Source organism: Nocardia camponoti (assembly GCF_014646135.1).
Taxonomy (GTDB): domain Bacteria; phylum Actinomycetota; class Actinomycetes; order Mycobacteriales; family Mycobacteriaceae; genus Nocardia; species Nocardia camponoti.
In genome coordinates, this window is sequence record NZ_BMMW01000001.1 from 423,007 (window position 1) to 537,226 (window position 114,220).

Here is a 114,220-nt window from a genome sequence, read left to right on the forward strand (position 1 = left end):
GCACGACCGCGGCGACCGAAGCCGAGCAGCGCCGCACCGCGAATGAAGCCGCACTGGAACAGGTCCGCACCGAAGCTGAACAGCGGGTAGCGGCGATCGACGACGCCCGCGCCCAAACCTTGGCCCGCGCCGAACGCGCGGAACGCCAACTCGACGAGATGCTGACCTCGTTCGGTGGTGTGGCGACGGTGACGACTACTTCCGACGGCGCGATCGCCATGACCCGCCACCGCCCGCTCAGGTAACACCGAACCTGGCTCGCCCGCACCACCGACAAGATCGTGTTTGACCCCGACGGCTGGACCATCCGCTCCGCCGACGGCTCACGCACCGCCCACAGTGAACACACGATCGCGATCACCGAAGACGGACCGCTTGTCCTGACCGCCCGGCCGCACTAACACTTGACCTTGACGTAACGGCAGCTTTTACCGTCGAGTGCGGGCCGGAACGACCGGCCAAACGAGGGAGAGGGCTATGAGCAGCTGGGCGATCGCGGACGTGGCGAAGATGTCGGGGGTCACTGCCCGCACTTTGCGTCACTACGACGACATTGGGCTGCTCACGCCTGCGCGCGTCGGTGCCAACGGGTACCGGTATTACGAGCAAAGCCAATTGCTGCGGTTGCAGCAGATTCTGGTGTTACGCGAACTGGGGCTCGGGTTAGCCGAAATCGGGGACGTCATCGACTCCGAACCCGACACCATCGCCGCGCTGAAACGCCAGCACGAGCGGTTGCTCGAAGAACGCGACCGACTCGGGCTGGTCGCGAACACCGTCGCGCGGACCATCGCTGAACTGGAAGGAACGACCGTGGGAATCGACATCAATCGCCCCGAAAACCTCTTCGAAGGCTTCGACCACACCCAATACGACGCCGAAGCACAAGAAAGGTGGCCCGAGGAATTCGCCGAGTCGCGCCGCCGCGCGGGCACCTTCACCCCCGAAGACGTGACCGCGCTGCAGCGTGAAATCACCGCGGCGATGGTGCGCATGGCCGAGTTCTACGCTGCGGGCACACCCGTCGAAAACGAGGCGGTTCAAGCCGAAATCGACGCCCACTACCAGTGGCTTTCCCGATTCTGGACACCCAATCGGGAAGCGTACAAATGCGTTGGGCAAATGTATGTCGACGACGAACGGTTCAAACAGAACTACGAGCAGATCGCGACCGGCCTCGCCGAGTACCAGCGTGACGCGATGACCGTCTACGCCGACACCCGGCTCACTGATTAACGATCTTCGGGCCGACCCGGCGTCGGCCCGAAGATCTGTTCGTAAATGTCGATCGCATGGCTCGTCGATTCCGGCACCGCGGGCGTGAAAACGTAACTGCGGGTGCCGTCGGTTTCGGTGCGGGCACCGAGAAACAGATCCGTGCCGACCCCGGTGCGATAACGTTTCGCGGCGAAACCATGCAGGTGCGTGACGAAAACAACGCGCACACCTGATTCGGTGAGGGCATCAAGCAACGGACCCGCGATCTGCGCGGCGTCGTATTCGCCGGTGGTGGAAAAGGATTCGTTGCATAACAGCATGCCGTGGGGGCTGAGTTTGTCGACGATCGCGCTCATTCGGGCGAGTTCATCGACAAACTGACCACGCGACAATCCGCGGTCCTCATCGACGGTGTAATGGGTCAGCAGTTGCGTGCGCACGTCGGCGGCAAACGAATCGGCGACCACGTACATCCCGGCCTGCATCATCAACTGCGCTGCCCCAATCCCACGCAACAACGTCGACTTGCCGCCGCTGTTTGCCCCCGTAACCACGATCAGGTGCCGCGCGTCGGCGTCGAGATCATTGCTGACTACCGGATTGGTCATCGTCAAACACAGCATCGGGTCGCGCAACTGCCGAGATGCCAGCCGCGTCGAACCGATGGGGAGCGCGGTCGGCAGACAGAGCGGGTAACCGGTGGCGCGAAGCCGGTCGTGGAGGCTGACGCAACCGAGATAAAACGCGACCTCATCGCGCAACCGGGTGAAAAAGTCGTGAACGTGGGCGGCAGCATCGTTGAGTACGGCCGCCACCATCGACACCGCGTAATCACGCAGGCGGGCGAGCGGATCGTATTCCGGGTCCGGTTCGTCGGCCACGTGGAAGGCCCGCACGTCGCGGTCGCGGCGCGCGAACGGCGACTTCCGACGCGTCGGCGCATGCAACACCACATCGGCGATCCCGTTGTCGTCGCCCAAGCGCGCACTGAGCTGAATGCCCGCGTCGTAATTGAGGGCCCGCACCTGCGCTTCGGCCTCATCGAGGTAGTTCTCGGTCAGCGCGGTCGTCACGGTGTTCATCAAGTCGACGAAACCGGGGGAGCTGAATCGGTGCGCGTGGCGAACCACGAGCTTTCGCAGCGCACGCACATGCGTGAGCAACTCGGTGAGCGCGTCCACGGCTAACAACAGTTTGCCGCTGGCCCGGTGCGCTGGACCTACCTTGCGGCGGCGCACGAGCGTGGCGGCCGTAGCGATGTCATACAGTTCGCGCACCACCGCGTGCTGCGTATGAGTTTCGGCGAGAACGGCATGCCGGTAGCTGATCACGTCAGGATCGGCCGACGCGGTCAACAACGCCGACCGCAGCGCCGCCTGCATGACCGGATCATCAGAAGCGTTGTCGCACAACGTTGTTAGACCGAGGTCGTGCAGGGCGGTCGCGTCGGTGACGATCGGGGCAACCGCAACAGTGGCCGGGGCGAGAAGGTTTACGCGCATGAGTTCACCCGGTCAGCGACGCGTTCCCGCGTGAGCCCGAACCGGCGAGCGAGCATGACCGCCTGCGCGTCACCGTCAGCGGCACGGCGTTCCAATCGGAATGTGCGGCGCCCGGGGTCGTCGGGGTCGGTCGTGGCGACCATGCTGACGGCAAACGAACCCATGTCGGCGAGCTCGTCGAAAAACGTGACCCACAACGCGACCGCCCCGACCTCGGCGATGCGCGCGAGAATGTCGCGACCGATAGTGGCCGCGTCGGCGCTGCCCGTCGCGCTGAGCGTTTCGTTGAGGATCACGACACTTCTCCCAGTCGCGACGTCGAGGGTGTCGCGGACGCGCAGCAGTTCGGTGGCAAGCCGTCCGGTGGGATCGGTGATCGCTTCGGCTGCCGCGAAATGAGTGTCGATGCGGTCAGCCAGCGGCAACCGCGCGCTGCTCGCGGGCACGAGACCGCCGAGCGCGGTGAGGTAGAGCAGCTGACCGAACGCGCGCGCGAACGTGGTCTTGCCGCCCTGATTCGGTCCGGTGACGATGATCGCGAGTTCCCCAGTCGACAGTTGCCAGTCGTTGGCAACCACCTCGGTCGGCTGGGCGCGCCACTGGGTGGCTAGTGCGAGGTCGAACGCGTTGTCAGCGTGGATCGCGGTGGTGTCGTCAGCCAACTCGGGCACGCACAGTCGACTAGTCCCGACGCGGTCGGCGAACCGCAGATAGGTCAGATAAAACGCGAGCTCGCGATCAAACGTCGCGACCGCCGCGTACCCGGGGAAAACGCGGTAGTCACGCCCGAATGCGGTAAGTCGACCAAACGCCAACGGCGACACCGCGGCCACCTCGTCAAGCAACTGCTCTTGCAAGTTCGCCGCCGGATCGAAACGCGGCTGCCCAGCAGGCGCGGGCGCGACGACCCCGAAGCGAGCGAACAGATTCGCGATCACCGCGCTGTGATCGAGCAGCTCGGCCGCTGGCATCACCTCGATCGTGCGGCCCGAAATGCGCAGCGTGTAGCGCACGTGGTCGAGCTCGGCCCGCACCTCGGCGACGACACGTGCGAAATCGGTGAGCTCCTGTGTCGTGAGAAAGGCGAGAAGCCAAGTGCGCCAACGAGTTAGCGCGACAGAACGGATCGGCACCGCGTCGAGTTCGGCAGCCAATCCCGTGAGTGCGTCAAGGTAATGCGCCGCAGCGGTTAGCTCCCACCACCCCCGCTGATGCGGGTGCTCGCGACTGGCGCCTGTCGCGAGTTCGTCGCGCACCTGGCGCATATTCGCGGCGAAGCCGGTCAGTGCTGTTCGAATGTCCTCGACCGCGAGGTCAGCGAACACTTCGTGGCGGTACCGCACCGTCGCGACGTCGGAGGTGGGGTGCGCGAAGATCGGCCGCAGATCGTATTCGTCGGCGCCCAAGATCGCGTTGATCACCTCGTCGATGTGCAAGTCGTGCAGCGCGGCGTCGTTGACCGCGAGCAGCGGCGGTGTGTTCGCGCTCGACGGCCACACAATGCTCACGTCTGACATGCTTCCCCCACTGCCCGGCAATATCCGACCCCGACCCTATCCGGCAAGCGGTGGCCGACGCAGGATTCGAACGAAATGCAAACGCGCACAGCGGTTTTCGATTTACTCACGAACAATCACCCAACATCAGTTTGCGAGAAAACTAGCGGTGTACGAACTCTGTGTGTTCGACGGTTCACGGTGCGGGCAACTGTGCTGCACGCCGGTAGCGTGGCGCGAGGCCCCCGAGTGAACCAGGAGAATAGACGTGTCGCGCGTGACCCCCGACGAAGCAACCGATGCCGTCGAGCGTGAAACGCTCGCGATGCGTCGAATGACCGAAAGCCTGGTCGAAGACCTCGCCGCCAGCGTCCCCGCCGAACAGGTCAGCTCCGCGATCGGCGCCGCGCACACCCGCTTCGAAGGCAAACCGATCCGCGAATTCGTGCCGATCCTGGTCGAACGCATCGTGCGGACCGAACTCGCCGACCCCGACCCCACCGTGCGGGTTGGTGCGACCCCGACCCCACGCGCGGTTCCTGGTGAAGTCGCGCCGGAAGTTTTGCCGTTCACCGCGTCGCCGCGTCGAGTCGGGCGTCGCGGCATCGTGCAACTGTCGCTCGGCGCCGCCGGAGTGGTCGCCGCCGCGACCGCCGGTGTCGCGTTGCTTCCTGACCGAGGCGAACACTCCGCCGCGCCCGCGCTGGTCGGCGTACACGGGGTGGTCGGGTCGGAAAAGGTCGCGTTCTTCCACGACGCGAACGTGGTGAAAATCCTGGCCGACAACGGGTTACGCGTCGACGTCGAACCAGCGGGGTCGCGCCAGATCGCGACGACCGTCGACCTGGCCGCTTACGACTTCGCGTTCCCGTCGAGCGGGCCCGCCGCTGAACGAGTCGCCCGCCAACGGAACGTCACAACGAAATACACGCCGTTCTCGTCGCCGATCGCGATCGCGACGTACCAGCCCATCGCTGACCTGCTCACCAGCGCTGGCGTGATCAAACCCGGGCCCGTCGCGACGTTCGACATGGACCGCTACCTCGACCTCGTCGCGCAAGGCGTGCAGTGGGACGCGCTGCCCGACAACACGACGTACCCGGTCGCCAAAAACATTCTGGTGTCGACCACCGACCCGCGCAGTTCCAATTCCGCGGCGATGTTCCTGTCGATCGCGGCGTATGTGGCTAACGAGCACACGATCGTGCGTGGCGCGAACGCCGAGGCACACGTGCTGCCCGCGCTGACGAAACTGTTTCTCACACAAGGGTTTACCGACACCTCCAGCGAAGGCCCGTTCAGTCAGTACCTCACTGGCGGCATGGGGCCAACCCCGATGGTGTGCGTTTACGAAGCACAATTCGTGGAAGCGGCAGGACAGAACAAGATCAAACCGGGCATGGTGTTGACCTACCCGTCGCCGACAGTGCTGTCCAACCACACACTTGTGCCGTTCAACGCGGGCGGCGACAAGCTTGGTCGACTCCTCACCGACAACGCCGAACTCCGCCGCCTCGCCGTCGAACACGGGTTCCGCACCGGCGACAACGCCCAGTTCGCCGCCCTCGCCGCCAAGCGCGACGTGACGGTGCCGACCGACCTCATCGACGTCGTCGACGCCCCCGCCTACGACACCCTGGAACACCTACTCGACGGCGTCGCGAAGTCCTACAACTAGCCAACCGCTCACTATCGGAGCAACGTCGCTGCCGAATCGGCCAGGTCGAGCAAGGGTTGCGGGAAAATGCCAAGCAGGAGCGTCGCGCCCGCGCTGAACGCGATCACGAGCGTGGTCGCGAACGGCGCCGTGACGACCGGGGCGTCGGCGGGCGGGTCGGTGAAGAACATCAGCACGATCACCCGCAGGTAGAAAAACGCGGCGACCGCGCTGCACACCACACCGACGATCACGATCGGGATGTACCCCGCACCGGCCGCTGCCGCGAAGACACCGAACTTGCTGATGAACCCGCTCGTCAATGGCAGACCGGCGAACGACAGCAGCAATAGCGCGAAAACCGAAGCGAGCCAAGGGGATCGGCGCCCCAATCCCGCCCACTGCGACAGCGCGGTGACCTCGTCGCCCGCCGAATCCCGCACGAGCGTGAGCACCGCGAACGCCCCAACCGTGCTCAACCCGTATGCGGCGGAATAGAACAGGACAGCGGCGATGCCAGCTGCGTCGTCGGCGACGAGACCAACGAGCAAGAAGCCCGCGTGCGCGACCGACGAATACGCGAGCAGGCGTTTCACGTCGGTTTGGGTGATCGCCATGACCGCGCCGACCGCCATCGTCGCGATCGCGATCGCCGCGAGGACGGGTCGCCAATCCGACCGCAACGCGTCGAGCCCGACGAACAGCACCCGCATGGTCGCGCCGACCGCCGCGATCTTCGTTGCCGCCGCCATAAACGCGGTGATCGGCGTCGGCGCACCCTGATACACATCGGGCACCCACGCCTGGAACGGCACGGCACCGATCTTGAACAGCAAACCAACCGCCAACATCGCCATGCCAAGCACCGCGAGCGTCGCATCGTCGGGTTCGCGCTGCAACGCCGCGGCGATACCGGGCAGGCTCACCGTTCCGGTGTGCCCGTACAGCAGTGCGACGCCGTACAGGAAGAACGCGGACGCGAACGCGCCGAGCAGGAAATACTTCAGCGCCGCTTCCTGCGACAACAACCGCTTGCGGCGTGCGAGCCCACACAGCAAGTACAGCGGAAGTGACAGCACTTCCAACGCGATGAACATCGTGAGCAGGTCATTCGCCGCCGGGAACAACAGCAGTCCACCGAGCGCGAGCAGGGTGAGTGGGAAAACCTCAGTGGTCACCAACCCCGCGCGCACGGCCGTCAACTCTTGCGCGCTGCCCGGTACCGACGACGCCTGCGGAGTGAACGCGTCGGCACCGTCACGGTCGAGGACAGCGACCGCACGCCACGTGCCGGGCCCGCTGCGTACCGGTCGACGTGGCACCGCGCCGCGCTCGGCGATGAGCAACAGCCCGAGCAGGGCGATCACCAGGATCGTGCCTTGCAAAAACAGGGAGACGCCGTCGATCGCGACCGCCCCCATCATCGCGGTGGCTTGGGTGTGCGAAAGCAACCCGACCGCGACGAGCGCGCCGACAATCGCGACGACCCCGATCCCGATATGAATGCGGAACCGAAAGGACTGTGGGACAAAGGCTTCCACCAGAACACCCAGTACCGCCGCCCCGAACACGATCAACATCGGGGCGAGGAGGTGGTATTCGATGCTCGGGGCGGGCAGGGGTGCGGCGAGCAAGGTCACGGCGTCCGTCCTCATTTGTGGCTACCTGTCGGTGCGAGAGTGACCGCGCCCGCTTCAGGCGTCGGGACCGTTGGCTTCGGGTCGTGTTTACCGATGGTCGACAGGGTGTTGCCCACGGCGGGGTCGACGAGGTCCAGGATGGGTTTCGGGTAAAAACCGAGCACAAGGAGCGCGACCAGCAGCGGCACGACAACGGCGAGCTCGCGCGGTCGCAGGTCGCGCATTCCCTCGTTGCCTTCCTTCACCGGGCCGGTCATCATCCGCTGGTAGGTCCACAGGATGTAAATCGCGGCGAGGACCAGCGCGAACGCGGCGAACACCGTCGCGACCGCGTACTTGTCGAAGGAGCCGATGAGCACAAGGAATTCACTGATGAACGGGGCGAGCCCGGGGAGCGAAAGCGTGGCGAGGCCGGCGATGAAGAACGTGCCCGCCAGCACCGGTGCGACCTTCTGTACGCCGCCAAACGCGGCGATCATCCGGGTGCCGCGCCTGCTGACGAGGAAGCCAGCGATGAGGAACAACGCGGCCGTCGAAAGCCCGTGGTTGACCATGTAAAGCGTTGCGCCAGACTGGGATTGGCTTGTCATCGCGAAGATACCGAGGATGATGAACCCGAAGTGCGAGATCGACGTGTAAGCGATGAGTCGCATCACGTCGGTTTGGCCGATCGCCAGCAATGCGCCGTAGATGATGCCGATCACGGCGAGCGTGATGATCAACGACGCGAAAGTGCTTGAGGCAACAGGGAAAATCAGCAGGCAGTAGCGCAGCATGCCGAACGTGCCGACCTTGTCGACGACGGCCATCATCAGCACCGCGCTCGCCGGTGTCGCCGAGACTGCGGCGTCGGGCAACCACGTATGCAGCGGCCACAGCGGCGCTTTGACCGCGAACGCGAACATGAACCCGAGGAACAACGCGTTGAGCAGGACCGCGCTGCCGCCGAGCGTGCCGTCGTTCGCGGCGGTCACGATAGTGCGAAGGTCGAACGTGCCCGCCGACGTAGTGCCCAGGTGTGCTTTAGCGGTGAGGACATACAGCCCGATCACAGCGGCCAACATGATCAGGCCACCAAAGAGGTTGTACAGCAAGAACTTCACCGCGGCGCGGGACCGTTGCGCGCGGACCGCCGCGTCGTCGGTGCGCGGGCCGAAACCGCCGATGAGGAAGTACATCGGGATCAGCATCGCTTCGAAGAACACGTAGAACAGCAGAATGTCGAGCGCGACGAACGAGATCAGCACCATTGACTCGACGAGCAGCATCAGCGCCAGATAAATCTGCGTTGTTCGACGGCCGTCGCCCGCAGCCTGGTCGTCACGCCACCCGGCGAGGATCAACACCGGCATCAACGCCGTCGTGAGCAGTACGAGCGCAGCGGCGATCCCGTCGAGACCCAGCGTGTACCCAACGCCGAATGCCGGGATCCACTCGTGTGATTCAACGAATTGGTAGTGGTCGCCGCCGGGGACGAACCGAATCGCGAGCACCACCGCGAGGACGAGGACGCCGACCGACACAGCGAACGCGAGCACCCGCGCGATCGTGCGACGACCCGGGGGCACCGCGAGTACCGCGACCGCGCCAACAGCGGGAGCAAGCCACAACGTGGTCAACCAAGGGAACGAGTTCACCAGAACCTCACCGCGAGCAGGGCGGCGGCAACCAGGGCCGCGCCGGTGAACATGGACAGGGCATACGAGCGAACGAAACCTGTTTGGACACGTCGCAACCGGGCCGACAGACCACCGATGCTGGCCGAAATCCCGTTCACAACGCCGTCGACACCGCGCGCGTCAAGGAAAACCAGCGCGCGAACCAGGTACTGACCGGGCCGTTCGAACACCGCGCGGTTGAACGCTTCGGCATAGAGGTCGTGACGCGCGGCCTTGACCAGCGGCCCCACTTTTTGCGGCGCGGTTTCGGGGATCGGTTGCTCGGCGTACATGCGGTAGGCGATCGCGACGCCGATCAGGACGACGGTCAACGCGAGCCCGGTGACAACCGATGCTGGGATGGCGGCTTCCCCGTGGTGTTCCCCGACGACCGGCGCGAGCCAATGTTGCAGCGACGACCCCCACACGAAAATCCCGCCCGCTGCCGCCGAACCGAGCGCGATGAGGATCATCGGGCCAGTCATGACCGCGGGCGCTTCGTGCGGGTGCGTGTCTGGCTTCCACCGTGGGGCACCGAAGAACGTCATGATCAGCACGCGCGTCATGTAGAACGCGGTGATGCCCGCACCGAGCAAGGTGACGCCGCCAAGGAGGATGCCGACGGAACCGCCGTGGTCGAACGCGGCTTCGATGATTCGGTCTTTGGAGAAGAAGCCGGAGAACGGTGGAACCCCGATGATCGCGAGGTAACCGATGCCGAAGGTAATGAACGTGATGGGCATGAGTTTGCGCAGGCCGCCGTAGCGGCGCATGTCGGTTTCGTCGTTGTTGGCGTGCATCACCGAGCCCGCGCCGAGGAACAGTCCCGCTTTGAAGAAACCGTGCGTGAGCAGGTGCATGATCCCGACCGCATACCCGGCGGGGCCGAGCCCGACGGCGAGGATCATGTAGCCGACCTGGCTCATCGTCGATGCGGCGAGCGCCTTCTTGATGTCGTCTTTCGCGCAACCGACGATCGCGCCGAACAGCAGCGTGACCGCGCCAACGGCAAGCACCGCCGCGCGAGCGCCCGGGGCAAGGTCGTAAATCGCGTTCGAACGGGCGATCAGATACACGCCAGCGGTGACCATGGTCGCGGCGTGGATCAGCGCCGACACCGGGGTCGGCCCTTCCATCGCGTCGCCGAGCCACGATTGCAGCGGGACCTGCGCGGACTTGCCACACGCCGCGAGCAACAACAGCAGGCCAAGCCACGTGAGGGTGCTTTCACTCGCATGCGGTGCGGCAGCGAAAACAGTGCGGAAGTCGAGCGAACCAAACACGGTGAACAGCACCGCCATCGCGATCACGAGACCAAGATCGCCGATGCGGTTGACGATGAACGCCTTCTTCGCTGCCGTGGCCGCCGACGGTTTCTGGTACCAGAAACCGATCAGCAGATACGACGCGAGGCCGACGCCTTCCCACCCGAGGAACAGGACAAGGTAGTTGTCGGCGAGGACAAGCACGAGCATCGCCGCGAGGAACAGGTTGAGGTAGCCGAAGAAACGGCGGATACCGGGGTCTTTGCTCATGTAACCGAGCGAATACACGTGAATGAGTGAGCCGACGCCGGTGATCAGCAACACGAAACACATGGACAGCTGGTCGAGTTGGAACGCGAAGTCGACGTGCAGGTCACCGACAACAACCCAGGGGAAAAGGTCGAGGTGCAGCGCCCGGTTACCTTCGCTCCGACCAAGCATCGCGACGAAGGCGACAACCCCAACGGCGAACGACGCGAGCGCCGCACCGGTCGCGAAATACGGGCCCCAACTATTGGTGCGTCGGCCGCCCAATAACAGGACGACCGCGCCAGCAAGCGGAATCGCGGGCGTGAGCCACAGCGTCGCGGTACCCATGTCAGAGCCGCAGCAGGTTGGCGTCGTCGACCGAGGTCGACCGACGGGCGCGGAAAATGGTCATGATGATCGCCAACCCGACAACAACCTCGGCGGCAGCGACAACCATGGTAAAGAACGCGATGACCTGCCCATCGAGATTGCTATGCAGGCGAGCGAAGGTGACGAACGCGAGGTTCACCGCGTTGAGCATCAGTTCAACGCACATGAACACGATGATCGCGTTGCGCCGCAACAACACTCCGGCGGCACCAATGGTGAACAGGATCGCCGACAGGAACAGGTAATTCTGGGGGTTCACCGGTTGCCTTCCTCGTCGAGATGGGTGTCGCTGTCGTCGGCGGCAGCGTGGCGACCGCGCGTGACGCCCGGGGTTGCCGCCGCCGACATCACCGCGCGCGTGCGACGGTGCCGCAAGATCGTGCTCACCGACAGCTCAGCGAAGGTGCCGTCGGGCAACTGGGCGGGGGAGTCGACAGCGTTGTGCCGGGCGTAAACGCCGGGCGTTGGCTGCGGCGTCGCGCGTTGACCCTCGGTGCGGAAGCGGTCACGTGACATTTCGCGTTGCCCACGTTTGGGCGTGAGTTGGTCGCGGTGCGCGAGGATCATCGCGCCGATCGTCGCGGTAATCAGCAGGGCGCCCGTAAGTTCGAAGGCCCAGACGTAGCGGAAGAAGATCAGATCAGCGAGTTCCGCGATCACGTCGCGGTCGCCGAAACCGCGCCCGGACAGGTTAGTGCGCGAGTCGCGTAGCGCGGCGCCGATACCGCCCATCAGTAGTAAACCGAACCCGATGCCAACGATGGCCGCCGAAATACGTTGGCCCGCAAGGGTTTCCTTCAAGGACTCAGCGGAATCGACGCCGACGAGCATGAGGACGAACAGGAAAAGCATCATCACCGCGCCCGTGTACACCACGATCTGCACCACGCCGAGGAACAGTGCGCCCTGGGCCATGTAGAACATCGCGAGCGCGATCATCGTCGCGGCCAAACACACCGCCGAATGGACCGCTTTCGCAGCGGTAACCATGCCCAGCGCGCCCAGAACGGTGATGGGCGCGAGTACCCAGAACAGGACAGCTTCGCCGGTCGAGGTGTTGACGACGTTCGCCGCAAGCAAGGTGGTTGTCATCGCAACGCCCCCTCGTCCGACACATCCGGTGCCTGCACGCGACCAAGGTAGTAGTCGGCGGCGTCGGTGCCCGGCGCCATCGCGTGCGGCGGCGCGACCATTCCCTCGGCCATCGGCGCCAACAGCCGGTCCTTCTCGTAAATGAGGTCGGCGCGGTTGTCGTCGGTGAGTTCGTACTCGTTGGTCATCGTGAGCGCGCGAGTGGGGCACGCTTCGATGCACAGTCCGCAACCGATGCAGCGCAGGTAGTTGATTTGATATACCCGGCCGTACCGTTCGCCGGGCGAGTACCGGGCGTCTTCGGTGTTGTCGGCACCTTCAACGAAAATCGCGTCCGCCGGGCACGCCCACGCGCACAGTTCGCACCCGATGCACTTCTCCAAGCCGTCGGGGTAGCGGTTGAGTTGGTGGCGACCGTGATAGCGCGCCGCGGTCGGCACCTTCTGCTCGGGATAGGACTCGGTTGTCGGCGTTTTGAACATTGTCGCCGCGGTGACGGCGAAACCGGCGAGTGGGTCGAGGAAGCCGGGTTCGTTGACCAGGTCGGTGCGGTCGGGCATCGGTGGTGTCGGAAAGCCAAGGAACACAGCCGAATTCGACGGGGGTGTCGGTTCGAGCGGCGGCAACCCTTTCGCGCGACCAGCTCGGAGGAACGTCGCGATGAGCGCGGCGGTGATGATCAACCCGACCACGATCAGAATCGGGTTTTGCCCCGGCAGGCCCTCCACCGACAGCAAACGCGCGGCGGCGACGATCATCACCCAGACCAGCGACGTGGGAATCAGCAGCTTCCAGCCGAGGTTCATGAACTGGTCGTAGCGCAGTCGGGGCAGGGTGCCACGCAACCAAATGAAGACGAAAAGGAACGTCCACACCTTCGCGGTGAACCACAGCAGCGGCCACCACCCTGAATTCGCGCCGTCCCAGATGCTCACCGGGAACGGGGCGCGCCACCCACCGAGGAACAGCGTGGTCGCGAGCGCGGAAACCGTTGCCATGTTCACGTATTCGGCGAGCATGAACATCGCGAACTTGAGCGACGAGTACTCGGTGTGGAAGCCGCCGACGAGTTCGCCTTCGGCTTCGGGGAGGTCGAAGGGGGCGCGGTTGGTCTCGCCGACCATCGACACGCAGTAGATCGTGAACGACGGCAGCAAAAACACCACGTACCAGGTGCTTTCCTGCGCACCGACAATGCCCGAAGTCGACATCGTGCCTGACAACAGAAACACCGTCGCGAACGTGAGTGCCATCGCGATCTCATACGAAATGACCTGCGCGGTCGACCGCAACCCGCCGAGCAGCGGGTAAGTGGAACCGGACGACCAGCCCGCGAGCACGATCCCGTACACCCCGATCGAGGTGATCGCGAGAATGTAGAGCACAGCGACGGGCATATCGGTGAGCTGTAAAGCGGTGTGATGGCCCATGATGGAGACTTCGGGGCCCATCGGGATCACCGCGAACGCCATAAACGCCGGAATCACCGCGATGATCGGGGCGAGCACGAAGATCGGTTTGTCGACGATCGCCGGGATGATGTCTTCTTTGAGCGCCATCTTCACGCCGTCGGCGACCGATTGCAGACTGCCCCACGGACCAATTCGGTTAGGCCCGATGCGCATCTGCATGCGCGCGACGATCTTGCGTTCGGCATACACCGCGACCAGCGGAATCATCAGCAAATACACGAACACCGCGAGCGCTTTGGCGACGACAAGCCAGAACGGGTCGGAGCCGAACAGGGACTCACTCATGGCGGTGTTCCTTCATCCTGTCGTCGGCGCGGCGCAGACGTACCACCGCGCCTGGGGTGACGCCGAGCGTGGCGGTGACCGTCGACCCGGGCGAATGCAGCGGCAGCCAGACGACGCGGTCGGGCAAATCGGTGATCATCAGCGGCAACGTGATTTGGCCGCGGTCGGTGTAGACGATCACGTGATCGGCGTCGTCGGCTTCGATTTCGGCGGCGGTGGCAGCGGACAGTCGCGCCACAGGCGGGCGTGCGACGCCTGCCAGGTTCGGTTCGCCGTCCTGCATGCGACCGGCGTCGAGCAGCATGCGCCAGCCAGCGAGGATCGCGTCGCCGGGACCCGGACCGGGCAGTGATTGGCCGGTGAGGTCGGGCGATTCGACAGGTGTGCCGGTCCACGACCCGAGGGCGTCGAGTTCAGTGCGCGCGGTGACCTCGTCGGGCAGGCCGAGCGGGGTTTCCATCGCGACAGACAGGGAGTCGAGTACCCGCAGATCCGACAGCGGCCGCGCGACGCGACGCGTGGTGTCGATCGACGCTGCTTTGAACGAGCGCGGGCGACCCTCCCATGTGCGGAACGTGCCCGACTTTTCCAACGTGGTCGCGACGGGGAACACCACGTCGGCGCGTTCAGTGACCGCGCTTGCGCGCTGTTCGATGCTGACAACGAAACGGGCCGCGTCGATCGCCGCGCGCGCGGCGACTGGGTCAGGCAGGTCGTCGGGGTCGACGCCGCCGACGATCAGTGCGCCCAGAGTGGGTGCGGCAGCGAGGATGGCTGCGGTGTCGCGCCCCAGCGTGACAGGCAAGTCGTCGCACTGCCACTGGTGTCGAACTTGTTGGCGCGCAATCGGATCCACTACCGGCCGACCGCCAGGCAACAACTCTGGCAGCGCGCCCGCCTCCAGCGCGCCCCGTTCGCCTGCTCGCCGAGGTACCCACGCCAGCGCGGCGCCCGTTGCGTCGGCCAACCGACTCGCCGCCGATAGTGCGCCGATACTGCCTGCGAGTCGTTCGCCGACCATGATCACCGCACCACCCGATCGCAGCAGCTCCATCAGCTCGGCGGCGTCGCTGGTTGGTTCGGCGGCGATCGCGTCGAGCATGTCGGCCTCGCCGCCCGGCAGGGTTTGGATCAGTGAACCGGACATGCGTTCCAGGCCACGTGACGCGAACGGGGCGAGTGCGACTACACGAATCCCGTTGGTGCGTGCGGCTTTTCGCAGGCGAAGGTAAATCATGGGGGATTCTTCTTCGGGTTCAAACCCAACAAGCAACACCACCGGCGCGGTTTCGAGCGCCGCGTAGTCGACACGCACACCCCTACCCGCGACGCGTGCCGCGAGGAAACGCGCTTCTTCATCGGAATGCTCGCGGGAACGGAAGTCAATATCGTTGGTGCCCAACACCATTCGCGCGAACTTCGCGTACGCGTATGCCTCTTCCTCAGTAACTCGCCCACCGACGAGCACGCCCGCGTTGCCGACCGCGCCGCTAAGCCCCGCGGCCGCCGCGGCGAGTGCTTCCGACCACGACGCGGGCGCGAGTTTGCCATCCCATCCGCGCACAAGCGGGGTGGTGAGGCGGTCACGTTCGGTGGTGTAGGCAAATGCCCACCGGCCCTTGTCGCAGTTCCATTCCTCGTTGACCTGCGGGTCGTCACCAGCCAAGCGACGCAACACTTTTCCGCGTCGATGGTCGGTGCGTTGCGCGCAGCCCGATGAACAGTGCTCGCACACGCTCGGTGACGAGACCAGGTCGAACGGGCGGGCGCGGAACCGGTACGAGGTGCCGGTCAGTGCGCCGACCGGGCAGATTTGGACGGTGTTGCCGGAGAAATAGGAATCGAGTGGCTCGGCTTGGGCGGTGCCAACCTGTTGCAGCGCACCACGATCCATTAATTCGATAAACGGGTCACCGGCGACCTGCTGCGAGAAGCGAGTGCACCGCGCGCACAGGACGCAGCGTTCCCGGTCGAGCAGCACCGCCGACGACAACGGAATCGGCTTGGGATAGGTGCGTTTGACCCCGTCGAACCGCGACTCCGCGCTGCCGGTCGACATCGCCTGGTTTTGCAGCGGGCACTCGCCACCCTTGTCGCACACCGGGCAGTCGAGCGGATGGTTGATCAGCAGCAACTCCATGACGCCACGCTGCGCTTTTTCCGCGACGGGTGAGCTGACCTGGGTGCGCACGACCATGCCGTCGGTGACGGGAATCGTGCAGGACGCGACCGGTTTTCGTTGACCTTCCACCTCAACAAGGCACTGGCGGCACGCGCCAGCCGGGGCGAGAAGGGGATGGTCGCAGAAACGTGGGATCTCGACACCAATCAACTCGGCCGCCCGGATAACGAGGGTGCCGGGCGGGACTTCGATGGTGGTGTCGTCGATGGTGACGCTGACCATGTCGGTTGGCATGACGGGGTTGCTGTTGCCGGGTGCTATCGCGGTCATTGGGTGCCTTCCCCTGCGCTGGCCCACGCGGTGGCGCGCGCCGGATCGAACGGGCAGCCGCCGTTGCGCTGATGGTCGAGGTATTCCTCGCGAAAGTGCTTGAGCGACGAAAAGATTGGACTCGCGGCACCGTCACCGAGCGCGCAGAACGATTTGCCGTTGATGTTGTCGGCGATGTCAGCGAGCTTGTCGAGGTCGCCCTCGGTGCCTTCGCCCGCTTCGAGGCGCTTGAGCAGCTGAACCAACCAGTACGTGCCTTCGCGGCAGGGTGTGCATTTGCCGCAGGATTCGTGGGCGTAGAACTCGGTCCAGCGCAGGACCGCGCGGACCACGCAGGTGGTGTCGTCGAAGATTTGCAGTGCCTTGGTGCCGAGCATCGAACCGGCCGCCGCGACGCCTTCGTAGTCGAGGGGGACCTCGAGGTGTTCGGCGGTAAAAATCGGGGTCGATGAACCGCCCGGTGTCCAGAATTTCAGCGTGTGACCAGCGCGGACGCCACCGGCGTAGTCGAGCAGTTCACGCAACGTGATCCCCAGTGGGGCCTCGTACTGGCCCGGCCGCGCGACGTGTCCTGACAGCGAGTACAGCGTGAATCCGGGCGATTTCTCGGTGCCCATCGACCGGAACCAGTCGACACCGTTGCGCATGATCGATGGCACGCTCGCGATGGATTCGACGTTATTGACCACGGTCGGGCACGCGTACAAGCCTGCGACGGCGGGGAACGGGGGTCGCAATCGTGGTTGACCGCGACGACCTTCGAGCGAGTCGAGTAGCGCGGTTTCCTCGCCGCAGATGTAAGCACCCGCACCGGCGTGGACGATTAACTCCAGGTCAAAGCCCGATCCTGCGATATCGCGACCGAGGTAACCGGCCGCGTACGCTTCGGCGACCGCTGCTTGCAGCCGGCGCAGGACGGGCACCACTTCGCCGCGCACATAGATGAACGCGGTGTTGGCCCGGATCGCGTACGACGCGATGATTACGCCCTCAATCAAGGTGTGCGGGCTCGCGAGCATCAACGGGATGTCTTTGCAGGTCCCCGGCTCCGACTCGTCGGCGTTAACAACGAGGTAGTGCGGTTTCGTGACGCCATCAGGGCCTGGACCCTGCGGGATGAACGACCACTTCATGCCAGTCGGGAAGCCCGCGCCACCACGACCGCGCAGGCCAGCGGCTTTGACGGTGGCGATCACGTCGTCGGGGTCGGTGTTTAACGCGGCCCGCAAACCTTCGTAGCCGCCGGTGGCGCGGTAGGCGTCGAGTGTCCACGACTGCGGGTCGGCCCAGTGCTTGCTCAGGACGGGAGTCAGCGTCACGACGCCTCCTCTTCCGTTGTGGCACACTGCAATCCGGCGAGCGTCGGTGCGCCTGGGGCACCGTCGAGCGCACCCGGGCGGTCGTCGGGGAAACCAGCGAGGATGCGCGCGGTTTCACGGAACGTGCACAGCGGTGCGCCACGGGTGGGCCGAACACGGTGGCCCGCACGCAACGCGTCGGCGATCGCCAGCGCGGATTCGGGGGTTTGGTTGTCGAAAAACTCCCAGTTGACCATGATGACCGGCGCGTAATCGCACGCCGCGTTGCATTCGATGTGTTCGAGCGTGATGGTGCCGTCGTCGGTCGTTTCGCCGTGTTTGACACCCAAATGTTGTTGCAGCGCTTCGTAAATAGCGTCGCCGCCCATCACCGCGCACAGCGTGTTGGTGCACACGCCAACGTGGTAGTCGCCGGTGGGGACGCGGCGGTACATCGAATAGAAGGTGGCAACCGCGGTGACTTCGGCGCCGGTCAGGCCGAGTTGGTCGGCGCAAAAGTCGATGCCGGTGCCGCCGACGTAACCGTCTTCGGCCTGCACGAGGTGCAACAACGGCAGCAGCGCCGACCGAGGCTGCGGGTAGCGCGCGATAATGTCTTTCGCGTCGACTTCCATGCGCTGGCGCACGTGCGGGGGATACGGTTCTGGCCTGCTTGATAATTGGAGCAGGATCGGCTGATCAGTCATCGGTCAACTCCGCCCATTACGGGGTCGATGCTGGCGACCGCGGCGATGACGTCGGCGACCATGCCGCCCTCACACATCGCGGCCACTGCCTGCAAATTGGTGAACGAGGGGTCGCGGTAATGCACGCGGTAGGGGCGGGTGCCGCCGTCGCTGACGATGTGGACGCCCAGTTCCCCTCGCGGCGACTCAACAGCTGAATACACCTGTCCCGCAGGCACTCTGATGCCTTCGGTGACGATCTTGAAGTGGTGGATGAGCGATTCCATCGACGTGCCCATGATTTTGCCGATGTGCTGCGGCGAGTTGCCGAGCCCGTCGGGGCCGAGTTGCAGGTCAGCGGGCCAGGCGATTTTCTTGTCGTCGATCATTACCGGGCCCGGGCGGAGCCGGTCGACGCATTGTTCGATGATCTTGAGCGACTCGTGCATTTCGGCGACGCGAATGAGGTAGCGGCCGAAACAGTCGGCACCCGAGGTGGTCGGGACATCGAAGTCGTAGGTTTCGTACCCGCAGTACGGTGCCGATTTCCGCAGGTCGTGGGGGAGTCCGGTCGATCGCAGCACCGGGCCGGTGATGCCGAGCGCCATACACCCGGTGAGGTCGAGGTAGCCGATGTCCTGGGTGCGTTTCTTCCAGATGGGGTTGGCGCTGAGCAGATCTTCCAAGTCGCGCAACCGTTTTGGCATGAGTGCCAACAGTTCGCGGACCTTGGTGATGCCCTCGTCGGGGACATCTTGCGCGAGGCCGCCGGGGCGAATGTAGGCGTGATTCATCCGCAAGCCGGTGATGGTTTCGAACACATCGAGCACCAGTTCGCGTTCGCGGAACCCGAACAGCATCGGGGTGAGCGCACCCAATTCCATTCCGCCCGTTGCCAAGGCGACGAGATGCGAGGAGATGCGGTTGAGCTCCATGAGCATGACTCGCACGATCGTCGCGCGTTCGGGAATGTCGTCGGTGATGTCGAGCAGTTTCTCTACGCCAAGGCAGAACGCGGTTTCGTTGAAGAACGGCGACAGGTAGTCCATCCGGGTGACGAACGTGACGGCCTGTGCCCACGTGCGGAATTCGAGGTTCTTCTCAATCCCGGTGTGCAGGTAGCCGATGCCGCACCGGGCCTCGACAACCGTCTCGCCTTCGATTTCGAGAATGAGCCGCAGCACCCCGTGCGTTGACGGGTGCTGCGGGCCCATGTTGACCACGATGCGTTCTTCGCTGGCACCTTCGATGGCTTCGGTGACCTGCGCCCAATCTTGGCCCGCGACAGTGACCACGCGCGCTTGCGCGTGGCGGAAATCGGTGTCGGTCATTAGCTGTAGGTCCTCCGCTCGTCGGGCGGCGGTATCCGTGCGCCCTTGTACTCCACCGGAATCCCGCCGAGCGGGTAGTCCTTGCGTTGCGGGTGACCACGCCAATCGTCGGGCATCATGATGCGTGTGAGTGACGGATGACCGTCGAAGACGATGCCGAAGAAGTCGTAGGTTTCGCGTTCGTGCCAGTCGACGGTGGGATACACCGAAAACAGCGATGGCAGGCGCGCGTCGTTGTCGGGTGCGGTGACTTCTAGCCGCACGCGACGGCGGTGGGTGATCGACAGCAGGTGGTAGATGGCGTGCAGTTCGCGGCCGGTGTCGTCGGGGTAATGCACCCCGTTGACGCCGAGACACAGTTCGAAGCGCAGCGCCTGTTCGTCGCGGAGAGCTTGGGCGACGTCGAGCAGGTGACCGCGCCGCACATGCAACGTGATTTCGTCGCGGAAGACGACCACTTTGGCTATGGCGACGTTGAACGGGATCGCGCGTTGGGTGAGGGCGGCGCGCACGGTGCCGACGAACGCGTCGAACCAACCGCCGTAGGGCGACGGTGTGCTCGACGGGATCGTGACAGTTTCGACGAGACCGCCGTAACCGGAGGTGTCGCCGGTGCCGCTCACGCCAAACATGCCGCGCCGCACGCTGATTGGTTCGTCGGGTTCAGGCTGGGGTGCAGGCGCCGGGCTTGGGGTTTCTTCCGGCGTGGGTTCGGCACCGCTTTCGGCTGAACCGGGGGAGTCGAAGGTCATCGCAACAACCCCTCCATCCGGATGGTGGGAGTGGTTGCGAGCGCGGCCTTTTCCGCAGCGCGGATGGCTTCTTGGCGGTTGACGCCCATCGGGGTTTCGGCGATTTTGGCGTGTAGCGCGAGGATGGCGTTGAGCAGCATCTCCGGACGCGGCGGGCAGCCGGGCAGATAAATGTCGACCGGGACGATGTGGTCGACGCCCTGAACGATCGCGTAGTTGTTGAACATGCCGCCCGACGACGCGCAAACACCCATCGCCAAAACCCATTTGGGCTCGGTCATCTGGTCATAAACCTGCCGCAGTACCGGGGCCATCTTCTGGCTGACCCGGCCTGCGACGATCATGAGGTCGGCTTGGCGTGGCGACGCACGGAACGCTTCCATGCCGAAACGCGCGATGTCGAAGCGGCCAGCGCCCGTTGCCATCATCTCGATGGCACAGCACGCGAGACCGAAGGTGGCTGGCCAGACGGAACCTTTGCGCAGGTAACCGGCGAAATCCTCGACGGTGCTGAGCAGGAATCCGCTTGGCAGATTGTCTTCTAGACCCATAACTTCCCACTCATTCCCAGCTCAGGCCGCCGCGACGCCACTCGTAGGCATAGGCGACCGACACATTGACGATGAACAACGCCATCGCGGCGAAGCCGAACAGGCCGAGCGCTTCGAAGCGCACCGCCCACGGGTAGAGAAAAACGATCTCAATGTCGAAGATGATGAAAAGCATCGCGGTGAGGTAGTACTTCACCGGAAAGCGCTGGCCAGCAGCATTTCCCGGCCCGCCAGCGATAGCGTGGGGAGTGGGTTCGATACCGCACTCATAGGGTTCGAGTTTGGCGCGATTGCGCCGTTTGGGCCCGATTAACGCGGCCGCGGCGACGGAGAAGACCGCGAATGCGGCGGCGATCCCCCCAAGTACGAGTGCGGGCACCTCGATGTTCACGACTGCACTTCCCCTCCTGGCTGGAGCTGGGCGAGCTTGAGGCGGGCCCGGCGCGGAAAGGTTATGCACCGGCCCGCGATCATGTGAGCTAGAGCACAGACTACCGCTGATATCGATGACCGCCGCACGTTTTCCGATGCTCGTTTGATCGATTTAGGTACCAAGACTTATGAGCAAGACGGGGGTAATCGGGAATGTCCGGAAACGCCGAATCGCACGCCACTAGCTGGGCGAAATGCCCAGTTGGTGACGTGCGAACTATCCGCGAGCGCGGGACTATCGCCGTGGGGTGCGACTAGCGGGCGAGCAGAACGCTGGTAACCGCGTTGGTGAGCTGCATCGGGTCGATCGGATGCGAGACGGCGGCCTCAGCGCGTGACCAGTTGGCCAACCACGCGTCATCGGGGCGACCGGTGAGCACAACGACCGGCGGGCATTCGTCGATTTCGTCTTTGAGCTGCTTGGCGATCCCGAGACCGCCCGCGGGCGCGGATTCACCGTCGAGGATGGCGAGGTCGATGCCGCCAGCGTCCATTTGTTCGATCACCACCGGCGCGGTGGCAACTTCGAAGAAGTCGAGTTCGGGCAGGTCGGCACGTGGTCGTCGCCCCAACGCGGTGATCACCTGTTGTCTGGTGTCGGCGTCGTTGCTATAGACCAGTACGCGAAGCGGGGTGGAACCTGTCGATTCGGCCACGTTGCCGATGGTACGTCCGCGCGCGCCGAGCCCGTGGTGGGTTCGCCGGAACTGGTCGCGTTCGCCGGTTTACGGACCTGCGGCATGGAAAGCGGCAGTGCCGGTTTCGGCAGGGTCGATGAGGTGGGCGAGGAAAAGTCGCGTGACCGGAGTGGGGGTTGGCGTTGTCACCGCGTGCCACGGCCGGTCCAATGGGGTGCCCGCGACGTCGATAACGGTCAGCGCGCCGGATTCGATGTGCTCGCCGACCGCGTCATTGTGGATCAGCGTCACGCCCAAGCCTTCGCGTGCTGCCGCGATCACCGCGCCGTGGGAGCCCAACGTCAGTGTGGGCGGGTCGATTTGGAGGCGGTCGAGCAGGGCGAGCGTCGCTTCGCGGGTGCCCGAACCGGTGCCACGCAACAGCCACGTCGTTGTCGTCGGGTCGACGTCGGGGCTGTCGCCAACGACCACGAGCGTGCTCGGTCGGCGCGCCTGAATCACCAGATTCGCTGTGTGCGGTGGTCGGCCCGCGATCACGAGATCGGTTTCGTGGTGCTGTAATTCGAGAAACAGCACGTCGCGCGGATGAATCGACAGGCTCAATTCCACCGCGGGGTAGCGGCGGCGAAACGACGCGAGCGGCCGCAGCACCACCGACTCGCCCGCGGTCGCGACCACCCCAATACGCAGGCGACCGACCTCGGCTTGGCGTACGGCGGCGTGTGCTTCTTTCATCATCCCGAGGATGCCTCGGCAGTACTCGGCGTAGACGCGGCCCGCTTCGGTGAGCGCGATCCCGCGGCCTGAGCGCGCGATGAGCTTGACGCCCAACTGTTTTTCGATGTGGCCGACGGCGGCAGAGACGGCGGCTTCGGTGACGTGTAACCGGGCCGCAGCGGCGCGAATGCTGCCTAGGCGGGCCACCGCGAGGAAGGTTTCCATTCGTCCCGCGCTAACTCTGCCCACTACTCGACGGTAGCAAACTCAACTTTTCGATTGAGCGTTCCGAGAAACATTCAGATTGTTTGTCGCATCGCCCGGCCTCATCCTGAATTAACCGCAGCGCCCCCGGATTCCACAGGAGGAACCATGGCAGAAGAAACCGAACGGGATCGTTGGGATCCGGGCGTACAGTCGTATGCGTCAATGGGATATTACGCACCCGACTATGTGCCAAGCGATACCGACGTGCTCGCGGTATTCCGCGTCACGCCCCAACCCGGCGTCGACCCGATCGAGGCTGCCGCCGCCGTCGCGGGCGAATCATCCACTGCCACTTGGACTGTCGTGTGGACCGACCGGCTCACCGCACACACCAAGTACCAGGCCAAGTGTTACCGCGTCGACGAGGTTCCGGGGCGTCCTGGCGAATACTTCGCCTATATCGCCTACGATCTTGACCTTTTCGAAGAAGGGTCGATCACCAATCTCACGTCGTCGGTCATCGGCAATGTTTTTGGGTTCAAACCGCTGCTCGCATTGCGACTCGAAGACATGCGCATTCCGGTCGCCTACGTCAAAACTTTCCAGGGCCCGCCGCACGGTACGGTGATGGAACGGGAATACCTCAACAAATACGGTCGCCCCCTTCTTGGTGCGACGGTGAAACCCAAACTTGGTTTGTCGGCGCGCAATTATGGGCGCGTTGTCTACGAGGCATGCAAGGGCGGCCTCGATTTCACCAAGGACGACGAGAACATCAACTCGCAGCCGTTCATGCGGTGGCGCGACCGATTCCTCTTCGCGATGGAGGGCGTGAATCGGGCGATGGCTGACACCGGCGAGGTTAAGGGTCACTACCTCAACGTCACCGCCGCGACGATGGAAGACATGTACGAACGCGCTGAATTCGCCAAGGAACTCGGTTCGGTTGTCATCATGATCGACCTCACCGTGGGCTACACCGCGATGCAGTCGATGTCGAAGTGGGCGCGCCGCAACGGGGTGCTGCTGCACCTGCATCGGGCCGGGCATTCCACGTTCACCCGGCAGAAAACGCATGGTGTGAGCTTCCGTGTACTGGCCAAATGGTGCCGACTGATCGGCGTCGACCACCTGCACGCGGGCACCGTCGTTGGCAAACTCGAAGGGGATCCGGCGACCACGCGCGGTTTCTATGACACGCTGCGCGACAATTCCGTGCCAGCGAATCTGGGCAACGGCATTTTCTTCGACCAGGAATGGGCCAGCTTGCCCGGTGTGATGCCGGTGGCGTCCGGTGGTATTCACGCGGGGCAAATGCATCAGCTGCTTGATTTGTTTGGCGATGACGTGATCTTGCAGTTCGGCGGCGGCACCATCGGTCACCCCCTCGGCATCGCGGCGGGTGCGGAAGCCAACCGCGTCGCGCTCGAAGCGGTTGTCAAGGCCCGCAATGAGGGTCGCGACCTGCTGCGCGAAGGTCCCGACGTGCTGCGTGCGGCGGCGTCGGTGAATCGCCCGCTTGAGGTCGCCCTCGCGACCTGGGGTGACGTCACGTTCAACTACACGTCGACCGACGCGCCCGACGCGGTCCCGACGGCGACCCGATAGGAGTTGGCATGTATTTGCGACAGGGCACCTTCTCGTATCTTGCCGAGCTCACCGACGAAGAAATCGCGGCGCAGGTGCGCTACGCGTTGCTCAACAATTGGCCGGTGTCGATTGAATACACCGACGACCCGCACCCGCGTAATACGTACTGGGAAATGTGGGGGTTGCCGCTTTTCGACCTCGACGAACCCGACGGTGTTCTCGCCGAAATCAACGCGTGCCGCGCCACCTTCCCCCGTCACTATGTGCGGGTCACGGCCTATGACGCGACCTACACCAAGCAAACAACGGCGCTGAGTTTCCTGGTGCAGCGCCCAGCCGTTGAACCGGGTTTCGAATTGGCCCGCACCGAAGGTGCCGATCGTACGCAGCGCTACAGCGTGCGGTCGTATGCCACTGATCGCCCGCAGGGGCAACGGTATGGCGACTGACCGTGCGGTCAGTGGTTTCCAGCTAGCGAGGCCGGGCGCCACCAGCGCCCGGCCTTCGCGCCCCGGCGACGTCGATGCGGCGACGTCGCCGGAGGAAACACTGAGCGAAGACGCGTTATTGGATTTGTCGCTCGACCTGGCCGGACACGATGTGGAAGAAACACTGACCCGCCTTGACGCGGAACTCATCGGGCTCGCCAATGTGAAAGAGCGGGTGCGCGAAATCGCGGCGCTGCTGATGATCGACCGTGCGCGCCGGCGATTTGGGCTGGAGTCGTCACGGCCAACGATGCACATGAGTTTCACCGGTGGCCCCGGCACCGGAAAGACGACGGTCGCGTTGCGGATGGCGCACATGCTGCACGCCCTTGGCTACATTCGAAAGCCCAAGGTGCACACCGTGACTCGCGACGATCTCGTTGGCCAGTTCATCGGGCACACCGCGCCGAAAACGAAAGAAGCATTGGCGAAAGCCGCTGGTGGCGTGCTGTTTATCGACGAGGCGTACTACCTGTTTCGACCCGAGAATGAGCGCGATTACGGGCAGGAAGTCATTGAGATTCTCCTGCAAGAAATGGAAAACGAGCGCGCGAACCTTGTCGTGATTTTCGCGGGCTACCCGGATCGGATGGACCGGTTCTTCTCCGCCAATCCCGGGCTGTCGTCGCGGGTGCCGCATCATCTGGAATTCGCTGACTACACCCACGGCGAATTGATGAGCATCGCGGAATTGATGGTCGCCGGGGAGAACTTCCGGTTCGATTCGGCAGCGCGTACCGCGTTCGGTCAGTACCTCACCGCGCGCATGACGCGACCACGGTTTTCGAATGCGCGCAGCGTGCGCAACGCGATCGACCGTGCGCGGCTGCGGCAGGCGAAACGGCTGGTTGAGCTGGCGCGACCGCTGTCGAAGTCCGATCTCGTGACGCTCTGCGATGCCGATATTTACGGCAGCAGCGTGTTCAGTGATGCCAAACAGGACGCCAAACAGGACGCCAAACAGGAGGTGCAGGTGGCGCCGTGCCCGATCGACTAACGACATTAACCCGCTACACGATTGAACAAGAACACCTCCATCCCGGCTCATCAGGTGAGTTTTCCGCGCTGATCAATGTTGTTGCCACGGCGGCGAAGATCATCGCGAATCAGGTGATGCGCGGTGCGATTCTGGATGCGCGCGAAGGGTATTCGGGCGGGCGTCGGCTTGACGCGCTCACCGATGAGGTGATGGTCGCGCAGACGCAGTGGACCGGGCATTTATCCGGGTTGCTTTCCGAGCAGCGCGAAGAGGTGCTCGCGATCGCAGCCGCACCCGGACGCGGGAAATACCTGCTCGCCTTCGATGCCCTCGACGGGGCGAGCAATATCGACGTGAATCTGCCCGTCGGTTCGATTTTCAGCATTCTGCGCGCACCGACGAGCGTGATTGACGGCGAAGGCGAACCGACCGAAGCCGACTTCCGGCAACCCGGCGTGCAGCAGGTATGCGCCGGGTTCACCCTGTACGGGCCAGCGACCATGCTCGTGCTCACGACCGGAAGCGGTGTCGACGGGTTCACTCTCGACCGCGAAATCGGCGCGTTCGTGCTCACGCACCCACAAATGCGTATTCCCGACGACAGCGCGGGATTCGCGATTAACGCGGCCAACGAACGGTTTTGGGAACGACCCGTCCGTCGTTATGTGCAGGAATGTCTCGACGGTGTCGATGGACCGCGCGGGCGCGATTTCAATATGCGCTGGGTCGCGAGCCTCGTCGCCGACACGTTCCACATCCTCACGCGCGGCGGCGTGTATTTGTACCCGCGCGACACCCGACATCACGCACAGGATGGGCGGGTTTCGTTGCTGTATGGGGCGAATCCGATCGCGTTCATCGTCGAACAAGCAGGCGGTGCGGCGACCACCGGACACCACCGGGTGATGACGGTGACGCCAACGGAAGTGCATCAACGGGTGCCCTTCATTTTCGGGTCACGCAACGAGGTTTTGCGGATCGAGCGCTATCACGCCGAACCCGATGCGGGTCCCAGTTTCGATTCGTCGTTGTTCGGGACGCGGTCGCTTTTTCGCCCCGCTAAGCATGAACAGCGCACATAGCTCGTAGGAGGCACCATGTCGGTCAAGCATCCCGTTGTCGCGATTACCGGTTCCTCGGGTGCGGGGACGACAAGCGTCACGCGGGCGTTCGAGGAAATATTTCGGCGCGAAGGCGTGAGTGCCGTTGTGGTAGAAGGGGATTCGTTTCACCGCTACGACCGGAGCGAAATGAAGATCGCGATGGCCGAAGCTGAACAAATGGGCAACCACACGTTCTCCCATTTCGGTGAAGACGCGAATTTGCTGCCAGAACTAGAAACACTGTTTCGCGAATACGGCGAAACCGGGGTGGGACGCACCCGCAAATATCTACACGACGAAATCGAAGCCAAACCGTACGGGCAGCCGCCGGGCACGTTCACGCCGTGGGAAGACCTAGCACCGGGCAGTGACCTGCTGTTTTATGAGGGATTGCACGGGGCGGCGATTACCGAGAAGGTGAATGTCGCCCAGTACACCGACCTGCTCGTTGGTGTTGTCCCGATCATCAATCTCGAATGGATTCAGAAGGTGTACCGCGATAAGACGCATCGCGGCTATTCCAGCGAGGCGGTGATCGACACGATCCTGCGGCGCATGCCCGACTACGTGAAGTACATCTGTCCGCAGTTCTCGCACACGTATGTGAACTTTCAGCGCGTGCCGACCGTCGACACGTCGAATCCCTTTATCGCACGGTCCATTCCGACGGCGGACGAGAGTTTCGTGGTGATCCGCTTCGCTGATCCGAAGGTGATCGACTTCCCGTACCTGCTGTCGATGCTGCACGATTCGTTCATGTCACGGTCGAACTGCATCGTCGTCCCCGGCGGGAAAATGGAGTTGGCGATGCAACTGATCTTCACCCCATTGATCCTGCGGTTAATGGACAAACGGCCCAAACGACTGCTCTAAGGGGTGTCTTTGTCGAGTTCGGCCTGCTGACGACGCGCTTCGCGGCGCTGCTGTTCGGCGCGTTCCCGCAGGCCAGCGAGGAAAGCCTCGTCATCGTCGGGATTGGTCGCGACGTAGCGGCCCGGCCGATCGTATTCGCCGAACCGGGTGGTGGACTTGGGCCGGGACTCGTCGAGCGGGCGGCCAGCGAAAAGCCACAGCAGCGCGCCGATGGTCGGGATGAGGATCACGACAAGCAGCCACCCCATTTTCGGCAGATACCGGATGCCGCCGTCGGGGCTGGTGACGATGTCGACCAAGCAGTAAATCCACAGTGCGAGGGTGAGCAAACCCAGAATCGCGTACGGCATGCGAAGAGGATGCCTTATCGCGCGCGAATGTGCCCAGTCGGGCGGCAACTCAGTCGGGCAGGAGCGGAACTGACAAGCCCTCACCGGACTTCAACAGTGCCGCGCGCGTGACTGCCGCCGAACCGAAGCGGCGGCGAAGGTCGTCGAGCGTGGCGTCGAGGGTGTTGTCGGCGCGCGGTTCGAGCGGCAACGTGAGTTGCACGGCGTCGGCATTCTCCAGGTTGGTGAGCGACAACCCAATCAGCGTGATGCCGCGTTCGGCGATGATCGGACCTGCCGTGTCGAGCAGAAGGCGGGCCGCATGCCGGATCTCGGTGTTCGCGTCGGTGGCCTCGATGAGGGTGTGCGAGCGGGTCGCGCGGGTGAAGTCGTCGAATCGCAGTCGCAGAATTACCGTGCGACATACGCGGTTTGCCGCGCGCAATCGGCGGCCGAGCCGGTCGGTGAGGCCGTCGACGAACGCGGCCAGTTCAGCGGGGTCGCGATGATGGCGACCGAGTGCGCGTTGCGCGCCGATCGAGCGGCGACGCACCCCGGTTTCGACCCGGCGCGGGTCGCGCGCCATCGACAGCGCGAAGAGATGGCGCGCGGCGGCGGGGCCGAGGAGCGCACGAAGGTATGGCTCGCCCAGTTCGGCGAGTTGGCCGACGCGGGTGATGCCGTTTTCGTGCAGCGTCGCGGCGGTGACCTTGCCGACGCCCCACAGCCGTTCCACCGGCAACGGGTGCAGGAAGTCCAGTTCACGATCGGGTTCGACTAGGCGCAGCCCGTCGGGTTTCGCGACTGCCGACGCGACTTTGGCGAGGAATTTCGTGCGCGCGATGCCGACGGAAATCGGCAACCCGACCTGCGCGCGGACCTGCGCGCGCAAGGTTTCGGCGATGGCCCGTGGTTCACCGCGAATGCGCCGCAGGCCGCCGACGTCGAGGAACGCTTCGTCGATGGAGATGCCTTCGACGATCGGGGTGGTGTCGGCGAACACCGCGAACACGGCTTTGCTCGCTTCGGCGTAGGCCGACATGCGCGGTGGAACGACAATAGCTTCGGGGCATAGTCGCAGCGCTTGGCCCAGATTCATGGGAGTCCGCACGCCGCGCGCTTTGGCTTCGTAGCTGGCCGCGAGCACGACACCGCCACCGACGAGGACGGGCTGGCCGCGCAGGCGTGGGTGGTCGCGTTGTTCGACTGATGCATAGAACGAGTCCAGGTCGGCATGCAGGATCGACGCATCGTCGCGCGAACAGATGCGGGGACGACGGGAACTACCGGTGGAATCGGACACGAACATATGTTCGCATCGGGGTATGACAAAAAGACATCGATAGCTCACCTCATGACTCGCGGTAGTGTGAAGCCGATTTGTCTGGTTCGCGAGGAGGAGTTCGGCGGCGGTGCGTGGGTTCGGTGAGCTCGAAACGGTGCTGATGGATCGAATCTGGGATCGAGACGTCGACACAACAACGGTGCGCGAGTTGTTCGATGAACTCGCCGCCGAACGCGATATCGCGTACACGACGGTCATGTCGACGATGGACAACCTGCATCGCAAAGGTTGGTTGGGCCGCGAACGCGACGGCCGAGCCTACCGGTATTGGCCGACGATGACGCGCGAAGAACACAGCGCGCAACTCATGCACCAAGCCCTCGGCATCGGCGGCCGATCCGACCTCGTGCTGAGCCACTTCGTCGACCGCATCAGCGACGACGAGTTCGCCGGATTGCGTGCCGCGTTGCGGCGAGAGGCCGCTCGCCGCGTCGAAACGAATTAGGTTGTCGCCCATGGTGACTCTCACGTGGGATCAGGTATTCGCGTGGCGCATGGCGCGCCAGTTCATCACCGACGCTGACGGCGGATCGGCGGCTTCGGTCGCGCGGCGGCTTGCTGGCGTGCAGGCGCAAGTCGCGTCAGCGGCCGAAACCGCGGTCGCGTTACGTGGCGGGGGCGCCGTCGCCGACGCGCTCGACATCGGTGCGCTGGTGAAAACCTGGGCGATGCGCGGCACGCTGCACGCGATGACACCGAGCCATGCGGCGGCGGCGCTGTCGTTGATCGGGTCGGCGCGGACCTGGGAAAAGCCGTCATGGCAGAAGACATTCGGGGCAAGCCCCGCTGACATCGCCGCCCTCGTTGACGCGGTCGGCGACGTGCTCGCTGACCAGCCACTGACCCGCGACGAACTCGTCGACGCCATCGTCGCCGAGTCGCGGTTCGCGCACCTGAGCGACACGTTGCGCTCGGGTTGGGGCACCGTCCTCAAACCGCTCGCCTGGCAAGGCGCGCTCTGTCACGGCCCGATGCGCGGCACGAAGGTGACGTTCGGCTCGCCCGGACAGCTGATCCCCAAGTGGCCCGGTTTACCCGACCCCGACACCGCAGCCCGCGAACTGATCATGGCGTATCTGGGCGCGTACGGTCCCGCGACGCCGGAGGTCTTTGACGCGTGGCTGAGTCGAAATAGCTTGCGCAAGACCGTGCTTCGCGGCTGGTTCGCTGATCTGGGCGACGCGATCACCGAAGTTGACGTCGAAGGTCGCGTGGGATGGGTGCCCACCGAATTCGTCGACGACCTCGTCAACGCGAAACTCGACGGCGTGGTTCGGCTGCTCGGGCCATTCGATCAGTACGTGCTCGGACCGGGCACCGCCGACTCGGTGCTTATCCCGACCACCGCACGGAAATTGGTCAGTCGCGCGGCGGGCTGGATCTCGCCGGTAGTGCTCGTTGACGGTCGCGTTGCCGGTACGTGGGAACTCGTCGACGGTGATGTGGTCGCGTCGATGTTCGACAACAGCAATCCGCCTCCACTAAACCAAGCGCTTGCTACCCTCGGGAAATGATCCCCACGCTCGTCTGGGGCACCGGCAACGTTGGCCGCGCCGCGATCCGCGCGGTCACCGCTCACCCGGAGCTCGAACTCACCGGGGTGGTTGTCCACGACCCCGCCAAAGTTGGCACAGACGCGGGTGACCTCGCACGACTAGAACGCTCGCTCGGCGTCGCGGCAACCGACGACATCGCCGCCGTGCTATCCATCCAACCACGCGCGGTCGTCTACGCCGCCTCCGGCGACATCCGCCCCGACGACGCGCTCGCCGACATCATCACCGCCATCCGCGCTGGTGCCGTCGTGGTAACCCCCGCGCTTTATGCGCTCTACGACCCCGCGAGCGCGCCGCCCGAAGTCCGCGACCCCGTGCTCGCCGCGATCGAAGCGGGTGGCGGTTCCCTTTTCGTGTCCGGTGTCGATCCCGGGTGGGGCAACGATGTGTTGCCACTGTTGATGAGCGGGCTCAGTTCGACCATCGACGCGGTGCGGTGTCAAGAAATCTTCGACTACTCCACCTACGACCAACCCGACGCGGTGCGCTACCTCGTTGGGATGGGCCAACCGATGGACTACGCGCCGCCGATGCTGGCACAAGGGGTGCCAACGATGGTGTGGGGCGGGCAAATTCGGCTCCTCGCGCGTGGGCTCGGGGTGCAGCTCGACGACATCGTCGAAACGGTCGCCCGCGCGAAACTCGACGCGACCGTGGTCACGGAACTGATGGGCGAATTCGCGACGGGCACCCAAGGCGCGGTGCGCTTCGAAGTCCAAGGAATCGTGAACGGTGAACCGCTGATCGTGATCGAACACATCACCCGCATCCACCCCAGCGCCGCGCCTGATTGGCCAACTCCGCCCGACGGGGTCGGCGCGCATCGGGTGATCATCGAGGGCAGCCCGCGTATCGAAATCAACGTGGAGGCGGGCGACGAAGGCGGGAATCGGTCGGCGGGCGGAAACGCAACGGCCGTCGGCAGATTGGTGAACGCCATCGACTGGCTCGTCGCCGCCGAACCCGGGCTCTACGACGCGCTAGATGTGCCGCTGCGACCAGCGGTTGGCAAGCTCGGAAGGAGCTCGACGTGATCATTGACGTCCCCGAAGGATCCGACCCCATTGGTTACGTGTGGGGCGAAATGGTTCCCGGCATTGGCGTCGCTGCCGCCGGGTATTCGCTTGCGGTGTACGAACATTCGACGCTTGGGCTGCGGGAGTTCGAAGCGGCACGGTTGCGGATCGCCCAGATCAACGGCTGTTTGTTCTGTTTGGATTGGCGCACCGAACGCGACGGGATCAAGGTCGAGCCGGAATTCGTTGACGCCGTGACTAAGTGGCGAACCAGCGACGCGCTCGACGATCGCGCCCGACTTGCCGCCGAATATGCCGAGCGGTACGCCACCGATCACCACGGCATCAACGCCGAATTCTGGGCACGCATGTTCGCCCAGTACAGCCAAGCCGAAGTTGTTGAGTTGAGCATGAGCATTGGGTCGTGGTTGGCGTTCGGCCGACTCAACCGCGTGCTCGGCCTTGACGCGGTTTGCGTGCTGCCGGGCCACTGATGGGGGCATAGGCTTGCCGTTGTGGCAGACCACTCCGCTCAGCAAGTCGTCGATACCGTCGCCTGGGTCCTAATCGAGGACGGCCGCATTCTGTGCGGGCGACCGCGCGGCAAGGATGTGTTCTTCATCCCCGGCGGCAAACGCGAACCCGGCGAAACCGACACCGAAACGTTGGTGCGGGAGGTGGCCGAAGAGTTGTCCGTCGCGATCGACCCGGAATCGGCCGCTCACGTCGGCACTTACGCCGCCCCTGTGCCCGGTCACGACAATCTCATCGTCACGATGGCGTGCTACACCGCCGACTACCGCGGCGTGCTCACCGCGAGCAGCGAGATCGAGGCGCTCGCGTGGTTCAGCCTCGCCGACCGCGACCGCGTCCCACCGGTTGACCAGCTCCTTTTCGACGACCTCGCCGCCGCCGGACTACTGCGCTGACGGGCCGCAATGCCCGCACTCGCGCGCATTAGCCGGAATACAGCCCGCACAGTGGGCCGATCGACAGCCTCACGCTCGCCCGTGTGAAAACCGACACGTGGGCGAGCGTGGGAAGCTGTGGAAGGGCAGTCGCCGAACCGGGTTAAGTCCTCACCGGGGTGCGGGTCGCGCGATCGATGAGGTACTCAACCAGGTGCGTCAACACCGCCTTGGATGAAGGGCGATCGCGCGCGTCGCACAGCATGACCGGCGTCGTCAGATCCAGGTCGAGGGCGTCGCGGACCTCGGCCTCGGTGTAGCGCGGGGCGTCGTCGAAACAGTTCACCGCGATCAGGAACGGCAGCCCCCGCCGTTCGAAAAAGTCAACGGCGGCAAAGGAATTCGAGAGTCGGCGCGTGTCAGCGATCACGATCGCACCGAGCGCACCACGGCACAGTTCGTCCCACAGGAACCAGAATCGGTCCTGACCGGGCGTGCCGAACAGGTACAGCACAAGGTCGCGGTCGATGGTGATGCGACCGAAGTCGAGCGCCACCGTGGTAGTCGACTTACCCTCCACCCCCGACAAATCGTCGACGCCGGTGCTGACCTCGGTGATCAGTTCCTCAGTGCGCAGCGGCGCGATCTCGCTGATCGACGACACCATTGTCGTCTTACCAACGCCGAAGCCGCCAGCGATGAGGATCTTCACCGACGCGGCCAAATGCGGCCCACCGGGGGAGGTTTGGTCAAAGTTTTCGGATGCCATCGAGAACCGCTCGCAATACGTTGAGGTCGCCGGCGCCCGCATCGGTCACTACCGGCGCGCGGAAGATGAGGTGACCCTCGCCGATGAGATCACCGACGAGGATCTTGGTCACCGCCAGAGGCAGTTTGAGCACGGCCGACACCTCGGCCACCGACTGCGGACGCTTGCACAGGCGCGCGATCGTCGCGTATTCGGGTTCAGGACGACGCAAAGTGGGCGCGGGATGAACCGCGATCACCACCGTGAGCATGTCCAGGTCGTGCGCCGCACCCATGGTGCGGCCGCGGGTCACCGCGTAAGGCCGGACAAGAGGTCCGGCCGCGTCGTCGTACCACGGATCACCGAGTCGAGACATGGGTCGCGCTTTCTATAGTTCGGCCAGCCCGTGTCGCGGTTCGGTCGACAAGTAGCCGCCAACCCGCTGCACGGTCAGGTTCATCTCGTAGGCGACCATGCCGAGGTTGGCCGTGTCACTCGCTTGCAATGCCAGGCAGGCGTTTTCGCCCGCTGACGTGACGAACAGGACCGCGCGGTCGAGTTCGATCACCGCTTGGCGGACACCGCCGCCATCGAATCGGCTTCCCGCACTACGTGCTAGCCCGTACAGGGTCGACGACATCGCCGCGAAGTGTTCCGCGTCCTCGCGCTTCATTTGCGAGGAACGACCGAGCATGAGCCCGTCGGTGGACAACACGACCGCGTAACGGACCCCGGCGAGTCGATCGACGAGATCGTCTAGCAGCCAGTTGAGATCACCTGGGTGAGAGGAGTTCACCTCAGCCTTCCTGTTCGTCGGAATTCGGATTCGACAGCGGCTTGCGCCCCTGCCGTGTGCCGTTTTCGATCGCGGACATGATGTCGCGCGCTTGTTCGGCGGTGCGTGGTCGGCCGGGCGCGGGATGCGTCGCGGTCGGGGTTGGGTCTTCGGACAGTTCCGGTGCCAGGTTCGCTTGACGATTGCGCCGCGGCAGGGCCGGACGTTCCTCTTCACGCGAAAAGTGTTGCGGTGCAGGGGGAGTAACGGGATCTTGGGCCGGGGTGGGCGGTTCGGCGACCAACGTCGCGACCGGCGACGGGCTGGCCTCAGCGACGGGCGCGGCGGGCAGTTGCGCCTGCGGCGGCAAACCGCGACGCAGCGGTCCGGTGGTCACGGGCGCGACGCCGGGCAGGTCGGCTTCGCCGGCGAGCAGCGCGGTCGGGACGAGGACAATGGCTTTGATGCCGCCGTAGTCGGATTCGCTCAGTCGCACCGTAACCCCGTGCGCCAGCGCGAGGCGGGCGACGACGAACAGGCCGAGGCGCGAATCTGACGACAGCGTGCCAACACCAAAGTCCGGCGGGGCGGCGAGCATCTCGTTGTAGTGGGCGAGGTCATCGTCGCTCATGCCCATGCCCTGGTCGGTGATCTCGATGACCACGCCCTTGCCAACGATGTTGCCGCTGGCTTCGACTCGCGACTGCGGCGGCGAGAAGGCCGTCGCGTTGTCGACGAGTTCGGCGAGCAGGTGCACAAGGTCGGCGATGACGGTGCCGATCACCATCACCTCGGGCAGCTTGTTGACGCGCACCCGGGCGTAATCGAGGGTTTCGCCGATCGCCGAGCGCACCACGTCCATCACCGGGATGGGGTTGCGCCACTGGCGACCCGGGCGACCACCGCCGAGAATGATGAGGTTTTCCGCGTTGCGGCGTTCGCGAGTGGCGAGGTGGTCAAGGCGGAACAGTGTCTCCAACAGTGCCGGATCTTCTTGTCGCCGTTCGGCTTCGTCGAGAATTTCGAGCTGACGATGCACCACGATCTGGCTGCGGTGGGCGATGTTGAGGAACACCGCGCGCACACCTTCACGGGTACGTGCCTCGTCGACAGCGGCTTTGAGCGCGGCGGCGGCAGCGTGTTCGAACGCCTTGGCCACCTGGCCGATTTCGTCAATGCCGAAATCGAGGCGCGGAGCGATGCGGTCGGAGTCGACGTCGCCACCGTCGCGCAGGATCTGCATCGTCGCGGGCAGCTGCTTGTCGGCGAGCATCAGCGTCTCAGTGCGCAGGCGGCGCAGGCGGCGGATGATGCGGTTGGCGAGGATGACGGCAACGAGGAAGACCAGGGCGCTGAGCGCCACGATGCCGCCACCGGCCAGCGCCGCGGTGACCTCGGCCTGTCGCGCGACATCGCCAGCGTGGGCCTGCTCGGCGCGGTTGTGCTTAGTGTAGATATCAAGCAGCGAGGCGCTGACCATGTCGGTCGCGCTATGCCATTCCGCGCTCGTCATCGGCAGGGGCGCCGGTTTCACGGCCGCCGCCGGATTGGCGAATCTGGCAACGATCGCGTTGTTCATCGCGATGACCTGGTTGTACTGCGGTGACGCGAGCAGCGTGGCGACCTGGCTGTTGCCGCTGGTCGCCAATTCGGCGGCAAGCAACGCCAATTCGGTGGGGAAGTGGCCGCTCTGGCGAACGAACTCGTCGAAGGTGCCCGTCGGGGCGCTGTTGGCCGCGACGATCGCGGTGGCGAGGGAGTTGCTGCGCGACATCGACTCAATGGCGGTGAGGAAGCGCTGACCTTGAATGATGCCAACGGCCACCTCGGCATTTGGCGAATTCAACGCCGCGACCAGGCTGCCGACAATGAACTTGTCGAGGACCTGGGCGAAGAAGCCGTAGGCGTCGGGCACGGGAATCATGCCCACGTCGGCCGCGCCGCGCACCTGAAGCAGCCCAGCGCGCAATTGCTCGAATCCGGCGGGGTCGTCGCCGATGTCGGTGCCTTTGACCGCGCGCGCTTTCTGCACCGCGATGTTGAGCGCCGACGACGCGGTGTCAACGCGGGTGCGTGCGGCCGGGAGCGCGGGGGCGGCGCTGTCGTCGCCAGCCAAAACCGCAAGGGTCAGTGAACGTTCCGATTGGAACGCCGCGACCAATTCAAGGTTGGGCTCAATCATGGCTTGGAGCTGGTAGGACCAGTCCTTAGCGGTGTTGCTTTCCTTGATCAGATAACCTGCGGTCCCTACGCCAACTGCCACCAGGGTGAAACTGGGTATCAGGGCGATCGCCAAGATCCGGGTTCGAACACCGAGCCTCGCTAAGAACATCGCCATAACGTAACGGAATCGTTGCAGTCTTGTCGTGCGTGTCTCGCTGAGCGAGACAGACATTGAGGGTTCTCCGCCGGAGAGCTCACCCCGCCGACCGAGTAGTCGATCGCCCAATCGGCGGGGGCTCACCATGACCTGGTCGTCACCGACCAGGTCAAGTCTGGGAATTACAGCGCGCGATCAGCACCGGTGCGTGGCGGTGGCGCCGCGGCGAGCGCCGCGTCTTCTTCGGGGGTGAGATCGCGATGGCGAAGGATAAAACGCAACCCCTGGCCCGCTTCTAGCGAGTCGGCGGTGGCTTCGCCGCGCATCACGTCAAGGGTCAGCAAACTGTGCTTCCAACATTCGAAAGCGTCTGCGCTGATCCAGAATTCAGTGTGCCAGCTGAGTCTGCCTAGCAGCAGATCGGCCTGGTCAGCCCGGAATTGGCGCGTCGATAAACACACCGGTGGGTCGGGCGGACCGTCGACGCAGTCGCCGCCTTGGCGGAACAGCACCGGGCCATGTTCCTCAATGAGGTTGCGCAGTAACGTTTCCGCGCGATCAGTGATTTCGACCCGATGGATGCGGTTTTGCATTACCGCCTCCCCGTCGCGGAAAAACTGACAAGCAGATTCTTGGTGCGCTGGTAGTGATCGAGCATCATGGCGTTGTTCTCCCAGGCATGCGCCGGATAGACGTGATGACGGTTAGTCCAAATGCGGCCCGCGCTAAGCCCATTCGCGAGTTCGTAGGCGGTGTTGAGGTCGCGGGTCCACACGCCCGCACCGAGGCCATATCGCGCATCGTTCGCCGCATCGATTGCCTCAGTGAGGGTGTCGAAGCGTGACACGGTGACAATCGGGCCAACGATGTCTTCAGCGACGACGCGCATCTCGTCCGCCGCTTCGATAATGGTTGGCTCGATGTAATAGCCACCGGGCAGACCGTCGACCTTGCGTGCTTCCCCTCCAGTGAGCACGCGGGCGCCTTCGGCCCTACCAATATCGAAGTAGGACAAGATCTTTTCGTACTGATCGTTGCCAGATTGGGCGCCGATCATCGTCCGGGTATCGAGTGGATGCCCAGACACGATGGCCTCGGTGCGGGTGGTGCAGCGGGCGAGGAACTCGTCGTAAATCGACGAGTGGATCAGTGCGCGTGCGGGGCACGGACACACCTCGCCCTGGTTCAGGGCGAACATCACGAACCCTTCGACGGCGTTGTCGAGGAATTCGTCGTCGTTCGCGAGGATGTCGGCGGTGAAGATGGCAGGACACTTGCCGCCCAACTCCAACGCGACCGGCACCATGTTGGCTCCGGCGTAGCCGACGATGCGCCGACCAGTGGCCGGGCGACCGGTGAAGTCGACAAGCCCGAGCCGCGGACTGGCAGCGAGCGGTTTGCCCGCTTCGCTACCAAAGCCGTTGACGACGTTGAGGACTCCCGGCGGCAGCAGGTCGGCGATGAGTTCGATGACAAGCAGGATCGATGCCGGGGTGAGCTCAGACGGTTTGAGGACAACACAGTTGCCCGCGGCCAACGCCGGGGCGATTTTGCGTGCGGCAAGCAGAATCGGAAAATTCCACGCGACGATCTCACCGACAACACCCAACGGTTCATACAGGTGATAGGCGACGGTCTTGCCTTCAAGCGCCGACACCGCGCCTTCGCGTGCACGCAGCAGCGCGGCGAAGCAGCGGAAATGGTCGACCGCCATCGGCAGGTCGGCGGTAAGCGTTTCGTGGACGGGTTTGCCGTTGTCCCACGTTTCGGCGACCGCGAGCGGTTCGATGCTGTTTTCCAGGCGTTCAGCGATTTTCAGCAGGATGTCGGCGCGATCAGCTACCGGTGTTGCCGCCCATTTCTCGGTGGCCGCTTCGGCGGCGTCGATCGCCATCTCAATATCGGCCGCCGTTGAGCGGGGAACCTGGCAAAAAATCTCTCCGTCGACCGGAGACGTGTTGTCGAAATAGCGGCCTTCGACCGGGGCGAGCCAGTCACCACCAATGAAGTTGTCGTACCGGGCGGCATAACTGACGATGCCTGTTCCCGATCCGGGCTTGCCGTAAATCATGCGTCTCGCTCCTCGCGACCTGTGCGTGGTGGCTCACACTATGGTCGGGCAAGGTTGGTACGAGGTTGGCAAACCTATTTGCGCACGTCAGCGGCAGGTTAAGACCGGTTCGCGGTGAACAATCTGGCCGAAACGACAGCACGCCGCACGTCGTCAGGGGGCAGCAAAGCGAGGGCGTGTTCATGGATTTCGACATCGCCGGGGCAGCGCTGCCCGAACGCGACCGCGTGCTCGGGTCGGTCACTGGCAAGGACCGCGTTACGGATACCGACATCGAGGTGGTCGCGCCACTGCTCGACACCGGGCAAATCCGAACCAGGAAGCAGCGGACCGCGATACAGCCATAGCGCTGAGGTGAGGTCGCCACCTTCGATCGCGGCGAGCAGTTCGACAGCGTCGCACGCGATAGGTGCGGTGAGCATGTAGCGGCGGTTCGCGATTTCGCCTCGGGTGGCCCGACGCAGGTGCGACACATCCGATTTCAGCGTGCTCAACGAAATGGCGCGGTCGCCGTAAACAGCGGCCTGGAGTTGTTCGGGGGTGTAGCCGTCGGGTTCGAGGGTGAGCAACGCCAAGATCGCCAACTGACGCGGCGGCAACGGCACCGGTCGACCGTCACGCAGAAGTCGTGCTGTCCCAAGGCATTCCAACCGCACACCCGGTGCTGGCGCGGGCGCTTCGGCACGCAACATCGTCTCGACCGCCGTCACGAGCGCACGCACCGACGTCATCACCATCGGATGGGAACGCTCCCACGTCGACGACAAATCGAGCACCCCAACTTGGCGGCCGTCGGGGCCGTGGATCGGCGCGGAATAGCACACCCACCCATGCAGCGCGGCGACCAAATGCTCGGCGGAAAACACGGTGACCGCACGATCGTCATGCAACGCGAGCGATAAACCGTTGGTGCCCATATGGCTTTCGTCCCACACCCCGCCCGGCGCGAAGTTCACCGCTTCACCCTGACGACGCAAAGCGCGATCGCCAGCGGTCCACAAGATGGTCCCCGATTCGTCACTGACGACAGCGAGATACCCCGAATCCTCGGCGATGCCACGCAGGTGACCGGCCATTTCGGTGATGGGTCGCCGCAGCGGCGACTCCGACCAACGGTCGCTGACGTTGTTGAAACCGGGCGCTTCGGTACGCGACGGGTCGACGGTGGGCAGCGACCGTTGCCACGACGCGGCGACCTGCGAGCGGACCGCGCCGGTATCCTCGGGTAGGCGCAACGGGCGTGCGGGACCTGCGGCAAGCCGATGCCAATCCTTTTCGAGTTCGACTCGGTAGCCGTCTAGCTCGTCACCCCGCCCGATACGGGCCGGTTCGTTTGGCTTGTCCACAGACCACTCCTGCGCTCGGGGAGGCGGTTTCCTGTTTAGCAGGTGCGGCCATCGACCGGGCGGCTTCGCAGGGCCAGGATTGTCTTGCCCGGTTGACGACCGCGCCTAGCGAGGAATGAGCAGGCCCGCGATATCAGCGTTTTTGATCGGGGTATCCGGGTTGCGCTGACCTGCGCAAAGGACGTCGAGCTGGACCATCACGCTGTCGACAAGCGTGCCCGACGGTTCGTTGCTGGTGCCGGTCTTCTGCTTCACCGCTTTTGTCACCGTGACGCGTTTGGTGTCGTTGTCCTGGTTCACATAGTCGCGGCACGGAGTGTCGCCACCCTGGTTGAGCGCTTGAGCCACCTCGGTGCACGCGCTCGTCGCGAGGGTAAGCGCGGCCAAACCCGCTGTGATGACACTGATTCGGCGAGCGGTCGCGGCCATGAGACGTCCTCCTACGGTGCAGTCTCCGACAGCTTAGGCCGACACACTCAGCTTCGGAGGATCCGTAGCGGAACGAGCAGTTCAGCGCTGGTCAGCGAACCGTGATGACCAACCATGCGCGACGAATTGGGTTCCGCGTGCGTGCGAACGACCCCGGCACCGTCGCGGGCGACGGCAACGAGATCGCCAATCCGGTACGCCGCTTCCGGCGTGACGGTCGGGCCAAACCAGCCAGCGTCGATCACCTCGGCGCGGGTGTGGACGGCGAAGGCGTCGCCGAGCGCGCCAGCCCAGGTCGTGGCGACGTCGTCGGTCGCGCCGTCGGCGGTGTAAACGAAGCGGGCGCGTGGTTCGCCGCCGAGCGCGACCACGCCTTCGCGCAAATGCGGGTGAGTGTCGAAGTCGATGGGGTCGGTGAGTTCGACCATGCCGTGGTCGGCGGTCACGATTAGCGCGGAGCGGGCGGGCAGGCGTTGTGCCAGATCGGCGATGATGCGGTCGGTATTGGTGAGCTCGAAATCCCATGCGCGCGAACGTGGTCCGCGGACGTGACCGGTGGAGTCGAGTTCCGAATGGTAGGCGTAGACAAGGCTTTTCGGGGCCATAGTCAATGCGCTCAAGACACCGTCGATGAGGTCACCGACGGAATACGTCGCACGGAACCCACCGCCACGCCAGCCCGCTCGACTGAGCCCCGACCCTTCTTGATACCCCGGCGCGACCTGCACCGCCGCGATCCCCGCGCTCGCGCACCGTTCAAAGATGGTCTCGTGTGGCTGGATGCGTTCGGGTGGAAAGGCAAGCAGCGCATCCACTTTCGGGCCCTCGCCCGTGAGGCGCCACCGCAGGGTGTTGAACAACCGCTCCTCGCCGGGCAGGCGCATGAGGTAGCTGACGATGCCGTGCTCGCCAGGACCAACCCCGACGCCGAGGCTGGTGAGACTCGTCGCCGTCGTTGTTGGGAACGTCGCGGTGATGCTGCGCGCGGGCAGGCTCGTGAGGAAGGGAGCCGAATCGGCGTGGGCGGCAAGGGCTTCCGCGCCAAGACCATCGACGACGAAGACGCAAACATGGTCGACGTCGAGGCGTAGCCGTAGCTGGTCGGTCGCACCCGCCACGCCGAGGCAGGCGAGTACCGAGGGCAAAACGTCGGCGAGCGAATCGCCATAGCGCGGGACAAGCAGACGATTCACGCTTGCTCAGCTTCGAAACGCGCGATCAGGCCGTCACGGACGACGAACTGCCAATTTGTTCGCATCGACCCGCCTCGGGTGTTGGTGTAGTCAGCGACAAACGACAGACCGTCGGCACAGATCGTTTCGACCCGGATGTGGCCGTTGCTTGAGAAAATCTCGGCCTCGGTCCACTGGGCGAGGTCACGTTCGACCCCGTCGTCCGACATCGTCGCGTCCCTGGCTAGCACCGCGAAAAAGCGGTCCGTGTCGTGCGCGTTGAGCGCGTCGATGAACACCTCGACAGCGGGATCGAGCGGCGCGGTGGGCGACATGATGCCTCCTGCGGGAGTAACACACAACGGGACAACGCTGGTAGAGAGTGTTGTCCACTGTAAGTCAGCGTGTCCGTTTTTCCCGCGCGCCGCGTCGAAGCTAGTTTGACCCTCGATGGTCAGCGAGCCACGCCGGAAAGTCCGTCAAGCCGGGTAACACCACATCGGCACCGGCCGCGCGCAACGTCGCCTCGTCATGCGGGCCAGTAATGACCCCAACCGCATACGCACCGGCCGCTTTCGCGCCCTGCATGTCGCCCGCGTGATCACCGACGAAAACATCGGCGTGCTGGGCGCGCAGGACGTCGCCTTTGCCGGTCGACCACAGGTCACCAGCGAGATGGTCGACGGTCCAGCCGAGGTGGTCGACGTGCAGGCGGGCGTGCGGTTCGAATTTGCCCGTCACCACCAGCGCTCGGCCGTCGGCGCGGACCGCGTCGATCGACTCGGTCGCGCCCGGTAGTGCGGGGATGCGGGCGATGACGTCGGGGTAGAGCTCGCGGTAGCGCGTTACCAGAATGGCGATCAGGTCGTCGGGTGCGCCGGCGTCGCCAAGCAACGTCGCAAGCGGCGGGCCCAAATGCTCGGCGAATCGCGAACCGTCCATCGGGAGATCGAATTCGGCGGCGAGAGTGTCGATCGCGACGGCGACGCCGGGGCGCGAATCGATGAGCGTCATATCCAGGTCGAATCCGACGGTGATGGGCACGGTCGCGAGCCTAGTCAACCGTCGGATTCGCTGTCTGGTTAGCGCGTGGTGAACGGCGTCGCGAGGCCCGCGCGGGTCACGCGCTGCGGCCGCGCCGGGTGCTGCCACACACCCTTGCGTTCCAGAATCGGCAGCACACCCTCGCCAAACCAGTACGCCTCTTCCAAGTGCGGGTACCCCGACAGGATGAAGTGGTCGATACCGACAGCGGCGTATTCGAGGAGTCGATCGGCCACCTCAGCGTGCGAACCGACAAGCGCGGTGCCTGCGCCACCGCGAACCAGGCCAACGCCAGCCCACAGGTTCGGCGCGATTTCCAGGCCGTCCTTGCGACCGTTGTGCAGCTCGGCCATGCGGCGCTGACCTTCGGAATCGCTTTGCGCGAGGTTGGCTTGGACGGCTTCGATGGTGCCCGCCGGGATGGACTCAAGGAGTCGGTCGGCCTCGGCCCACGCCTGCTCGGAGGTGTCGCGCGAGATCACGTGAATGCGCAGACCGAAGTCGACCGTGCGGCCCTCGATCGCGGCGAGACCGCGAATCCAATCCAGCTTCTTCGCGACCGCGTCGACCGGCTCACCCCAGGTCAGGTACGTGTCGGCGTACCGGGCTGCGATCGGGCCAGCCGGGCCCGACGAACCACCGAAGAACACCGGCGGAATCGGGTCAGGACGCGCCGACAGCTGCGCGTTTTCTACGCGAAGATGCTCACCGGCGAAGCTGAACGGCTCGCTCGACTCCCACAGCTTGCGCACGATGTGCAGGAATTCGCCCGTGCGCGCATAGCGCTGGGTCTTGTCGAGGAAGTCGCCGTACGCCTCCTGTTCACGCTGCTCGCCGCCGGTCACGACGTTGAGTAAAAGGCGCCCGTCGGAGTGGCGTTGGAACGTCGCCGCCATCTGCGCGGCCAGCGTTGGGCTCACGAGACCGGGGCGCAGCGCGACAAGGAACTTCAGCGTCTCGCTGGTCTGCACGAGCATCGCGGTGGTGAGCCACGCGTCTTCACACCACGCGCCCGTCGGGGTGAGGACACCCTCGAAACCGACGTATTCGGAAGCGGCGGTGATCTGGTTGAGGTAGCGCAGCGTCGCGGGTCGGTCGCCGGACATCGAGCTGCCGTGTCCGCCTGGAATGAGCCCGCGCGAGTCGCCATAGGTGGGCAGGAACCAGTGGAACGACAGTTGTTGTTCGGTCATACGTCGATGCTGACCGCACGGTCGGGTCACGTCACCGATTCCGATCACGGTGCGCGTAATTCCCGACCGACCCCCGCAACTAGACGTAACTATGCGAAACACGTAACCTCGACTTAGGCGCGGGCGACGGTGCTCGGCCTCGACGACCCTTACGAAACGAGTTTCCTCAATGACGCGGCATGTCGACGTATTGATCATCGGCGCTGGCCTGTCCGGAATCGGCACGGCTTGTCACCTCACTCGCGAGCAGACCGGACGCACCTACGCGATCCTGGAGCGCCGCGAGCGCATCGGTGGCACGTGGGATCTGTTCAAGTACCCCGGCATCCGCTCCGACTCCGACATGCTCACCTTCGGTTTCGGTTTCCGCCCCTGGATCGGCACCAAGGTCCTCGCCGACGGCGCGAGCATCCGCAACTACGTCGAAGACACCGCCAAGGAATACGGCGTCACCGACCACATCAACTTCGGCCGCAAGTTCGTCTCGGCCGACTTCGACCGCGCCAACGCGCTGTGGACGGTCACCGCGGTCATCGAAGCCACCGGCGAAACCGAGACCTGGACGGCGAACGTCCTCGTCGGCGCCAGCGGCTACTACAACTACGACAAGGGCTACCAGCCCGACTTCCCCGGTCAGGAAGACTTCAAGGGCCAGATCGTGCACCCGCAGCACTGGCCGGAGAACTTCGACTACTCGGGCAAGAAGGTCGTCGTCATCGGTTCCGGTGCCACCGCGATCACCCTGATCCCGTCGATGGCCGACACCGCGAGCCACGTCACCATGCTGCAGCGTTCGCCAACCTGGATTCAGGCGCTGCCGTCGGACGACCCGGTCGCCATCGGGTTCAAGAAGGCGCGCGTCCCCGACCAGGTCGCCTACAAGATCGGTCGCGCACGCAACATCGCGCTGCAGCGCGCCAGCTTCCAGCTTTCGCGCACCAACCCGGAGCTGGCCAAGAAGCTCATGCTCGCCCAGGTGCGGTTGCAGCTCGGAAAGAAGGTCGACCTGCGCCACTTCACCCCCAGCTACAACCCGTGGGATCAGCGCCTGTGCGTCGTCCCCAACGGCGACCTGTTCAAGGTGCTCAAGAGCGGCAAGGCCGACATCGTCACCGACAAGATCGCCAAGTTCACCGAGAAGGGCATCCTGCTCGAATCGGGTCAGGAGCTTGAGGCCGACGTCATCGTCACCGCGACCGGCCTCAACGTCCAGATCCTGGGCGGCGCCACCCTCAGCATCGACGGTGAGCCGTTGAAGATGAACGAGACGGTCGCTTACAAGAGCGTCCTGTACTCCGACGTCCCCAACTTCCTGATGATCATCGGCTACACCAACGCGTCGTGGACGCTCAAGGCCGACCTCGCCGCCGCGTACCTGTGCCGCGTACTCAACATCATGCGCGACCGTGGCTACACCACCTTCGAGGTACACGCCAACCCCGAAGACTTCGCCGAAGAGTCGCTGATGGGTGGCGCGCTCACCTCCGGCTACATCCAGCGCGGCAACGGTGAAATGCCGCGTCAGGGTGCGCGTGGCGCGTGGAAGTTGATCAACAACTACTACCGCGACCGCAAGCTGATGCACGACGCGCCCATCGAAGATGGTGTGCTCCAGTTCAGCAAGACCGGCACCGCCGTGAAGCCGGGCGAAACGGCCGTCGGCGCTTAACAATTCACGGTCGGCTGACCGTTAACGAACCGGCCCCGCACATCAATAATGTGCGGGGCCGGTTCGCGTTTTTTCCCTGCGCGCGACCGGTGCCGCTCACGTAAGATCGCGGGCGAAACACCGCCGGGGGAGACGAAGGAGGCCGGTGTGGGTGCTGGTAGCTGGTTGCGCCGCTTCGCGCGCACAACACCGGGCGTTCTTGGGATCGGGCTGGTCGTCACCACGGTGCTGTGCGTAAGTGCGGGAATCGTTGCCGCACAAGCACAACAGGAGCGGGTTGCCCGTGCCGACCAAGCATTGGAACGCAGCGAACCCCTCGCACACGCGGCGCAACGGTTGTATGTGTCGCTGTCTGCCGCCGACGCGGGCGCATCGGCGGCGTTCCTGTCCGGTGGGGTCGAATCTCCGCAGGTGCGTGCGGTTTACGAGCAAGCCCTCGCCGAAGCCGCTGCGGCACTTGCCGAAACGACGACCGGTGCGACCGACCTAGCTACGCGTACCGCTGTCGCGCGGATCGCCGCTGACTTGCCCACCTACACCGGCTACGTGGAAACCGCGCGTGCCAACAACCGCCAAGGGTTTCCGGTTGGATCGGCGTATTTGAAGCAGGCGTCGAACGTTATGCAGACATCGCTGCTGCCCCAAGCTGAAGAGCTCACGAACGCGCGACTAGCTGCGGTGCGGGCCGATCAGCGGGCGGTGAGCAGCGTGTCGGCGCCCAGCGTCGTGCTGCTTGTCCTCGTCCTTATCGCCTGTGCCGCTTTGGCTTTCGTACTACTGCGACGCACTAACCGCACCGTCAACCGGGGTGTCTTCGCCGCGTTAGGGCTCACGGTGATCGCGTTCGGGTGGATTGTCGCCAGTGCTGGCGCCGCGCAGTTCCTCAACCTGGGCTCCGACGCGCGAGACCGGGTCGAAAACCTCTCGCGCGCACGCATTCTCGCGCATCAGGCTCGCACTGAGGAAACGCTAGCGCTGATCACGCGTGGCGACATCACCGCGCCCGAAGCGGCGTTCACCGCCCATGTCGACGAGCTCGGTTCGCGGCTTGTCGCCGTGGGTGCCAGCGACTCCGAAGCCGAACGGGCGCTCACGAATTGGCGCGCGGGCCACCACACGCAGCTCACCGCCTACAAGAACGCGAAGTACGGCGAGGCCGTCGCGCAAGCCATCGGCGGTGGCGGCGACGGGTCGGCGGCCAGCTTCACCCGGCTCGACAATCATCTACAGGCCGGGCTCACCGACGCCCGCACTGACCTGCGTGACGGATTCGATTCAACAGCAACAGTTTTGGCGCCAACGCCGATTGGCGTGCTCGTGCTGCTTTTCGCCGCTGCCGGTGCTGTCGTCGCCGGGTTGTGGCCGCGGATGAAGGAGTTCCTGTGAGGCTGATCCTCTCCGCCGCCGCGATCGGGTTGGCCGCGCTGCTGAGTAGTTGCACGGCCGCGTCCACGCCTACCGGTATCGAAGCGGTGCCCAACACGCACGCGCTGCCCGGTGCCGAGTGGCTCACGAACGCACCCGATGCCGAAGGGTCCGGTGGATGCGATACCGAAGCGCCGCTCGCGCCCGGTGCGCAGCCACGACCAGGTGCGATGCCGACCGGGTCGACGATGGCCGCGATTGTCGCCAACGGGCAGTTGCGCGTCGGGGTCGACCAGAACACCTACCTGTTCGGCTTCCGTAATCCGGCGACCGGCCAGCTCGAAGGGTTCGACATCGACCTCGCGCGTGAGATTTCGCGCGACCTCTTCGGTGACCCGAACAAGGTGCGGTTGCGGTCCGTCGCTGCCGCCGAACGCATTGATTTGCTGCGCAACAAAGACGTCGACCTGATCGTTCGCACCTTCTCGGCCACGTGTGAACGTCGCCGCGATGTCGACTTCTCCAGTGTGTATTACCGTGCGGCGCAACGAATTGCCGCGCCGAGCGGCTCGGGCATTACCGGGCTTGATTCGCTCGCTGGTAAACGGGTCTGCGTCGCGAAGGGGACCACGGCGGGCGCGCCGATGCTGTCGGCACCGGCCAAACCCAGGGTGCTTGGCGTCACGAGTTGGACCGATTGCCTTGTTGCCCTACAGGAAGGGCTCGTCGACGCGATCAGCGGCGACGAACCCATCCTCGCCGGGCTCGTCGCCCAGGACCGTAACCTCACCGTCGTCGGAGCACCGGTCAGCTCGGGCGCGTATGCGGTTGGCGTCACGAAAGGCGCCGACGACCTCGTCCGCTTCGTCAACGGGGTCCTCGACCGCACCCGCGCCGACGGCACATGGCAGCGGCTCTACCAAACCCACCTCGCCGCGCTCGGCCCGTCGCAGGGACCGCCAGCACCTCACTATGTGCGGTGAGCGTGACGCCAACACCGCTCAGCGTCGCTGAGATCGACCGCGAATTAGCTTCGCGTACCACCGAATTGGCGCAAATCGCGCAGACGCTGGTTGAGCTCGACCACCATCCGGGCATTGCGCTCGTCCGTCGGTATCGGCCAACGGGTGAAACCGCGCGGCGGTGGGTGCCCGTTGAGCAGGCGCTCGGGGCGCTGTGGGACGACGTCGCGATCCTGCGGTCCATCGTTGACGAAGCGACCGCGGTGCGAAGCCGACACGGCTCGCGCATCGACGACGCGACGCGAGCGCGCCTCACGACGCTGCTGATCGGGCAGCCGCACGAAATCGCGCGCACCCCAATCCCATTGGCGCAACGGGGTTTGGTTGGGCCGTACGAGACCGTGGTCGCGATCGGGATTGCTGACCTGCGCGTCAGGATGGAACAGGCGTTCGCCGTTGTCGGCCCGTTCACCGACGCGGTCGCGGAGATTCACGCGAAGGTGATCGAAGCGTCCGCGCAGATGCAGCGGGACATTGAACGGGCCGGTACTCCAGCCGCGATTACTGACGCGCTCGCATCGCTGCTCGGGCGCGCGGGTACCGATCCGCTTGGCTTCGCGCCTGGCGAACTCGCGTCTTCGATCGAATCCCTCAGGGCGGCAATTGAAGTCGAAGCCGCACGCCAGCGGGAGATCGCGGGTGTGATCGCCGAGTTGCGGGCTGGCGCACCCACATTGCGCGCCGACTGCGCCCGGCTCGCCGAACTTCAAGCCCGCGCTGACGCCGCAGCTCGCGAAGCCGAAGCAAAGGTGCGCACCGCGCCGCTGCCTGCCGGCGGTCGGGCCGCAGCCGAACTGTTAGCCGACGTGGACGCGCTCGTGTCCGCGGCACCGGCCAGTAAGATTGGCGACGCTGTCGTGAAACTGCGCGCCCAACTCGCCGAGTCCATCGAGAACGCAACGCGCAGAGCAACATTGGCGACGGGCCTGCTCGAGCGGCGCGAAGAACTACGCGGCCGCCACCGCGCCTATCGTGCGAAAGCGGTGCGCCTCGGCGTGATCGAAGACAGCGACGTGACCGCCGCCGACCGCATCGCCGCCGGGCTAGCCACCCGTGTCCCATGCGATCTCGCCCTGCTCACCCGCGCGATCGCCGACTATCGTTCGATCATCGGGGAGAAAGCGGGGAGGCAAGCATGAGATGCGCTGAAGTAGGGTGCGGCGGAACGATCGCTGACGGATATTGCGAGAGGTGCGGCACCGCACCGGTCGCCCAACCCGCTGCGTATCCCGGTGCGCCAGGCAGCGCGCCAACACCAAGTGCGGCGGTCGGATGCGGCGAAACCGGTTGCGCGGGAACGATTGTCGACGGCTATTGCGACGTGTGCGGCACCGCGCCCGGCGCGCCCGCGTGGCCGAGCAATCGCGCACCTAGCGCGTCGGTCGGCAGCCCAGTTCCGACGGTTTCGGGAAACGCGGTCGGGCCAAACCCGACTGTGTGCACCGAATCCGGTTGCGGCGGCGCGATTCTCGACGGCTACTGCGAAATCTGCGGCACCGCACCCATCGCGGCCACCGCACACAGTCCATCGGCGCCCACGGTCAGTTCTTCCTCTTCGCGCCGGTCCGTGCGCACCCGTTCCGCGTCGTCGAGGTCGGCCGGGCGCGGACGACTCGGTGCTGGCGTTATCGACATTCCGTCGATCCCCAAAATCGACCCCGCCACCGCCATCCTCGCCAATCCCCAAGTGCCCGAAGCAGACCGGTACTGCGGCAAATGCGCCAAACCGGTAGGGCGTACCACCGCGACCGCCGAGGCGCGCGTGAAAGGGTTCTGTCCCGACTGCGGCACCCGCTACTCCTTCGAGCCGCGCCTAAAAACCGGCGACCTCGTCGGCGGCCAATACGAGGTCGCGGGCGCGCTCGCCCACGGCGGGCTCGGCTGGATCTACCTCGCCACCGACCACCGCGTCAACGGCCGCTGGGTTGTCCTCAAGGGCCTCATCGACACCGGCGACGCCGACGCCCTCACCGCGGCGGTCGCCGAGCGACGGTTCCTCGCCGAAGTTGACCACCCCAACATCGTCAAAATCCACAACTTCACCGAACACATCGACCCAGACGTCGATGCGCCCGTCGGCTACATCGTCATGGAATACGTCGGCGGCACTTCGCTCAAACAGATCCTGCGCGACTACCGCACCGAAACAGGCAACCACCTGCCGCCCGCCCGCGCCATCGCCTACGTGCTCGAAATGCTGCCCGCCCTCGGCTACCTCCACGCCCGCGGTTGGGCATACTGCGATTTCAAACCCGACAACGTGATGCAAACCGAGGAACGCCTAGAACTGATCGACCTCGGCGCGGTGATCGCCATGGACGACGACACCAGCCCCATCTACGGCACCATCGGCTACCAAGCTCCCGAAATCGGCGAAACCGGCCCCACCGTCGCGACCGAGGTCTACACGGTCGGCCGCACCCTAGCTGTGCTGCTGATGCGTCTACCCGTGGTGAACGGCCGACTAGGTCCGCTGCCCACCGCAGACACCGAACCGGTTCTCGCCCAGCATGATTCGCTCTACCGTTTCCTGCTTCGCGCCACCGACCCCGACCCTGACGCGCGGTTCGCGTCGATGGGCGAGATGGCCGAGCAACTCACCGGTGTCCTGCGCGAAGTCGCCGCGACCGACGACAATATCGCCCGCCCCGCGATGTCGACGAGCTTCGGCCCACCTCGCGGGGTCGTCGCATTAGGCGATACCGCCCCCGAACCAGCCAAGCTCATCGCGACGCTGCCAGCGCCCCTCGTCGACCCGACCGACCCTGGCGCCGCTCTCCTCGCGACGACCAATGCCGCAAACCCGCACGATCTGGAACAGGCATTCGGCAACGCGGGCGACTCCGTGGAAATCCCTCTTCGGTTGGTGCGCGCGGAAATCGAGGCGGGCAACGTCGAGGCGGCGTCAGCGCGACTCACGAAAATCGAATCCGTCATTCCCGACGACTGGCGCTGCCGCTGGTACCGCGCCCAACTCGCGCTCCTTACCGAGCAAGTCCCCGATTTCGACGCCGTCTACGCCGCGCTGCCCGGCGAAGCCGCCCCCAAACTCGCACTGGCCGCGACGTTAGAGCACACCGATAACGACCACGCGCTCGCGCTTTACGAGCTGGTCTGGCGCACCGATCACCAGTTCGTCTCCGCCGCCTTCGGGGCCGCGCGCCTGCGCAGAGCGCGTGGCGATCGAGCGGGCGCGGTCGCCGTCCTCGATCAAGTCGAGCAGACGTCCGCGCATTACCTGCCCGCCGCCATCGCGGCCGTGAACACGCTGCTGACGAACCGCCCGGCAACGGAACTCACCGAAGACCTGATCCGAACCGCCGCTGACCGCGTCGCCCGGCTGACGATCGAGGCGCGCGGCGAGGCTGCCCGAGTGCGTATCACCGTCCTCGACGCGGCGCTTAGCTGGCTCCGGCTTGGCGGGGGCGTAACCGGACCGGGCAAGCTGTTAGATGTGGATTTCACCGAAGCAGGTGTGCGAACAGGATTGGAACGATGCTGGCGGATTCTGGCGCGCGAGGCCGACGACATGTGGACGAGGTTCGCCCTTGTCGATCAGGCGAACGCGGTACGACCGAGGACACGGCGATGACCGCCCCGGGCTGCGGTGAGTGCGCCACGTCAGCACACGCCGGACATCGCTTCTGCGAAGGATGCGGCACCGAGCTCCACGTGCGCAAAACCGCACTGCCCCTCCATGATTCGACCGTGGTCCCGCAATGCTCAACCTGCGGGGAACGCGAGTACGAGCAGGGTTACTGCACGCGATGCGGCAGCGCACGCCCCGTGCCCGACCGGTTCGAAGACGACCTTGGCAGCGTCTACGTCCTGACCGATCGCGGAATTAGCCACTCGCGCAACGAAGATGCCGTGGCTGCCGCGGTCCACGCGGGCGACGGCACCCGGGTTGTTGTTGTCTCCGACGGCGTTTCGACATCCCAAGACCCCCAAGCCGCGTCCGGCACCGCAGCACGCACCGGCGTCGACGGCACCTTGGCCGCGCTCGCGGCGGGCAATCCGACTGATGTCGCTGTCATGGCCGGACTCGCCGCCGCCACCGCGGCCGTGCGCGGCATGTCACGCAACCGTGACTACGCCCCGTCGTGCACCTACGTCGCCGCCGTCATCCGCGACACCCCAGCGGGCACCGAGATCACCGTCGCCAATGTTGGTGACTCCCGGGCATTTTGGCTCGCGGCAGGCGACCCCACCACGTCGCGTCGGCTCAGCACCGACGACTCGTGGGCGCAAGCACTCGTCGACGCGGGCGCGCTCGATCCCGAAGCGGCGATGCGTGATCCACGCGCCCACACCCTCCTACGATGGCTCGGCGCGGACGGCGGCGAGCAACCGTGGTCGGAGAAATGCCTTCAACAGGTCGTGATCACCGACCCTGGCACCGTGCTGCTGTGCAGTGACGGCCTGTGGAACTACCTGCCCGAAGCCGTGAGCCTCGCCGGGTTCACCGTCGAAACCAGCCCGCAGGCAGCAGCGCGCGCGCTCGCCGAGTTCGCGCTCGATCGCGGCGGCAGCGACAACATCACCATCGCCTTGGTACCGATAGCAGGAGCAGCATGAGTTCGGCCGACAACGCGGGCATTTCGATCGCCATCGATCAAAACGAATTCCTGCCCGAAGACGGCAACGTGGTCGACGCGGTCCTCACCGTCACCACCAGCGACGCGCTCGCCGTTGCAGCAACGCCACCGCCACGCCTGGAAATCCTCATCATCGACATCTCCGGATCGATGGCGGGCCAGCGTAAATTCGAAAACGCCCGCGCCGCAACGAAAGCCGCGCTCGCCGAAATCGCCGACGGCACCGCCTTCGCGATCATCGCGGGCACCGACACCGCACGCCTGGTCTACCCGCCTAAGCCTTCGCTCGCGGTGCAAGCCAATCCAGCCAACCGCGACAGCGCCCGTCGCGCACTCGATAACCTGCGCCCCAACGGCGGCACCGCGATGGGCACATGGCTGGCACTTGCCCGCCAGATCGTAGCCAGCAACCCGGGGACCCAAGCACACGCGATCCTGCTCACCGACGGCAAAAACGAACACGAGAAGCCCGAGCAGTTAGCGGCCGAACTCGACCGGTGCGAAGGACTTTTCGTCTGCGACTGTCGCGGTGTCGGTGCCGACTGGGCCGCCGCCGACGTGCATAAAATCTCGGCGAAACTGTCTGGCAGCGCCGACATTGTCGCCAACCCGGAAAACCTGTCCGCCGATTTCGCCGCGATGATGCGATCGTCAGCGGCGCGGGTGATCCCTGAACTCACGCTGCGCGTGTGGACCCCCGCAGGCGCGAAAGTGCGCATCGTTAAACAGGTTTCACCTGTGCTTGAGGACCTGACGGGGCGGCGCGCCGATACCGGCGCGCAGGTGGGGGAGTACCCGCTGTCGTCGTGGGCAGCCGAGGAACGCGAATATCACCTGCAAATCGAGGTCGACCCCGCGCCCGTCGGTCGGGAGAAACTTGTTGGCAGGTTGAGCGTGCTGGCGGGCGACGAAGTACTCGGCCAAGGGCTCGTGCGCGCGGTGTGGACCACCGACTCGTCGCTGTCGACGCGCATTAGCTCCCGTGTTGCCCACTACACCGGTCAGGTCGAATTGGCCCAGGCCGTGCAGGAAGGGCTTGCCGCGCGTCGCGCTGGCGACACCGCGACGGCGACCGCCAAACTCAAGCGCGCTGTCGAACTCGCCGCCGCGTCCGGCCACGACGACACCGCGAAACTCCTGCGCGCCGTCGTTGAGGTCGACCCGCGCGACGGCACCGTCCGCCTGCGCGGCCACGTCGGCGCCGCCGAGGAACTCGCACTCGACATTCGCTCGACCAAGACCGCGCGCGTGCGACCGGAAGGGGCGTGACGTGCCCGTATGCACCGACGGCCACCTATCGGCCGCCACCGACTACTGCGATGTCTGCGGGTCGTCACTGCATGCCGTCGACCCCGTTGTGCTGCGACTATGCCCGTCCTGTCAGCGGCCGTCGCCTGGCCGATTCTGCGAATCATGCGGCCACGATTCGGAACTGCCGCCCCCGCTGAGCGCACCCGTCGTGGTGAGCGCGCCGCCGGTGTGGTTCGCCCGTATTTTCGCCGACCGCGCCTATTACGCCCGCGTGCAATCACATAAGGGCCCTGACGCTGCCCGGGTCGCGTTTCCCGACGCCTATCCGGAACGGCGAATCCCGTTGCAGGGCACCGAGTTTCTCATCGGAAAGAAGTCGGTGTCGCAAGGCATTGACCCCGCGATCGACTTGGGTATCGCACCAACTGACCTCGGGGTGTCGCGACTGCACGCGGTGCTGCGCATCGACCCAGCAACCGGGGCGCTGTCGGTCACCGACCTTGGTTCAACGAACGGGACCTGCCTCGACGGCACCGAACGCACCATTCGCCCGCAGGTACCGGTCGCGTTGACCTCGGGCAGTCGCATCCACGTCGGCGGCTGGACGACGATCGTGATCGAAGCCAAGTGATAGACAGGACACTTTGCCGCCGCCTATGGTCTCGGTCATGACCAAGTTCGACGGCAAAACCTGCCTGATCACCGGGGCGGCCAGCGGTCTTGGCCGTGCCACCGCGTTCGCCGCCGCCGCCAAAGGCGCATCGCTCGTCATCACCGACATCTCCGCGGACGCGCTGGAGACCACCGCCGCCGAACTGCGCGCCACCGGCGCGACCGTCCACTTAGCCCACGCCGCCGACGTCAGCGACCATTCCGCTGTCGTCGGGCTCGCCGCCCACACCTTCGACACCGTCTCCCACGTTGACGTGGTGATGAACGTCGCAGGCATCGCGACCTGGGGAACGGTCGACAAACTCACCCATCAACAGTGGCGGCGCACCGTCGACATCAACCTGATGGGCCCGATCCACGTGATCGAAGAATTCGTTCCGCCGATGATCACCGCCGGACGCGGCGGTCATGTGGTGAATGTGTCGTCGGCGGCCGGGCTGTTCGGGCTGCCGTGGCACGCACCGTACAGCGCGTCGAAGTTCGGGCTGCGCGGCGTGTCGGAAGTTTTGCGCTTCGATCTTGCGCGCCACAAAATCGGGGTGAGTTTGGTGTGCCCGGGCGCGATGGCGACACCGATGGCCGACTCGATCGACATCGCTGGCGTCGACCGCGATAGCGACGCCGTGCAGAAGGCGCTCAAGCTGTTTCTGCGGCACGCGGTGACCCCTGAACAAGCAGCTAAAGCGGTTATTCGCGGTGTTGAACGCAACCGCTACTACGTGTACACGTCACAAGACATTCGCCTCTCGCATTGGGGTCAGCGCTACTTCCCCTTCGGGTACAACATGGCGATGCGAGGCATGAACGCGGTCATGACGAATTACGCGAAAAAGAACGACCTCGTGCACTGAGATTTATTACGACGGGTTTGCGCTCTACCGATCCGGGGTACATAACGGATCGGTAACAAGCTCGAAGCAGTAAAGGATGTGCCGATGAGCGCGAACCTCATGATCATTGATGACGACATCGCGATGCGTAGCAATCTGCGCCGCGCGATGGAAGACGAAGGGTATGCCGTCGCTGAAGCGGGCATGCCAGCTGACGCGCTCGACCAACTCCGCGTCGACGGCGTGCCCGACCTGATGATCGTCGACCTCATGCGCGGAGAGACCGACGGCTTCGATTGCATTCGCGAAATCCGCCGCGATCACGACGTACCGATCATCGTGATCAGTACCCGCTACGACACCCACGATGTGGTCGCCGCACTCGAAGCGGGTGCCGACGACTTCGTCAGCAAACCTTTCGAAATCAAGGAAATTACCGCGCGGATGCGGGCGTTGCGGCGTCGCGCCCGACTGGCCGCCGATCGTGACGACCACGTCGAAGTCGTCTTAGACGACACCGTCGATGACGAACTTGTGCTCGCTGTCGACGCGGGCGCGGTCCGTAGAGGCGACACCGAAGTCCATCTCACCGTCACCGAATTCCGGTTGCTGTGTGAACTCGCGGAGACGCCTGGGCGTGTCCTCAGTCGCACAACACTGCTCGAAAGAGTGTGGGACCAGGGCTTTTACGGTGATGAACGCATCGTCGACGTCCACGTGCGTCGGCTGCGGACCAAGATCGAACGCGACCCGTCGCGCCCGCGCATCGTCGTCACCGTGCGTGGTCTTGGCTATCGTTTCGACCCGCCAGCGCGGTAAAACGATCGTCACGTAACCGCAAAGGGCTCGACATGATGACCGCAAACTGGGTCGGCAAATGTAGAAGACATGCCAACGCAGACCATGTCCCTCGATCCGGCTGCCGCAACGGCGGCAACCGCGTCGCAACCCCGACTGCGGCTGCGGGCACCCCGACTCGGTGACGGCGCGCACCTGTGGCGCATCGCCCGCGACTCGCAGGTGCTCGACCTCAACTCCAGCTACGCCTACGTGCTGTGGTGTCGCGATTTCGCCGCCACCTGCGTCGTCGCCGAAGACCGCGACGGCGCGGTGGTCGGCTTCGTGATCGGCTACGTCCGCCCCGACGCCCCGGACACGTTGTTCGTGTGGCAGGTCGCGGTCGACGCCGCCCAACGCGGACGTGGCGTTGCCGCCGACATGCTCAACGCGTTGCTCGACACCGTCGCCGACGCGGGCATCACCACCCTGGAGACCACGGTCGCCCCGAGCAATACAGCTTCACGCGCGCTGTTCGCAGCGGTCGCCCGATCGCGCGGCGCGCACCTTCGCATCGTCGACCTTTTCGACGCAACTGACTTCCCCGACGCCCACGAGGCCGAGCAACTGCACGTCATCGTGCCCGTGCGACGCCACAGCCAGGAGGAAAAATAATGACAACGACCGAACTCGATGTGTTCACCGCGATGGAATCCAATGTGCGCGGCTACTGCCGCGACTGGCCAACGGTGTTCACCACCGCGTCCGGCGCGTGGCTGCGCGATGAGGCCGACCGCCACTACCTCGACTTCTTCGCTGGTGCGGGCGCCCTCAACTACGGCCATAACAATCCCGTGCTCAAGTCGGCGTTGCTGAAATACATTGCCAGCGACGGCATTACGCATGGTCTCGACATGTCGACCGTCGCCAAGCGTGAGCTACTCGAAACCGTGCGCGACCTGATCCTCACCCCGCGCAACCTCGATTACAAGGTGCAGTTCCCCGGCCCGACCGGCGCGAACGCGGTCGAAGCCGCACTGAAACTGGCGCGCAAGGTCACCGGCCGCAAAACCGTGCTCAGCTTCACCAACGCCTTCCACGGCATGACCCTTGGCGCGCTGTCGGTCACCGGCAACGCGGCTAAGCGCGCGGGTGCGGGTGTTCCGCTCGAACACGCGACGCCCATGCCGTATGACGGCTATTTCGACAACACCACCGAGGACTTCGGCTGGATGCAGCGTGTTCTCGACGACAGCTCGTCGGGCTTCGACCGGCCCGCGGCCGTGATCGTCGAAACCGTGCAGGGCGAAGGCGGCGTGAATGTCGCGCGCCCCGAATGGTTGCGGCATCTCGCCAGCCTGTGCCAGTCGCGTGGCATCTTGCTCATCGTCGACGATGTCCAGATGGGTTGCGGACGCACCGGACCGTTCTTCTCGTTCGAACACGCGGGCATCACCCCCGACATCGTCACGCTGTCGAAGTCGATTAGCGGGTACGGCCTGCCGATGGCGTTGGTGCTGCTCAAGCCCGAACTCGACCAGTGGGCACCGGGCGAGCACAACGGCACCTTCCGTGGCAACAACCCCGCGTTCGTCACCGCGACAGCCGCGTTGCGCGAGTACTGGGCCGACAACCGACTCGCCGAACACACCGCCGCCAACGGCAACTACATCGCCAACACGCTGTCGAACATCATCGCCGGGCACGAAGGCATCAGCACGCGCGGTCGCGGCATGGTCGCTGGCATCGTCTTCGATGACCCGTCGCAGGCGGGCAAGGTGTGCCGTACCGCCTTCGAACGCGGCTTGCTTGTCGAGACGTCCGGGTCGATGGACGAAGTGGTGAAACTGCTTCCGCCACTTACCCTTTCGAGCGACGAACTCAATCACGGCCTTGGCGTGCTCGCCGATTCGATCAACCTCGTCTGTGGTGATAACCAGTGATTGTTCGCACCACCGACGAAATTTCGGGCACCGATCGCGATGTCGCCGACGCGGGGTGGCGTTCCAAACGCATCATCCTCGCGTCCGATCGAGTTGGGTTCTCGTTCCACGAGACGACGATCGCGGCCAACACTGTTCACGAGTTTCACTACGCCAATCACGTAGAAGCCGTGTGGCTCGTGGAAGGTGAAGGTTCGCTCGACGACCTCGACAACGGGGTCAGTTACCCGCTCGGACCTGGGTCGATGTACCTGCTCGACGGTCATGAACGGCATCGGGTCACCGCCCGCACCCAGCTGCGGATGCTGTGCGTGTTCAACCCGCCCGTCACCGGACGTGAAGTGCACGACGAGCACGGCGTGTACCCGCTGATCCTCGAATCAGCCGAGCTGGCTTAACAATTCGCTCGCGCGCGGATCGGTGTCGGCGATCGTCGCCAACCAGATCCGCGCGCCAGCGTGTTCACCCGAACGCATCAAGGTCACCCCGAGGTCGTACGCGGCCCCGGGGTGACCTGCTTCGGCGGCCTGAGTCCACAGCATGCGGGCCGAATCATGTTCGCCGCGTTCATACATCGCGGTGCCGAGGTCGTGGAGAGCGCGACCGACGCTGGGCGGTTTCGCCGCAGGGGACTGCGACGACTCCGGACTGGACTGCGGCGTCGGCGCGGGGGCAGGGTGGTCGCTTCGGGACTGTGCCGTGGTCGGACGCACCATCGGCATTGTCGGTGGGAAAACGCGTGCGTCGTCCGGACCAAGTAGCGCGGTGACGTCGGTGCTCACCTGCACGACCAACTCGTTGAAATCCGGCGTGCCAGGTCCGGTGCTGCACCACAGCGTGACGGGCCCATCGGGCATCAGGTCGACGACGAGTCCGTAATTGCCGGTCCACGATTCGCATTCGCCGGTGGCAGTCGCCCAGACGGGTGTCAACGTCAATAGTGCGTCGGGGGAGTGGGCGATCACGGTGATGGCGGTTCCGGCAAGCAACGTTTCCTGCCAAATATCAACGCCCGCAACAGCTTTGCCGCCGAGCACAAGGTGCCCATCCTGCACGCTCAACCCGAGCCCGACCCGCGTCACCTCCTGGCCGGGCGCCGCGGTGAGCGCCTGCAACCGCACCGCTGTGGCGCCAACCGCGAGCGCCTCGGTGTACATCGGATACACCTGTGCCCCACACCAGTCGATGGCCTCGGCGCCGGTGTAGCGCGCCGAAAGTGGCGGCCGCTCATGGCGATCGGGCGCGTCGGGTTGATTCATCGGTGCAGCCCACAGCCTTTCCGCCGGTACCCGCTCATTGCGCGCTACACCGTACTCGCCTAACCTTGCGCGGGTGCGACTTTGCGCTCAAACAGCCGCTGACTCGCCGACTTCCTCCTCGACGGCAGCGGGCGAGACCGGCTTAGGTGCGTTGCGTGCCTCGTACGCGGCTGCCGCGACCACGGCCACAATGCCGACCGCCAACCAGCCAACGAGCGCGAGGACGTGTCCGCCGAAACCAGCGCCGGCATCGAAGTAGAGCAAATCGCGCACGCCTTCAACGAAGCCCGCACCGTTCCAGAACGAGTGCAGTGCGGCGAAGAACCCGTTTTGCAACTGCGGCCCGTACACGCCACCGGAGGTCGTGAAGTTCAGCATCACGAACAACGTGATCAACGCCAGCGTGGTCCAGCGCTTGAGGAAGGTGTGCAGGCCGATGCCGACGGTGATGATGCCCGCGCAGTAGAGCCACGCCATGCCGAACACGGTCAGATAATCGCTGTCGATCACGTGAAAGAGCGGACCGGCGACAACGAGCGAAATCGCGCTCACCACGAACGCCGTCCCGATGCCGAGGGCGACCCGCACTCGCATGCGCAAGGTCGCCGCGGCAGCGCCAAGCACGGCGACGCTGGCGTAGGAACCGACGCTCAGCGCGACGAGCAAGAAGAAGATGCCCTGGCCGGTCGGGTCGCCGGGGGCGCTTGACGTGACATTGGTGACCGTCAGCGGGACGCCCTGATGATCTGACACTTGCCGGAAGACCAGCTCGGCGACCTGGGCAGAGGTTTCCGAGCCCGCCTTGGCAACGAGCAGTTCCGGGTGCTCGCCAGGAACGTACGCGCCAAGGATGTCGCGGTTCTTCAACCCGGTGACCGCGTCGTCGCGGGAATGCAGCGTGACGATGTCAATGCCGTCGCCCGCCTTGTCCTTCATCGTTTGCGCCATCACCAGCGTCTGCGGGGAGTCCCCGACCACCGCGAGGCTCAGGTGGTCGGGCGTGGGCTGGTGGAACGCGCCAAGGTAGGCCAACGCCATGCCGAGGCACATCAACAAGGGGGTCAACAGGTGTCCGGCGATGTGCCGGAACTGCTTAAGCGTCATCGCAAGCTTCTCCAACAGTTGGTAAATGCAACTAATAACTGTTGTAGGATACAACTATGAAGAGGCACGACGCAAGAAGCAGCGCGGTCGACACCATCCAGCGCGAACTCACCGCCTTCGCGCGCCGCGCACGCGGTCGCGCCGCTGAACTGCACCCCGAGTTGAGCCTGGTCGCCTACAGCATTTTGGATCTGGCTCGCGAACGTGACGGCTGCCAAGCGACTGACCTCGCCGAAGCGTTCCTGCTTGATAAGTCAACGATCAGCAGGCAGGTCACCGTGCTCGAAAACGGCGGCTACCTAACCCGCGAAGTCGACCCGACCAATCGCCGCAACCAGCTCCTGCGTGTCACCGACGCGGGCCGTGCGGTGCTCGCCGCCGCCGACCGACAACGTCGCGCCGCCTTCACCGCCCGCTTCGCCGACTGGACCGACACCGACGTCGCCGCCTTCGCCGACTATCTCGCGCGCTACAACCAGGACGGGTAAACCGCGCGAGCGACATCAGCGGCAGGTCGGTATAGTCGCCGCGGATGAGTAGTAACGCCACCCACCCCACGCAAGAACAACGGCCACGCCCGGTCAACCGAGCATGGTGGCTGGTGCCGGTGTTGCTCACCGCCTTCTCGATCGCGTGCGTCGAGGTGCCGCTGTGGCCATTCCGGTCCTACTCCGGCGGTTTCATCGACCTTCAGGTCTACCGACTCGGCATTGAAGCCATGCGCAACGGTGCAGATATGTATGGCCAGCTCCCGAAAACCACCGCGGGCATCGGGCTGCCGTTTATCTATCCGCCGTTCGCCGCGCTTGCGTTGAGTCCGTTCGCGTTGTTGCCGTGGGGGATCGCTAAGACGCTGTATGTGGTGGTGTCGATTAGTGCGGTGGCCTGGACGCTGTATCTGGTCGCGCGGCGCTACCACGAACGCAGTCGCCAAGCCGCGCTGTTCGTCACCGCGTGCGCGCTGCCGGTGGCGATGATGCTCGAACCGGTTCGCGAAACTATCGACTTCGGGCAGGTCAACCTGCTGCTGATGGTGCTTGTCGCCACCGACTGCCTGCTACCGCGCACCCGCTACCCGCGCGGCATGCTCGTCGGTATCGCGGCTGCGATCAAGCTCACCCCGGCCGCGTTCGTGCTGTTCTTCCTCATTCGCAAGGACTACAAAGCGGCCGCGTGGGCGGCGGGAACGGGTGCGGGTGCCACGCTGCTCGCGTTCGTTTTCTTGCCGACGGAGTCGAAGCGGTACTGGTTCGGCGGCCTCGGCAACGTTTCGGGACTCAGCGGATCGGCCTTCCACACCAACCAGTCCATTCAGGCGGTCATGGCGCGACTGCGGATCGAAGGACTCGCGTTCGACCTGCTCTGGGTCGTGTTGAGCCTGCTGCTGCTCGCTCTTGTTGTCGCGGCGATGCGCAAGGCTATCGACGCGCCCGCCATCGCGCTCGCGCTCAATGCGGTCTTCACGCTGCTCGTCTCGCCGATCTCGTGGTCGCACCACTGGATCTGGATCGCGCCCGCGCTGCTCGCGATGGCGTGTCACGCCCGCACGTTGCCTGCGGCGAGCGCACGCGGCTGGTACGCGACCACCTTCGGTGTCGCATTGGTCTTCATCATCGCGCCGCACAGTTTCCTGCCCGATGCCGAACATCGGGAGACGCTGTGGAGTTGGTCGCAGCACCTCATCGGCGACACCTACGTGTGGTTGGCCGTCGCGTTGGTTGTGTTGTTTCTGGTCACTGGTCGGCAGCGTGACGCCGAACCGACGTCGCTCGTCGGCAGTCCTGAAACAGCTCGCGTACCTGCCGCCTGACCGGAAAAACCTGCCCTGACCACCCGATTTGGAAGACTCGGCGAGTGTCGGATAATCTTTTCCCACACCAGCAAGTCCGGGTGGCGGAATGGCAGACGCGCTAGCTTGAGGTGCTAGTGTCCTTTATCGGACGTGGGGGTTCAAGTCCCCCTCCGGACACGTTCAAGACCCAAAGTCATTGTAACTCAATGACTTTGGGTCTTTTTCTTTTATCGTCGTTCGTCAGTTCCCGCAATCTTCGCCGTCGCGATCGCGACCCGGTTCCACGTGTTGATCGTGCAGATCACCGCGAGCACATGGGCCAATTCGGTCGCATCGAACTGGGCTGCCGCTTCGGCGTAGATCTCGTCGGGAACACCAGCGTCGCCGATGCGGGTCACCGCTTCGGTCAGGGCGAGTGCCGCCTGTTCGCGTGGGGAGAAGAAATTCTTCGCTTCACGCCACACGCCGACCATGTGGAGACGAAGGTCGTCCTCGCCCGCCTTACGCGCGTCGCTTACATGCATGTGCAAGCAATAGGCGCAGCCGTTGAGCTGCGAGGAACGGATCTGGATCAATTCGACCAGCGCTGGGTCGACGGTGTCGCGCGCGGCGGTGTCGAAAGCGATCAGGGACTTGAAGGCCTTCGGGGCGGCAGCGGCGAAATTAATGCGGGTGTTGTTGCTCATGCCAACTAATCTATGGCCGATAGTGACTGCTCAGGAGGTGCATTTCCCTGTCGAAATCATGGGTCAATTTGGCTGAGCGTATCGGTGTCGATCTGCACCTTGACCTCGCTGGAACGGGGTCGCGACGGGCCGTTCTCGCCCGCGCGCTGCGCGAAGCCATCCAAGACGGCCGACTCGCGCCTGGCATGCGGCTGCCGCCGTACCGCTCGCTCGCGGCCGACCTCGGTATCGCCCGCAATACCGTCGCCGACACCTATGCCGAGCTCGTCGCCGAAGGGTGGCTCATTGCGCGGCAAGGATCCGGTACGCGCGTCGCTGAACGCGCGGCACCCGCGAAGGCCGCGCGTGTGCCGAAGAAAGTGCCCGCCCGGGTGGTTGCACCCGCATATAACTTGATGCAAGGGCAACCAGATGCGTCGTCGTTCCCGCGAAACGCTTGGGCTACGGCTACGCGGCGCGCGCTCGCGGCCGCGCCCAACGACGCATTCGGGCCGGGCGACCCGCAAGGTCGGATCGAGTTGCGGGTCGCGTTGGTCGACTACCTCGCTCGGGTGCGCGGCGTGCGGGCGAGCCCGGACCGCATCGTGATCTGCGCGGGTTTCGCCGACGCGCTTCGGCTGCTTTTCGGGGGCGGCGTGCTGCACGGTCCGTTGGCCGTCGAAGCGTATGGGTTGGCGTTTCACCGTGCGCTGTTGGCTGCTGAAGGGGTGAAGACGGTCGCGCTCGGCCTCGACGAGCACGGCACGAGAACCGAGGATTTGGGCAGGGGGACGCGTTCGGTGCTGCTCACCCCGGCACATCAGTTCCCGATGGGCGGTCCGCTCACGTCGGCCCGGCGCAACGTTGCCGTCGACTGGGCGCGCAGGTCCGGCGGCATCGTGATCGAAGACGACTACGACGGCGAGTTCCGCTACGACCGCGAGCCCATCGGCGCGGTGCAGGCGCTCGACCCCGCACGCGTCATCTACCTCGGTTCCACGAGCAAGAGCATCTCGCCAGCGCTGCGGCTGGGGTGGATGGTGTTGCCCGAACAGTTCGTTGACCCGGTGCTCGTCGCGAAAGGCATGCGCGAACGCTGGACCAGCATCATCGACCAACTCACCTTCGCCGAACTGATCACTTCGGGCGCGTACGACCGCCATGTCCGGCAGATGCGGCAGCGGTACCGGGACCGTCGAAACCGCCTAGTCGCGGTACTCGCTGAGCGGGCTCCGCATATTAAGGTCACCGGCATCGCGGCCGGGCTGCACGCGGTTTTGCGGCTCCCGCCAGGAACGGAAGCGGCAACGGTGAAGGCGGCGAGTTGGCGCGGGGTCGCGTTGGACGGCCTTGCTGGTTACCGGCACCCCGATGCCGCGGCCCAGTTCGACGGTTTGGTGGTTGGGTATGCGACACCGTCAGACCACACCTACGCATCCGCTCTCGCAGCCCTCTGCGAGGTGCTCCCACCAGCCGATTTTTAGAATCGACCCCTCATCAGTTACGCTCGTTTCACACTCGTCCGGGTGGCGGAATGGCAGACGCGCTAGCTTGAGGTGCTAGTGTCCTTTAACGGACGTGGGGGTTCAAGTCCCCCTTCGGACACAAAAAGCTGGGCTTGGGTCAACGACCCAAGCCCAGCTTTCTTTTGCGCCGTCACGTGATGAAATAGTCGCCATGGGCAATTGCGTGCGGCTACGCGTGATCGCAGTGGGTGCGGCAGCACTCGGCGCGGTTGGATGGTCCGCTGTCGCCATCGCCAACGATGTGCGCGAGCCTGACGACTGTTTGGCAGTGAGCCCGTCCATCGTGAACGCGATCGCCAACCAAACAGCAAGCCCAGCAACGGTTCTCGCGTCCGCCGCAGTCGAAGACCCCTTCGCCCGATCGACGAATTCAACTCCGCACGCCGAGTACTACATCGTCAGCCTCCACCTCCAAACACCAACCGGCGAAACGGAATCGGCAGCATGGAGCGTGGCCGCCCCCGCCTTCGACTTCAAGAACGGCGAACTCGCGATCTCAGCACCGTTGGGTTCAATAACACCGTTAACCCCGTCGATAGAGGCCGCCCGCCCAACGACCTTGAAGGCCTTACGTTGCCTCCCTCATTGACTGAGCAACCAAGCGGTTGCAGAAAACGTGGCATAAACGTGCGGATTCGCGCACGAACAGCCGATTTTCGAGGTTTCACCAGCGAACCTGCACGAAAATGCCACCTGCGTCGCAACCGCTTAGTTGCCACCACTTGGCGAACCGCAGAACCGTTAAGCCGCGCTTGCCTCGATGCGCATCACCGCGCAGCCGCCAACGATGTGCACGGGCCTGAGGACTGATTAGCGGTGCGCCAGCCATCGCGAACGCGATCGACAACCAAACAACAAGACCGACAACGGTTCTGGCGTCCGCCGCAACGCTCGCCGGCCAAGGGGAATCGACGGCATGCAGCGTGAGTGCCCAAACCTTCGACGACGACCCCTCGAAGCCTTGCGGTTCCCTCCCTCATTGACTCAGTGAAGGCGGCAGCGGCTCCCAGTACGCTAGTTCCGCGACGATGCCACGAAGCGCGCCTCATTCACCGTCACTGGGGTCCCGTCCGCCAGATACGCGACGCCTGACTTCGTTACTTCAACGCATTCGTCAAGCGTCGTATGGCTTGCCACGTGCGGGACGAAGTAGGCGATCCGACCGCCGCTCAAACTCGCGTTGAAGACCCGGACCGGTCGCCCGCTGCCATCAGTCATGTGGTCGACGCAACGCGCGCACACGGCTCGCGAATATCGCTCCGAAAGTCCCGTGATTCGGCCACAGTGCGGGCAGGGGTGTGTGTATTGGCGTCGCCGTGGATCACGTTCAGCGAGCAGAGAATCGAAGTGAGCCAGCAGCCGCCGCGCCGATGGGTTCGGTTTTGCCGTACGCAGCACCAGGAGAATGTAGTCGGCGTAATCGCGCACCTCGTCGTCGACGATTTCCTGACCACGCAGATCGCTGACTTGCGCAACCTGCGCATCGTAGGCCGCGATCGCCAGCAGTTGCGCTTCTCCCAACTCGGCGTCGGCTATCTCACGGTTGATGTGGGCGATGTGTGCCAGGTGATCATCAATTACTTGATCGAGCGATTTCCCATCGAAACCCAGCACGCCCGACCGCACCGAACCTCCGGCGCTGACGATCACGTAACCGCTCCCCGCAGGCGATTCGGGCGCAACGTCGTGCTCGAAGGCGTAACCGCGACCATGGACCGCCGACTCCAACAAAGCATGCCGATACCGTCGAACGGGCGTGGTACTACGTGCTTCTCGCTGTGCCGTGTACAGCGCCTCTTCGTAGGAAAGCGGGTGTTCGCTGTCGCCCATGAGGTTTACCGTAGCTGTCGGTGCACAGTCCAACGTCCTAGCATCAAGGCATGCGGTACAGCGTTGTTGCGGGAGGGACTGATGGGCTGGGGAGGGCCGTTGCTCTTGATCGGCTTGCTAAAGGGGATCGGGTTGTTGTGCTCGGGCGCGATCGGCGCAAACGCGACAAGCTCATGCAAGCCGCATCCGCGCTCGGTGCTGGGGGTCGGCTGCGGTTCATCGCTACCGACCTCAGTTCGATGACCAGTATCAGCTCGGCTATTGACCGCATCCGCGACGACGTTCCCCGTATCGACGCCCTTGTGTTCTGCGCACGGCACTACCGGTCCGAGCGGCTCGTGACCCCCGACGGGTTCGAATACACCTTCGCGCTGTTCTATCTGAGCCGGTTCATCCTCGGCTACGCCCTCCTCGACCGTCTCGCTGCCGCGTCGCGACCGGTGATCGTCAACGTCGCGGGACCTGGCACCGGAACGGGTCAAATCCATTGGGACGACCTCGGATTGGCCAACGACTACCACGGACTAACCGCCCTCTCCCAAGGCGGGCAACTCAATGACCTGCTCGGTCTCGAATTCGCGCGGCGCTTCGGCGGCACCGGCGTCCGATACGTGCTCGTGCATCCCGGCATCGTCGACAGCGGCCTGTCCGGTGACTACGACCCGCAGATGACCGCCCACATTGCCGCGATGCGCATCACCGCACAGCCGGTCGAACACGCGGTACTCCCGATCCTCGACGTCATCGCGAGCCCGCCGGATGAACCGCTAACCGCGATCGCGCGAGGTCGGCGACTAGACCTCACCGAGTTCAACGGAATCCACGGCCCGCGACTATTCAATATGACGACGAAACTGTTGGGACACACCGTCTTTGCCGACCGAGATTGGTACCGCCGCGTTTCGCCGGCCTAGATTGATGCGGGCCGGATCTGCCCTCGGCGGACATACGCGGCATATGCGCCCCATGTTGTGCATGAACACGTAGGCGGCCTCGTCGTACGGCTGGGGATGTAACGGCTTCCCGAGGCGGTGGGTACCGGGGGATGGTCATGGCGACCGTAACCCCCGGCGGACCTCACGACACGGCGTGCCTAGCCCGGCCTCCTCGTGTCAGAACTCCCCATGCCGCCCCGCTCCGTTAGCGAATCGCGCCGCACCCTCCACCGTGTCAGTGGTCAACGACGTGATCCCATGCTCGAATTCGTTTGCTAGCGCCGCACTTTCATCTAACCCCGCCTGCTCAAGCATCGACAGCCGATCCTCACGCAAACACGTCTGCGGGAACGCGGCAATCTCACGTGCCAGTTCACGCGCGGCCGTCAGCGATTCACCATGTGGCACAACCCGATTCACCAACCCCATGCGCAGCGCCTCTTCTGCACCGACCGCGCGCCCGGTAAGAATCAGATCCATCGCGTGACTCTCCCCGATCAGTCGCGGCAACCGCACCGTCCCACCGTCGATCAGCGGCACGCCCCAGCGCCGACAAAACACGCCAAGCACCGCGTCCTCCTCGGCCACCCGCAGGTCCGCCCAAATCGCCAGTTCCAACCCGCCCGCGACCGCATACCCGTTCACCGCGGCGATCACCGGCTTCGATAACCGCATGCGCGTCGGTCCCATCGGCCCGTCCCCGTCGCGTTCAGCCCGATTACCCCGCTCAGTACCGATCGCCTTGAGATCAGCACCGGCGCAAAAGGTTTCCCCCACGCCGTAAAGAATCGCGACGAGCGCATCGGACTCGGCGTCAAAATCGCGGAAGGCGGACGCCAGCGCGGCAGCCGTTGGCCCGTCGACGGCATTACGCGCCGCAGGTCGGTTAATGCCGATCAGGGTGAGCGGCCCGTCCCGGTCAACAAGCACAGTCATGTGAACTCCTTAGCAGCGAAACAGCTCGACCGCCGACATCTGATCGACGCGATCGTAAGCCTTCACCCCGACCCCACTCGCGCGAATACTTCCCCCATGACGAGCACCGTCGCACGCACGACCATCGCCAGCACCACATCGCCGCTGTCACCGAATTACCCGGCGAGCCAGTACTTTTCGGCTGAGGACTATTCGCGCTTCCATGAGCGCGCTGTCCGCTACGACGCCGACAACACTTTCTTCACCGAGGACTTCGAAGACCTCCGCGCCGCCGGTTACCTCGTCGCCGCGCTACCCGCCGAATACGGTGGGCGCGGGCTCACGCTGTCGGAAGTGGCGCGCGAACAGCGTCAGCTGGCCTATTGGGCCCCCGCCACCGCCCTCGCGGTGAACATGCACCTGTATTGGACGGGCCCGGCCGCCGCCCTCACCACCGCCGGCGTCGAAGACCTCACCTGGTTGCTCGAAGCTCTGCGCGACGGTCAGATCTTCGCCGCTGGCCACGGCGAACGCGGCAACGACGTCGGCCTCGACAACGCCCAGGTCCGCGCGCTTCCCCAACCTGACGGGTCGTATCTGGTCAACGGCCGCAAAACCTTCACCTCCCTCGGCCCGGCGTGGACGTCGATTGGCATTCACGCGCTCGACGACTCCGACCCCGCGAATCCGGTGGTCGTCCACCTGTTCGTCGACCGCGACCAGCCTGGCGTCCGCACCGAAGAAACCTGGGACACGCTGGGCGTTCGCGCCACCCGCAGCGACGACACCGTCTTCGAGAACGCGCGTGCGGAAGCGTCGACGGTGGTTGGCACCCATGCGCCCGGCGCGCCCTACCCGCCCTACATCAACGGCATCCTCGGCTGGTACTTACCGCTGGTCGCGAATGTGTATTTCGGCATCGCGCGCCGCGCGTTGGACGTCGCGATTCTCGCCGCGCAGGCGCGCCCGTCGCTGGTTCCCGGCGTCGCTGACCACGCGTCGAAGCCCGCGGTGCAACGGCAAATCGCCGAAGCCGAGATTCTCCTGGACGCCGCGCACGCGCTGCTCGAAACCACAACGCGTGACGCGGATTCCGGTGTCGACCTCGGCAATTGGGCTGTCCCGCGCCTGTTTTCGGCGAAGGAATTCACCACCCGAACGGCGAAGGAGGTCGTTGACATCGCTGTTCAGGTCGCCGGAGCGGCAGCAGTGAGTCGCCGGAACGAACTTGAACGTCTGTACCGCGACGTCCGCACCGGCCAACTCCACCCGCCGAACACCGACGCCATCCTCGACGTGATCGGCAAATTCGCGTTGGGAGTGTTGCCGTAAATCCGTCGGTCGGCCGCTGAGCGGCACAACAAGCAGGGCGATATCGTGGTCCGGTGCTGCAAGATCTCGTGATTCGCCTCGACACCATCACCGACCCGGCGGTCGTCGCCTTCCTCGGCGAGCACCTCGCCCAAATGCGCACCATTACCTCGTGCGCCGAGAGCATGCACGCCCTCGACGTCGACGAGTTGCGCGCCCCGGAGGTGACCATGTGGACGATGTGGTCCGGCGACGAGGTGGTCGCGTCCGGCGCGCTCAAGGACCTCGGCGACGGGCACGGTGAACTGAAGTCGATGCGCACCGCGCCACAACACACTCGGCGCGGTTTGGCTTCAAAGATGCTCGCGCACATCCTCTTTGAAGCGGAACAGCGCGGATTTCAGCGCGTGAGTTTGGAAACGGGCGCGGAGGATTTCTTCGCGCCGGCACGAAAGCTCTACGCCGCCAACGGTTTCACCGAATGCGAACCTTTCGGCTCCTACGTACCCGACTCCAACAGCGTGTTCTTCACCCGCGCGCTGACCTAACCGAGCGCCCGCACCGCCACACGCGTCGCCTTCGCCACCAGCGCGGGGACGTATTCGGCGTCCTGCTGATCGCGGGTCGTCATGATCGCGACGACAAGCGGGGCACGGTTGGGCGGCCAGATGACGGCGATGTCGTTGCGCGTGCCATACGCCGCGCCAGCGGTCTTGTCGCCCACGGCCCAATCGCCAGGCACGCCCGCACGAATCAGCGCGTTGCCGGTGGTGTTCGCGAGCATCATGTCGGTGAGCACCGTGCGGGCATCGGGGTGCAGTACGTCACCTAATGTGTATTGGCGCAGGTCAGCGGCCAGCGCGCGCGGCGAACTGGTGTCGCGGACATCACCGGGAAGCGCCTCGTTGAGCGCGGGTTCGATGCGGTCCATCTCGGTGACGGTGTCGCCCAGGCCGCGCAAGATTCGTTCGAGACCATCCGGCCCTCCTATCCGCGCGAACATCAGATTGCCAGCGGTGTTGTCGCTGTAACGCAGGGCCGCGTCGATCACCTCGCGCAGCGTCATCCCGTCGTCGACGTGCTTTTCGGCGATGGGGGAGTTGACGACCACGTCGGCCGCGCTGAACTTCACGCGTTCGGAAAGCGCGTCCACGGGCGTTGTCGTCAAAATCGCCCCTGCCGCAAGCGCTTTGAATGTGGACGCGAACGGAAAGCGTTCATCGGCGCGGTATTCGGCCGTCTTACCCGAACCGGTGTCGACCGCGAAAACACCGAGCCGTGCGCCGAATTCGCTTTCCAGCGGAGCGAATTCGTTCGTGACCACTACGGGTGCGGGTGCCTGCTCGACCTGCTCGCTCGCGCACCCGGCAACCAACGTCACCAATGCGACCGCGAACGCTGTCCTGCGCAACATCATTTTCGAACCTTTCGTTGACGAACTCCCAGCGTCGCGGCCAGCTTCTATGCTGTCCAAGATAGATCAGCGCGCATCTATGCCACCTTGGCATACACTGCCGTCCGTGGATCTCGTCGCCGCCTGTCAGGCATTCGTCGCCGTCAGCGGGCGCGGGAGTTTCACCGATGGTGCTGCGGCCGTTGGCATTCCGCAGTCGGTCGCGAGTCGACGTATCGCCGCGCTCGAAGCGCGTTTCGGTGCGCGACTGCTCAACCGCACTTCACGCAGCGCTACCCTCACCGCCGTCGGCCAAGCGCTACTGCCCACCGCGCGCCGCCTCGTCGACGTTGCCACTGCCCTCGAAGACGAAGCTGAGCGCGCCAAAACGCGTCCACTGCGCATCGCCGTCCCCACCATCTGCGCGTCGCTGAGCCTGGCCCGGCTCGTCGCCGATGCCAAAACGCACCAGCTCGAACTCGACGTCACCCAAGCCGGTCCTGCCGAGCGCGCCGAACTCGCCCGCACACGCGAAGTGCGGGTCGCGGTGATCGCCACCCCACCCGACCGTGCGACGTGGCGCGTCCCGCTCGGCGTCGCCGACACCTCAGGCCCACCCGCGAAACCGCTGCATCTGGCCGCATTGCGTCCAACCCGCGCCAACCGAGCTGCCACGCCCCGCCGGGTCTGGGTCCAGCCCGAAGACGATGTGCCGCACGTGCGCGACCGACTGACTCGCTCCCGCGACGCCCTTGGCCTGCACCCGAGCCAGGTCGTTGTCGCCAACACACTCGTCACCGCGATCGCGGCCACCCTCGACGGGCGTGACCTGCTGCTGTGTTCACCTGCGCAAGCAACCGATTTGGGTCTGGCGTGGCGGCCGATCGGCGAACACCCGCTCACGCGCGGATATGACCTACTCGCTGATGACCGAGCCGACGCCGAACGCGTGCGCGCGGCCGCGTCGACGACGCTCGCCCGGTGCTTGGGCGCGACAGGAGACGACCGATGACAACAGCGCTGCGAACCGCGCACCGCGACCTTCGCGACGTCGGCCTCCGTGGTTCGTTTCTCGTTCGCGACCTCGACACCGGCGAAGAAATCGGCTTCGACACCGAAACCGAGTGGCCCATCGCGTCATTGGTGAAGATCCCGCTCGCGCTCGCAACCTTGGAACGCGTCGCCCGGAGCGAGCTCGATCCCGCGCGGCGACTTGAGGTGCAACCTGGTCGCATCGCAACACCCGGACCCGCTGGACTAACGAAGTTCCGTCAGCCGGTCACGATCGCGCTTGAAGATCTGCTCTATTTGAGCGTCGCGGTGAGCGACGATACCGCTGGCGATGTGCTGTTCGGGCTCACGCCGCCCGCGATGGTCGAGGCTGAGTTAGCGCGAATGGGCTACGGCGGCATCAACATTCGCCATTCGGTGCGGCCCCTGTCGGAGACTCCCGCTGAGCGGTTCGACCAGTCGCAAGGTCACCTCGCGCAAAGTCTCGCGATCGAAGGCGCGACCGACGGGCATGGGCACGCGGTTGGTCAGCTCGATGTCAGCACAGCCAACACCGGAACCGCGTGCGCCTTCATCGACCTCGCGCAGGGACTGTGGCGGCCAACGACGATCACGGCATCAGCAGCCGAGCGCGTGCGAGAGCTGATGGGCGACAACGTGAATCGGCAACGCCTCACCCCCGACTTCGCCGCCGACGCGACCCGGTGGGCGTCGAAAACTGGCACGTTGCTGAACCTGCGGCATGAGGTTGGCGTGATCGAACACCCTGATGGTCAGACGATCGCCGTCGCCGCGTTCACGTCGTCGCACGTTGCCGCGACGATCCAGCCCAGCGCCGAAGCGGTGATGGCGAAAGTGGCGCGGGATTTGCACGATGAACTGCGGGTTCGTGCCTACTGATTAATTCGTTGGACTCCTTCGGCGACACCCGCGTACTCTTTCGCTCGACCGTGACATCACGCAAGGAGGTGAGACCCATGAACGTTGCAACCAGGTGGGTGCTCCCACACGCGTGCACGGTCGAGCCGCGACACAGGTAGCTGTCGCCGGGAGCGCCGCGTTAGTAGGCATCCCGAAAGGCACCATCATGAACATCATTGAACGCACCTTTAGCGTCGTCAGTCCCGCCGACGAAACCGTGCCCGGCGTGGTGTGGTCACCAGCGGAAAACCCGGTTGGCGCGCTCATTCTCGCTGGCCATCCGGCTGGGTTCGACAAGTCGTTCCCGCCGCACGTCGCGCGGGCGCATGCGCTGGTCAGGCAAGGTTTTCACGTCGCGACAATCGACGCACCCGGTCAAGGCGAGCGCCCCCGGACACCGGAAGACGCCGCGCGCGTCGCCGCTTTCCAGGAGGCGAGGGGAGTGGGCGACCAGCCCCTGTTCAACCAACTCCTCGGCGAATACACCACCTCGGTGGTCGAGCGGGCGGTACCCGAGTGGCAGGCCACGCTCGACGCGCTACTCGCGTTGCTCGAACTTGAGGACGACGCCCCAGTCGGGTACCTCGGCATCACGATGGCGTGCGCGATTGGGATCGGGCTGATCGCGGCCGAACCACGCATCACCGCCGCCGTGTTAGGCACTGTTTCGGCCCACGACGGGTTGCTTACTGCGGCGAGCAAGGCCGACATCCCGGTCGAGTTCCTGCTCCCGCTCGACGACCAGGATCTGCCGCGCGAAGTGGGCTTCGCCGTTTTCGACGCGTTCGCGTCGACGGAGAAAGTGTTGCTCGGCTTCCCTGGTCATCACCGGCAAATTCCGGCTGACGGGCGATTGGAGACCGGCTTCTTCGCGCGCCAGCTGAAGCGGTAAGAAGTTAGGTCCTCGCGTCAAGGAAGTCGAGACACGAGGACACTCCCGACACCGAAATATCGTGCCGTGGTTGCCAATTCGTGCGCGTGAGGCGGAAGCGATGCTGGAGCGCCCGCTTCCCGCGCACGACATGCACGTCGACCCCGTTCACCTCGTACCCGAGCCTGCGCGAAACCCTGGTCGACGCAACGTTGTCGAGGAACGCGCCCGAAACAGCGGTTTCGGCACCGAGATGCGCGAACGCTAAGTGCAGTACGGCAGCACGCATTTCGGTGCCGATCCCACGCCCATGATGCGCGATCCCGAGCCACGACCCAGTGCGCACTTCCCGTCGAATCGCAAAGTTGTCGGCGGCGACCGTCTGGCTCCCCACGACTTCCCCGTCTTGCACGACAACGAAGTTGAGCGCCCACGCCTCAGGCCGCCACTCGCCAAGACACCGCCAGTGCCAGGTCAAGGCCCGCCGAGCCCGCTCCTCGGGAGTCCCGTCCGTCCACTCAACCGAAAACGGTTGCACCGCAGGATCATGCACCCCTTTGGCCGCGAGGGTGGCAAGCGCAGTGAGGTCATCAAGATCCGGCCACCGCAGTTCGAGCGTGGGCGTGGTGATACGCAGATCAACAACGGGCCAGTGCGCAGCGAGGGTCATGGGTTCATGGTGACCGTCGGCAGCGTCGCGAGGCGACCGATTTACGGGAAGTACCGGGTCAAGATTGAGCGGCCTTGCGGCCACGTGCCCAAATTCGATGCCAAATTCAGGTGGCCCTGGGTGCCAACGTGTTCCACTGAGGCGCCCAAACCCACTGCTGCGGCGGCGGCGCGGCCCTCCGGGTCGTAGGGGTCGTTGGTGCTCGCGATCGCGACGGTCGGGAACGGGAGTTCGTAGGTTGGGTGCGACAAGCTGCCGTAGCCCTCGACGAAACCTGTTGCGGCACTAGGGAAGTTCTCGCCACGGGGGTCGGGGAGCGCGACGAGGAGTGCGCCGACAACGTCGGTCGCCGTTGCGGTGACCGCCCACTCAATGGCCAGTGCCGAACCCAAGCTGTGCCCGATCAGGAACTTCGGGCCCGTGATTGACGCCAGCGTCTCGTCAAGTTCCTTCACCCACGCGTCACGCACCGGCGCGTCCCACGACGAGTGCTCGACCCACACCCCGCGCGGATCATCGGCAAACCACAGTCGCTGCCAATGCTCTGGTTCCGAGTTACCGATCCCGGCAAGGTAAACGTTCGTCACGGCGTTTGTCATCGTTCGCACCTCAAGCTCATCCACTACGCACGGAACCTGGACACCGTCGGCCAAGTTCCGTCCGCTATTCGACCACGCGGCAGCGAGCGCGCGCTACGCCAACACCGGCACCCGCTCACTCGGGATTGGGGGCGGCGGGGGAGTGCCGTCGCCAAATGGTCTGCCGCCCAACGCTTCTCGACCGTGCGGGGTCAACCAGTTCGATAAGTCCGGGCCCGCCGGGATGATGCCTGTCGGGTTCACATCGCGGTGCACAACGTAGTAGTGCTCCTTGATTTGGCCGAAATCGACGGTGTCGCCGAAGCCTGGCGTCTGGAACAGGTCGCGGGCGTACGCCCACAGCACCGGCATCTCGGTCAGCTTCGACCGGTTGGTTTTGAAGTGGCCGTGGTAGACCGGATCGAAGCGGACGAGCGTCGTGAACAGGCGCACATCGGCTTCGGTGATGGTGTCGCCGACGAGGTAGCGCTGGGTGCTCAGTCGATCGAGGGCGGCGAACAACCGGGTGTAGGCGGCGTCGTAGGCGTCTTGCGAACCAGCGAAACCGCACCGGTACACCCCGTTATTGACCTCGCGGAACACCTCGCGATTCAGTTCGTCGATCTCGGCGCGCAAATGCTCGGGGTACAGGTCGGGCGCGCCAGGACGATGAAACGCGGTCCATTCCGTCGAAAAATCGAGGGTCATCTGCGCGTAGTCGTTCGTCACGACTTCGCCGGTCGAAATATCAACGATCGCGGGCACGGTGATGCCGCGCGGGTAGTCGGGGAACCGCTTGAGGTAGGCGTCGCGCAGGTGATGAATGCCGAGCACCGGGTCGACCTCGCCCGGGTCGAGGTCGAACGTCCAACTCAACTTGTCGTGCGTCGGCCCCGCCAAACCCAGCGACAACACGGGTTCGAGTCCCAGCAGCCGTCGCACGATCAGCGTGCGGTTCGCCCACGGGCACGCCCGCGCCGCAACGAGGCGATACCGGTCGGGTTCGACGGCGTACCCGTCGCGCCCGTCGGCGGTAATGCGGGTGGTGATGTAGTTGGTGTCGCGGCGAAATTCGCCCGGCTCTACGTAACTGCCCATGTTGTCGTCGGCCACGTCATCGAGTGTTCCAGATTTAGCCGACCGCGACGCGATCCTCGACATGCAAAACGGCCGGGCCGATTCGACGCCGCATTCCATACAACAACACCGCGCAGCCAATCCCAGACAGGACCAAACTGGTCGTGAACAGCACCGAATACCCAGCCGCGTCGCCGAGCAGGCCCGCGGTGAAACCCGCGAAACCCTGGACGAAAACGATCGCGCACGCCATCAGGGTGTAGTCGCTGCCCGCGTATTCGCGGTCGGCGGCGTCCATCATCAGCGCGAAAACCGCGACGGTGGCAGCACCACCAAACACCTGCTCAGCCAAACTCGCGGCGACAAGCATCCCGTACCCGCCCGTGCCGAACGACGCGATCACATAAAGCCCGATGCTCGCCGTCTGCGTGACGCCACCGATCAGCAACGCGCGACCACGCCCGAACCGGTGGGCAACCCACGCTCCCGCCGCCGCACCGGCGAGTGCACCCGCCGACGACAACGCACCCTTCACCAACGCGATCTGAGCCAAACTCATCCCCGCGTCCGACATGAACGGCCCCGTGACCGATGCGGCCATCGAATCGCCCCACTTGAACGCGGCGATCAACCCAACAAACGCGAGCACCCCGGGTCGGCGCAGCCGCGAAACCCACGCACCGAGCAGCTGGTGCGCCGGTGGACGCGGCAGCGGCTCACGTGCAGGTTCGCGAAACAACCACACTGGAATCGAGGTCACCGCGATTAGCACCGCCATCGTCACAAACAGCACACGCCAGTTCGTGAGCGCGAAAAGCCACAGCAGCGCGCCACCGCCGACGATCATCCCAATGCGATACGCGCCGACCTGAATCCCGTTGCCGAGCCCACGCTCGCGCGGGCCAAGCAGCCGCACCGCGAGACCATCGGTCGCGACGTCCTGCGTCGCCGAAAACAGGTTGACCACCACAATGCCGACAAACAACAACCGCAGCGACGACGACAAATCAAGGCACGCCATTACCAGCGCGACGGAAGCCGAAAGTAGTTGCAGCACAAGCAACCACGTGCGCCGCGAGCTATACCGGTCGACGTACGGTGCCCACAAAAACTTCAATGCCCATGGCGCGAAAAGCAGTCCCGACGCACTAATCGCGGTAAGCGAATAGCCCGACTCCCGCAGCATCACCGGCAACGCCTGCGTGAAAAATCCGTACGGCAAACCCTGGGCGAAGTACAACGACGTCAACAGGATCACCGTACTGGTGGTGATAACACCCGGTCGGGTGGTGATGCTCATGGGAATCATCGTCGCAGAACCCGCGCACGGACGCCGCACGGGCGGAATTGAGACGCCGAAATCCCGCGTTCTCGCGATTTCGTGCGACAGAATTCGGCAATGCGGACATTTGCCAAGGTGTTGCACGCGGTCGTCGCCGGGGTTGTGCTCGTCGGAGTTGGTCACGGCGTTACCGCCGCCGCACCGACCGGCAGCGCCGACGGAATTTTGACACCGCTGATCGGGCCTGGCCCAGCCGACGTCGCCGCGCCGGGCGCCGCGCTCGCCGACGGCATCACCGGCACCGTCCTCTGGTCACGTGACGCAAACACCCCTCGCCCGATCGCCAGCATCACGAAGGTGATGACCGCGTTCGTCGTGATCACCTCGGGCGACCTGGAACGCCCCGTGACCGTCCCAACCGCCGCGATCGACTACTGCGTGCGCAACGACGGCAGCACCGCCGGGCTCCGCGCTGGCGAGGTGCTGCCCGCACGCGAACTGCTCTACGGACTGTTGCTGCCGTCCGGGTGCGATGCCGCCTACACCCTCGCTGAGTCTTTCGGACCAGGTCAGGACGCGTTTATCGGTCGAATGAACGACGCGGCGCGCGTAATGGGGCTGGGCGGAACGAATTTCACCGACCCGAGCGGTCTGCCGGTGCCGACGGACTTCTCCAATTCGTCAACGCCTAACGATGTCGTGACGATGGGCGTGCGGGCGATGATGCTGCCACTGTTCCGCGAGATCGTCGCCGCGCGAACACATTTCGTTCCCGATGGCCCTGCCAACGCTGAACATCATTGGGCGACAACCAATGAGCTGCTCACCCGCTACCCGGGCGCGATCGGCATCAAGACGGGCAGCACCGACGCCGCCGGTTACTGCCTACTGTTCGAAGCGGTGCGCGCGGGTGTCCCGCTGATCGGTGTCGTCCTGCACGACGCCAACTCGGGAGAAGCAACGCGGGACGCCGAAAAGATCCTGAACTGGGTTTACGACCCGCTCACCCGCGTGATTCCAGGGTAGGCGGCGACCCGGCACGCAACTGTGCGACTGTCCGCGCCAATCACGAGCGATTGGCGCGGTTGCGCGAACCGACTACTCCACCGTCACGCTCTTCGCCAAGTTGCGCGGCTTATCCACGTCGCGGCCTAGCGTCAATGCCGTGTGGTAGGCCAACAACTGGAGGGGGATCGTGAAGATGATCGGGTCCAGTTCCGGTGTTGTCTTCGGTACGCGGATCACCGCGTCGGCGCAGTCGTCGGGCACGTCGGCGTTCGTCACGGCCAACACCGCGCCGCCACGCGCCTTGATCTGCTCGATCGTGGTGAGGTTCTTGGCGAGCAGTTCGTCGTCGGGAAGCAGGACCACGCTGGGCATTTCGGCGTCGATCAGCGCAAGCGGGCCGTGCTTGAGTTCGGAACCCTGGTACGCCTCGGCGTGAATGTAGGAGATTTCCTTGAGCTTCTGCGCGCCCTCACGCGCGGTCGGCCACATCCGCACCCTGCCAACGAAGAACATGTTCTGCGCCTTGGCGAAACGGGCCGCGATCTGCGCGATCGCCGGTTCATCGGCGATCACCGCGTCGATCGCATCCGGCAGCGAATGCAGTCCGTCGACGATGCGCTTGCCGTCGGCAGCGGAAAGGTCGCGCACGCGGCCAAGCAGCAGCGCCAGCATCGCGAACGACACCGCCATGTTGGTCACGGCCTTCGTCGACGCGACCGACACCTCCGGGCCAGCATGCAGGAACATACCAGCGCCGCACTGCCGCGCGATCGCGCTGCCAACCACGTTCACCGCGCCAATCACGCGACCACCCTTGCGCTGCAATTCCTGTACCGCGGCGAGGGTGTCCATCGTTTCGCCGGACTGGCTGATCGCGACATACAGCGCATCCGGGTCGACGACGGGGTTGCGGTAGCGGAATTCCGACGCGGGTTCGGCGGTCGCGGGGATGCGCGCGAGCTCTTCGACCAACGCGGCACCGAGTTGGCCCGCGTAGTAGGCCGAACCACAGCCGAGGAAAACGACCTTGCTCACGCCACGCAGTTCGCGCGGATCCATCGCGAGCCCGCCGAGATGCGCGGTCGCGAAGCGGTGATCGAGACGACCACGCAACGCGCGGCGCACGGCTTCGGCCTGGTCGGCGATTTCCTTGCGCAGGTAATCGGGGTGGCCTGCGAGGGCGTATTCGGCGGCGGTGACGTCGATGGTCGTGGGCACCTTCGTGGTGTGTTCGGCGTCGAATCCGACTGTGCTGGTTCGGAATTCGTCAGCGCGAACAGTCGCGATCTCGCCGTCGTCGAGGAAAACGACACGCTGGGTGTGGTGAACGAGCGCGGCCACGTCGGAGGCGATGAACATCTCGCCGTCGCCGATGCCCAACACGATCGGGCTGCCGTTGCGGGCGACGACGAGTTCGTCGGGGCGGTCGGCGTCGAGCACGAGCAGGCCGTAGGTGCCGCGCACCTGGGCGAGCGCGGAACGGACAGCGGCTTCGAGCGAGGTGGTGTGCGGGAGCGCGGCGGCGATGAGGTGGGCGATCGCTTCGCTGTCGGTGTCGGAGGCGAACGCGACGCCCTGGCCGATCAGTTCGGCGCGCAGCTGGTCGGCGTTTTCGATGATGCCGTTGTGCACGATCGCGATGCGGCCGGAGCTGTCGGTGTGTGGGTGGGCGTTGCGGTCGCTGGGTTCGCCGTGGGTGGCCCAGCGGGTGTGGGCGATGCCGGTCGTGCCGACGATCGTGACGGGCTCGACCTTGTCGCGCAGATCCTGCACGCGGCCCTGGGTCTTGATCACCCGCAGGCCGCCGTTTTCGGGCAGCGCGATGCCTGCCGAGTCATAGCCGCGATACTCAAGCCGTCGCAGGCCCTCTAGCAGCACCGATTCCGCCTGCCGACGTCCGACATAGCCGACGATTCCACACATATTCTCTAACTCCTCACCCGTAGACGATGCGCCGCAACTGCCGTTCACTGAAGGTCGGGGCCGCGACTGGCCGCTGCGCGAGTTCGCGCGACAACCGCTGCCAGATCTCGGCGTTGCGCAACTGGCGTGCCTGCAGTTCGCGGTGGCGACGTCGAATGAACTGCTCGGCCGTCTCGTCGAAATACCCGACAATGTCGGCGACGAGACGAGCAGCAACCGGCTCGGGAAGCCCGGTCGACGCGACCACGTAGCGCACCAGTTCCTCCGATGCCCCGTCTGTCACTCGACAGATCCTGCCTGTCGGATTCGCCGGAACCAAATACTTTGCCCGATTTCGGGCACGCGTGTCGTTCCGTGCTCGGCAAGAGGCCGGAAATCTTGCTCGCGCAGATTCTTTTGCCGACCGTCGGTGAAATACCAGGTCAGCGGGTTTCGCTCATCTGCTCGCGCTCGCGAGGTCGGCGGCAGGGTGGTTGGACGGTCGGACAATGGGTGCACTGACTAACCCGAAGGCGCTGCGTATGAGTCTCGAATTCCTTTGGTACATCCCGAATCAGGTGGTCCCGGGGCATCGCGGTGAACCAATTACGGCCGACCACAACAGCATTGACACCCTCACCGCCCAGGCGCAAGCGCTCGAGCGTCATGGGTGGAAAGGCGCGCTGCTCGGCACCGGGTGGGGACGCCCCGACACGTTCACCGTCGCCACCGCGTTGGCCGCGCGCACAACAACTTTCGAGCCGTTGATCGCGGTGCGTCCCGGCTACTGGCGACCAGCGAACTTCGCGTCGGCGGCGGCAACGCTCGACCATCTCAGCGGCGGACGCGTGCGCGTCAACATTGTGTCCGGCCAAGACGACCTCGCCGCCTACGGCGACAGCGAAGGCGACCAAGCGCATCGGTACGCCCGTACTAAAGAGTTCATGCAGCTTGTCCGCAAGCTGTGGACCAGCGACGATGTCACCTATCACGGCGAGCACTTCCAGGTCACGGGTTCCACAGTCACGCCACGCATCGCGCGGCGCGGCGGACGCGCGCACCCGACGCTGTACTTCGGTGGAGCGTCAGCGGCCGCCGAAACCGTCGCCGCGACCGAGGCTGACGTACAACTGTTTTGGGGTGAACCGCTTGACGGGATCGCCGAGCGGATCGACCGACTGCGGACGTTGAGTCAGCGGCTCGGGCGCGAACACGCTCCGCTGGAATTCGGTTTGCGGATAACGACTTTCGTGCGAGAAACCACCGAGCAGGCGTGGGCCGACGCGGAAGCACGGGTCGCGGAGATGGCGGTTGGGCACGTCGCGGACCGTCATCGCGGCACGGCGGTTGGGCAACAGCGACTGCTCGATCTGGCCGCTCGCGGTGACGTGCTCGACGACAACCTCTACACCGCGCCCGGCCGCGTTGGCGGCGGAGGCGCGGCGACGACGTGGCTCGTTGGGTCACCCGGCGACGTCGCCAAGTCGCTGCGCAAGTATCGCGACCTTGGCATTACGCACTTCGTGCTATCGGACACCCCGTACTTGCGCGAGATCGGCCGCCAAGGCGACCACCTGCTGCCATTACTCGGCGACTAGCTCAGCGATCAACGCGGTAACGCGCTGCTCGATCTGGTCGCGAATCGGGCGAACCGCTTCGACGCCTTTGCCCGCTGGGTCTTCGAGTACCCAGTCGCGGTAGGTGACGCCGGGGAAGTAGGGGCACGCGTCGCCGCAGCCCATCGTGATCACCACCGTTGAGGTTTCGACGGTGTCGGCGGTGAGGATTTTGGGTGACTGCGCTGAGATGTCGATGCCGACCTCGGCCATCGCTTCGACAGCGGCGGGGTTGATCGTCGCGGCGGGGGCGCTGCCTGCCGAGCGAACTTCGATCGCGTCGCCAGCGAGGTGGGCGAGGAAGCCCGCCGCCATTTGCGAACGGCCCGCGTTGTGGACGCAGACGAACAGCACACTGGGTTTAGTTGGCATCGTTGAACTTTCGATTGCGAAGGGCGAGCGAGACGTAGACGAGTGCGACGAGCACGGGCACTTCAATGAGTGGGCCGACAACGCCGGCGAGCGCTTCGCCGGACGTCGCGCCGTACGTGGCGATCGCGACGGCGATGGCCAGTTCGAAGTTGTTGCCCGCCGCGGTGAACGCGAGGGTGGTGGTACGGGCGTAACCGATGCCCAGTGCCGCGCCGAGCGCGTACCCGCCGCCCCACATCAGCGCGAAGTAAACGAGCAGCGGGAGCGCGATGCGCACGACATCCCAAGGGCGCGAAGCGATTTGGTTGCCCTGTAGGGCGAACAGAATCACGATCGTGAACAGCAAGCCGTATAGGGCGAGGGGGCCGATGCGCGGCAGGAAGCGCGTTTCGTACCAGTCGCGACCTTTAGCGCGTTCGCCGAAGTAGCGAGTGAGATAACCCGCGAGCAGCGGGATGCCGAGGAAGATCAGGACCGATTTCGCGATTTCCCACGGTGACGTGGTGATCGACGTTTGTTCCAGCCCAAGCCAACCCGGCAACACCGACAGGTAGAACCACCCGAGCACGGCGAACATCACTACCTGGAAGAGCGAATTCAACGCGACGAGCACGGCGGCGGCTTCGCGGTCGCCGCAGGCTAGGTCGTTCCAGATAATGACCATCGCGATGCAGCGCGCGAGTCCGACAATGATCAAGCCGGTGCGGTATTCGGGCAGGTCAGGTAGGAAAAGCCACGCTAGCGCGAACATGAGCGCGGGGCCGACGAGCCAGTTCAGCGCTAACGAACTGACGAGAAGTTTGCGATCAGCCGTCACGCTGTCTAGGCGGTCGTAGCGGACCTTCGTCAGCACCGGATACATCATGATCAGCAGGCCGATGGCGATCGGGAGCGAGATGCCATCGACCTCAACCTTGCCCAGCGCGTCGCCGAGCCCGGGGACTAGGCGGCCGAGCAGGAGACCGACGGCCATCGCGACGCCGATCCAGACCGGGAGGAAACGGTCGAGTGTCGAGAGCTTGCCAACGACAGGTGCGGTGGTGTTCACGCGGTTTCCGCCTTCAGGGTGTCGGCAAGCCGGGCGAGAACTTGCGGGACGACACGGTAGTAAACCCACGAGGCGCGGCGCTCGCTGGTCAGCAGTCCGGCTTCGCGCAGCACTTTGAGGTGGTGCGAGATGGTGGGTTGCGAGACGTCGATGCCCTCGGACAGGTCGCACACGCACGCTTCGCCGTCGATGCGGGCCGCGATCGCCGACAACAACCGCAGGCGGACGGGGTCGGCGAGGGCTTTGAACAGCGACGCGAGTTCGATCGCGGTTTCGCCGCTCATCGGTGGTCGGGTGCGGGGCGTGGGCGCACACGGTGGTGCGCCCACGCTCAGCGTGAGGTCCTGATTCGACATTCGTCGATATTGACAGATATCGAATCAGAGGGCAAATGGGTGGCTTAGTTGCAGCAGGGCGCTTGATCAGCACGCTCTGGTGGCGAAACGCTCTCGGCCGATGCCGCCACCAGAGCGTGCTCACTGATCAGGTGCGGTGCGGCGCCGAAGGTTTCGCTGTCGGCGAGCACGGTGTAGACCTCCCAGCGTTCCGCGTCGGGGGCGGTGACCCACACCTTGTCCTGGGTCGCGAAGCAACAGGTCGTCGCGATTTCTTCCTCGGTGAACAAGCCAGCGTTCGAGAGTCGCGCGATTTCGGCGTGGACGGTGTCCGACGAATCAACCTCGACGCCAAGGTGATTGAGCGAACCGGCTTGGCCTGGGTTTTCGATGAGCACCAGCTTGAGCGGCGGGTTTTCGACGGCGAAGTTGGCGTAGCCGGGCTTGCGCTTGGCTGGCTCGGTGTTGAAGAGGGTGGAGTAGAACGCTACGGCGGTGTCGAGGTTGTCGACGTTGAGGGCGAGCTGAACGCGAGACATGAGCGAACCTTCCTGTTGTTTGACATATATCGAAATCGAGTGTGGCCAGAGTTTCGACATATGTCAATAAAGTCGGTAAGGTTGGTTTCATGCCTAAGGCGCTACCGATCATCGACATGTCCGCCCCGGTTTGCTGCACGCCCGTCGCGGCGGCGCCGGTCGACGACGCGGCCGCGCTAGAAGTGGCGCTGCGCCTCAAGGCGCTTGCCGACCCGGTGCGGGTGCGCCTGATGTCATTGCTCCTCACCGACCCGGCGGGCGAACAGAACAGTGGCGACTTGGCTGTTGCCGTGGGCATCGGCGAGTCGACGGTGTCGCACCACCTCACCCAACTGCGCAAGGCGGGGCTGGTTGAGTCGGAACGTCGGGGGATGAACACGTTTCACCGCGCCCGCCGCGACGCATTGTCGGCACTGTGCACGGTGCTCGATCCGAACTGCTGCACGTAGCGGCTGCGGCGGTTTCGCGAACGAAAACTTGTCGTACCCCGGTCGTACTGTGAGGCCAACCAACGGAGAAGGGACCCCTCATGGATACGACCCCCGCCGGGTACACCACCGTCGCCCCCTGGCTCGTCACGCCCGATACCGCAGCCTTACTCGACTTCGTCACCGCCGCCTTCGACGGGCATGAGCTGGGCCGAGTTCCGTTGGCGGACGGCAGCATTGGACACGCTGAGATCCGCGTCGGCGACACCGTTCTCCTTGCTTTCGATCAACGCGCGGACTGGCCCGCTCTCCCGTCGCTGTTGCGCGTGTTCGTCCCTGATGCCGACGTGGCATTCGCGAACGCCATCGACGCGGGCGCGCGCGAGGTGACGCCGTTGTCGAACAACGCGTTTGGTCAACGCGGCGGCCGCGTCCGTGACCCTTTCGGAAACATCTGGTGGGTCACCGCCAATGTCGAGACGGTGTCGGCGGAGGAAGGCATGCGTCGCTTAGCTGAACCGAGCTATCGCGACCAGATGCGCGTCGCGCAGGAGACGCTCGACGCCGAACTGAGCGGTGCGGAGCGCGGTCGATCGAGCTCGGTCACCGCGATCGTCCAGCCGTCTGCTGCGACGCGGTGACCGACCAGAGACGTCGCTGAGCCGACTGGCCTACGGCGCGATGCGGGCCACTGAGCCGATTTCCAACGCTGCCCAGATTGCGCCGTCGGGGCCCAAGGTGATGCCGTGAGGTTCTGACGATGGGGTGGGCAGGGGGTGTTCGGTGATGTTGCCGGTCGCGCTCACGTGGGCGAGCCGGTTCGCTGCCCATTCTGTCAACCAGCAGTCACCTGAGGGGAGGGCGGTGATGGCGTGTGGTTTTGCCGTCGGATCGGGGAGTGGATACAGGGTCACTTCGCCGTCGACGGTCAGTCGGCCCACTCGGCCCGCGGCGATGTCGACGAACCACAGTGCGTCGGGGCCAGCCGCGATGCCAACGGGGGCGCCCGCGTCGGGGAGCTGGTGCAGGGAAACGTTGCCGTCGAGGTCGATGCGGCCAATCGCGTTGGCCTGGTTGAGCGTGAACCACAGGGCATCGTCGGGGCCGGTCGTGATCATCGACGGGAAGCCGCCTTGCACGCCGATGTCGAAGTGCGTGATCCCGCCGTCGGGCGTGATGCGGCCGATCCGGTCGGTCGCCATCTCGGTGAACCACATTGCACCGTCGGGGCCTGCGCAAATCCCGAACGGGTTCGCGCCGTCGGACAGCGGGAACGCGCTCACAACGCCGTCGTAGGTGATGCGGCCGAGGTGGGCGTCGCCCAACCGGGTGAACCACACCGCGTTGTCGACACCGGCGGCGATGATGGTCGGGCGACGTCCTTTGGGACCGGCCGGGAACGTCTCCACTTTCCCGTCGGTCGTCATGCGCGCGATTTCGCCACTATTGACGAGCGTGAGCCAGAGCGCCCCGTCTGCACCGCTAGTGATTCCGTACGGACCGGCGTCGGGGAGCGGGAATTCTTCGATCTTCGACACGAGTCGCACTGTGCCCGCGACAAGCGTCGTCGCGCAACCGGCATCCCAGTTCGCCGAGGCTCCGACATGAAAGCGCAAAGTTGGTTGTCGCGTTGTCGCAACGTTTCCGTGCACCTACCCCTGCGGCTACTTACGCGTGAGATCCTCACTAGGCCACTGGTTTTCGAGATGGCGGTGGCGTGTACGTCACTGAGGAGATAGTCATGAGCAGTGCGGTTGGGGTCAGTCCGGCGGGTCTCGGAGTTCGGGCGGGGGCCCGGCTGATCGACTGGATCGTCGCCGGAATTATCGGCAGCATCGTGTTTTTCGTGTTCAACCACACGTTGCACCTGCCCGACTGGGTCGCGATCCTGCCGGGCGCGGGATTCGGGTTCCTCTATTTCGTGTTCTTCGAAGTCGTCACCGGCTCGACGCCGGGTAAGAAAATCCTCAACCTGCACGTCAACGGCGCTGACGGGGCGGCGAAACCAGACCTGCTCGAATCGGCAAAGCGCAACGCGTACATGCTGCTCAACCTCATCCCGTGGGTCGGCGGCCTGCTGTGGTTCATCGCGGCGATCGCGATCGCGGTGACGGTGTCGAACAGCCCGACGAAACAGGGTTGGCACGACGACTTCGCGGGCGGCACGCAGGTCGTCAAGGACTAAACCAGCGTGAAAGGAACACGTTGAACGGCGTTCACGCTGGGGTCGCCGGGGCGCGGGGCACCGTCGGCTAAGCTCCGCGCGCGGTGAGTGAGAGGTGCGCGACGGTGGGTGTGGTGTTCAGTCGGCGTGCGCTGCTGCTTGGAGTGGGAGCGAGCGCGCTTGGTGCGGTGAGCGGGCCGTTGCCGGTTGGCAGCCTCGCGACACCCAGTCCCGGCGTTGCTCTGACCAGCGCTTCTACTACCTTCACCGCCGAGCGTGCCGCCGCTGCGGAAGCCGCCGTCGTTGACCGTTACGTCGGGACACTGTGGGGTCTGCCCGGTCACGCGACGGGGCTACTCACCTGGCCCGCACCGCTCGGCGCACGCACCATCGGCCGGTGGTGCTACTGGTGGCAGGCGCACCTACTCGACTGCGCGGTTGACGCGGCGATTCGAGAGCCAAATACCGAACGCACCAAGCGAATTCGCGCACTCGCCGCAGGCATCCGCGCGCGCAACTTCACCGGCTGGACCAACCGGTACTACGACGACATGGCCTGGCTCGTCTTGGCACTCGACCGCGCGCAAGGACTTGGCGCTGATTTCGCCAACCCCGTCGGGCAGTTGATGTCCGCGCTGCGAGCGGGCTGGTCGACCGAGGTGGGCGCGGTGCCGTGGCGAACCGACGACAACTACTACAACACTCCCGCCACCGGACCCGCCGGTGTCGCGTTCGCGCGAACAGGCGACCTTGCCCTTGCCGAAAAGGCAGCGGAATTCCTGCACACGCGGCTACGCGACCCCGAAACCGGCCTGATCGCCGACGGCATCCATCACCCCGACGGCCGCATCAACCACACTCGGCACACCTACAACCAGGGCGTCGCACTCGGCCTCTACCTCGAATTAGCAACGCGCACAGGGCAATCCACGTACCTCAAACGCATCGAAGACCTCGTCGCCGCCATCGCGGAAAACCTCACCACCCCGCACGGCGTGATCGTCGGGGCGGCAGGCAACGACGAGGGCCTCTTCATGGGTATCCTCGCGCGCTACCTCGCCGACGTCGCCCGGGTGTGCGGCGACACAACCGCGGCGGCGATCGTGACCGCGTCGGCCGAAGCGGCGTGGGCGCATCGCGTCGACGGCGGCGACGGCCACCCCCTGTTCGGCACCGAATGGGCGCGCCCAGCTTCGATGACCAACGCTGCCCATCGCGACCTGTCCGTGCAGCTCAGCGGCTGGATGGTCCTCGAAGCGCACCACCGGATGGTCAGCAGCGGGTGAATTAGCACCCGCAACGGTCGTTCACCGTGTTCACTACCGCTATGGATTTCGCCTACGACGCCCGCACCGAAGAACTGATCGCGACCCTCACGGACTTCATGGACACCCAGGTCTACCCGGCCGAGTCGGTGTTCAAGCAGCAGGTCAGTGAGCTCGATAACCGGTGGGCGTGGGATTCGGTGCCGGTGCTCGCCGAATTGCGGGCCGAGGCGCGCAAGCGTGGGCTGTGGAATCTGTTCTTACCAGGCGACCAAGGCGCCGGGCTCACCAATCTGCAATACGCGCCGCTTGCCGAATTGACCGGGCGCAGTGCGAATCTGGCGCCTGCCGCGCTCAACTGTGCCGCCCCCGACACCGGCAACATGGAGGTGCTCGCTCAGTTCGGCACCGATGAGCAACGGGCGCAATGGCTTTCGCCGCTATTGGATGGGGAGATTCGGTCAGCGTTCGCGATGACCGAACCCGACGTCGCATCGTCAGACGCAACCAACATCTCCACTCGCATCGAACGCGACGGCGACGACTACGTGCTCAACGGGCGCAAATGGTGGATCACCGGCGCGATGAACCCGAACACACGCATTTTCATCGTGATGGGCAAGACCGATCCTTCGGCGAGTCGACACCGGCAGCAGTCGATGATCCTCGTCCCGCGCGACACCCCCGGCCTCGAAATCCACCGTGGCATGGAGGTTTTCGGCTACGACGACCACGATCATGGCGGTCACGCCGAGCTCACCTTCACCGACGTGCGCGTGCCCGCGACGAATCTCATTGGGGGAGAAGGCCTTGGGTTCGCGATCGCCCAGGCGCGACTAGGTCCGGGCCGAATTCACCACTGCATGCGGTCGATCGGGTTGGCGGAGCGGGCAATCGAATTGATGTGCGCGCGTGCGGATTCCCGTGTGGCGTTCGGTCGCCCGTTGGCCGAGCAGGGCGTGATCCGCGACTGGATCGCCGAGTCGCGCGTGCGGCTTGAGCAGTTGCGCTTGCTGGTGCTCAAGACCGCGTGGTTGATGGACACCGTCGGCAACAAGGGTGCGCACACCGAAATTCAGGCGATCAAGATCGCGACGCCTGCGACGGTGCAGTGGATCCTCGACAAGGCGATTCAGGTGCACGGCGCGGCGGGCGTGTCCCAGGACTTCCCCCTGGCGGCGGCGTATGCGGGGATTCGCACGTTGCGGTTCGCCGACGGCCCGGACGAGGTGCATAAGAACGCGCTCGCGAAGAACGAGCTGGCCAAGCAGCGAGACAAGCGGTAAGCACGGACGGGTCCGCGCGGGGGACAACCCCGCGTGCGTCCGTCGCCCGAACCTAACGCCGCCGCGTTCGTTTCGCGTGCTCGTGCTCGTTCACCGCGAGCACAACGCCGCCAACCAAGCACACGCCACACAGCACGCCAACAACAACGGCCACACTGACCAAGCCATAGCTGACAGCGGCCAGTGTGACGACAACGAGGATGAATCCGAGCCCGACCAACGCGAGCCCGACCCAGGCATCGTCAGGAAAATGCGGTCTCATGAACTCATTCGTGCTGGTGGGGTGCCCATTTTGCGGCGGTTCAACAGGAAATGTGACAGCTGAAAAGCGACGCGGTCATGACGACTGACCGAGGCCTGGGGTGCGGTCCGTCACTGGTATGCGGCGCGGACTCGCAGATCGCGGGCGAGGTGGTCGCGTTGTTCGACCACCAATCGGCGAAGTGCGGCAGGGGCGTCCGGGTTTGTCGCCAACCACGTGTCGACGTCAGTCAGGGATTCGCCGCGCGGGAACAAACCGACGACGATGCGGCGGGCGATTTCGATGCTGCGGGTGTCCCAGATTTCCCCGAGTGCGGCGAAATAGGCGGCGTCGTATGGGGCGGTCAGGGTGCGGGTCGGGCCCGCGCCGAAGCCGGTGATGACCGCGTCTAGGTGGTCGTTGGTCAACGACGTGTCGGTCAGCGCCGATGTCCACGCCTGCTCCTTCACCTCCGCGAGTGGACGCGCGGCCATCGCGCGCAAGTGGGCCGTGCGGCCCGACGCGGTGTCGTCGTTGGCGAGTTCGTCGGCAAGATCGGCGGTAGTCGCCACGCCCGTCGCCGCGAGCGCGGTCCACCACAGCCAACGCAGGTCAGGGTCCAGCGGCAAGCCGGTGGGAGCTGGCTGCTCGCCGCGCAAGATCGCAACCAGGTCGCTCGCGCGGCGGGTATCGACGGCGGCTGCGACGCCAGTCGCGCGGGCGAAGGCCAGTTGCGCGTCGCTCGCGGGTTCAGCGGAAAGCGTTGCTGCCCAGACGGATTCGAGCCAGCGGGTGCGTTCCTCCACCTGAGCGGATTCGGGCAGGTAGTGCTCGATCGCGTAGCTGGCGTTCGCGAGGACAGACGAAAGAATGCCTGGGTTCGATTCCGCCGGGGCGAACGCGCGCGCCATCGCCAAATAGCGGGTGGCGGCCAGTTCGCCGTCGCGCACCGCGTTCCACAGTGCCGACCAGATGAGCCCGCGGGCGAGCGGATCGACGACCTTGTCGAGCGAATCTTCCACCGTCGCAAGTGAAGTCGGGTCGAGGCGCACCTTCGCGTACGTGAGGTCGCCGTCGTTAAGCAAGCGCAGCGGGGCCGACGGGAGCGTGACCGCCGTGCGCTCGTCGGCGAGGTCGAGTTCAACGAACTCGCGGCGAACCAGGTCGCCCGCATCGTCAAAGTCGTAGAAACCAACGCCAATACGATGGGGGCGCGGATTGGTTTGCACGATCGCGTTGCCGTCGAACGAGATCGTCGACATGCCCGTGGTCTCCAACCAGGCGCGCGACCATTCCGCCAGGTCACGGCCCGATTCCGCGCTCAACACCGCGAGCAGATCGGCGAGGGTCGTGTTGCCGTACGCGTGTTCCTGGAAGTAGCGGCGCGCGCCCGCGAAGAACGCGTCGCGCCCCACGTACGCGGCCAACTGCTTGAGCACGCTCGCACCCTTGGCATAGGTGATGCCGTCGAAGTTGAGTTTCGCCGCTTCCAAATCGACGATGTCAGCGACGATCGGGTGCGTCGTCGGCAACTGATCCTGCAGGTACGCCCACGCTTTCCTGCGGTTCGCGAACGACACCCACGCATCGGTGAACTCCGTCGCTTCAGCGGCGGCGAGTGCGCCCATGTAGTCGGCGAAGGACTCCTTGAGCCACAGGTCGTCCCACCACACCATCGTCACCAGATCGCCGAACCACATGTGCGCCATCTCGTGCAGGATCGTGTTGGCGCGGCCCTCGTACTGGGCGGCCGTCGCCGCACCACGGAACAGGTAGGCCTCGGTGAAGGTGACCAGTCCCGGGTTTTCCATCGCGCCGAGGTTGTATTCGGGAACGAAAACCTGGTCGTATTTGCCCCACGGGTAGGGGAAGCCGAAGTTGTCGGCGAAGAAGTCGAGGCCGTTCTTCGTCACGCTGAACAGCGCGTCGGCGTCGAGATAAGGGGCGAGCGACGCCCGGCACAGCAGACCCAGGTCGACGCTGAGGTCGTCACGCGTCCAATGGGATTCGACTCGGTGGTACGGGCCAGCGACGATGGCGGTGATGTAGGTCGAAATCGGCAGGGTCGGGGCGAAGTCGACTGTCTCGGTGTCGCCAGTCACCGTCGCCGACAGTGCCGCGCGGTTCGACACCACCTGCCAGCCCTTCGGCGCGGTCACGCTAAAAGTGAAGGGCGCCTTCATTTCTGGCTGCTCGAAGCAGGCGAAGACGCGGCGCGCGTCGGCCGGTTCGTACTGGGTGTAGAGGTAGGTCGCGCCGTCGACGGGGTCGGTGAAGCGATGCAGGCCCTCACCGGAGCGGCTGTAGGCGGCGATCGCGTCGATGACGACGATGTTGTTTTCGGAAAGGCCCGCAAGACGGATACGCGCGCCGTCGTAGTCGACCGGGACTTCTTCGCCGTTGATGGTCACCGATCGCACGTCGATGCCGATGAAGTCGAGCCAGGTGTCGGGGGTGCTCGCGGTGAATTCGACGGTGGTCTTCGTTGCGAAACCGGGCTGGTCGAGGTTGGGGGCTTCGCTCAGGTCCAGGTCAACGCGGTAATCGGCGACGGTGATCGCGGCCGACCGCGCTGCGGTCTCGGCGCGGGTGAGGTTGGCGGAAGGCACGGTCCGATCTTGCCAGGAAGGGCGACTCGCCGACCAGCGCCCAGCGGTTAGGTCCGCCTGATGTGGCATAACGTGCACGTTCACGGCCTAACGGCTGAAATCGGCCGAGATCGCGCGAATGTGCACGGAAATGCCATTTCTCACGCCGACTCGCCCCCTTCCGGCGTGTCGCGATGGCGCAAGGTGGGCCGCAAGTGGTGCTGACAGATGCGGCGCGAGATTGTCTGTTGCTCCGCATCTGCGTCGGTTATCGTTAACTCGTGTCGTATTTGCGGATTAGCGAGGTCGCTGCCTTGATGGGTGTCAGCGACGATACCGTTCGGCGGTACATCGACCAGGGCAAACTCACCGCCGTCCAGCTCGACAACGGGCGCAAAGGGGTCGACGGGCGCGAGCTCGCCGAATTCCTGCACAGCGGAGCCGACCGACCGGAAGTGCCAGCCACCGTCGCCACGTCGGCGCGCAACCGGATGAGCGGCATCGTCACGCGCATCGTCAAGGACACGGTGATGGCGCAGGTCGAGATGCAGGCAGGGCCGTTTCGGCTGGTTTCGCTGATGAGCCGGGAATCGGTCGACGAGCTTGGGCTAGAGGTTGGCTCGCTGGCTGTCGCTTCGGTGAAATCGACACACGTCGTGGTTGATGTTCCCGAAAGTTGATGAGAATGAACAAGATTCGTGCCCTGCCGGCGACCGCGCTCGCAAGCGTCGTCGCGCTCTCGCTCGTCGCGTGCGGCACCGACAAACCGGCTGACGCGGGGCAGATTAGCGGCACCGTCACCGTCCTGGCCGCCGCTTCGCTTACCGAAACCTTCACCCAACTGGGCAAACAGTTCGAAGCCGCGCATCCGGGCGTCAAGGTCGCCTACAGCTTCGGGGCCAGTTCCGCGCTCGCCGAACAGATCAAACAGGGCGCGCCCGCCGACGTCTTCGCTTCGGCAGCACCGAAAAACATGCAGCAGGTCGTCGACGCTGGCGACGTCACCGCAACGCCATCGGTCTTCGTGCGCAATCGGCTCGAAATCGCTGTTCCCGCAGGCAATCCCGGCCACATCACCGGCCTCGCCGACTTTGGCAAGTCCGAACCGAAGATCGCGCTCTGCGCCGAGCAGGTGCCCTGCGGTGCGGCGGCGAAGACGGTGTTCGAGAAGGCCGGCGTCACGCCCAAGCCCGACACCCGCGAAGCCGACGTGAAAGCGGTGCTCACGAAGGTCACCTTGGGGGAAGTTGACGCTGCCCTGGTTTACCGTACGGATGTGAACGCGGCAGGCAAGAAGGTCGAGGGGATCGAATTCCCCGAAGCGGATAAGGCGGTCAACGAGTACCCGATCGCGCCACTTGCCAAGGCGCGCAACGCAACCGCCGCTGCCTTGTTTGTTGATTTTGTGCGCTCGGAGCAGGCTAAGCAGGTCTTCGCCAAGGCAGGATTCGATACCAAGTGACCACGCGCGCACGCCGACGGGCGGTTCGGGGACGGCAACCGCTGATCCTGGTGCTGCCCGCGGTGTGCGCGTTGATTTTTCTGGTCTTGCCGCTCGTCGGGCTGCTAGTGCGGGCACCGTGGGCGAGTCTGCCTGAGCGGCTGATGAGCCCGGGAGTTGGTGAGGCACTTCGCCTTTCGCTAGTGTGCGCGACATCAGCAACGGTCATTTGTCTCGTGCTTGGTATTCCGTTGGCGTGGTTGTTGGCGCGGTCGAAGGTGCCGGGGCTTGGGTTGTTACGCGCGCTTGTCACGGTTCCGCTCGTGTTGCCGCCCGTTGTCGGGGGCGTCGCGTTGCTGCTCGTGCTCGGTCGACGTGGACTTGTTGGGCGGTATCTCGACGCGTGGTTTGGGATTTCGCTGCCGTTCACGACGGTGGCGGTGATCATTGCCGAAGCGTTCGTCGCGATGCCGTTTTTGGTGATCGCGGTCGAGGGGGCGTTGCGCGGCACCGACATTCGGTACGACGAAGCGGCCGCGACGCTCGGCGCTTCGCGGTGGACCACCTTTCGGCGCGTGACATTGCCGTCGATTTTGCCGGGTGTCGTCGCGGGGACGGTCTTGTGTTGGGCGCGTGCGCTTGGCGAATTCGGCGCGACGATCACCTTCGCGGGCAGCTTCCCCGGGACAACGACGACGATGCCGTTGGCGGTGTATTTGGCGTTGGAAACCGACCCGGCCGACGCGATCGTGTTGAGTTTGGTGCTGCTTGCGGTGTCGGTTGGCGTGCTGGCGGCGTTGCGGGATAAATGGGTGCGGGGGCCGATGTGAGCATCGATGCGCTGCTGCGCGTTTCGCGGGGAAGATTCAACCTTGACCTCCCGCTTTCGGTTGAGCCCGGGGAAGTTGTTGCGCTGCTTGGGCCTAACGGGGCAGGGAAGTCGACGGCATTGCGCGCGCTTGCCGGGCTAACGCCGCTGACGGACGGGCATTTGCGGGTAGGGAACCGGGATGGCGTGCGGAAACCTGCGGGCAGCCGGGATGAGGCCGTCACAAACGACGCGGGTCGCACGCGCCAGTTGTCCGACGGCGAGCCGGACGTTGCCGCACCTGACCGAACGTCGAGTTGGGGTGCGGAAAACTCTGTCGTCGCGCGGAATGGTCGTGCCGGTGCCTGGGATACGTCGGTCGACAGCTCCGAAGGCGCGGCGCCTTTGCACACTGTCGACTGGGACGTGCCGCCCGGGATTTTTGTCGCGCCCGAGGATCGCTCGGTTGGGGTGGTGTTCCAGGACTATCTGCTTTTCGCCCACATGAGCGCGCTGGAGAATGTGGCGTTTGGGCCGCGCGCGCGGGGCGTGGGGCGGCGGGAGGCGCGTGCGTTGGCCGCATCGTGGCTTGAGCGGGTCGGGCTCGGGGACGAACTGTCGCGCAAACCGAGGCAGCTGTCGGGTGGGCAGGCGCAGCGTGTCGCGTTGGCGCGCGCGCTGGCGACCGACCCTGAGCTGCTGCTCCTCGATGAACCACTCGCCGCGCTGGACGCGGGCACCCGCCTGCATGTGCGGGCTGAGCTGGGTAAACACCTGCGGGAGTACGGCGGGCACACGGTGTTGGTGACCCACGACCCGCTCGATGCGATGGTGCTCGCCGACCGTCTCGTGATCCTGGAAAACGGGAAAGTAGTCCAGGAGGGCGCTCCGGCCGAGGTGGCACGGCACCCGCGCACCGATTACGTTGCCGACTTGGTTGGCTTGAATTTGTATCGCGGGGCAGCCCGCGACACCACCGTCGAATTGTCACGTGGCGGAACCCTTTTCATCGCCGAACCGGCTGCGGGCGCGGTGTATGCGACCTTCGCGCCGAACGCGGTCGGGTTGTATCTCGAACGACCCGAAGGCAGTCCGCGCAATACCTGGGAAACCACGGTGGTTGGGATGGAAACGCACGCGCACACCACGCGCGTGCGCTTGGACGGCACGCCACCGGTTTTGGCCGAGGTGACCCCAGCGACGGTGGCCGACCTGCGCTTAACGCCCGGCATGAAGGTATGGGCGACGGTGAAAGCGACGGAAATCCGGGCTTACCCGGCGTAGAGATTCAAGATCAACACGCTGCTATGGCGGCGTTTCGCGAGTGGCATTCGCCACCAGAGCGTGTTGATCTTGAAAAACACCGAACTGGTCGCGCGCCCACCAGGCGCTCAGGGATTTTTTCTCTCGACGTTTGTTTACCTGAGAGCCTGGTGGGCAACCGTCCAACTCGCGCATGAACGGGCCATTGGACGTGTCGGCGATGAAAAACGAGCCCGTGCGGCGTCTAATCCGGTATGCGCACACTTGTCTATGGGTTCAGCGTCTCGGTGGACGGGTTCATTAACGACCAGGTCGGGAGTATCGACTGGACCGAACCCGACGATGAACTCCACCAGTTTCACAACGACCGCTACCGCGAGATTGAGGTCTCGCTCCACGGGCGACGCCTCTATGAGCTGATGGCCGACTACTGGCCTACCGTGCCCGATGACGCGCCGCCCATCATGCGCGAATTCGGGGAGCTGTGGACGGCCAAGCCCAAAGTGGTGTTCTCGCGGACGCTGCCCGAAGTCGGGTGGAATAGCAGGCTCGTCCGGGACAACGCCGTCGACGAAGTGCGCAAACTGAAAGAGGAAGGGGACGGGATCATCGAGATTGGCGGCGCTGATCTCGCCGCCTCGATCCTGCCGTCTGGCCTCGTTGATGAGTTCCAACTGTTCACCGCGCCGATCATCCTCGGTGGCGGCACGCCGATGTTCCCGCCGCTCGGCGAGCGAATCCCGTTGCGGCTCATCGAGACTCGTCACTTCAAGACGGTCGTGATGACGCGCTACGCCGTCGAGCGGTGAACGGGTGTGGAGCCGACAGACTCCACACCCGTTTCTTACACCCGCACCGGAGCCGGCGCGGCGGCGAGACCCAGGTTGTCGCGCAACGTCGTCCCCGTGTACTCGGTGCGCACAACGCCGCGGTCCTGCAACAACGGAACTACCTTGTCGACGAACTCATCCAAGCCGGTCGGCACCAAATGCGAACCGAGGATGAACCCGTCGGACCCGTTGTGCTGCACGAACGTGTCGATCTGCTCGGCCACCTGGGCGGGTGTGCCGACCAGTGGGCCGCGTTCGAACTGGTCGATCACGACCTCACGCAGCGACAACTTCTTCGCCTCGCTCACCTCACGCAGGCGCTTCACCGTCGCGAACCGGTCCTGGTGAATGAACGCGCGACCCTGGATGATCGGCGGCGCTTCCGGGTCTGGCTCGATATCGGGAACCGGGCCGTCGGGGTCGTATGCCGACAGGTCGCGGTTGTAAATCTGTTCAAGCAAGATCAGCGCGGTCTGGCCAGTGACCTGCTCGTGCAGGATCGCCCGATGCTTTTCCGCCGCGTCGGCAGCGCTGTCGCCGAGCACGAAACTCGCCGACGGCAGAATCTTGATGTCGTCAGCCGAGCGGCCCGCTTTCACCGCGCGCGCCTTCACATCGCGATAGAAATCGGCCGCTTCGGGCAGTTTGCCGAACGGGGAGAAGATCGCGTCGGCGTTAGCGGCGGCGAAGTCGCGACCCTGCGGCGACACCCCCGCCTGCAGCACAACCGGCCGACCCTGCGGGCTGCGCGGGACGGTGAAGCGACCGTGAATGTCGAATTGTGCTCCGCTGATGGCGAATTCGCCCGCGTTGCCCCGGGCGAGGAACCTGCCTGACTCCTTATCAGCGACCACATCGTCGACGCCCCACGAATCCCACAGTGCGCGAACAGCATTCAACGTCTCTTCGGCGCGCACATAGCGGTCGGCTGGGTCGAGGAACCCGCCGCGACGGAAATTGCCACCGGTGAACGCGTCGAACGACGTCACCACATTCCAGGCAGCCCGACCACCCGACAGGTGATCGAGGCTCGCGAACTTGCGCGCCAGCTCGTACGGCTCGTTGAAGGTGGCGTTGATCGTGCCAGCCAACCCGAGGTGTTCGGTGACGGCGGCGAGCGACGCGAGGACGGTGAAGGTGTCGGGGCGACCGATGATGTCCTGGTCAAACACCTCGCCTGCGCGTTCACGCAGCGCGAGCCCTTCGGCGAGGAAGAAGAAGTCGAAGAACCCGCGTTCGGCGGTGCGCGCGGTGTGTTCGAAACTGCTGAAGGCGATCTGGCTGCCAGCTTCGGGATGCCACCACGCGGTGTGATGGTTGACGCCGCCAAGGTAGGCGCCGAGGATGACCTGTTTACGACTCATAGTGACCTCACACGGTGGCGTAGCGGTTGGGGACGGTTGTCGGCAGGTCAAGCAGACCGCGCAGCGACGTTTCGGGGTAGGCGGTGCGGAACAGTCCGCGATGTTGCAGGGCAGGGACGAGCGCGCCGGAAATGGCGTCGAGGTCGTCGACGGCCACGCCGGGGCGCAGGCGGAAACCGTCGATGCCCAATGCTGACCATTCGACGAACAGGTCCGCGAGCTCGTCAGCGCTGCCAGCGAAAATGGCCGCGTCGGAGGCCAATTCGGCAACGGAATTGAGGCGCGCCAACCGCTCAGCACCGGTCTCGGTGGCCGAATCGAGGAAGACGACCAGGTCGGCGTAAATCTTCAAGTCGGTGCTCGCGGCTCGCACTTCGCTCACGATCCGCGCTGGGCCTTCCGACAACGAAGGCGTGACGAACACCAAATCGGCTGCGGTTGCGGCAAATTCGTACACGCGTGGCGAATGCGCCAGCGTCGTGACCACCAACTGCCCCTGCGGCGGCCGCGGCGTAATCGACGGACCACGCACCGAGAAGAACCGGCCTTCGAAATTCACCCGATGCAGCTTCGCGCGGTCAATGAATCGGCGCGTTGCCACATCACGGATCTCGGCGTCGTCCTCCCACGAATCCCACAGGGCGCGAACAACTTCCACCGCGTCGGCACCCTCGTCGAAGAGTTCGCCCGCGTGCTCGGGGAAGACGCCGGTCGCGATCGCGGTGGCGAGTTCGTCGGCGGTGAGGTCGCCGATGGTGCGTCGACCAAAGTGGGCGGCCTCGGCCGCGCCCGGCGACACCCGCACCTGCCAGCCCGCGCGACCGCCCGAGGTGTAGTCGAGGGTGGCCAGCGCGCTGGACACGTGGAACGGCTCGGTGTGGGTGGTTGTCACCACCGGGATCAGGCCGATGTGGCGGGTGACCGGGGCGACGCGGGCCGCGATGAGGTGTGCGTCGAGGCGGGCGGCGACCCGGTCGACCACGTCGTCAGCGAGCGGGACACCGGGGAAACCGCCGGGCACGCGCAGGCTGTCGTCGATGGTGACGAAGTCAAGCAGGCCCCGTTCAGCGGTGCTGACGAGGTCGAGCCAGTACGACGCGTCGAGCAATTCGGTTGGGCGAGAAGAGGGTTCGCGCCAGGCGGCGGGGTGCCAGCCCGCGCCGTCGAGTGCGACACCCACATGCAGAGGTTTCGATGCCATGCCAGGTGCAACGCGAGCGATTCGCCTACACCGATCCCCACCTAGCGGGACCGGACTGCCGCACAGCCGCGCAGGCACGCGGAACGAGCACCTCGCCGCGCATCGACAGTGGCAGTACGCGGAAACAACAGCGGCGGGTTCGCGCCACCCTGCGCGAACCCGCCGCTGTCAACAGTTGAATTCTCGCCGATCCAGCAGAAATACGCCGAGACGAGCGTTCAAGCCTTACTTGGCGTAGTCGTAGAACCCGCGACCCGACTTGCGGCCGAGACGGCCAGCCTCAACCATGCGACGCAGCAGGGCCGGGGGAGCGTAGTGCGGCTCGGCGAACTCGGCGTAAAGCGACTCGGACGCGGCGAGTGCGATGTCGAGGCCGACCGTGTCGAGCAGGGTGAGCGGGCCCATCGGGTAGCCTGCGCCGCCCTTCATGGCCGCGTCGATGTCTTCGGCGGTGGCGTAACCCGACTCAAGCATGCGAATCGCCGAGGTGAGGTACGGGATGAGCAGCGCGTTGACGATGAAGCCCGACCGGTCGCCCGCCTGGACGGTGGTCTTGCCGAGGGTGTTCTTGGCGTAGTCGGTGACGGCGGCGACGGCGTCGGGGTCGCTGACCAGCGTCGAGATGATCTCGACGAGCGGCATCACCGGGACGGGGTTGAAGAAGTGGACACCGACGACGCGCTCGGGGCGCGAGGTTGCCCCGGCGACCTTGATGACCGGGATCGACGACGTGTTGGTCGCGAGGATGCCCTCGGGCTTCACGATCTTGTCGAGCTTGCCGAAGATCTCATACTTGAGCGCTTCGATCTCGGGCGCGGCCTCGATGACGAGGTCGCGGTCGGCGAACTCGTTGATGTCGAGGGTCACGCGCACGCGGGCGATGGCCGCTTCGGCGTCTTCAGCGCTGATCTTGCCCTTGGCGACGCCACGGTTGATCGATGCGGTGATGCGCGCGGTCGCGGCGTCGGCGAACTCCTGCTTGGTCTCCAACACCAGCACCGAGCTGCCAGCCTTGGCGCACACCTCGGCGATACCGGCACCCATGGTGCCGCCACCGATAATCCCGATCAACTCCACTGCCATCACTCCCAACATCGCACTGCTTTACGTATAACGAATCTATTTCACTACGTGCGGCGCGGGCGCGGACAGGCGGGTCCGCTGTCCGATTCACCCAGTCGACCGACATAAAAGTTCGGGTACCCGTAAACTTCTGTTGGTGAGTACGGAAATCTTGGGGACGCTGCGGGGGCGCGCGCAGCGAGCAAGGGCTGTCGCGGTCCTGCTCGGTCCCGCCTTCGTTGCGGCCATCGCCTATGTCGACCCCGGCAATGTCGCGTCCAATATCAGCGCGGGTGCCCAGTTTGGGTATCTGCTCGTGTGGGTCATCGTGCTCGCCAACATCATGGCCGGGCTCGTGCAGTTCTTGTCGGCGAAGCTGGGGCTTGTCACCGGGATGTCGCTGCCCGAAGCGGTGCGGTCGCGTGCGAGTAAGCCAGTGCGCCTTGCCTATTGGGCCCAGGCGGAGCTGGTCGCGATGGCAACCGACCTCGCCGAGGTGATGGGCGGCGCGATCGCGCTGTATCTGCTTTTCGACCTGCCGCTCGTGGTAGGCGGCCTGATCACCGGTGTGGTGTCGATGGTGCTGTTGCTCGTTCAAGACCGGTTCGGGCAACGCCCGTTCGAGCGGGTGATCACGACGATGCTCGCGGTGATCGCGGTCGGGTTCGTCGCCGGTGTTGTGCTGTCGCCGCCGTCGGTCGACGGGGTAATCGGCGGGCTCGTTCCCCGCTTCGACGGCGCCGAAAGCGTTTTGCTCGCGGCCGCGATGATCGGCGCGACGGTGATGCCGCACGCGGTCTACCTGCACTCCGGCCTGGCACGCGACCGGCATGGCAGTCCCGAAGCCGGTCCCAAACGGGTGCGGCTGCTGCATGCGACCAAGATCGACGTCGGGCTCGCGATGGTAATCGCGGGCACGGTGAACATGTCGATGCTGCTCATGGCGGCGAGCACCTTGCGTGACAAGGAAATCGAATCGCTCACCGACGCCCACTCGGCCGTACGTGACGCGCTCGGGCCCGCTGCCGCGCTGCTCCTTGCCATCGGCCTGCTCGCCTCGGGGCTGGCGTCCACGTCGGTCGGCGCGTACGCGGGGTCGATGATCATGCAGGGGCTGTTGAACCGCAAGATCCCGGTGCTTATCCGTCGCCTAGTGACGCTCATTCCCGCGCTCGTGATCCTCATGATCGGCATCGACCCCACTCGCGCGTTGATCCTGTCGCAGGTGGTGTTGTCGTTCGGCATCCCGCTCGCGCTGATCCCGCTCGTGCGCCTCACCAGCGATCGCACGCTCATGGGCGACGACCGCAACCACCCGATTACCACCGCGCTCGCATGGGCCGTCGCGGGCATAATCTCGCTGCTCAACGTGGTGTTGATCTATCTGACCGTGACCTAACCGGCTCCGTCGATGGTGTTTAATTGTGGTTCGGATCACTTTCGCACCATCGGGCATTGATGCCCCGCGCGGAGAGGTTGCATGCCGATGAATGACGGAGGCTCGCTCACCGATTCCTCGGCCGCAGCGCCGGACCCAGGGCCCGCACACGGCAACAAAGTGGTCCGCATCGCCAGTGTCGCCGCCCTCGGCGGGCTGTTGTTTGGTTACGACAGCGCCGTGATTAACGGCGCTGTCGGGGCGATTCAAACAGAATTCGAGGTCGACGACGCCGTTCTCGGCTTCGCCGTCGCGTCCGCGCTCCTCGGCGCCGCCGCGGGCGCGATGACGGCGGGTCGCATCGCCGACCGCATCGGCCGGTTGAAGGTCATGAAGATCGCGGCCGTGCTGTTTCTCATCAGTGCCATCGGGACCGGCTTCGCGCCCGATGTGTGGACGTTGGTGATTGGGCGCATCATCGGCGGTCTCGGTGTTGGTATCGCGTCGGTGATCGCGCCCGCCTACATCGCCGAAACGTCGCCCGCGCAAATTCGTGGTCGACTCGGTTCGCTGCAACAGATGGCGATCGTGCTCGGTATTTTCTTGTCGCTGCTTGTCGACTACGTGCTCGCCCACCTCGCCGGTGGCGCGGGTGAGGTGCTGTGGTTCGGGCTTGAAGCGTGGCGGTTCATGTTCTTCTCGATGATGGTTCCCGCCATCGTCTACGGCATCCTGGCATCGACCATCCCGGAATCGCCGCGGTATCTCGTTGCGACACAACACATTCCGGAAGCACGCAAGGTCCTCACCATGCTTTTCGGGGAGAAGAATGTCGACCTGACGATCGGGCGCATTCAACACAGCCTCGAAGGCGACACCAAACCGTCGTGGAAAGACCTCGTCAAACCCGACGGTGGGCTGTACCCGATCGTGTGGGTTGGTTTGATGCTGTCGGTGTTCCAGCAGCTCGTCGGTATCAACGTGATCTTCTACTACTCGAACGTGCTGTGGGAGGCCGTCGGGTTTGGCGAGTCGTCGTCGTTCCAGATCTCGGTGTTCACTTCGGTGGTCAACATCGTCACGACGATCGTCGCGATCTTGCTTGTCGACCGCATCGGCCGACGCCCGTTGCTGCTTGTCGGGTCGATCGGGATGACGATCACCCTGGCGACAATGGCGGTGTGCTTCGGCACCGCCGACCAAATCGCCAACGCCGACGGCGAATTGGAACCGCACCTCACCGGGGCGATGGGGCCGATCGCGCTGGTCGCGGCCAACCTGTTCGTCGTGTTCTTCGGGATGAGCTGGGGGCCGGTGGTGTGGGTGCTGCTCGGTGAGATGTTCCCCAACCGCATTCGTGGGGCCGCGCTGTCGCTGGCGGCGGCCGGTCAGTGGGCGGCGAACTGGGCGATCACCGTCAGCTTCCCCAGCCTCAAGAGCTTCTCGCTTGGCTTCGCCTACGGCATGTACGCGGTGTTCGCGTTGCTGTCGCTGCTGTTCGTCGCCCGGTTCGTGCCGGAGACGAAGGGGATGTCGCTGGAGGACATGGAAGGCGCGACCGGGCCCAAACACTAGTAAATCCCGGTTCTGGCAACTATCGACGGTGATAGTTGCCGGAACCGGGATATTAGGCGGGCGGAAGTGATTCGGCGATCAGCTGAGCGTGGATCTGATCGGTCAGCAGCTGCGCGAGCGGGTCGAGTGGGGTCACCGGCAGCGGCAGTCCATCGTCGATGCGGACCTGCACCAGCGACAGCGCGCGCACGATGAAATCAAGCGAACGAATCGGACCCCAGATCATCACCGTAATGCGTTCGGCCTCTTGCGAACTGCGCACCGCACCGCCGCGCCACCGCTCAGGATCGGGACTGCCCGGCGAATTGCGAATGAAGACACGATGATCGGTTCGGCGTGCGCTGAGCATCTCAGCGGTCACTTCCGGATACAGGTGCAGGCGCAGAATGTCGCGGCGCGCGAGCACGCGCGCGAGTTCGGTCAGCGAGGCTTTGCGGTTGGCGTCGATGCGGCAGTGCGGATGAAACTCGTGCCAATTCTCCAACATCGACGGCAAAGTGATATCGACGAGCCGTTCCATGAGCGTTGTCAAATGCAGCGACTCTATGGCTATTCGCATTTTCCGTTGGTCGTCGGTGAGTTTCTCATCCAGGACAGCCCACTCAGTTCGAATGCGTTCGACTTCGCTCCACACGTGGGGATCGATAACCCGCTGCTGTTCGCGCATGTCGCCCTCTCGCTGTCCGATCCAATACCCGCTGCCTGGCAATGCCGAAGAACATACTGGCTGGTTCTCAGAGTGGGACGACGGCGCGCGCGCCGATTATCCATCCGCAATAATCGCGGCTATGTCACGATTTAGTAATGGGTGATAATCGGCGCTAACTAACGCCGGTCATGGCCGTATTGATCGACTCCGAGCAAATGTGTGGCAACGCGCGTGGTTAGGAGCCAGCGACGTCGCGCGCACGGCCTACCAGCAGCGGGTCGGCCATTCCCACGATCTCGGGATCTTTGTTCTCGTAGTCGAATCGGTTGAGCACGTGGCGCATCGCGTTGATGCGCGCGCGTTTCTTGTCGTTGCTTTTCACGACCGTCCACGGTGCGTGCTCGGTATCGGTGTGGGCGAAGTTCTCTTCTTTCGCCGCCGTGTATTGGTCCCACTTGTCCAGCGAAGCGAGGTCCATCGGCGACAGTTTCCACTGCCGCACCGGATCAACCTGGCGAATAGCGAAACGGGTGCGCTGTTCGAGTGGGGAGACCGAGAACCAGAACTTCACTAGGTCGATGCCGTCGTCGACGAGCATCTGCTCGAAAAGTGGTGCCTGCGAAAGGAATCGCTCATGTTCTTCGGGCGAACAGAAACCCATCACCCGTTCCACGCCCGCACGGTTGTACCAACTGCGGTCAAAGAGCACGATCTCGCCCTTGGCAGGCAGATGCTCGACGTAGCGTTGGAAATACCACTGCGTTTCTTCGCGCGCTGACGGCTTTTCGAGCGCGACCACTTGGGCGCCACGGGGATTGAGGTGTTCCATGAATCGTTTGATCGTGCCGCCCTTGCCCGCCGCGTCGCGGCCTTCGAACACAATAACGACGCGTCGGCCGGTGGCTTTGACCCAGTTTTGCAGCTTGAGCAGCTCAATTTGGAGCAAGCGCTTATTGATTTCGTATTCGGGGCGGCCGAGGCGTTCGTCGTAGGGGTAGCCCTCGCGCCAGGTGTCGACGACGAGGCCGTCGGGGTGGGTGAGCAGGATCGGGTCGTCGTCGTCGCTGTCGTCGACGGTGAACGCCGTTGTGTCGCTGAGGTCGACGGCGTTCGCGAGATCGGCGATCTCGCTCAGATCGCGACGGAGTTGCGTCGGGGCCTGTGCTTGGGTCATATCGGCGACGGTAAGAGGACCTGGTGTCGCGGTGGTAAACGGTTGATGGACCATCGGGCCTCCCGCGCCGGTGCCGTGCTGACTGGTTTATCCAGAGTAGGTGGCGTTGATCTCAACCCGGCGACATGGACATTCGTCCAAGTTGGTCAAATGTTCATGTTTTACATCCTTCGTCACGGTGTAACTGTCAGTATGTTGCGACTGCAAGCACTTAGCGCCACCCCGTTCGGAGAACACCGCATATGCGTAAGCCACGCCCGCTGGCCCCCGCCCTCGGCTCAGTCGCCGTCATGACAGCCCTCTGCGCAGGGCTGCTCGCCCCCGCGACCGCGCATGCCACCGAAACCGACCTCCTCGGCGCGACACCCGTCGCCACCGCCGGCCTGTGCGACCAGGGCGCGCCGACCTTCGACGACATCGTCACCGCGTCCGCGTCGGTGCTCCGCGCGGCCATCCCCGCCGCCGGATGGGCCGACTTCGACGCGCGCGTCGCCGCTTTCCGCGCCCAGGTCGCCGCGGTGCGCGTGCATCGCGACGGGCTGCCGCAGCATCCCGCCGACGTGACCGCGCGGACCGCCGAACTCGACGACCCGATCGTCACCTACCTCGTCAACGGCCTCGACGCCGTCCATACTGGGCGCATCAACGAGACGATGTCGGTGTCGCAACTGACCGTCAACGACGTGATCGAGGTGTTCATCCTCGCGACCGGCATCGTGAAAATCCCGGCCAAGCTCGCCGCTGGCATGGTTCCGACCGTTGGGCTGTTCCTCAAGCCGCTCGTCGGTGCCGCCTTCACCGGCGTGAAGGCGCTGGCGCGCGGGGTGCAGAATTCGATTGAAGCAGGGTGTGTCGCGCCGAACGTGTATCCGCCGCTGGTGCTTGAGCCCAGTCCGACGGAACCGGTCGCGGTGCCGCAACCCATCGTTGACCTGGCGCGCCAGGTGATTCGCGCGGACGGGACGTGCGTGCCGATCGCCGAACTGACTCTCGCGGCCGTCGTTGAGCGAACCCGGGCGTTCCTTGCGTCGGGTGGCGCCGCTGTTGATGTGGCCGCGATGAATCAAACCGCAGACGCACTGCAAGGGTTCCTTGCGAGCAACCGTGTGGCGCATGTGTTGTTGATGCGACGCTCCGATGATCTTGGCCCGCTGGTGGAAGCGCTCGATTTGGGGCCGCTGACGTTCCTCGCGAACTTCGGTGCCGACGTTGCCGAAGGCAAAGCACTCGACACTGTTCCGCTCGCCGAAGTCAAGGTGGAGAACGCGTTTGACCTCGCGACGCTGTCGCTCGACATCGCCAGCCTGCTGATTTCGGCGGGCACCTCGTTGTCGGGGGCGGCGGAATCGGTCACCACCCCGATTTCGATCGCGCAGAAATTGCTGTTCGCACCGACCGACTACGGTGCTCCGATTGTGCGTGGTGTGATGCAGTCGATGTGCGCGGTCTGATGAGCGACTTAGGAAAGGGAATTATGCGCGACGTTTCTCCCGGGATTGATCGACGGGCGATGCTGGGCGGAATGGCCGCTGGGCTCGGGCTGGCCGGTGGGCTTCTCGGCTTGAGCCCGGCTGCCGCCGTGCCCGCCGAGGTCACGAAATATGGTGTGCCGCAACGTGGTTCGTCGGTGCGCGCGCTGTTGACCGGCGACGCGGGCACCGGCACGCGCACGCAGTGGACCGTCGCCGACGCCGCGCGGTCGGTGCACGCGCGCACCCCCTTCGATCTGGCGATTGGGTTGGGCGACAACATCTATGAGACGGGCCCGAACGGTCCCGATGACACCCAATTCGCTGACAAATTCGAAAACCCCAACGCGGGACTCGATTTCCCGTGGGCGATGGTGTTGGGCAACCACGACACGTCGTCGATCTTCCCTGGCGACGGCGGCTGGTTGGCGCGCGGCAACGACGAGGTCGCTTATCACGCGAAGTCGGCGCGGTGGTGGATGCCGAGTCGCTACTACTCGGTGCGGGTGCCCGAGGTGGCGCCGATTGTCGAGTTCTTCATCCTCGATGTGAACCCGCTCGCCGCCTACATTCCGCCGCTGCTCGACCCGTACTGGGCGGTGAACGGCACGTTTATGAACGAGCAGCGGGCGTGGCTTGACCAGGCGTTAGCGTCGTCGACGGCGCAGTGGAAGATCGCTTGCACGCATCAGCCGTATTTGAGCAACGGCCCACACGGCAACGCGGGCAACTACGAAGGTCTGCCGATCGAGCCACTCAACGGTGTGCACGCGAAGCGTTTCTTCGAAGACCATGTCCTTGGCAAGGTTTCGCTGCTGCTGTCGGGTCACGACCACACGTTGCAGGTGCTTGAGCCGACGGTCGCGTGCAAGGGGACGCGTCAGATTGTGTCGGGCGCCGCGGCGAAGACATCGAGCGGTATGCCGCGCGTCGGTGCGGGGACGAACCCCGAAATGTATTACACCCAAAGCGAATTGGGCTTCATGGTGCTGGACGCGACAACGTCGTCGCTTGGGCTGAAAGTGATGACGGTCGACCCGGCGACCGGGCACGCGGCTACGGCGTTTGAACGCCGCTTGGCATAACCGTGCACGTTCGGGCCCTACCACCCGGATTTGGGGCGTAGGGCCGCGAACGTGCACGAATATGCCACTTGTGACGCAACCACGTGGTTGCTCAGGCGGCAGGTACCTCGGCTAGTCCCGCCAACATCGGGGGCAGCGGGGCGGTGTGGAGTACGCCCAAGCGTTGGGTTGCTCGGGTTAGGGCCACGTAAAGGTCTGCTGCGCCTCGGGTGGTGTCGGTGAGAAGGTGGTCCGGGTCGATGATGAGGACCGAGTCGTATTCCAAACCCTTCGTCGCGGCGGCAGGGGTCGTACCTTCGATGTCGGGCGGGCCGATGATGATGCTGGTGCCAGGCAGTGCCGCCTCGGTTTCAGTGAATTGCTTTATCGCTGTTGCCATTTCGATTCGGTCGGTGACCTGACGCGACCACGGTTGGACGCCGCATTCGCGGACTGATTCGGCTGGTTTCAGGTCGGGGGCGAATTCGGCGAGCACGTCGGCGGCCACCGCCATGATTTCGGCCGGGGTGCGGTAGTTCACGGTGAGCTGACGGTAAGCCCAGCGGCCCGGCACGTAGTCGTCGAGCATCGCACCCCAGCTCGTCGCTCCCGCCGCTGACCTGCGCTGGGCGAGGTCGCCGACGATGGTGAACGACTTCGCTGGGCAGCGGCGCATCAGGACGCGCCAGTCCATCGCCGACAATTCCTGCGCCTCGTCGACCACGATGTGGCGGTAGGTCCAATCCCGGTCTGCCGCAGCACGTTCCGCCAATACCCGGGTGTCGCGTTCGACGAACCGGTCGGCCAGGTCGGTGCCGAACAGCATGTCTTGGGCGAAGAGGTGGTCCTCGTCGTCCATGTGATCCTCACGCTGGACGAGGGTGTCTAACACCGCCGCGGCGTAGGCGGCTTCCTGCTTGGCTTCGGCTTTCGCCGCGGAGTCGTCAACCGGGATCGGGCCGAGCAGTTCGATCAGTTCGTCGAGCAGCGCAACATCGGAAACGGTCCACGCAGAGCCGTTTTCGCGGTGCAGGATCGGATCGGCACCTGCCGATGCCAACCGGGCAGGCGACGAAAGTAGCTCAGCGAGAACGTCTTCCGGCTCGAGCAGCGGCCACAGGTCGTCGATGAGCGCGCGGAAGTCCGCGTGCTCGGCCAACTCGCTGAGCAGGTCAGCGCGCATGTGCTCCCATGCTTCGCGGTCATCGCGCGTCAGCCAGCCCTTGCCGATTTTGCCGATCGCGCGTTCGGTGAGTGCCCACGTGAGCACGTCGAGGAACACCGAGCGCGCCTGATTGTGCGGGCGATCCGATCCCCGCGCTTCGTCGCGCGCCCACTCGACCGTCGGGGCATCAACCCGCAGCGCGACGTCGGCCAACTCGATCACCACCGGCTCGGCAGGCAACCGCTGACGGTCGGCAACGGCGGCAGCGAGCACGTCGACCATCGTCAACGAGCCCTTCAACGCAACCACCTCCGGCGCGTCCTCGGCGGTCGCGACCAACCCCGGCAACAACCCGCCGGTCGTGGTGAACACCACGTTCGTCTCGCCCAGCGACGGCAAGACGTGCGCGATGTGGTCGAGAAACGCCGGGTTCGGCCCAACAACGAGCACGCCCTGGCGTTGCATCCGCTCCCGCTGCGTGTAGAGCAGGTAGGCGACCCGATGCAGCGCGACGACCGTCTTGCCCGTACCCGGGCCACCCTCGATGACAACAACGCCCGCGTTGTCGAGGCGAATGATCTCGTCCTGCTCCGCCTGAATCGTGGCGACGATGTCGCGCATGTGCTCGCCACGCGGCGCCGAAACAGCAGCGAGCAGCGCCGCGTCACCGCCCGCGCTCGCATCCGGTTTGCCCAGCGCTTCGTCGGTGAAATCGACCACCTCGCGCCCGCGCGTGTGAAACTGGCGACGCCGACTCATCCCTTCCGGGCTCGCCGCCGTCGCGACATAAAACGCGCGCGCGGCGGGCGCACGCCAATCCAGTAGCAGCGGTTCGAACTCGTCCGCCTCGTCGAAAAGCCCGATGCGACCGATGTAGCTGCGCGTGCCGTCGACGCCGTCGATGCGGCCGAAGCACAGACCGTTGTCGGCCACATTCAACCGACTGACCTCACGCCCCAACGCCCGAACCTGCGCGTCGCGTTCCATCGGCGAAATACCCTGCTCACGCAACGTCTCGGCATACAACTCGCCGACCCGCGCCCGCTCGGTATCTAACCGCGCATAAAGCTCACCAACATAGGCGCGCTCAGCAACCACTTCATCGGCATACGTGTTTTCTCGCACCGCACCCTCCCAATCACCGGCAATCAACCAAGAGCAGTGATTGTGCGGCATGACCGGGGCCTTGCCGCAAGGCCCCGGGTGCGTTATAACCTAGAGAGGGAATCAGTGAGCAGCGGCAATACGTCGCGCGCGATGCGTTCGGTCTCTTCCACGTACGGCCAGTTCTGCAAGATGAACGCGTCGATCCCCGCAGCCGCGTAATCACGCAGCCGCGCCGCGACGGTTTCCGGGTCGCCAACAATCGCCAGCCCCGGCCCCACCCGCAGCAGGCCAAAGCCCGACCAAATATCCGGTTCGATTTCCAGTTCACGCGCGTGCGTTGGGCGCTTGCCCGCGTGGAAGCCCAGCTGACGGAGCTGGCCAACCGAATCGCCTGCCGCCAAATTGGCGAGGAATTTCTCGATGAACCCGTCGTCGGCGCGGTCGAGCAATTCTTGTGCCGCCGCCCACGCCTCTTCTTTCGTGTCACGCACGATCACGTTGAACTGGCAGCCAACCTTGATGGTGCGACCCTGCTTCGCCGCGGCGGCGCGGGCGCGAGAGATCTTGTCGGTCAACAACTCCCACGGCTCACCCCAGGTGGCGTACACGTCGGCATGCTTGGCCGCGACCTCGATCGCCGCGTCCGACGAACCACCAAACCAAATGGGCGGATACGGCTTCTGCACGGGCCGAATACCGATGAAACCCCCGGTAATGGAAATGAATTCACCAGCGAAATCAACACCGCGCCCGGAAATCAATTCCTTATATACGTGCAGGAATTCATCGGTGTAACGGTAACGGGCATCGTGGTCGAGCGCGACACCCGCAGCGGCCGTACCGCCAAGGCGCCCAGCCGTATTCGACAGCGATCCGGTGACAATATTGGTGAGAATGCGACCATTCGACAGTTCATCAAAGGTCGCGACCTGCTTCGCCAGTGTCGCCGGAGTGGTCACGGTGGGGTGGATGGCGAGCAGAAACTTCATGCGGCTGGTCGCACCAATCACCGACGCCGACGTGACCCACGGGTCAGGACCTGCGCCGATACCAGTCGCGACAAGCGCGCCCGCGTATCCACCGTCATCAATGGCTTGCGCGTCGCGGACCAAATGCGGGTAGCCGCCGGAATTGTTTTCCCACGGATATTGCGCGGGCGACGAGGAAAGGAAACTGTAAATCTCGGGACTCATGAACGCACTCCTAGTCGCGTTGCCAGGCTGGGGGAATCGGCCACCAGTGCCCGGGTGTATTCGTGGGTGGGGGAGTCGAGCACGGCATTGGTCGCGCCCGCTTCGACAACATGACCGTCGCGCAGCACAACAACGCGGTCGGCGACGGCACGGACGACGCCGAGGTCATGGGTGATGAACAGCAACGCGACACCGTCAGCGCGCAACCGCGCGAGCAGGTCGAGCACCGCCGCTTGCACGGAAACGTCGAGCGCGGAAGTGATTTCGTCGCAAATGAGCACCTGCGGGTCGCCGAGCAGGGCGCGGGCGATGGCGACACGTTGACGTTCGCCGCCGGACAGGTCGCGCGGGAACAGGTCGAGCACCCGATCAGCCAGAGCGACGCGCGTCAAGGTCGCGCGCACCTTCTCATCGGCCTGGGCTCCCGCGCCGAAATGCTTGGCGACGTCACGCAGGGTCGCGCCGATGCGGCGACGCGGGTTCAGTGCGCGTTGCGAGTTCTGAAACACCAAACCCAGTGCGGCGCGCTCAGTTTGGGAACGGCCGCGCGCAGTCGGGGCTGGCGCGACACCGTCGAGTTCGACCGTGCCCGACAGCCGCGCGCCGAGTCCGACGAGCCCGCGTGCGAGAGTTGTTTTCCCGGAACCGGATTCGCCAACGACGGCCACGCATTCGCCGCGAGCGACCTCGAGCGAAACCTGGTGCAGCACAGCGGACTTGCCGTACCGCGCGTCGACTTCGTGCACGCGAAGAACGGGCAACGCGTCGGCGACTGCGGTTCGCGGCGCGTCAACAACGTCGTCGGAACCCACGTCAACCAGTGCACCCTGATGCACGCACGCGACCGAATGTGTCTGCGACAGCGCCACTTCCACGGGGATGCTCGCCCGGCAGGCATCGGTGGCGAACGCGCAGCGTGGCGCGAACGCGCATCCGTCCGTGAGGTGACCGAGCTGCGGCGCTCGACCCGGAATGGCCCGCACCGGCCGCGACGACGCCACGTCGGGAATGGCAGCAAGCAGCCCCCGCGTGTACGGATGCGCTGGCGTGTCGAAAATGTCGTCGCGCGAACCACTTTCGGCGATGCGCCCCGCGTAGAGGACGACAACGCGGTCGGCGATCTGCTCGACAACAGCCAGGTCATGCGACACATACACCGCCGCGGTGGAGTATCGGGCGCACAGCGTGCGCAGGGTGTCGAGGATGCGGGCCTGGGTCGTGACGTCCAGCGCCGTTGTCGGCTCATCGAGCACGACCACGGCGGGACGGGTGACGAACGCGGTCGCGATGATCAACCGTTGCTGTTGTCCACCCGACAGTTGATGCGGGAATCGTCGGGTGAAGTCGGCGTCGGCGGGGAGCCCAACGTCGGTCAACGCGGTCGACACCCGTTCAGCCACACCGGCACTGGCGAGGTCAGGAAAGTGGGTGCGCACCGTTTCGGCGAGGACCGCCCCGACGCGTTGTCGGGGGTCGAGCGCCGACCCGGGATCTTGCGCGACGTAGGCGACGCGCCGACCACGCACCGAGGTGGCGTCGGCAAGCACATCGACGCCGTCGACGGAAACGCGACCACCAACGATGCGCGAACCACTGCGTGTGTAGCCGAGCAACGCCATCGCCGCCGTCGTCTTGCCCGACCCCGATTCGCCAACGAGGCCGACGATTTCGCCAGCGGCCAGGGTGAGTTCGAACCCGCTCACAATCGAGGTGTCGTCATCGAGGGCGACGCGCAAGTCCGTCACGGTCACGACATCGCTCATGACAACTCCTGTTTCACTTTGGCTGGCTTACGCTTGGCACCGCTAAGGCCCTCCGCGAAAGAATTCGTGCCGAGCGCGAACAGCGCGATCATCACGACCGGTGCGAGCACGGCCCACGGTTGCACCCGGATTCCCGACCGGTTTTCGTTGATCATCAACGCCCAGTCGGCGGCGGGTGCGGCGACGCCATATCCGAGGAAGCCGATCGCGCCGAGGATCCCGACGGCCCAGGTGAGCATGCTGCCGACATGAACGAGCAGCGGCGCGGCGATATTGGGCAGGATCTCGCGCAGCAGGATCGTGGTGCGGGGGTAGCCGAGCATTTCCGCGACCTCCACGTACTCCTGGCCAGTGACTTCGAGCGTCGCCGCCCGCGCCAACCGGACGACGCCGGGCAGGAACGCGACGGCGACCACCGCGACGACAAGCCCTTCGTGATGACCAAGCATCGAAACAACAAGCAGGACAAGGACAATGATCGGGAACGCTAAGACAATGTCGGCGATCCACGTGGTCGCGGTGTCGAGCGGTCCGCGCAGATACCCGGCGAGCATCCCGATGGCGGTGCCGATGACAGCGGCGGCCAGTGTCGCGGCGAGCGTCATCCAGATGAGGGTGAAGCCGCCATGCAGGGTGCGTGACAGCACGTCGCGGCCGAGGAAGTCGTAGCCGAGTGGGGCGACGGCGTCGGGTGAACCGTAGGTGGGGCCAAGCAGTTCTTCGGCGCGGTGGGGCGCGAGGAACGGGCCTACTAACCCGACGATGAGGACGAAAGCTGTTGCGAAGACGCCGAATACGGCCTGTCCGGACAGTCGGTTCATGCCAACGCTCCCAGGTCAGTCGCGGTGCGAAGTCGGGGAGTGAGCAACACCGTCGCCACGTCAGCGGCCAGGTTCACCGCGACTACCCCGGCCGCGATCGCGAGCACCGACGCCTGGACGACGGGGAGGTCACGCATCCCGACCGCACCGTCGAGGCCAGAGCCGATACCCGGGTAGCTGAACGCGACCTCGATAACGACCGTTCCGCCGATGAGCACGCTCGTCGTCAACGCCAACCCTTGGATCGCGGGCACGAGCGCGTTGGGCAGCACGTGACGGGCCAGCACCGCACGCGGGGGCAGGCCGCGCAGTCGGGCGGCGAGCACGTAGTCGGAGTCGAGTGCCGCGACCACCGCCGCGCGCACCTGCCGCAACAAATACGGGACGGTCGAGACGATCAACGCGATCGCGGGCAACACCACATACGTCGGCTGCGCTAACGCGGAGCGACGGGGGTCGAGCAGTGACGCGGCAGGCAGAAACTCGAAAACCGACGTCGCGAACACCAAAATCAGCACGACAGCCAGCACGAACCCGGGAATCGCCTTGCACAGCACCGCG

General features: G+C 64.9%; 115 protein-coding genes, 2 tRNA genes and 1 pseudogene (2 of these 118 running past the window's edge). 56 read left to right on the forward strand and 62 right to left on the reverse strand.

The genetic code is table 11. The features are described from left to right. From IEX78_RS01865 to IEX78_RS01875, 3 genes and pseudogenes are all read left to right on the forward strand, one after another. Window positions 1–245, forward strand: partial view of a coiled-coil domain-containing protein gene (locus IEX78_RS01865; RefSeq protein ID WP_229683648.1) — the 3' portion only. Its footprint begins 922 nt before the window's first position; the window shows 245 of its 1,167 coding nt (coding positions 923–1,167); the start codon falls outside the window, past its left edge; it ends in the stop codon at window positions 243–245. A 9-nt stretch (window positions 246–254) separates the two neighbouring features. Continuing rightward, window positions 255–401: pseudogene (locus tag IEX78_RS01870) on the forward strand (type I methionyl aminopeptidase); the annotation flags it as partial. A gap of 76 nt (window positions 402–477) precedes the next feature. Then, window positions 478–1,236: a MerR family transcriptional regulator gene (locus tag IEX78_RS01875; RefSeq protein ID WP_188826951.1), complete on the forward strand. Its 759-nt coding sequence runs from the start codon at window positions 478–480 to the stop codon at window positions 1,234–1,236. On the opposite strand, the gene IEX78_RS01880 is transcribed toward IEX78_RS01875, so the two are convergent. After that, a complete protein-coding gene (locus IEX78_RS01880; RefSeq protein ID WP_188826952.1) occupies window positions 1,233–2,720 on the reverse strand; it encodes a MutS-related protein in 1,488 nt (495 codons plus the stop codon). The genes IEX78_RS01875 and IEX78_RS01880 overlap by 4 nt on opposite strands. Next, a complete protein-coding gene (locus tag IEX78_RS01885) occupies window positions 2,711–4,228 on the reverse strand; it encodes a MutS-related protein (RefSeq protein WP_188826953.1) in 1,518 nt (505 codons plus the stop codon). Before IEX78_RS01885 ends, IEX78_RS01880 begins: the two co-directional genes overlap by 10 nt. Before the next feature lie 256 nt (window positions 4,229–4,484). Between IEX78_RS01885 and IEX78_RS01890 the strand changes: the two genes are divergently transcribed. Further along, the gene (locus tag IEX78_RS01890; RefSeq protein ID WP_229683649.1) at window positions 4,485–5,894 is read left to right on the forward strand and encodes a three-helix bundle dimerization domain-containing protein; all 1,410 of its coding nucleotides are present in this window, start codon (window positions 4,485–4,487) and stop codon (window positions 5,892–5,894) included. An 11-nt stretch (window positions 5,895–5,905) separates the two neighbouring features. Here IEX78_RS01890 and nuoN read toward each other — a convergent pair whose 3' ends face one another. The 15 genes from nuoN to IEX78_RS01965 all read right to left on the reverse strand — a co-directional run bounded on the left by nuoN (window position 5,906) and on the right by IEX78_RS01965 (window position 23,030). Then, window positions 5,906–7,528 carry an NADH-quinone oxidoreductase subunit NuoN gene (gene nuoN, locus IEX78_RS01895; protein WP_188826954.1) on the reverse strand — a complete coding sequence of 541 codons (1,623 nt, stop codon included), beginning with the start codon at window positions 7,526–7,528 and terminating at the stop codon, window positions 5,906–5,908. After that, window positions 7,525–9,150: an NADH-quinone oxidoreductase subunit M gene (locus tag IEX78_RS01900; protein WP_188826955.1), complete on the reverse strand. Its 1,626-nt coding sequence runs from the start codon at window positions 9,148–9,150 to the stop codon at window positions 7,525–7,527. The genes nuoN and IEX78_RS01900 overlap by 4 nt, the downstream gene beginning before the upstream one ends. Next, window positions 9,147–11,033 (reverse strand): NADH-quinone oxidoreductase subunit L, encoded by a 1,887-nt coding sequence (gene nuoL, locus IEX78_RS01905; RefSeq protein WP_188826956.1) that lies wholly within the window; start codon window positions 11,031–11,033, stop codon window positions 9,147–9,149. Before nuoL ends, IEX78_RS01900 begins: the two co-directional genes overlap by 4 nt. Before the next feature lies 1 nt (window position 11,034). Next, window positions 11,035–11,334, reverse strand: coding sequence for an NADH-quinone oxidoreductase subunit NuoK (gene nuoK, locus IEX78_RS01910; RefSeq protein WP_188826957.1), 300 nt, complete (start codon window positions 11,332–11,334; stop codon window positions 11,035–11,037). Further along, window positions 11,331–12,167: an NADH-quinone oxidoreductase subunit J gene (locus IEX78_RS01915; protein WP_188826958.1), complete on the reverse strand. Its 837-nt coding sequence runs from the start codon at window positions 12,165–12,167 to the stop codon at window positions 11,331–11,333. The genes nuoK and IEX78_RS01915 overlap by 4 nt, the downstream gene beginning before the upstream one ends. After that, window positions 12,164–13,924, reverse strand: coding sequence for an NADH-quinone oxidoreductase subunit NuoH (gene nuoH / locus IEX78_RS01920; protein WP_188826959.1), 1,761 nt, complete (start codon window positions 13,922–13,924; stop codon window positions 12,164–12,166). Before nuoH ends, IEX78_RS01915 begins: the two co-directional genes overlap by 4 nt. Next, the gene (locus tag IEX78_RS01925; protein WP_188826960.1) at window positions 13,917–16,376 is read right to left on the reverse strand and encodes an NADH-quinone oxidoreductase subunit G; all 2,460 of its coding nucleotides are present in this window, start codon (window positions 16,374–16,376) and stop codon (window positions 13,917–13,919) included. The genes nuoH and IEX78_RS01925 overlap by 8 nt, the downstream gene beginning before the upstream one ends. Further along, window positions 16,373–17,695 carry an NADH-quinone oxidoreductase subunit NuoF gene (nuoF, locus tag IEX78_RS01930; protein ID WP_188826961.1) on the reverse strand — a complete coding sequence of 441 codons (1,323 nt, stop codon included), beginning with the start codon at window positions 17,693–17,695 and terminating at the stop codon, window positions 16,373–16,375. The genes IEX78_RS01925 and nuoF overlap by 4 nt, the downstream gene beginning before the upstream one ends. After that, complete coding sequence (gene nuoE, locus IEX78_RS01935; protein WP_188826962.1) at window positions 17,692–18,381, reverse strand: NADH-quinone oxidoreductase subunit NuoE; 690 nt, start codon at window positions 18,379–18,381, stop codon at window positions 17,692–17,694. The genes nuoF and nuoE overlap by 4 nt, the downstream gene beginning before the upstream one ends. Continuing rightward, on the reverse strand, window positions 18,378–19,691 hold the full coding sequence (gene nuoD / locus IEX78_RS01940) for an NADH dehydrogenase (quinone) subunit D (protein ID WP_188826963.1): 1,314 nt from the start codon (window positions 19,689–19,691) through the stop codon (window positions 18,378–18,380). The genes nuoE and nuoD overlap by 4 nt, the downstream gene beginning before the upstream one ends. Next, the gene (locus IEX78_RS01945; RefSeq protein ID WP_188826964.1) at window positions 19,691–20,443 is read right to left on the reverse strand and encodes an NADH-quinone oxidoreductase subunit C; all 753 of its coding nucleotides are present in this window, start codon (window positions 20,441–20,443) and stop codon (window positions 19,691–19,693) included. Before IEX78_RS01945 ends, nuoD begins: the two co-directional genes overlap by 1 nt. Then, window positions 20,440–20,994 (reverse strand): NuoB/complex I 20 kDa subunit family protein, encoded by a 555-nt coding sequence (locus IEX78_RS01950; RefSeq protein ID WP_188826965.1) that lies wholly within the window; start codon window positions 20,992–20,994, stop codon window positions 20,440–20,442. The genes IEX78_RS01945 and IEX78_RS01950 overlap by 4 nt, the downstream gene beginning before the upstream one ends. Before the next feature lie 10 nt (window positions 20,995–21,004). After that, window positions 21,005–21,385: an NADH-quinone oxidoreductase subunit A gene (locus IEX78_RS01955; RefSeq protein WP_188826966.1), complete on the reverse strand. Its 381-nt coding sequence runs from the start codon at window positions 21,383–21,385 to the stop codon at window positions 21,005–21,007. 295 nt (window positions 21,386–21,680) lie between these two features. Further along, the gene (locus IEX78_RS01960; protein WP_229683650.1) at window positions 21,681–22,082 is read right to left on the reverse strand and encodes an Rv3143 family two-component system response regulator; all 402 of its coding nucleotides are present in this window, start codon (window positions 22,080–22,082) and stop codon (window positions 21,681–21,683) included. 69 nt (window positions 22,083–22,151) lie between these two features. After that, window positions 22,152–23,030, reverse strand: coding sequence for a LysR family transcriptional regulator (locus IEX78_RS01965; RefSeq protein ID WP_229683651.1), 879 nt, complete (start codon window positions 23,028–23,030; stop codon window positions 22,152–22,154). 123 nt (window positions 23,031–23,153) lie between these two features. On the opposite strand from IEX78_RS01965, the gene IEX78_RS01970 reads away from it, so the two are divergent. The 5 genes from IEX78_RS01970 to IEX78_RS01990 are packed head-to-tail and all read left to right on the forward strand — an operon-like array spanning window position 23,154 to window position 28,021. Further along, complete coding sequence (locus tag IEX78_RS01970) at window positions 23,154–24,596, forward strand: form I ribulose bisphosphate carboxylase large subunit (RefSeq protein WP_188826967.1); 1,443 nt, start codon at window positions 23,154–23,156, stop codon at window positions 24,594–24,596. Between the two features lie 8 nt (window positions 24,597–24,604). Then, the gene (locus tag IEX78_RS01975; RefSeq protein WP_188826968.1) at window positions 24,605–25,027 is read left to right on the forward strand and encodes a ribulose bisphosphate carboxylase small subunit; all 423 of its coding nucleotides are present in this window, start codon (window positions 24,605–24,607) and stop codon (window positions 25,025–25,027) included. Continuing rightward, complete coding sequence (locus tag IEX78_RS01980) at window positions 25,017–26,063, forward strand: AAA family ATPase (RefSeq protein ID WP_188826969.1); 1,047 nt, start codon at window positions 25,017–25,019, stop codon at window positions 26,061–26,063. Before IEX78_RS01975 ends, IEX78_RS01980 begins: the two co-directional genes overlap by 11 nt. Continuing rightward, entirely contained in the window at window positions 26,048–27,127 is a 1,080-nt protein-coding gene (locus tag IEX78_RS01985) for a class 1 fructose-bisphosphatase (RefSeq protein ID WP_188826970.1), read from the forward strand. The genes IEX78_RS01980 and IEX78_RS01985 overlap by 16 nt, the downstream gene beginning before the upstream one ends. Before the next feature lie 15 nt (window positions 27,128–27,142). Continuing rightward, entirely contained in the window at window positions 27,143–28,021 is an 879-nt protein-coding gene (locus tag IEX78_RS01990; RefSeq protein WP_188826971.1) for a phosphoribulokinase, read from the forward strand. Here IEX78_RS01990 and IEX78_RS01995 read toward each other — a convergent pair. Together IEX78_RS01995 and dinB are read right to left on the reverse strand one after the other, a co-directional pair. Next, a complete protein-coding gene (locus IEX78_RS01995; protein ID WP_188826972.1) occupies window positions 28,018–28,371 on the reverse strand; it encodes a PLD nuclease N-terminal domain-containing protein in 354 nt (117 codons plus the stop codon). The genes IEX78_RS01990 and IEX78_RS01995 overlap by 4 nt on opposite strands. A 49-nt stretch (window positions 28,372–28,420) precedes the next feature. Continuing rightward, complete coding sequence (gene dinB / locus IEX78_RS02000) at window positions 28,421–29,659, reverse strand: DNA polymerase IV (RefSeq protein ID WP_188826973.1); 1,239 nt, start codon at window positions 29,657–29,659, stop codon at window positions 28,421–28,423. A 103-nt stretch (window positions 29,660–29,762) separates the two neighbouring features. On the opposite strand from dinB, the gene IEX78_RS02005 reads away from it, so the two are divergent. From IEX78_RS02005 to IEX78_RS02025, 5 genes are read left to right on the forward strand one after another with little or no spacing between them, the layout of a single operon-like run. Continuing rightward, on the forward strand, window positions 29,763–30,140 hold the full coding sequence (locus IEX78_RS02005) for a BlaI/MecI/CopY family transcriptional regulator (RefSeq protein WP_268240865.1): 378 nt from the start codon (window positions 29,763–29,765) through the stop codon (window positions 30,138–30,140). Between the two features lie 10 nt (window positions 30,141–30,150). Then, on the forward strand, window positions 30,151–31,209 hold the full coding sequence (locus IEX78_RS02010; protein ID WP_188826974.1) for a winged helix DNA-binding domain-containing protein: 1,059 nt from the start codon (window positions 30,151–30,153) through the stop codon (window positions 31,207–31,209). Then, window positions 31,206–32,285, forward strand: a complete 1,080-nt coding sequence (locus IEX78_RS02015; RefSeq protein WP_188826975.1) for an NAD(P)H-dependent amine dehydrogenase family protein — start codon at window positions 31,206–31,208, stop codon at window positions 32,283–32,285. The genes IEX78_RS02010 and IEX78_RS02015 overlap by 4 nt, the downstream gene beginning before the upstream one ends. Beyond that, on the forward strand, window positions 32,282–32,761 hold the full coding sequence (locus IEX78_RS02020) for a carboxymuconolactone decarboxylase family protein (RefSeq protein WP_188826976.1): 480 nt from the start codon (window positions 32,282–32,284) through the stop codon (window positions 32,759–32,761). Before IEX78_RS02015 ends, IEX78_RS02020 begins: the two co-directional genes overlap by 4 nt. A gap of 21 nt (window positions 32,762–32,782) precedes the next feature. Continuing rightward, a complete protein-coding gene (locus IEX78_RS02025) occupies window positions 32,783–33,196 on the forward strand; it encodes an NUDIX hydrolase (protein ID WP_188826977.1) in 414 nt (137 codons plus the stop codon). Window positions 33,197–33,338: 142 nt separating this feature from the next. Here the strand turns inward: IEX78_RS02025 and IEX78_RS02030 are convergent, their stop codons facing one another. From IEX78_RS02030 to IEX78_RS02085, 12 genes are all read right to left on the reverse strand, one after another. Further along, window positions 33,339–33,944: a GTP-binding protein gene (locus tag IEX78_RS02030; protein ID WP_188826978.1), complete on the reverse strand. Its 606-nt coding sequence runs from the start codon at window positions 33,942–33,944 to the stop codon at window positions 33,339–33,341. Continuing rightward, on the reverse strand, window positions 33,925–34,299 hold the full coding sequence (locus IEX78_RS02035; protein WP_188826979.1) for a DUF742 domain-containing protein: 375 nt from the start codon (window positions 34,297–34,299) through the stop codon (window positions 33,925–33,927). Before IEX78_RS02035 ends, IEX78_RS02030 begins: the two co-directional genes overlap by 20 nt. 12 nt (window positions 34,300–34,311) lie before the next feature. After that, window positions 34,312–34,719, reverse strand: coding sequence for a roadblock/LC7 domain-containing protein (locus IEX78_RS02040; protein WP_188826980.1), 408 nt, complete (start codon window positions 34,717–34,719; stop codon window positions 34,312–34,314). 1 nt (window position 34,720) lies between these two features. Continuing rightward, window positions 34,721–36,961 carry a sensor histidine kinase gene (locus tag IEX78_RS02045; protein WP_308426508.1) on the reverse strand — a complete coding sequence of 747 codons (2,241 nt, stop codon included), beginning with the start codon at window positions 36,959–36,961 and terminating at the stop codon, window positions 34,721–34,723. Between the two features lie 239 nt (window positions 36,962–37,200). Then, entirely contained in the window at window positions 37,201–37,611 is a 411-nt protein-coding gene (locus IEX78_RS02050; RefSeq protein ID WP_188826982.1) for a DUF779 domain-containing protein, read from the reverse strand. Then, on the reverse strand, window positions 37,611–39,089 hold the full coding sequence (locus tag IEX78_RS02055; RefSeq protein ID WP_188826983.1) for an aldehyde dehydrogenase family protein: 1,479 nt from the start codon (window positions 39,087–39,089) through the stop codon (window positions 37,611–37,613). Before IEX78_RS02055 ends, IEX78_RS02050 begins: the two co-directional genes overlap by 1 nt. A 98-nt stretch (window positions 39,090–39,187) precedes the next feature. After that, window positions 39,188–40,435, reverse strand: a complete 1,248-nt coding sequence (locus IEX78_RS02060; protein ID WP_229683652.1) for a transcriptional regulator — start codon at window positions 40,433–40,435, stop codon at window positions 39,188–39,190. A 105-nt stretch (window positions 40,436–40,540) separates the two neighbouring features. Further along, on the reverse strand, window positions 40,541–40,864 hold the full coding sequence (locus IEX78_RS02065) for a hypothetical protein (protein ID WP_188826984.1): 324 nt from the start codon (window positions 40,862–40,864) through the stop codon (window positions 40,541–40,543). Window positions 40,865–40,911: 47 nt separating this feature from the next. Continuing rightward, window positions 40,912–42,057 carry an alkaline phosphatase family protein gene (locus IEX78_RS02070; protein WP_229683653.1) on the reverse strand — a complete coding sequence of 382 codons (1,146 nt, stop codon included), beginning with the start codon at window positions 42,055–42,057 and terminating at the stop codon, window positions 40,912–40,914. After that, a complete protein-coding gene (locus IEX78_RS02075) occupies window positions 42,054–42,371 on the reverse strand; it encodes a nuclear transport factor 2 family protein (protein WP_188826985.1) in 318 nt (105 codons plus the stop codon). The genes IEX78_RS02070 and IEX78_RS02075 overlap by 4 nt, the downstream gene beginning before the upstream one ends. A 100-nt stretch (window positions 42,372–42,471) precedes the next feature. Further along, window positions 42,472–43,080: an HAD family hydrolase gene (locus tag IEX78_RS02080; RefSeq protein ID WP_188826986.1), complete on the reverse strand. Its 609-nt coding sequence runs from the start codon at window positions 43,078–43,080 to the stop codon at window positions 42,472–42,474. 38 nt (window positions 43,081–43,118) lie between these two features. Then, window positions 43,119–44,273, reverse strand: a complete 1,155-nt coding sequence (locus tag IEX78_RS02085; RefSeq protein ID WP_188826987.1) for an LLM class flavin-dependent oxidoreductase — start codon at window positions 44,271–44,273, stop codon at window positions 43,119–43,121. 169 nt (window positions 44,274–44,442) lie between these two features. Here IEX78_RS02085 and IEX78_RS02090 point away from each other — a divergent pair, with 169 nt between their 5' ends. The 4 genes from IEX78_RS02090 (at window position 44,443) to IEX78_RS02105 (ending at window position 49,468) form a co-directional block, all read left to right on the forward strand. Continuing rightward, window positions 44,443–45,942, forward strand: a complete 1,500-nt coding sequence (locus IEX78_RS02090) for a flavin-containing monooxygenase (protein WP_188826988.1) — start codon at window positions 44,443–44,445, stop codon at window positions 45,940–45,942. 147 nt (window positions 45,943–46,089) lie between these two features. Next, entirely contained in the window at window positions 46,090–47,328 is a 1,239-nt protein-coding gene (locus tag IEX78_RS02095; protein WP_229683654.1) for a GlnX family signal transduction membrane protein, read from the forward strand. Next, entirely contained in the window at window positions 47,325–48,290 is a 966-nt protein-coding gene (locus IEX78_RS02100) for a glutamate ABC transporter substrate-binding protein (protein ID WP_188826989.1), read from the forward strand. Before IEX78_RS02095 ends, IEX78_RS02100 begins: the two co-directional genes overlap by 4 nt. Beyond that, window positions 48,287–49,468: a hypothetical protein gene (locus IEX78_RS02105; RefSeq protein WP_229683655.1), complete on the forward strand. Its 1,182-nt coding sequence runs from the start codon at window positions 48,287–48,289 to the stop codon at window positions 49,466–49,468. The genes IEX78_RS02100 and IEX78_RS02105 overlap by 4 nt, the downstream gene beginning before the upstream one ends. A 172-nt stretch (window positions 49,469–49,640) precedes the next feature. On the opposite strand, the gene IEX78_RS24480 is transcribed toward IEX78_RS02105, so the two are convergent. Both IEX78_RS24480 and IEX78_RS24850 read right to left on the reverse strand, forming a co-directional pair. After that, on the reverse strand, window positions 49,641–49,772 hold the full coding sequence (locus tag IEX78_RS24480; protein ID WP_268240887.1) for a hypothetical protein: 132 nt from the start codon (window positions 49,770–49,772) through the stop codon (window positions 49,641–49,643). A gap of 33 nt (window positions 49,773–49,805) precedes the next feature. Then, window positions 49,806–50,000 (reverse strand): hypothetical protein, encoded by a 195-nt coding sequence (locus IEX78_RS24850; protein WP_505806209.1) that lies wholly within the window; start codon window positions 49,998–50,000, stop codon window positions 49,806–49,808. Between IEX78_RS24850 and IEX78_RS02110 the strand changes: the two genes are divergently transcribed. The 9 genes from IEX78_RS02110 to IEX78_RS02150 all read left to right on the forward strand — a co-directional run bounded on the left by IEX78_RS02110 (window position 49,981) and on the right by IEX78_RS02150 (window position 58,798). After that, window positions 49,981–51,921 carry a serine/threonine-protein kinase gene (locus IEX78_RS02110; RefSeq protein ID WP_505806203.1) on the forward strand — a complete coding sequence of 647 codons (1,941 nt, stop codon included), beginning with the start codon at window positions 49,981–49,983 and terminating at the stop codon, window positions 51,919–51,921. The two genes, IEX78_RS24850 and IEX78_RS02110, sit on opposite strands and share 20 nt — an antisense overlap. Continuing rightward, a complete protein-coding gene (locus IEX78_RS02115; RefSeq protein ID WP_229683656.1) occupies window positions 51,918–52,907 on the forward strand; it encodes a PP2C family protein-serine/threonine phosphatase in 990 nt (329 codons plus the stop codon). Before IEX78_RS02110 ends, IEX78_RS02115 begins: the two co-directional genes overlap by 4 nt. Next, window positions 52,904–54,196 (forward strand): vWA domain-containing protein, encoded by a 1,293-nt coding sequence (locus IEX78_RS02120; RefSeq protein ID WP_188826991.1) that lies wholly within the window; start codon window positions 52,904–52,906, stop codon window positions 54,194–54,196. Before IEX78_RS02115 ends, IEX78_RS02120 begins: the two co-directional genes overlap by 4 nt. A 1-nt stretch (window position 54,197) precedes the next feature. Continuing rightward, the gene (locus tag IEX78_RS02125) at window positions 54,198–54,809 is read left to right on the forward strand and encodes a double zinc ribbon and FHA domain-containing protein (protein ID WP_188826992.1); all 612 of its coding nucleotides are present in this window, start codon (window positions 54,198–54,200) and stop codon (window positions 54,807–54,809) included. 37 nt (window positions 54,810–54,846) lie between these two features. Next, complete coding sequence (locus tag IEX78_RS02130; protein WP_188826993.1) at window positions 54,847–55,701, forward strand: SDR family oxidoreductase; 855 nt, start codon at window positions 54,847–54,849, stop codon at window positions 55,699–55,701. 84 nt (window positions 55,702–55,785) lie between these two features. Continuing rightward, a complete protein-coding gene (locus IEX78_RS02135) occupies window positions 55,786–56,499 on the forward strand; it encodes a response regulator transcription factor (RefSeq protein ID WP_188826994.1) in 714 nt (237 codons plus the stop codon). Window positions 56,500–56,568: 69 nt separating this feature from the next. Then, on the forward strand, window positions 56,569–57,132 hold the full coding sequence (gene ectA / locus IEX78_RS02140; RefSeq protein WP_188826995.1) for a diaminobutyrate acetyltransferase: 564 nt from the start codon (window positions 56,569–56,571) through the stop codon (window positions 57,130–57,132). Continuing rightward, entirely contained in the window at window positions 57,132–58,400 is a 1,269-nt protein-coding gene (ectB, locus tag IEX78_RS02145; RefSeq protein WP_188826996.1) for a diaminobutyrate--2-oxoglutarate transaminase, read from the forward strand. The genes ectA and ectB overlap by 1 nt, the downstream gene beginning before the upstream one ends. Further along, window positions 58,397–58,798 carry an ectoine synthase gene (locus tag IEX78_RS02150; RefSeq protein ID WP_188826997.1) on the forward strand — a complete coding sequence of 134 codons (402 nt, stop codon included), beginning with the start codon at window positions 58,397–58,399 and terminating at the stop codon, window positions 58,796–58,798. Before ectB ends, IEX78_RS02150 begins: the two co-directional genes overlap by 4 nt. Here IEX78_RS02150 and IEX78_RS02155 read toward each other — a convergent pair. Continuing rightward, window positions 58,781–59,659, reverse strand: coding sequence for a tetratricopeptide repeat protein (locus tag IEX78_RS02155; protein ID WP_188826998.1), 879 nt, complete (start codon window positions 59,657–59,659; stop codon window positions 58,781–58,783). The genes IEX78_RS02150 and IEX78_RS02155 overlap by 18 nt on opposite strands. Window positions 59,660–59,746: 87 nt before the next feature. Further along, window positions 59,747–60,763 carry a hypothetical protein gene (locus IEX78_RS02160; RefSeq protein ID WP_188826999.1) on the reverse strand — a complete coding sequence of 339 codons (1,017 nt, stop codon included), beginning with the start codon at window positions 60,761–60,763 and terminating at the stop codon, window positions 59,747–59,749. Between the two features lie 56 nt (window positions 60,764–60,819). Between IEX78_RS02160 and IEX78_RS02165 the strand changes: the two genes are divergently transcribed. From IEX78_RS02165 to IEX78_RS02175, 3 genes are all read left to right on the forward strand, one after another. Continuing rightward, window positions 60,820–61,251, forward strand: coding sequence for a MarR family winged helix-turn-helix transcriptional regulator (locus tag IEX78_RS02165; RefSeq protein ID WP_188827000.1), 432 nt, complete (start codon window positions 60,820–60,822; stop codon window positions 61,249–61,251). 44 nt (window positions 61,252–61,295) lie between these two features. After that, window positions 61,296–62,573 (forward strand): glycosyltransferase 87 family protein, encoded by a 1,278-nt coding sequence (locus tag IEX78_RS02170; protein WP_188827001.1) that lies wholly within the window; start codon window positions 61,296–61,298, stop codon window positions 62,571–62,573. A 74-nt stretch (window positions 62,574–62,647) separates the two neighbouring features. Then, window positions 62,648–62,732, forward strand: a tRNA-Leu gene (locus IEX78_RS02175). A 50-nt stretch (window positions 62,733–62,782) separates the two neighbouring features. On the opposite strand, the gene IEX78_RS02180 is transcribed toward IEX78_RS02175, so the two are convergent. Then, window positions 62,783–63,241, reverse strand: coding sequence for a carboxymuconolactone decarboxylase family protein (locus IEX78_RS02180; RefSeq protein WP_188827002.1), 459 nt, complete (start codon window positions 63,239–63,241; stop codon window positions 62,783–62,785). A 68-nt stretch (window positions 63,242–63,309) separates the two neighbouring features. On the opposite strand from IEX78_RS02180, the gene pdxR reads away from it, so the two are divergent. From pdxR to IEX78_RS02195, 3 genes are all read left to right on the forward strand, one after another. Then, window positions 63,310–64,704, forward strand: coding sequence for a MocR-like pyridoxine biosynthesis transcription factor PdxR (gene pdxR, locus IEX78_RS02185; protein WP_229683657.1), 1,395 nt, complete (start codon window positions 63,310–63,312; stop codon window positions 64,702–64,704). Window positions 64,705–64,740: 36 nt separating this feature from the next. Beyond that, window positions 64,741–64,825 (forward strand) — tRNA-Leu (locus tag IEX78_RS02190). A 96-nt stretch (window positions 64,826–64,921) separates the two neighbouring features. Beyond that, window positions 64,922–65,335: a hypothetical protein gene (locus IEX78_RS02195; RefSeq protein WP_188827003.1), complete on the forward strand. Its 414-nt coding sequence runs from the start codon at window positions 64,922–64,924 to the stop codon at window positions 65,333–65,335. Window positions 65,336–65,760: 425 nt separating this feature from the next. Here IEX78_RS02195 and IEX78_RS02200 read toward each other — a convergent pair whose 3' ends face one another. Further along, entirely contained in the window at window positions 65,761–66,396 is a 636-nt protein-coding gene (locus tag IEX78_RS02200; RefSeq protein WP_188827004.1) for a hypothetical protein, read from the reverse strand. A 230-nt stretch (window positions 66,397–66,626) separates the two neighbouring features. On the opposite strand from IEX78_RS02200, the gene IEX78_RS02205 reads away from it, so the two are divergent. Further along, window positions 66,627–67,490 (forward strand): SDR family NAD(P)-dependent oxidoreductase, encoded by an 864-nt coding sequence (locus IEX78_RS02205; protein ID WP_188827005.1) that lies wholly within the window; start codon window positions 66,627–66,629, stop codon window positions 67,488–67,490. A gap of 198 nt (window positions 67,491–67,688) precedes the next feature. On the opposite strand, the gene IEX78_RS02210 is transcribed toward IEX78_RS02205, so the two are convergent. Continuing rightward, window positions 67,689–68,447: a crotonase/enoyl-CoA hydratase family protein gene (locus IEX78_RS02210; protein WP_188827006.1), complete on the reverse strand. Its 759-nt coding sequence runs from the start codon at window positions 68,445–68,447 to the stop codon at window positions 67,689–67,691. A gap of 96 nt (window positions 68,448–68,543) precedes the next feature. Here IEX78_RS02210 and IEX78_RS02215 point away from each other — a divergent pair, with 96 nt between their 5' ends. Both IEX78_RS02215 and IEX78_RS02220 read left to right on the forward strand, forming a co-directional pair. Further along, entirely contained in the window at window positions 68,544–69,758 is a 1,215-nt protein-coding gene (locus IEX78_RS02215) for an acyl-CoA dehydrogenase family protein (protein WP_188827007.1), read from the forward strand. Window positions 69,759–69,811: 53 nt separating this feature from the next. Beyond that, a complete protein-coding gene (locus IEX78_RS02220) occupies window positions 69,812–70,285 on the forward strand; it encodes a GNAT family N-acetyltransferase (protein WP_229683658.1) in 474 nt (157 codons plus the stop codon). Here the strand turns inward: IEX78_RS02220 and bla are convergent. Then, window positions 70,282–71,154 carry a class A beta-lactamase gene (bla, locus tag IEX78_RS02225; protein WP_188827008.1) on the reverse strand — a complete coding sequence of 291 codons (873 nt, stop codon included), beginning with the start codon at window positions 71,152–71,154 and terminating at the stop codon, window positions 70,282–70,284. The two genes, IEX78_RS02220 and bla, sit on opposite strands and share 4 nt — an antisense overlap. A 103-nt stretch (window positions 71,155–71,257) precedes the next feature. On the opposite strand from bla, the gene IEX78_RS02230 reads away from it, so the two are divergent. From IEX78_RS02230 to IEX78_RS02240, 3 genes are all read left to right on the forward strand, one after another. Further along, window positions 71,258–72,142, forward strand: a complete 885-nt coding sequence (locus tag IEX78_RS02230) for a LysR family transcriptional regulator (RefSeq protein WP_188827009.1) — start codon at window positions 71,258–71,260, stop codon at window positions 72,140–72,142. After that, window positions 72,139–73,041 (forward strand): serine hydrolase, encoded by a 903-nt coding sequence (locus IEX78_RS02235; protein WP_188827010.1) that lies wholly within the window; start codon window positions 72,139–72,141, stop codon window positions 73,039–73,041. The genes IEX78_RS02230 and IEX78_RS02235 overlap by 4 nt, the downstream gene beginning before the upstream one ends. Window positions 73,042–73,228: 187 nt before the next feature. Next, a complete protein-coding gene (locus tag IEX78_RS02240; protein ID WP_188827011.1) occupies window positions 73,229–73,954 on the forward strand; it encodes an alpha/beta fold hydrolase in 726 nt (241 codons plus the stop codon). Between the two features lie 4 nt (window positions 73,955–73,958). On the opposite strand, the gene IEX78_RS02245 is transcribed toward IEX78_RS02240, so the two are convergent. The 4 genes from IEX78_RS02245 to IEX78_RS02260 form a co-directional block, all read right to left on the reverse strand. Beyond that, on the reverse strand, window positions 73,959–74,603 hold the full coding sequence (locus IEX78_RS02245) for a GNAT family N-acetyltransferase (RefSeq protein WP_188827012.1): 645 nt from the start codon (window positions 74,601–74,603) through the stop codon (window positions 73,959–73,961). A gap of 41 nt (window positions 74,604–74,644) precedes the next feature. Continuing rightward, window positions 74,645–75,202, reverse strand: coding sequence for an RBBP9/YdeN family alpha/beta hydrolase (locus tag IEX78_RS02250; protein WP_188827013.1), 558 nt, complete (start codon window positions 75,200–75,202; stop codon window positions 74,645–74,647). A gap of 93 nt (window positions 75,203–75,295) precedes the next feature. Then, window positions 75,296–76,279, reverse strand: a complete 984-nt coding sequence (locus IEX78_RS02255) for a glutathione S-transferase family protein (RefSeq protein WP_188828188.1) — start codon at window positions 76,277–76,279, stop codon at window positions 75,296–75,298. Between the two features lie 34 nt (window positions 76,280–76,313). Next, on the reverse strand, window positions 76,314–77,558 hold the full coding sequence (locus IEX78_RS02260; RefSeq protein WP_188827014.1) for an MFS transporter: 1,245 nt from the start codon (window positions 77,556–77,558) through the stop codon (window positions 76,314–76,316). 99 nt (window positions 77,559–77,657) lie between these two features. Here IEX78_RS02260 and IEX78_RS02265 point away from each other — a divergent pair, with 99 nt between their 5' ends. Then, window positions 77,658–78,566, forward strand: a complete 909-nt coding sequence (locus IEX78_RS02265) for a D-alanyl-D-alanine carboxypeptidase family protein (protein WP_229683659.1) — start codon at window positions 77,658–77,660, stop codon at window positions 78,564–78,566. Between the two features lie 72 nt (window positions 78,567–78,638). Here IEX78_RS02265 and glmS read toward each other — a convergent pair whose 3' ends face one another. Both glmS and IEX78_RS02275 read right to left on the reverse strand, forming a co-directional pair. Continuing rightward, window positions 78,639–80,471, reverse strand: coding sequence for a glutamine--fructose-6-phosphate transaminase (isomerizing) (glmS, locus tag IEX78_RS02270; RefSeq protein WP_188827015.1), 1,833 nt, complete (start codon window positions 80,469–80,471; stop codon window positions 78,639–78,641). A 13-nt stretch (window positions 80,472–80,484) separates the two neighbouring features. Then, a complete protein-coding gene (locus tag IEX78_RS02275; protein WP_188827016.1) occupies window positions 80,485–80,754 on the reverse strand; it encodes a hypothetical protein in 270 nt (89 codons plus the stop codon). 238 nt (window positions 80,755–80,992) lie between these two features. On the opposite strand from IEX78_RS02275, the gene IEX78_RS02280 reads away from it, so the two are divergent. After that, entirely contained in the window at window positions 80,993–82,048 is a 1,056-nt protein-coding gene (locus IEX78_RS02280; protein ID WP_188828190.1) for an LLM class flavin-dependent oxidoreductase, read from the forward strand. On the opposite strand, the gene IEX78_RS02285 is transcribed toward IEX78_RS02280, so the two are convergent. From IEX78_RS02285 to IEX78_RS02300, 4 genes are read right to left on the reverse strand one after another with little or no spacing between them, the layout of a single operon-like run. Further along, window positions 82,034–82,438: an arsenate reductase ArsC gene (locus IEX78_RS02285; RefSeq protein WP_188827017.1), complete on the reverse strand. Its 405-nt coding sequence runs from the start codon at window positions 82,436–82,438 to the stop codon at window positions 82,034–82,036. The two genes, IEX78_RS02280 and IEX78_RS02285, sit on opposite strands and share 15 nt — an antisense overlap. After that, window positions 82,428–83,486 (reverse strand): ACR3 family arsenite efflux transporter, encoded by a 1,059-nt coding sequence (gene arsB, locus IEX78_RS02290; protein WP_188827018.1) that lies wholly within the window; start codon window positions 83,484–83,486, stop codon window positions 82,428–82,430. Before arsB ends, IEX78_RS02285 begins: the two co-directional genes overlap by 11 nt. Then, on the reverse strand, window positions 83,483–83,842 hold the full coding sequence (locus IEX78_RS02295; RefSeq protein ID WP_188827019.1) for an ArsR/SmtB family transcription factor: 360 nt from the start codon (window positions 83,840–83,842) through the stop codon (window positions 83,483–83,485). Before IEX78_RS02295 ends, arsB begins: the two co-directional genes overlap by 4 nt. Before the next feature lie 44 nt (window positions 83,843–83,886). Further along, on the reverse strand, window positions 83,887–84,360 hold the full coding sequence (locus IEX78_RS02300; RefSeq protein ID WP_188827020.1) for an ArsI/CadI family heavy metal resistance metalloenzyme: 474 nt from the start codon (window positions 84,358–84,360) through the stop codon (window positions 83,887–83,889). Window positions 84,361–84,449: 89 nt separating this feature from the next. Here IEX78_RS02300 and IEX78_RS02305 point away from each other — a divergent pair, with 89 nt between their 5' ends. Beyond that, window positions 84,450–84,809 (forward strand): Rv2640c family ArsR-like transcriptional regulator, encoded by a 360-nt coding sequence (locus IEX78_RS02305; RefSeq protein ID WP_188827021.1) that lies wholly within the window; start codon window positions 84,450–84,452, stop codon window positions 84,807–84,809. A gap of 80 nt (window positions 84,810–84,889) precedes the next feature. Continuing rightward, window positions 84,890–85,429, forward strand: a complete 540-nt coding sequence (locus tag IEX78_RS02310; RefSeq protein ID WP_188827022.1) for a VOC family protein — start codon at window positions 84,890–84,892, stop codon at window positions 85,427–85,429. Window positions 85,430–85,459: 30 nt separating this feature from the next. Here the strand turns inward: IEX78_RS02310 and IEX78_RS02315 are convergent, their stop codons facing one another. Beyond that, window positions 85,460–86,317 carry a Vgb family protein gene (locus IEX78_RS02315; protein WP_188828191.1) on the reverse strand — a complete coding sequence of 286 codons (858 nt, stop codon included), beginning with the start codon at window positions 86,315–86,317 and terminating at the stop codon, window positions 85,460–85,462. Window positions 86,318–86,529: 212 nt separating this feature from the next. Here IEX78_RS02315 and IEX78_RS02320 point away from each other — a divergent pair, with 212 nt between their 5' ends. From IEX78_RS02320 to IEX78_RS02330, 3 genes are all read left to right on the forward strand, one after another. Next, window positions 86,530–86,973 (forward strand): RDD family protein, encoded by a 444-nt coding sequence (locus IEX78_RS02320; protein WP_188827023.1) that lies wholly within the window; start codon window positions 86,530–86,532, stop codon window positions 86,971–86,973. An 83-nt stretch (window positions 86,974–87,056) separates the two neighbouring features. Continuing rightward, a complete protein-coding gene (locus IEX78_RS02325) occupies window positions 87,057–88,238 on the forward strand; it encodes a glycoside hydrolase family 76 protein (RefSeq protein WP_229683660.1) in 1,182 nt (393 codons plus the stop codon). A 41-nt stretch (window positions 88,239–88,279) separates the two neighbouring features. Continuing rightward, window positions 88,280–89,503, forward strand: a complete 1,224-nt coding sequence (locus IEX78_RS02330; protein WP_188828193.1) for an acyl-CoA dehydrogenase family protein — start codon at window positions 88,280–88,282, stop codon at window positions 89,501–89,503. Between the two features lie 52 nt (window positions 89,504–89,555). On the opposite strand, the gene IEX78_RS02335 is transcribed toward IEX78_RS02330, so the two are convergent. Together IEX78_RS02335 and pepN are read right to left on the reverse strand one after the other, a co-directional pair. Further along, a complete protein-coding gene (locus IEX78_RS02335; protein ID WP_188827024.1) occupies window positions 89,556–89,765 on the reverse strand; it encodes a hypothetical protein in 210 nt (69 codons plus the stop codon). A 110-nt stretch (window positions 89,766–89,875) separates the two neighbouring features. Continuing rightward, window positions 89,876–92,353 carry an aminopeptidase N gene (gene pepN / locus IEX78_RS02340; RefSeq protein ID WP_188827025.1) on the reverse strand — a complete coding sequence of 826 codons (2,478 nt, stop codon included), beginning with the start codon at window positions 92,351–92,353 and terminating at the stop codon, window positions 89,876–89,878. Window positions 92,354–92,613: 260 nt separating this feature from the next. Here pepN and IEX78_RS02345 point away from each other — a divergent pair, with 260 nt between their 5' ends. From IEX78_RS02345 to IEX78_RS02365, 5 genes are all read left to right on the forward strand, one after another. After that, complete coding sequence (locus IEX78_RS02345) at window positions 92,614–93,012, forward strand: TOBE domain-containing protein (protein ID WP_188827026.1); 399 nt, start codon at window positions 92,614–92,616, stop codon at window positions 93,010–93,012. 5 nt (window positions 93,013–93,017) lie between these two features. Further along, complete coding sequence (modA, locus tag IEX78_RS02350; RefSeq protein WP_188827027.1) at window positions 93,018–93,794, forward strand: molybdate ABC transporter substrate-binding protein; 777 nt, start codon at window positions 93,018–93,020, stop codon at window positions 93,792–93,794. Beyond that, entirely contained in the window at window positions 93,791–94,603 is an 813-nt protein-coding gene (modB, locus tag IEX78_RS02355; RefSeq protein WP_188827028.1) for a molybdate ABC transporter permease subunit, read from the forward strand. Before modA ends, modB begins: the two co-directional genes overlap by 4 nt. Beyond that, window positions 94,600–95,865, forward strand: a complete 1,266-nt coding sequence (locus IEX78_RS02360) for an ABC transporter ATP-binding protein (protein WP_188827029.1) — start codon at window positions 94,600–94,602, stop codon at window positions 95,863–95,865. The genes modB and IEX78_RS02360 overlap by 4 nt, the downstream gene beginning before the upstream one ends. 233 nt (window positions 95,866–96,098) lie before the next feature. Beyond that, entirely contained in the window at window positions 96,099–96,653 is a 555-nt protein-coding gene (locus tag IEX78_RS02365; RefSeq protein ID WP_188827030.1) for a dihydrofolate reductase family protein, read from the forward strand. 35 nt (window positions 96,654–96,688) lie between these two features. On the opposite strand, the gene IEX78_RS02370 is transcribed toward IEX78_RS02365, so the two are convergent. From IEX78_RS02370 to IEX78_RS02380, 3 genes are all read right to left on the reverse strand, one after another. Then, complete coding sequence (locus tag IEX78_RS02370) at window positions 96,689–98,038, reverse strand: NtaA/DmoA family FMN-dependent monooxygenase (RefSeq protein WP_188827031.1); 1,350 nt, start codon at window positions 98,036–98,038, stop codon at window positions 96,689–96,691. A gap of 7 nt (window positions 98,039–98,045) precedes the next feature. Next, on the reverse strand, window positions 98,046–99,239 hold the full coding sequence (locus IEX78_RS02375; protein WP_188827032.1) for an LLM class flavin-dependent oxidoreductase: 1,194 nt from the start codon (window positions 99,237–99,239) through the stop codon (window positions 98,046–98,048). A 225-nt stretch (window positions 99,240–99,464) separates the two neighbouring features. Then, complete coding sequence (locus IEX78_RS02380) at window positions 99,465–100,316, reverse strand: 3-hydroxybutyryl-CoA dehydrogenase (RefSeq protein ID WP_308426520.1); 852 nt, start codon at window positions 100,314–100,316, stop codon at window positions 99,465–99,467. A 142-nt stretch (window positions 100,317–100,458) separates the two neighbouring features. On the opposite strand from IEX78_RS02380, the gene IEX78_RS02385 reads away from it, so the two are divergent. Then, window positions 100,459–101,700 (forward strand): Nramp family divalent metal transporter, encoded by a 1,242-nt coding sequence (locus tag IEX78_RS02385; RefSeq protein ID WP_229683661.1) that lies wholly within the window; start codon window positions 100,459–100,461, stop codon window positions 101,698–101,700. Between the two features lie 87 nt (window positions 101,701–101,787). Then, on the forward strand, window positions 101,788–103,254 hold the full coding sequence (locus IEX78_RS02390) for a sugar porter family MFS transporter (protein ID WP_188827034.1): 1,467 nt from the start codon (window positions 101,788–101,790) through the stop codon (window positions 103,252–103,254). Window positions 103,255–103,306: 52 nt separating this feature from the next. Here the strand turns inward: IEX78_RS02390 and IEX78_RS02395 are convergent, their stop codons facing one another. After that, the gene (locus IEX78_RS02395) at window positions 103,307–103,786 is read right to left on the reverse strand and encodes a hypothetical protein (RefSeq protein ID WP_188827035.1); all 480 of its coding nucleotides are present in this window, start codon (window positions 103,784–103,786) and stop codon (window positions 103,307–103,309) included. Between IEX78_RS02395 and IEX78_RS02400 the strand changes: the two genes are divergently transcribed. Then, window positions 103,787–104,056 carry a hypothetical protein gene (locus tag IEX78_RS02400; protein WP_188827036.1) on the forward strand — a complete coding sequence of 90 codons (270 nt, stop codon included), beginning with the start codon at window positions 103,787–103,789 and terminating at the stop codon, window positions 104,054–104,056. Between the two features lie 82 nt (window positions 104,057–104,138). On the opposite strand, the gene ppk2 is transcribed toward IEX78_RS02400, so the two are convergent. Continuing rightward, window positions 104,139–105,077 carry a polyphosphate kinase 2 gene (ppk2, locus tag IEX78_RS02405; RefSeq protein WP_188827037.1) on the reverse strand — a complete coding sequence of 313 codons (939 nt, stop codon included), beginning with the start codon at window positions 105,075–105,077 and terminating at the stop codon, window positions 104,139–104,141. Between the two features lie 290 nt (window positions 105,078–105,367). On the opposite strand from ppk2, the gene IEX78_RS02410 reads away from it, so the two are divergent. Together IEX78_RS02410 and IEX78_RS02415 are read left to right on the forward strand one after the other, a co-directional pair. Then, window positions 105,368–106,528 (forward strand): hypothetical protein, encoded by a 1,161-nt coding sequence (locus IEX78_RS02410; protein WP_229683662.1) that lies wholly within the window; start codon window positions 105,368–105,370, stop codon window positions 106,526–106,528. Window positions 106,529–106,551: 23 nt separating this feature from the next. After that, window positions 106,552–107,631 (forward strand): metallophosphoesterase, encoded by a 1,080-nt coding sequence (locus IEX78_RS02415; RefSeq protein ID WP_188827039.1) that lies wholly within the window; start codon window positions 106,552–106,554, stop codon window positions 107,629–107,631. Between the two features lie 91 nt (window positions 107,632–107,722). On the opposite strand, the gene helR is transcribed toward IEX78_RS02415, so the two are convergent. The 5 genes from helR to IEX78_RS02440 all read right to left on the reverse strand — a co-directional run. Next, the gene (gene helR / locus IEX78_RS02420; RefSeq protein WP_229683663.1) at window positions 107,723–109,900 is read right to left on the reverse strand and encodes an RNA polymerase recycling motor ATPase HelR; all 2,178 of its coding nucleotides are present in this window, start codon (window positions 109,898–109,900) and stop codon (window positions 107,723–107,725) included. An 83-nt stretch (window positions 109,901–109,983) separates the two neighbouring features. Then, window positions 109,984–111,075: an LLM class flavin-dependent oxidoreductase gene (locus IEX78_RS02425; RefSeq protein WP_188827041.1), complete on the reverse strand. Its 1,092-nt coding sequence runs from the start codon at window positions 111,073–111,075 to the stop codon at window positions 109,984–109,986. Continuing rightward, window positions 111,072–112,838, reverse strand: a complete 1,767-nt coding sequence (locus IEX78_RS02430; protein ID WP_188827042.1) for an ABC transporter ATP-binding protein — start codon at window positions 112,836–112,838, stop codon at window positions 111,072–111,074. Before IEX78_RS02430 ends, IEX78_RS02425 begins: the two co-directional genes overlap by 4 nt. Then, on the reverse strand, window positions 112,835–113,659 hold the full coding sequence (locus IEX78_RS02435) for an ABC transporter permease (RefSeq protein ID WP_229683664.1): 825 nt from the start codon (window positions 113,657–113,659) through the stop codon (window positions 112,835–112,837). Before IEX78_RS02435 ends, IEX78_RS02430 begins: the two co-directional genes overlap by 4 nt. Next, on the reverse strand, window positions 113,656–114,220 hold the 3' portion of the coding sequence (locus IEX78_RS02440; RefSeq protein WP_188827043.1) for an ABC transporter permease. Its footprint extends 404 nt past the window's final position; only the last 565 of its 969 coding nucleotides appear in the window; the start codon falls outside the window, past its right edge; its stop codon occupies window positions 113,656–113,658. The genes IEX78_RS02435 and IEX78_RS02440 overlap by 4 nt, the downstream gene beginning before the upstream one ends.

Bases quoted from the DNA above. Each gene is read 5' to 3' on its own strand.
- IEX78_RS01875 (WP_188826951.1), top strand. From the start codon at position 478: ATGAGCAGCTGGGCGATCGCGGACGTGGCGAAGATGTCGGGGGTCACT.
- IEX78_RS01880 (WP_188826952.1), bottom strand. From the start codon at position 2,720: ATGCGCGTAAACCTTCTCGCCCCGGCCACTGTTGCGGTTGCCCCGATC.
- nuoN (WP_188826954.1), bottom strand. From the start codon at position 7,528: ATGAGGACGGACGCCGTGACCTTGCTCGCCGCACCCCTGCCCGCCCCG.
- nuoL (WP_188826956.1), bottom strand. From the start codon at position 11,033: ATGGGTACCGCGACGCTGTGGCTCACGCCCGCGATTCCGCTTGCTGGC.
- IEX78_RS01915 (WP_188826958.1), bottom strand. From the start codon at position 12,167: ATGACAACCACCTTGCTTGCGGCGAACGTCGTCAACACCTCGACCGGC.
- nuoH (WP_188826959.1), bottom strand. From the start codon at position 13,924: ATGAGTGAGTCCCTGTTCGGCTCCGACCCGTTCTGGCTTGTCGTCGCC.
- IEX78_RS01925 (WP_188826960.1), bottom strand. From the start codon at position 16,376: ATGACCGCGATAGCACCCGGCAACAGCAACCCCGTCATGCCAACCGAC.
- nuoE (WP_188826962.1), bottom strand. From the start codon at position 18,381: ATGACTGATCAGCCGATCCTGCTCCAATTATCAAGCAGGCCAGAACCG.
- nuoD (WP_188826963.1), bottom strand. From the start codon at position 19,691: ATGACCGACACCGATTTCCGCCACGCGCAAGCGCGCGTGGTCACTGTC.
- IEX78_RS01945 (WP_188826964.1), bottom strand. From the start codon at position 20,443: ATGACCTTCGACTCCCCCGGTTCAGCCGAAAGCGGTGCCGAACCCACG.
- IEX78_RS01950 (WP_188826965.1), bottom strand. From the start codon at position 20,994: ATGGGTCTAGAAGACAATCTGCCAAGCGGATTCCTGCTCAGCACCGTC.
- IEX78_RS01970 (WP_188826967.1), top strand. From the start codon at position 23,154: ATGGCAGAAGAAACCGAACGGGATCGTTGGGATCCGGGCGTACAGTCG.
- IEX78_RS01975 (WP_188826968.1), top strand. From the start codon at position 24,605: ATGTATTTGCGACAGGGCACCTTCTCGTATCTTGCCGAGCTCACCGAC.
- IEX78_RS01980 (WP_188826969.1), top strand. From the start codon at position 25,017: ATGGCGACTGACCGTGCGGTCAGTGGTTTCCAGCTAGCGAGGCCGGGC.
- IEX78_RS01990 (WP_188826971.1), top strand. From the start codon at position 27,143: ATGTCGGTCAAGCATCCCGTTGTCGCGATTACCGGTTCCTCGGGTGCG.
- IEX78_RS01995 (WP_188826972.1), bottom strand. From the start codon at position 28,371: ATGCCGTACGCGATTCTGGGTTTGCTCACCCTCGCACTGTGGATTTAC.
- dinB (WP_188826973.1), bottom strand. From the start codon at position 29,659: ATGTTCGTGTCCGATTCCACCGGTAGTTCCCGTCGTCCCCGCATCTGT.
- IEX78_RS02010 (WP_188826974.1), top strand. From the start codon at position 30,151: ATGGTGACTCTCACGTGGGATCAGGTATTCGCGTGGCGCATGGCGCGC.
- IEX78_RS02015 (WP_188826975.1), top strand. From the start codon at position 31,206: ATGATCCCCACGCTCGTCTGGGGCACCGGCAACGTTGGCCGCGCCGCG.
- IEX78_RS02030 (WP_188826978.1), bottom strand. From the start codon at position 33,944: ATGGCATCCGAAAACTTTGACCAAACCTCCCCCGGTGGGCCGCATTTG.
- IEX78_RS02035 (WP_188826979.1), bottom strand. From the start codon at position 34,299: ATGTCTCGACTCGGTGATCCGTGGTACGACGACGCGGCCGGACCTCTT.
- IEX78_RS02050 (WP_188826982.1), bottom strand. From the start codon at position 37,611: ATGCAAAACCGCATCCATCGGGTCGAAATCACTGATCGCGCGGAAACG.
- IEX78_RS02055 (WP_188826983.1), bottom strand. From the start codon at position 39,089: ATGATTTACGGCAAGCCCGGATCGGGAACAGGCATCGTCAGTTATGCC.
- IEX78_RS02065 (WP_188826984.1), bottom strand. From the start codon at position 40,864: ATGGCCGCGACCGCTCGCCGAATCAGTGTCATCACAGCGGGTTTGGCC.
- IEX78_RS02075 (WP_188826985.1), bottom strand. From the start codon at position 42,371: ATGTCGCCCACCGCGCCGCTCGATCCCGCTGTCGAGGTGTTCATCGAC.
- IEX78_RS02085 (WP_188826987.1), bottom strand. From the start codon at position 44,273: ATGACCGAACAACAACTGTCGTTCCACTGGTTCCTGCCCACCTATGGC.
- IEX78_RS02090 (WP_188826988.1), top strand. From the start codon at position 44,443: ATGACGCGGCATGTCGACGTATTGATCATCGGCGCTGGCCTGTCCGGA.
- IEX78_RS24850 (WP_505806209.1), bottom strand. From the start codon at position 50,000: ATGGCGGTGGCGGGGTCGATTTTGGGGATCGACGGAATGTCGATAACG.
- IEX78_RS02115 (WP_229683656.1), top strand. From the start codon at position 51,918: ATGACCGCCCCGGGCTGCGGTGAGTGCGCCACGTCAGCACACGCCGGA.
- IEX78_RS02120 (WP_188826991.1), top strand. From the start codon at position 52,904: ATGAGTTCGGCCGACAACGCGGGCATTTCGATCGCCATCGATCAAAAC.
- IEX78_RS02130 (WP_188826993.1), top strand. From the start codon at position 54,847: ATGACCAAGTTCGACGGCAAAACCTGCCTGATCACCGGGGCGGCCAGC.
- IEX78_RS02135 (WP_188826994.1), top strand. From the start codon at position 55,786: ATGAGCGCGAACCTCATGATCATTGATGACGACATCGCGATGCGTAGC.
- ectA (WP_188826995.1), top strand. From the start codon at position 56,569: ATGCCAACGCAGACCATGTCCCTCGATCCGGCTGCCGCAACGGCGGCA.
- ectB (WP_188826996.1), top strand. From the start codon at position 57,132: ATGACAACGACCGAACTCGATGTGTTCACCGCGATGGAATCCAATGTG.
- IEX78_RS02155 (WP_188826998.1), bottom strand. From the start codon at position 59,659: ATGAATCAACCCGACGCGCCCGATCGCCATGAGCGGCCGCCACTTTCG.
- IEX78_RS02160 (WP_188826999.1), bottom strand. From the start codon at position 60,763: ATGACGCTTAAGCAGTTCCGGCACATCGCCGGACACCTGTTGACCCCC.
- IEX78_RS02165 (WP_188827000.1), top strand. From the start codon at position 60,820: ATGAAGAGGCACGACGCAAGAAGCAGCGCGGTCGACACCATCCAGCGC.
- IEX78_RS02170 (WP_188827001.1), top strand. From the start codon at position 61,296: ATGAGTAGTAACGCCACCCACCCCACGCAAGAACAACGGCCACGCCCG.
- IEX78_RS02180 (WP_188827002.1), bottom strand. From the start codon at position 63,241: ATGAGCAACAACACCCGCATTAATTTCGCCGCTGCCGCCCCGAAGGCC.
- IEX78_RS02205 (WP_188827005.1), top strand. From the start codon at position 66,627: ATGCGGTACAGCGTTGTTGCGGGAGGGACTGATGGGCTGGGGAGGGCC.
- IEX78_RS02210 (WP_188827006.1), bottom strand. From the start codon at position 68,447: ATGACTGTGCTTGTTGACCGGGACGGGCCGCTCACCCTGATCGGCATT.
- IEX78_RS02215 (WP_188827007.1), top strand. From the start codon at position 68,544: ATGACGAGCACCGTCGCACGCACGACCATCGCCAGCACCACATCGCCG.
- bla (WP_188827008.1), bottom strand. From the start codon at position 71,154: ATGATGTTGCGCAGGACAGCGTTCGCGGTCGCATTGGTGACGTTGGTT.
- IEX78_RS02235 (WP_188827010.1), top strand. From the start codon at position 72,139: ATGACAACAGCGCTGCGAACCGCGCACCGCGACCTTCGCGACGTCGGC.
- IEX78_RS02240 (WP_188827011.1), top strand. From the start codon at position 73,229: ATGAACATCATTGAACGCACCTTTAGCGTCGTCAGTCCCGCCGACGAA.
- IEX78_RS02245 (WP_188827012.1), bottom strand. From the start codon at position 74,603: ATGACCCTCGCTGCGCACTGGCCCGTTGTTGATCTGCGTATCACCACG.
- IEX78_RS02250 (WP_188827013.1), bottom strand. From the start codon at position 75,202: ATGACAAACGCCGTGACGAACGTTTACCTTGCCGGGATCGGTAACTCG.
- IEX78_RS02255 (WP_188828188.1), bottom strand. From the start codon at position 76,279: ATGGGCAGTTACGTAGAGCCGGGCGAATTTCGCCGCGACACCAACTAC.
- IEX78_RS02260 (WP_188827014.1), bottom strand. From the start codon at position 77,558: ATGAGCATCACCACCCGACCGGGTGTTATCACCACCAGTACGGTGATC.
- IEX78_RS02265 (WP_229683659.1), top strand. From the start codon at position 77,658: ATGCGGACATTTGCCAAGGTGTTGCACGCGGTCGTCGCCGGGGTTGTG.
- glmS (WP_188827015.1), bottom strand. From the start codon at position 80,471: ATGTGTGGAATCGTCGGCTATGTCGGACGTCGGCAGGCGGAATCGGTG.
- IEX78_RS02280 (WP_188828190.1), top strand. From the start codon at position 80,993: ATGAGTCTCGAATTCCTTTGGTACATCCCGAATCAGGTGGTCCCGGGG.
- IEX78_RS02285 (WP_188827017.1), bottom strand. From the start codon at position 82,438: ATGCCAACTAAACCCAGTGTGCTGTTCGTCTGCGTCCACAACGCGGGC.
- IEX78_RS02295 (WP_188827019.1), bottom strand. From the start codon at position 83,842: ATGTCGAATCAGGACCTCACGCTGAGCGTGGGCGCACCACCGTGTGCG.
- IEX78_RS02300 (WP_188827020.1), bottom strand. From the start codon at position 84,360: ATGTCTCGCGTTCAGCTCGCCCTCAACGTCGACAACCTCGACACCGCC.
- IEX78_RS02305 (WP_188827021.1), top strand. From the start codon at position 84,450: ATGCCTAAGGCGCTACCGATCATCGACATGTCCGCCCCGGTTTGCTGC.
- IEX78_RS02310 (WP_188827022.1), top strand. From the start codon at position 84,890: ATGGATACGACCCCCGCCGGGTACACCACCGTCGCCCCCTGGCTCGTC.
- IEX78_RS02320 (WP_188827023.1), top strand. From the start codon at position 86,530: ATGAGCAGTGCGGTTGGGGTCAGTCCGGCGGGTCTCGGAGTTCGGGCG.
- IEX78_RS02330 (WP_188828193.1), top strand. From the start codon at position 88,280: ATGGATTTCGCCTACGACGCCCGCACCGAAGAACTGATCGCGACCCTC.
- IEX78_RS02335 (WP_188827024.1), bottom strand. From the start codon at position 89,765: ATGAGACCGCATTTTCCTGACGATGCCTGGGTCGGGCTCGCGTTGGTC.
- modA (WP_188827027.1), top strand. From the start codon at position 93,018: ATGAACAAGATTCGTGCCCTGCCGGCGACCGCGCTCGCAAGCGTCGTC.
- IEX78_RS02365 (WP_188827030.1), top strand. From the start codon at position 96,099: ATGCGCACACTTGTCTATGGGTTCAGCGTCTCGGTGGACGGGTTCATT.
- IEX78_RS02370 (WP_188827031.1), bottom strand. From the start codon at position 98,038: ATGAGTCGTAAACAGGTCATCCTCGGCGCCTACCTTGGCGGCGTCAAC.
- IEX78_RS02375 (WP_188827032.1), bottom strand. From the start codon at position 99,239: ATGGCATCGAAACCTCTGCATGTGGGTGTCGCACTCGACGGCGCGGGC.
- IEX78_RS02390 (WP_188827034.1), top strand. From the start codon at position 101,788: ATGAATGACGGAGGCTCGCTCACCGATTCCTCGGCCGCAGCGCCGGAC.
- IEX78_RS02400 (WP_188827036.1), top strand. From the start codon at position 103,787: ATGCAGCGACTCTATGGCTATTCGCATTTTCCGTTGGTCGTCGGTGAG.
- ppk2 (WP_188827037.1), bottom strand. From the start codon at position 105,077: ATGACCCAAGCACAGGCCCCGACGCAACTCCGTCGCGATCTGAGCGAG.
- IEX78_RS02410 (WP_229683662.1), top strand. From the start codon at position 105,368: ATGACAGCCCTCTGCGCAGGGCTGCTCGCCCCCGCGACCGCGCATGCC.
- IEX78_RS02415 (WP_188827039.1), top strand. From the start codon at position 106,552: ATGCGCGACGTTTCTCCCGGGATTGATCGACGGGCGATGCTGGGCGGA.
- IEX78_RS02425 (WP_188827041.1), bottom strand. From the start codon at position 111,075: ATGAGTCCCGAGATTTACAGTTTCCTTTCCTCGTCGCCCGCGCAATAT.
- IEX78_RS02430 (WP_188827042.1), bottom strand. From the start codon at position 112,838: ATGAGCGATGTCGTGACCGTGACGGACTTGCGCGTCGCCCTCGATGAC.
- IEX78_RS02435 (WP_229683664.1), bottom strand. From the start codon at position 113,659: ATGAACCGACTGTCCGGACAGGCCGTATTCGGCGTCTTCGCAACAGCT.